The sequence below is a fragment of the Lelliottia sp. genome, from assembly GCF_045627565.1.
Classification (GTDB): Bacteria; Pseudomonadota; Gammaproteobacteria; order Enterobacterales; family Enterobacteriaceae; genus Enterobacter.
In genome coordinates, this window is record NZ_JAZQNX010000019.1 from 1 (window position 1) to 115343 (window position 115343).

The window sequence follows — 115343 nt, forward strand, 5'->3', positions numbered from 1 at the left end:
TGCAAACGCCAAAAATGCCTGTTGCCGTCCGACCGCATTGATTTAACTCGCCATATGAAAGAGGCCAGCTGATGAGCCATTTACTCGGCCCGCGCGACGATAACGGCATTCCGGTGCCGATGACGGTGGACGAATCCATCGCCAACATGAAGGCGTCGCTGCTGAAAAAAATCAAACGCTCTGCCTACGTTTATCGCGTCGACTGCGGCGGCTGCAACGGCTGCGAGATTGAAATCTTCGCCACGCTGTCACCGCTTTTTGATGCCGAACGGTTTGGCATCAAAGTCGTCCCGTCGCCACGTCACGCCGATATTTTGTTGTTTACCGGCGCGATGACCCGCGCAATGCGTTCACCTGCGCTGCGCGCCTGGCAGTCTGCACCCGACCCAAAAATTTGTATTTCTTACGGCGCCTGCGGTAACAGCGGCGGGATTTTCCACGATCTGTACTGCGTGTGGGGCGGCACTGACAAAATCGTGCCGGTCGATGTCTATATTCCTGGCTGTCCGCCGACGCCCGCGGCCACGCTGTACGGTTTCGCCATGGCGCTGGGTCTGCTGGAGCAGAAAATCCACGCTCGCGAGCCGGGTGAAATCGACAATCAACCTGCGACGATCTTGCATCCGGACATGGTGCAGCCGCTGCGCGTTAAAGTCGATCGCACTGCGCGCAGGCTGGCGGGATATCGCTATGGTCGCCAGATCGCCGACGATTATCTGCGTCTGCTGAGCCAGGGCGAACATCAGGTGACGCGCTGGCTGGAGGCCGAAAACGATCCGCGACTGAATGAGATCGTTGCCAATTTAAATCAGGTGGTTGATGAGGCGCGTATCCGATGAGTGAAAGGGTGGTGTTCAGTCAACTGAGCCGTAAGTTTATCGACGAAAACGATGCCACGCCCGATGCGGCGCAGCAGGTGGTTTATTACAGCCTGGCGATTGGTCACCACCTTGGGGTGATCGACTGCCTCGAAGCGGCGTTAAGTTGCCCGTGGCAAGAATATCTGGCGTGGATTGGCACGCTGGAAGCGGGGAGCACCGCGCGGCGTAAGATGGAAGGTGTGCCGAAGTACGGCGAAATCGTTATCGACAGTAATCATATCGCGATGCTGGCAAACGCGTTTGATGCGGCACTCGCTGTGCAATCTCCCGAGCAGCAGGCGTGGAGCAAAACCCTGCTCAGCATGCTGCACGATATTCATCAGGAGAGCGCCATCTACCTGATGGTGAGGAGAATACGTGACTGACGTTTTACTGTGTGTCGGCAATAGTCTGATGGGCGATGACGGCGCAGGTCCGCTGCTGGCGGAAATGTGCGCCGCACATCCGCAAGGAAACTGGATTGTGATTGATGGCGGCAGTGCGCCGGAAAACGACGTCGTCGCCATTCGTGAATTGCGCCCGGACCGGGTGCTGATTGTGGATGCCACCGATATGGGGCTGAATCCCGGCGAAATCCGTCTGGTCGATCCGGACGATATCGCCGAGATGTTTATGATGACCACCCACAATATGCCGCTCAATTATCTGGTCGATCAGATTAAAGACGATGTGGGTGAAGTGCTATTTTTAGGCATTCAGCCGGATATTGTCGGTTTTTATTATCCGATGACGCCACCGATCAAAGCGGCGGTAGAGGTGGTTTATTCGCGTCTTGCGCAATGGACAGGGGATGGGGGATTCGATCAGCTGTGAGTTGTTGCCCTCACCCTAACCCTCTCCCACAGGGAGAGGGAATTTTTCTCTCACTATATGGGGCAGCAACTCTTCCCCCTCACCTACTGGGAGGGGAATTATTCTCTCCCTCAACTTATGGAGTCGCTGCCTTTCGCCCTCTCCCTGTGGGAGAGGGCGGGGTGAGGGCATCAAGCTAATCCAGATCCGCGCCGTTACTCTCAATTACCTTTTTGTACCACCAGAACGATTTCTTACGAATGCGATCCAGTGAACCGTTGCCCGCATCGTCACGATCCACGTAAACAAACCCGTAGCGTTTGCTCATTTCGCCCGTCGATGCCGCCACCAAATCGATACAACCCCATGAGGTGTAACCAATAAGCGGCACGCCGTCTTCGATTGCATCGCCCATTGCGCGGATGTGTTCGCGTAGGTAGCTGATGCGGTAGTCGTCGTTGATCTCGCCGTTAGCGTCAAATTCGTCTTTGGCACCCAGGCCGTTTTCGACCAGGAACAGCGGCTTCTGATAGCGGTCGTACATCATGTTCATGGTGATGCGCAGGCCCAGCGGGTCGATGCCCCAGCCCCACGCGCTCACTTCGATGTGCGGATTACGCAGCGATTTGACGATATTTGCCGCGCTGGTGTTGTTGGCGTTCATATCCGCCGAGGCGCAGCGAGAGGCGTAATAGCTGAACGACACAAAATCGACGGTGTTTTTCAGTAGCTCGTCATCGGCAGGGTCTTTAGCTATCGTCACCCCTTTATCGCGAAATACGCGGGCGGAGTAGGCCGGATAGCTGCCGCGTGCCTGCACGTCGATAAAGAACAGGTTTTCGCGGTCTTTCTCCAGCGCCATCCACACGTCTTCCGGTTTGCAGGAGTAAGGATAGAAATTACCGCCCGCCAGCATGCAGCCAACCTGGTTTTCCGGGTTCACTTCATGGGCGATTTTGGTCGCCAGCGCGCTTGCGACCAGCTCGTGGTGCGCGGCCTGATATTTCACCTGATCTTCGTTTTCACCTTCTTCAAACACCAGCCCGGCACCGGAGAACGGGCTGTGGAGCATGATGTTGATTTCGTTGAAGGTGAGCCAGTACTTCACCAGACCGTTAAACTCTTCAAAGCAGGTGCGGGCATAACGGGCGAAGAAATCGACCATTTTGCGGTTACGCCATGAACCGTATTCCGTGACCAGATGCATCGGCACGTCAAAGTGGCACAAGGTCACCAGCGGTTCGATGTTGTACTTTCTGCACTCTTCAAACACTGCGCGATAAAAGGCGATGCCTTCCTGATTGGGCAGCGGCTCGTCGCCGTTCGGATAGAGACGGCTCCAGGCAATCGAGGTGCGGAAAACCGTAAAACCCATCTCCGCCATCAGGGCGATGTCTTCTTTGTAGCGATGGTAAAAATCAATCGCCTCGTGGCTCGGGTAAAATTCATCCTCGCGCAGCGCAAAACGTTTTTCCTTACCGACCTTCACCGCCAGGCGATTGGCACCGTGAGGGATCATATCGACCGTGGTCAGCCCTTTGCCGCCTTCGCGGTACGCGCCTTCACTCTGGTTGGCGGCCAGTGCGCCGCCCCATAGAAATCCTTGTGGAAAAACAGACATTTTTACCTCGCTATTCATTTTATGCTCGTGCTTCCTGTGCCTGAACCGGCGCGGTTTGCAGGGCGCGTGCTTTTTCTGCATCGTTTTCGACCGGGATATCCTCAAAGCCGAGGATCAGGGTCAGAACAAACGATAACACCACCGCCAGCGCCATCACGCCAAACACCCATACGATAGTCATCGGGTTGGCCGGATCAAAGAATTGTACGCTGGTAAACAGCCCTGGAGCCGCCATCGAATGGCTGGCAAGACCGGCAATTCCAGCGACTGCGCCGCAGATGAAGCCGCTGATTAAGCTCGCAATCAGCGGGCGTTTCAGACGGATTGCCACGCCGTACAGCGCGGGTTCAGAAATACCCGCCATGATGGCAGACGCTGCCGCCGCTAACGCCGTCTGGCGCAATTCGGGGTTTTTGGTCTTCCAGGCGACCGCCAGAGAAGAGCCGCCGAGCGACAGGTTTGCGCCAATCTCAGATGGCATTACCATCCCTTCTTTGCCCGTTTCGGCAATGGTCTGGATAATCGTCGGGGTAAACACGCGGTGCATCCCGGTCATCACTAGCAGCGGCCACAATGCGCCCATAATCGCGACCGACAGCCAGCCCAGATAGCCGTGAACAGTGTAAACCAGCGCGGAGATGGCGCTACCGATCCAGATCCCAAGGGGGCCAATTAAGACGATGGCGAGCGGAGCCGCAATCAGCACGATCAACATCGGTTTGAGGAAGTTTTTGGTCACCGCAGGGGTAATTTTGTCTACCCACACTTCGATGTACGACAGGCACCAGGTCATGACCAGCGCCGGGATCACGGTGTAGGTGTACTTCACCGCCGTCACTGGAATAAAGGCGAACTCAACGTGCTCGCCTTGCGCGGCTTTAGCCATCAGCTCAATAAAGCTTGGATGCACCAGTACGCCAGCGATGGCAATGGCCAACGACACGTTGGTTTTGAATTTAATCGCGGCGGACGCGGCCACCATCAGCGGCAGGAAGAAGAACGCGCCGTCGCCGATAACCGTCAGAATAGTCAGTGTCGGCGCGCCTTTTGGTAGCACACCGGTCATTTCCAGAATCATTGCCAGCAGCTTCACCATTGAGCCGCCAATGATCGCTGGGATCAGCGGAGACATCGTACCGATCAATGCGTCCAGTATTCCGGCCCCGATGCGCTTAAGCGTGAGTTTTTGCGGGCCCTGTGGTTGAGCGGGCTGCATTCCCGCCGGGAGCAGGCTCACCACTTCGCGATACGCTTGTGAAACGGTATTGCCGATAATCACCTGGCACTGGTTGTCATTACGCACCACGCCGAGCACGCCGCTGAGGCTTTTCAGCGTCGCGGTATCCACTTTACTTTCGTCGTGCAGCACGAAACGCAGGCGCGTCATACAGTGGGTGACGGCAGCGACGTTGTCTTTACCGCCGAGCGCGCTGACGACATCGTTCGCCAGTGCAGCATAATTTTTGGCCATCGGGTGAGATCCTGTTGTTGTTTTGAGAATGGATAGGAAACCGGTTTCACAAAATCATGAATAGTTTTCTCATATGAAACAAGATGGAAATATGTACATTTTTTATATTCGTGATAACGATCACTTTGGCATGTTGAAAGCGTGAGATTCGTGCTGCGACAATGTTTACGCAGTGCAGTACACTGCGGCTCATCAGGTGGAGAGGGAAAAATACAATGACCACGATGCTGGAAGTGGCGAAGCGGGCAGGGGTGTCGAAAGCGACGGTTTCGCGGGTGCTGTCGGGCAATGGCTATGTGAGCCAGGAGACCAAAGATCGCGTTTTTCAGGCGATCGAAGAGAGCGGCTACCGGCCCAATTTGCTGGCGCGGAATCTGGCAACAAAACGTACGCAAACCCTCGGGCTGGTGGTGACCAACACCTTGTATCATGGCGTCTATTTCAGTGAACTGCTGTTCCACGCCGCGCGAATGACCGAAGAGAAAGGGCGGCAGCTGATTCTTGCCGATGGCAAGCACAGCGCCGATGAAGAGCGCGAAGCGATTCAGTATCTGCTGGATATGCGCTGCGATGCGATCATCATCTATCCGCGCTTTTTGAGCGTGGAGGAGATGGATGACATCATCCAGAAACACGAGCAGCCGATTATGGTGCTAAACCGCCGCCTGCGTAAAAACAGCAGCCATTGCGTCTGGTCAGATCATAAAGCCTCGTGTCAGGCGGCGGTGTCGCAGCTGATCGTCATGGGTCACCGGGACATCGCGTTTATCACCGGATCGCTGGATTCCCCCACCGGTATTGAGCGCCTTTCCGGATACAAAGACGCGCTGGCTCAGCATCACATTCCCCTGAACGACGCTTTGATCGTGGAAGGGAAATGGAATCCAGAAAGCGGAGCGGCAGGCGTTTCAACCCTGCTGTCGCGCGGTGAGACCTTTACCGCGCTGGTGGCCAGCAATGACGACATGGCGATTGGCGCAGTGAAACAGTTGCACGACAGCGGAATTGCCACGCCGGGCCAGGTCTCTGTTATTGGTTTCGATGATGTGGCTATCGCACCGTATATCATTCCATCGCTTTCCAGCGTGCGGATTCCGGTGACGGAGATGATCAAAGAGACCATTAGCCGCCTGATTTTTATGCTCGACGGCGGCGACTTTACCTTGCAACAAACCTTCTCGGGTGAACTGATCCTGCGTGACTCGGTGATGGCAGGACCACATGTCTAGCATCGACAGATGTCATCGTCACTTGTGTCGATGACAGACCTCTGATCTTGATAAATCCCGTAAAATCAGGCCACTAAAACATGGCACGGTTTATGTATGTTTTGCCGCATGAATGTCATGCTGGAGAAGCAAATGAACCGTTTTATTATGGCTGATGCGAGTAAATGTATTGGCTGCCGCACCTGCGAAGTGGCGTGTGTGGTGTCCCATCAGGCGCAGCAGGATTGTGCGTCCCTTACCCCCGAATCTTTTCTGCCGCGTATTCATGTCATTAAGGGCGTGAATATCTCGACGGCTGCGATCTGTCGTCAGTGCGAAGATGCACCGTGCGCCAACGTCTGCCCTAACGGTGCCATCAATCGTGAAAATGGTTTTGTACAGGTGATGCAGGAGCGCTGTATTGGCTGCAAAACCTGCGTGGTGGCGTGTCCTTATGGCGCGATGGAGGTGGTTGTGCGCCCGGTAGTACGCAACAGTGGCGCGGGTCTGAACGTGCGTGCGGACAAAGCCGAAGCCAACAAATGCGATTTGTGCCATCACCGTGAAACGGGCCCGGCATGTATGGAAGCCTGTCCGACACACGCGCTGGTGTGTGTGGATCGCAATAAACTTGAACAGATGAGTGCCGAAAAACGTCGTCGTGCGGCGTTTGATACGTCGTCTGCCATGCTGTTCTGACGATGAGTGACGGCGGCGTACAGCTGCGGGTGCGCGGCAAAGTGCAGGGCGTGGGGTTTCGCCCGTTCGTCTGGCAACTGGCGAATCAGCTGCATTTATGCGGTGATGTTTGCAACGATGGCGAAGGCGTGCTGGTGCGTTTGTCGGGCGATGCGGTGGCGTTTACCGAGCAACTCTTGCAGCAGTGCCCGCCGCTGGCACGCATTGATGAAGTGGAGGCGCAGCCATTTCACTGGCCGCGCCCGCCTGCGGATTTCACTATCCGGCGCAGTGCGGCTGGGGCGATGGCTACCCAAATCGTCCCAGATGCAGCGACCTGCCCGGCGTGCCTTACCGAAATGCGCGACCCGCGTGAGCGCCGCTATCGCTATCCGTTTATCAACTGCACCCACTGCGGCCCACGCTTTACCATTATTCGCGCCATGCCCTACGATCGTCCGGCAACGTCGATGGCGAATTTCCCGCTTTGCGCCCCGTGTGAAGAAGAGTACCGGAATCCCGCCGACCGTCGCTTCCATGCCCAGCCTGTCGCCTGCCCGGACTGCGGACCGGAACTCGAATGGCGCTCGGGTGACGAACGTTTTTCACGTGAAAACGCGCTGCAGGCGGCGGTCACATTACTTAAAGCCGGGGGGATTGTGGCCATCAAAAACCTCGGCGGGTTTCATTTGGTTTGCGATGCTCGCAATGTTCTGGCGATCGCCCGGTTGCGGGAGTGCAAACATCGCCCGGCTAAACCGCTGGCGGTGATGGTGGCGGATGTCACGCGTTTACCCGCCCCCATTCAGAAATTATTACGATCACCTGCCGCGCCCATTGTCCTGACATCAAAAACATTTCTCCCCGATCTGCCGCATGAGATTGCGCCTGGTCTGGACACAATTGGCGTTATGCTCCCCTCGAATCCGCTACAGCATCTGCTGATGGATGACATGGCCTGTCCGCTGGTGATGACGTCCGGAAACCTCAGCGGTAAACCCCCTGCGATGACCAATCAGCAAGCGCTGGATGATCTGGAAAATATCGCTGACGGATTTTTGCTGCACAACCGCGGCATCTTGCAGCGGATGGATGATTCTGTTGTGGACGACGAGGGCGCGATGCTGCGTCGTGCGCGGGGCTACGTGCCGGATGCGATGGCGTTGCCTGATGGGTTTAAGGATATTCCGCCGATACTGGCGCTGGGCGCAGACATGAAAAATACGTTTTGTCTGGTACGCGACGGGCAAGCGGTGTTGAGCCAGCATTTTGGCGATCTGGGCGACGAAGGCGTGGCGAGCCAGTGGCGTGGTGCGCTCGCGGTGATTCAGCAGATGTATCATTTTCGCCCTGAGCATATCGTGTGTGACGCCCATCCGGGCTATCGCAGCGCGAAATGGGCCAACGAAATGGCGCTGCCAAAACAGACGGTATTACATCACCATGCCCATGCGGCGGCGTGTCTGGCCGAAAATGGCTGGCCACTGGAGGGCGGCGATGTTATCGCGCTGACGCTCGACGGTATCGGAATGGGTGAAAACGGTGCGCTGTGGGGCGGTGAGTGCCTGCGCGTAAACTATCTGACCTGCGACCACGTGGGCGGATTGCCTGCCGTGGCGCTGCCCGGCGGCGATCTGGCGGCGCGGCAGCCCTGGCGAAATCTGCTCGCACACTGCCTGGCATTTGTTCCTGACTGGCTATCGCGGCCTGAAACGCACCCAGTGCAACAGCAAAACTGGCCGCTGCTGGCTACCGCGATTGCCAGGGGCGTCAACGCGCCGCTGGCGTCTTCCTGCGGACGGTTATTTGATGCCGTGGCCTGCGCGCTCGCTATTGCGCCAGAGGTGCAAAGCTATGAAGGAGAGGCCGCCTGCAAGCTGGAAACGCTGGCGACGCGGTGCGCCGGCGTTAAACATCCCGTTACGATGCCGCTTAAAAATACTGTGCCTGACTTAGCCACATTCTGGCGGCAGTGGCTCAACTGGCAGGCGGAACCCGATGAACGCGCATGGGTATTTCATGATGCGCTGGCGAAAGGGCTGGCAGATTTGATTCGCTATCACGCCGAACGGCTATCTCTTTCCACGATCTGCTTTAGCGGTGGCGTGCTGCATAACCGATTGCTGCGGGCACGCCTGCAATTTTACCTCGCGGACTTCCAACTGCTTTTCCCCTCGAAATTGCCTGCGGGCGATGGGGCGATCTCTTTCGGGCAAGCGGTAGTCGCCGCCGCCCGCATCTGCTCACAAAGGAACTCACATGTTACGACTCATCCGTAGCGAACCCCGCGCGGCGCTTTTGCTCTCGATTCTGGCAATGGCGAATCTGCTTGCCTGGGGCTGCGCGTGGCGAACGTTTAGCGGCAGTACGGCGCTGATGGCAGCCAGCCTGCTGGCGTGGTGTTACGGGCTACGGCACGCGGTTGATGCCGATCATATTGCCGCCATTGATACCGTGACGCGTAAAATGATGCAGCAAGGCCAGCGACCTTCGGGGATCGGGGCGTGGTTCTCTTTGGGTCACTCCACGATTGTGGTGCTGGCGACGATAGCCATTGCCGCCACGGCGACGGCATTTCAAAAGAACATGACCTGGTTTCACGAAACGGGCAGCGTGATTGGTACCGCTGTCTCCGCGACGTTCCTGCTGGCGATGGCGCTGGTCAATATGGTGATTTTACGTGGCGTCTGGCGCAGTTTTCAGGCGCTGAAAAAAGGGCGCGTGACGCGTGTTGACGCAGAGCTCCCGGTGACAGGCGGCGTGATGAGCAGGTTATTTGGCGCGACGTTCCGGTTGGTGAGCAAAAGCTGGCAGATGTATCTGGTCGGTTTCCTGTTTGGTTTGGGGTTTGACACTGCCACCGAAATTGGCGTGCTGGGGATCTCGGCCGCCAGCGCATCACACGGAATGTCGGTCTGGTCGATTATGATTTTTCCGGCGCTGTTTGCCAGTGGGATGGCTCTGATTGATACGATTGATAATTTACTGATGGTCGGGGCGTACGGCTGGGCGTTCGACAAACCGCAGCGCAAGCTCTATTACAATATGACCATCACCGGCACCTCGGTCGTGGTGGCGCTATTTATCGGCGGGCTGGAAGCAATGGGTCTGCTGATGGATAAGTTCCGGCTTAGCGGCGGCATCTGGAATGGCGTGGCAATGGTCAACGATAACCTGGGTAACGCGGGATTTATCGTGGTCGGTTTATTTATTGCCTGCTGGTTAATCTCGATGCTGAATTACCGTTGGCGCGGTTACGATGCGCTGGTGGTGCGCTCGTAGCCGCTTGTTTGCAGCGTTTTTTTACAGGGGTTGGCGTTGTTTCAATTTGCTCGCCGCACACGTGCAAAAATAAGATAAGGGAAATGGATTTCCCCGATATACACAGCAAGGGCTTTTACCTTGTGGAAAAATATTTTCCATTTATAGAGTTTATTTCACTCCTGTTTTAGCTTGTACATCCAAACTTTCGAAAAAAATGCGCAGTGGCTCGTACATTTTTTTGGAATGAGCGGAACAAAATAAACGTTTTATCCAAATTCGGAATATTATTGTATCAGTCCGATAAATACGCGAAAATAGTCATGTGAAATGAATAAATAACTCGGAATTATTTATTTAAGTTCTCGTATTTAAAATATCGATAATAAACAAAGGACTGATGATATGATTTATTTAATAATTATTTATTTGGTGAATAGAATGCGTAAAAAAAAGCCCCGGGACACCGGGGCGACGGATAATAAAATCCTAACGCTAAGCAAGAGGGGCAAGAGACTGAGGGTTAAACGGGTAATGATTTCAGCAGAGCGAAAGCCTCCTTCATGCGATCTTCGCTGACCACAAAGGCACGGAGCTGACCGTCATTATCCATTCCACGCGCCACCATCCCTTGCGTTTCAAGCGTAATTTGCCAGTTCAGATCCTGACGCTGCGTTTCGCCTGCGAGATGCAGCGGCAATTCAGGCGTTTTCACTTTCACCAGCATGGCGGGTAATTTCAGCGGTGTGGTCGTGCCAAGCAGATTTTTAGCTAAATACATCGCGCTGATCTGAATGGGTTGCAGGAACGGCAGCACCTGGCCGTTTATTTCTGCACAATCTCCCAGCGCATAAATATCGGGCTGTGTGGTTTGTAGATAGCTGTCGACCTTTACACCGAGACGGGTTTCTGCGCCGGCCCGGCGGGCGAGTGCGGTTTCTGGACGCAAACCAGTTGCGGCAACCACGACGTCGATTTCCACGCTGCGGTTCCGGTCGAGCGTCGCGCGAATCCCGGTGTCGGTTTTTGTCAGGCTCTGTAACTGTGATTTCAGCAGCTGATGCACGCCCATATCCGTCAGGCGATGCTGTAAGCGACTACTGACTTCTGCAGGCATCAGGGCTGATAAAATACTGGCCGCATGATCAACTAGCGTTACGGATTTACCCGACCGGCAAAAATCCATTGCCAGTTCGGTGCCTATCAGGCCCCCGCCAACAATCATCACCCGCTGGGCGTCGCGAAGCGTGGTTTCGCAAGCCTTGTACTCCTGCTGACTGTTTAGCGTAAGCATGAGCTCATGTCCTTCAATTGGCGGCACAAAAGCCGACGCACCCGTTGCCAGCACCAGTTTGTCGTAATGCCACTGTTTATCTTTGGCCTTCACGCAGTGCGCGGCGGCGTCGATATCGGTTACCCAGGTGTAAGGGAAAAGACGCAGGTTGAACTGTTCGGCAAACTCCCCCGCCGTCTGGCGCGTGAGGTCGTCTGCACGCTGGCTCTGGCTGATGACGTGGCTGAGATCCGGCTTGTTGTACTCGTCCATACTGTCAGCGGCGATGAGCGTCAGCGGCACATTCGCATCTTGTTTGCGGATATTTTTCACCAGCTGACGGGCGGCAAAGCCCGAGCCGATGATCACGATTCCGTGGCTCATTTTGCCTCCGTTGCCAGGACGTCAAAAACGTCTTTACCGAGTGAACATTCCGGGCACAGGAAATTATCCGGTACGTCGCTCCACGGCGTGCCTGGCGCAACGTCCTGAAGCGGCTCGCCCAATGCAGGATCGTAAACCCACTGGCAAACGCTGCATTGCATGCAGGGGCCAAGATCTGCTGCCGCAGCGGCGGCGCAGGCGCAATTTTCCTGCTGTTGTGCCGGTTTTACTGAAGCTTCCGGCAATGGAGCGAGCGCCCACTGACGTGCAATTTCACGGCCATGCTGGCGGCAAATTTCCAGCGCATCGACGTCCGGGCGCCATTTTGCTTTCAGGCTCATCGACATTTCGAAACCGGCATCTTGCAAGCGCGTGGACAGGCGATCAACCGCGCCGCCGCTCCAGCCGTGGGAACCAAAAGCACTGGCCCGTTTGTGACGAAAACGCAGGCCCGTCATCTCTTCGACCAGACCGGCAATCTTCGGCATCATCACGTTGTTCATGGTCGATGTTCCCACCAGCACGCCTTTGGAGCGGAAAACGTTGGTCAGGATTTCGTTTTTATCGCTACGCGCCACGTTGAAGATTTTCACCGCCACGTTCGGGTCAACTTCATTTATGCCCTGAGCAATGGCGTCTGCCATCATGCGGGTGTTGTTGGACATGGTGTCGTAGAACAGGGTGATGCGGTCTTCCTGATAATCCGCCGCCCATTTCAGATACAGCTCCACAATTTGCGTTGGGTTTTCGCGCCACACCACGCCGTGGGAGGTGGCAATCATATCCACTGGCAAATTGAAGCCGAGAATTTCAGTGATTTTTGGCGTCACCAGACGGCTGAAAGGCGTCAGGATGTTGGCGTAGTAGCGCTGGCACTGTTCAAACAGTTCGGTCTGATCCACTTCGTCGTTGAACAGGCGCTCGTCGCAGTAGTGCTGACCAAAAGCGTCATTGCTGAACAACACTGCGTCACCCGTCATGTAAGTCATCATGCTGTCGGGCCAGTGCAGCATCGGGGTTTCAACGAAGATCAGCTGTTTGCCGTTGCCAATATCCAGCGCGTCACCGGTTTTGACCGTGTGGAAGTTCCACTCCGGATGGTGGTGATGGCCGTTGATAGAGTCGATGGCGTTGGTGGTGCAGTAAATCGGGGTATTTGGGATGTAGGACATCAGCTCGGTCAGCGCGCCGGCGTGGTCTTCTTCCGCGTGGTTAATGATGATGTAGTCGATGGCGTCCAGATCGATTTCGCTGCGCAGGTTCTGCACGAACTCGCGGCTGAATTTGTGATCGACGGTATCGATCAGGACGTTTTTACCTTCACGAATCAGATAGCTGTTGTAGCTGCTGCCGCGCAGGGTTTTGTATTCGGTACCATGAAAATCACGCACTTCCCAGTCACGTTGGCCAACCCAATGAATGTTATTTTTAACCAGAATAGACATAGCAACCTCAAATTATTACGGTATTTTTAACTAAGATGATTTGCTTATATCAAGTTGCGTGCCAACTATTTAATTTATTGATTTTAATCGCTTTTAAAAATAATAGCTCATGATTGGTAGTCAAAGTGACTATCTTTTTTACTGTCAATATGACAATATTCATTGTCAAAATGACAGCGAGGCGAAAATGAGTTTTTCTGTAGAGGTGCTGGCGAAGATCGCCATTGAACTGCAAACCGGTATTGGCCATCAGGATCGCTTTCAGCGGCTGATCTCCACGCTGCGCCACGTGCTGGATTGTGATGCGTCAGCGCTGCTGCGCTACGAAGGACGACAGTTTATTCCGCTGGCCATCGACGGGCTGGCGCACGACGTGCTGGGGCGTCGTTTTACGCTGGAAGGGCACCCGCGTCTGGAGACGATTGCCCGTGCGGGTGACGTGGTGCGATTCCCGGCGGACAGCGATTTACCCGATCCTTACGATGGATTAATCCCTGGGCAAGAGAGCCTGAAGGTCCACGCCTGTATCGGCTTGCCGCTGTTTGCCGGACAGAATCTGATTGGTGCGTTAACGCTCGATGGCCTTGAGCCGGATCAGTTCGATACGTTTAGCGATGAAGAGCTGCGCCTGATTGCTGCGCTGGCCTCTGGCGCGCTCAATAATGCGCTGCTGATCGAACAACTGGAAAGTCAGAACATTATGCCGGGCAGTCCGGTCGCGTTCGAGCACGTCGCGCATACGGAAATGATAGGCCTGTCGCCAGGGATGATGCAGCTGAAAAAGGAGATCGAGATTGTTGCGGCGTCCGATCTCAACGTGCTGATCGGTGGTGAAACAGGCACCGGAAAAGAGCTGGTGGCGAAATCGATTCACGAAGGTTCGCCGCGAGCGGTCAATCCGCTGGTGTATCTGAACTGCGCCGCGCTGCCCGAAAGCGTGGCGGAAAGTGAGCTATTCGGGCATGTCAAAGGGGCGTTTACCGGCGCCATCAGCAACCGCAGCGGCAAGTTTGAAATGGCCGATAACGGCACGCTGTTCCTTGATGAAATCGGTGAGCTGTCGCTGGCGCTTCAGGCCAAGCTGCTGCGCGTGTTGCAGTACGGTGATATTCAGCGCGTCGGTGACGATCGCAGTTTGCGCGTCGACGTGCGCGTGCTGGCGGCGACCAACCGCGATCTGCGCGAAGAGGTGCTGGCCGGGAATTTTCGTGCCGATCTGTTCCATCGTTTAAGCGTGTTTCCGCTGTCAGTCCCGCCGTTGCGCGAGCGTGGTGAGGACGTCGTGCTTCTGGCAGGCTTTTTCTGCGAGCAGTGCCGGTTAAAAATGGGATTATCACGCGTGGTGTTAAGCCCCGGCGCGCGTAGCCATTTGTTAAGTTACGGCTGGCCGGGAAACGTGCGTGAGCTGGAACATGCCATTCATCGTGCAGTGGTCCTGGCACGTGCCGCGCGTTTGGGCGACGACGTGGTGATCCACGCGCGACATTTTGCTTTGCATGATGAGGCAGCGCCTGCCGTGGCGCAGGAACTCCCGGCGATAGCCAATGAAAATCTGCGTGAGGCGACGGAAGCATTTCAACGCCAGATGATTACCCGCGCGCTGGATCAAAATGGACGTAGCTGGGCGGCTTGCGCGCGAGCGCTTGAGATGGACGTCGCCAACCTGCATCGGCTGGCGAAACGCCTGGGGCTAAAGGGCTAAATAATCCCGGCTTGATAGAAATCTTGCAGGTTGATGGCACCGCAAAGCTTGCCGCTGTCGTCAACGACAGGTGCCGCGGTGATTTTACGTTTCATTAAGATCTCTTTGGCTTCGATGGCGCGGCTTTCGGCGTTTAGCGTCAGCCCGCCAGCGGTCATTGCCTCACTCACGATGGCGTCCAGACTGCCGCCGCCGACCAGCCAGCGGCGAAGGTCGCCATCGGTGAAGACACCTTTAACCAGACCCGTTTCATCACAGACCGCGACCAGTCCCAGTCCGGTGCGGCTCAATTCCATCATTGCGTCCATGACGCTGGTGCTGAGTTTGACCTGCGGAACTGCCTCTTCGGTACGCATCAAATGGTGAACTTTATTGAGCAAACGCGCGCCCAGCGCCCCTGCTGGGTGAGAGCGTGCAAAATCTTCTTCATTGAAACCGCGTGCCTGCATGACGGCCATCGCCAGCGCATCGCCCATCATCAGGGTATTAACGGTGCTGGATGTTGGCGCGAGGTGCATCGGGCAGGCTTCGCGTTCAACGGAAATATCCAGCGTCGCTTTCGCAGCCAGCGCCAGCGGTGAGCGAGACTTTCCGGTCATCGCCAGCAGCGCAACGGATTTTTCCTGCAAGCGCGGAATGATCAAATCCAGCTCTTTTGCCGAGCCGGAATAGGAGATAAATAGCATCACGTCGCGACTTTCGATCATCCCCAGATCGCCATGCAGGGCTTCTGCCGGATGGACAAAAAAGGCCGGTGTACCGGTGCTGGCGAGCGTCGCGGCAATTTTCTTACCGATATGCCCGGATTTACCAATGCCTGCGACGATCACTTTGCCTTCGCATTGAATAATGGTGTTGGCTGCACGGACAAAATCATCGCCCAGCCTTTCTGGCAGGCGGCTGGCTTCCTGCAGTTCCAGCATTAATGTCTGACGGCCTGTGTTTAGCAGAAAATCACTCATTTTTATCTCCGGTTATAATCCCTTGCGCTTCGTGCCCTATCAGAACGACAGAAACGTGGCTGCGCCCATGATAGTGCATTCTCCTGGTGGGGATCCTGCCCAATACCGAAAGATTTTGCTTCGCGCCACAGAACCCCTTCCTTGAGGTGTCGCGGATGCTTTACCATACTTGCCACTTATCGAATTCTTTCAATGGATGTCTCATGGTCAAGCGTCGTTACGCAGCGCTCATTCCCGCGCTGATTATGCTTGCTGCCTGTAGCAGCAAACCGAAAACAGAGGAAGTTCAACAGACGGCTGGCGCGCCCTCCGGCGGTTTTCTGCTGGAGCCGCAGCACAATGTCATGCAGATGGGCGGTGATTTCGCCAACAACCCAGCGGCCGAACAGTTCATCGATAAGATGGTGAGCAAGCACGGTTTTAACCGACAGCAACTGCACGAAATTTTGTCCCAGGCCAAACGTCTGGATTACGTGCTGCGCCTGATGGACAGACAAGCGCCAACCGCGCAGGCGCCGACAGGGCCGAACGGTGCGTGGCTGCGCTATCGTAAACAGTTCATCACCCCCGACAACGTGCAAAACGGCGTGGCATTCTGGAATCAATATGAAGATGCGCTGAACCGCGCATGGCAGGTTTACGGCGTTCCGCCTGAAATCATCATCGGGATTGTTGGCGTGGAAACCCGCTGGGGCCGCGTGATGGGCAAAACGCGCATTCTTGATGCGCTGGCGACGCTCTCCTTTAACTATCCGCGCCGCGCAGAATATTTCTCATCAGAGCTGGAAACCTTCTTGCTGATGGCGCGCAACGAGCAGGACGATCCGCTGGATCTGAAAGGTTCATTCGCGGGCGCAATGGGTTACGGCCAGTTTATGCCGTCGTCCTATAAAGAATACGCCGTGGACTTTAACGGTGACGGGCATATCAATCTGTGGGATCCGGTGGATGCCATCGGTAGCGTGGCGAATTACTTCAAAGCACACGGCTGGGTGAAAGGCGAGCCGGTCGCCGTGCAGGCTAACGGTCAGGCGCCTGGGCTGGAAAATGGTTTCAAAACCAAATACAGCGTGGCGCAACTGGCGTCAGCCGGGTTAACGCCGATGCAGCCGCTGAATAATAATCAGCAGGTGAGTTTGTTGCGTCTGGATATTGGTACGGGTTATCAATATTGGTACGGGTTGCCGAATTTCTACGCGATCACCCGCTACAACCACAGCACGCACTACGCGATGGCGGTGTGGCAATTGGGTCAGGCGGTTGCGCTGGCGCGTGTGCCTGCGGCGTCTCCGTTTAGTCAGTAAGTTTTCCCACCGCTGAATGGTTTGCCGGAGCAGGGTTTCACCTCCGGCAAACCATCAGGTCGTTGTTTGATACTTAGCGCCTCATCTTTACCGCTACCGGTAAGAAGGGCAGCGGTAACATTTCGCCACACTCCATCATCATCTTCTGCATTTACATCTGCGCTGCAATTTATTAGTGTTATGTTATAACATTGTTTTCGGTGTCAATATGTCTATCTCTTTTTTCTCTCTTTCCGCTCTGGCGCGACTCCTGATGGCGTTCGGTTTGATAGCGATGATCGTTTTGGCGGTGCGCTGGGCGGTGATCCTCCCATGATTGAGCTACAAAATCTGGTGGCCGGATATGACGGCCAGCCGGTCACTCAGGCGCTGAATGGCGTCATTGAGCGCGGCAGTATGACGGCGATTATCGGTGCGAATGGCTGCGGGAAATCGACGCTGCTGAAAACGCTCGCGGGGTTTATTCCTCCGGTGAGCGGCGCTTTTCGCTGGCAGGAAAAACGTCCGGTTATCGGCTGGCTGGCCCAGCGCCACTCGCTGGAAGCGCAATTTCCCCTGACCGTTCAGGATGTGGTGAGTATGGGCTGCTGGCCCGGCATCTCTTTATTGTCGGGATTGCAGCGTAAAACGCGTTTGCGTATCGCCAGCGCGCTTGAGCGGGTGGGGCTGCAGGCGCTGGCTGCATCGACGATTGATGAACTCTCTGGTGGTCAGTTCCAGCGCATGCTTTTTGCCAGAGTGCTGGTGCAGAACGCGCCGCTGGTGATGCTTGATGAGCCTTTTGCTGGCGTAGATGAAACCACCTGTAACGTGCTAATGGAATTGATGCTGGATATGTATTTGCAAGGGCAAACCGTCCTGGCGGTGTTGCATGATAGCGAGCGCGTGGCGCGCCATTTCCCCCAGACGCTGCGACTTGATACCAGCACGCCTTGTTGGGCAACCGTGCGCGCGAGGGTGGCATGATCTGGCACCTTTTTTTTCAGCCATTTATTGAATACGGATTTATGCGTCGTGCGCTGGTGGTGTGCCTGGCACTCTCCGTGAGTACCACGATGCTGGGTGTTTTTTTACTGCTCCGTCGTATGAGTCTGATGGGCGACGCCTTGTCGCACGCCATTTTACCCGGTGTCGCAGTGGGGTATTTGCTCAGCGGGATGTCATTGCTGGCGATGAGCGTGGGTGGGTTTATTGCCGGAATTATCGTTGCGCTGATTGCCGGTTTGGTCAGTCGTCGCACGCCGCTAAAAGAAGATGCCAGCTTTGCGGGGCTATACCTTGGCTCGCTGGCGCTGGGCGTCACGCTGGTTTCGCTTCGCGGTTCTAATGTCGATCTCTTGCACCTGCTTTTTGGCTCCATTCTGGCGGTCGATAACGACGCGGCGCTGTTTGTGGCGGGCGTCTGCATATTCACCTTATTGATGCTGGCGATTTTCTATCGCGGGCTGGTCACCGAAGCATTCGATACCGCCTGGTTGCAGGTTAATTCTCGCGTGTTGCCCGGACTGTTACATGGACTGTTTCTTGCCTTGCTGGTGCTTAACCTCGTCGCCGGATTTCAGGTGCTGGGCACGCTGATGGCGGTGGGGTTAATGATGCTGCCCGCCGTTTCTGCACGCTGCTGGATGCGAACATTGCCGGGGCTGTTACTCATGGCGGGCATCAGCGGGATTTTTTGCGCCTGGCTTGGGCTGAGCCTGTCGTGGGCGGTCAGTTTGCCTGCCGGGCCGTCTATCGTATTGACCGCCAGCGCATTGTTTATTTTTTCCGTTTTATTTGGCTCGCGCAGCAATCTGCGTGCGCTTTTTCAACGCAAGGGGAAGTGAAGATGAAACGTACAGGGGTAATGATTGCGCTGTTGCTGGGGTTCATGACGCAGAGCGCGCTGGCTAAGACACTGAATGTGGTGACGAGTTTTTCCATTCTCGGCGACATTACGCAGGAAGTGGGCGGCAAGCATGTGAGCGTGACGACGCTGGTTGGCCCGGATGGCGATCCACATGCCTTTGAGCCCTCACCAAAAGACAGTGCGGCGCTGAGTAAAGCCGATGTGGTGGTGGTGAACGGTTTGGGGCTGGAAGGTTGGCTCGACCGGCTGGTCAAAGCGTCAGGGTTTAAAGGGACGCTGGTGGTGGCTTCTTCTGGAGTCAAAACCCACACCTTAGAAGAGGAGGGCAAAAGTGTCACCGACCCTCACGCCTGGAACAGCGCGGCTAACGGTGCGTTGTATGCACAAAATATTCTGGCAGGTCTGGTGCAGGCCGATCCGCAAGATAAAGCGGCGCTGGAGGCTTCTGGTCAGGCGTATATCGCTCAGCTAACGCAGCTGGATAGGTGGGCAAAAACGCAATTTAGCCAGATTCCCCAGCAAAAACGCAAAGTGCTGACCAGCCATGATGCGTTCGGCTATTTTAGCCGTGCTTACGGGGTGAACTTTATTGCTCCGCAGGGGCTTTCTTCCGAGAGCGAGGCGAACGCTACGCAGGTGGCGGCAATCATCGATCAGATTAAGGCAGACGGCGTGAAGACCTGGTTTATGGAAAACCAGCTCGATCCGCGTCTGGTGAAACAAATTGCCACTGCAACGGGCGCGCAGCCAGGTGGAGAGCTTTACCCTGAGGCGTTGTCGGCCAAAGGTGGCGTGGCGGATACCTACGTCAAAGCCTTTCGCCATAACGTCAAAACGATTGCGGATAGCATGAAGTAATTCTCTTTTTAAGCCGATGCCATCGTATCGGCTTTTTCTGAAGCCTCCTCGTAAAACCCGAACCTCATCTCCCTATCTCACGAGAAAGTGCTACATTGTGCTGCATGTTTTTCAGGAGCCGAAAGCGATGATGACTGACCATGAATTGATGCAGCTGAGCGAAGTGGTAGGGCTGGCGTTGAAGCAGCGTGGCGCCACGCTGACAACGGCGGAATCCTGTACTGGCGGATGGGTAGCAAAAGTGATTACGGATATCGCGGGCAGCTCCGCGTGGTTCGAACGCGGTTTTGTGACCTACAGCAACGAAGCCAAAGCCCAGATGATTGGGGTGCGTGAACCGACCCTTGAACAACACGGCGCGGTGAGCGAGCCGGTGGTGGTTGAAATGGCAATCGGGGCGCTTAAGGCCGCGCAGGCAGATTTTGCGATTTCTGTCAGCGGTATTGCCGGACCCGATGGCGGTAGCGACGTGAAACCCGTTGGTACCGTCTGGTTTGGTTTTGCCACCGCACAAGGCCAGGGAATCACCCGCCGCGAGTGCTTCAGCGGCGATCGCGAAAGCGTGCGCCGTCAGGCAACGGAATACGCGTTAAAAACGCTCTGGCAACAATTTCTACAAAACACTTGATACTGTATGACCATACAGTATAATTGCTTCAACAGAACAGTTTTCACCTCCCGGGAATACGTAAGCGGATTTCCGGCATGACAGGAGTAATAATGGCTATCGACGAAAACAAACAGAAAGCGTTGGCGGCAGCGCTGGGCCAGATCGAAAAGCAATTCGGTAAAGGCTCCATCATGCGCTTGGGTGAAGACCGTTCCATGGATGTGGAAACGATCTCCACGGGTTCGCTTTCTCTGGACATCGCACTGGGTGCGGGTGGCCTGCCAATGGGTCGTGTCGTAGAAATCTACGGACCGGAATCGTCGGGTAAAACCACGCTAACCTTACAGGTTATTGCTTCAGCACAACGCGAAGGCAAAACTTGTGCGTTTATCGATGCAGAACACGCGCTGGATCCCGTGTATGCCCGTAAACTCGGTGTAGATATCGACAATCTGCTGTGTTCTCAGCCGGATACCGGTGAGCAGGCGCTGGAAATTTGTGACGCGCTGGCACGCTCTGGTGCGGTTGACGTTATCGTTGTTGACTCCGTTGCCGCGCTGACGCCGAAAGCGGAAATCGAAGGCGAAATCGGTGACTCTCACATGGGCCTCGCGGCACGTATGATGAGTCAGGCAATGCGTAAACTGGCCGGTAACCTTAAGCAGTCTAATACGCTGCTGATCTTCATCAACCAGATCCGTATGAAAATTGGTGTGATGTTTGGTAACCCGGAAACCACTACCGGTGGTAACGCACTGAAATTCTATGCCTCCGTTCGTCTGGATATCCGCCGTATCGGCGCAGTGAAAGATGGCGATAACGTGATCGGCAGCGAAACCCGCGTGAAGGTTGTGAAGAATAAAATCGCTGCACCATTCAAGCAGGCTGAATTCCAGATCCTTTATGGTGAAGGTATCAACTTCTTTGGCGAGCTGGTTGACCTCGGCGTAAAAGAGAAGCTGATTGAAAAAGCAGGCGCCTGGTACAGCTACAACGGTGAAAAGATTGGTCAGGGTAAAGCGAATGCTATCTCCTGGTTGAAAGAGAACCCAGCAGCAGCGAAAGAAATTGAGAAGAAAGTGCGCGAGCTTCTCCTCAATAACGAAGATTCTAAACCGGACTTCGTTGTTGATGCCGCAGATGCTGAAGAAACCAACCCTGATTTCTAATCATCGGGTGTAAAAACAAGGGCTGCGATTGCGGCCCTTTTTGCATTTGTCATACAGCAGGTTTTATATGAGTGAATCGAAACCGCGTCGTCCTGCCTACGCCCGTTTATTAGACCGTGCCGTACGGATTCTGGCCGTACGCGATCACAGTGAACAAGAACTGCGACGCAAACTAGCAGCCCCCGTCATAGGTAAAAATGGACCGGAAGCGATTGATGCAACCGAGGAAGACTATGACCGTGTGATCGCCTGGTGCTATGAGCACAGCTACCTTGATGACACCCGTTTTGTGACGCGCTTTATCGCCAGTCGAAGCCGTAAAGGTTACGGTCCCGCACGCATCCGTCAGGAACTTAATCAGAAAGGGATCGCTCGCGACGCAACAGAACAGGCGATGCGTGAATGCGATATAGACTGGGGTGAACTGGCAAGGGATCAGGCCGTTCGTAAGTACGGTGAACCTTTGCCGAGTGAATTTTCAGAAAAAGTAAAAATCCAGCGTTTCTTACTCTATCGTGGCTACCTGATGGAAGATATTCAGGCGATATGGCGTAATTTTACTGATTGAACGCATGCTGCATTTTACTTCCCTCCAAAGAAAACTTATCTTATTCCCACTTTTTCCAGTAGCTGGCCCATCCAATCTTCAACAGGAACAGGCTGGCTGCGACATTTCGTTAGCTTGATTTCAGGATAATTATGAGCAAGAGCACCGCTGAGATCCGTCAGGCGTTTCTCGATTTTTTCCATAGTAAGGGACACCAGGTAGTTGCCAGCAGCTCCCTGGTACCGAACAATGACCCGACTCTGCTGTTTACCAACGCCGGGATGAACCAGTTCAAGGATGTATTCCTTGGTCTCGATAAGCGTAATTATTCCCGTGCGACAACCTCACAGCGTTGCGTACGTGCGGGCGGTAAACATAACGATCTGGAAAACGTCGGCTACACCGCACGTCACCACACTTTCTTCGAGATGCTGGGTAACTTCAGCTTCGGCGACTATTTCAAACACGACGCTATCCAATACGCGTGGGAATTGCTGACCGGTGAAAACTGGTTCAACCTGCCGAAAGAGCGTCTGTGGGTTACCGTTTATGAAACCGACGACGAAGCTTACGAAATCTGGGAGAAAGAAGTCGGTATCCCGCGTGAGCGTATTATTCGTATCGGTGATAACAAAGGCGCGCCGTATGCGTCAGACAATTTCTGGCAGATGGGTGATACCGGTCCTTGCGGTCCGTGCACCGAGATCTTCTACGATCACGGCGACCACATCTGGGGCGGACCTCCAGGAACAGCAGAAGAAGACGGCGATCGCTATATTGAGATCTGGAATATCGTCTTCATGCAGTTCAACCGTCAGATTGACGGCACGATGGAGCCACTGCCAAAACCATCCGTTGATACGGGCATGGGTTTGGAACGTATTGCCGCTGTTCTGCAACACGTTAACTCCAACTACGATATCGATCTGTTCAGCACGCTAATTAAGTCTGTTGCTGAAGTGACCGGCGCTACCGATCTGAGCAATAAATCTCTGCGCGTTATTGCAGATCACATTCGTTCTTGTGCGTTCCTGATTGCTGATGGCGTGATTCCGTCGAATGAAAACCGTGGTTATGTGCTGCGTCGTATCATTCGTCGTGCTGTTCGTCATGGCAACATGCTGGGCGCGAAAGACACTTTCTTCTATAAACTCGTGGGTCCACTGGTTGGCGTCATGGGCGATGCAGGCGAAGAGCTGAAACGTCAGCAATCGCAGGTTGAGCAGGTCCTGAAAACAGAAGAAGAACAGTTTGCTCGCACCCTGGAGCGCGGTCTGGCGCTGCTGGACGAAGAACTTTCTCAGTTGACTGGCGACACGCTGGATGGCGAAACCGCCTTCCGTCTGTACGACACCTATGGCTTCCCGGTTGACCTGACGGCTGATGTTTGTCGTGAGCGCAACATCAAGGTGGACGAAGCGGGCTTTGAAGCCGCGATGGAAGAACAGCGCCGTCGTGCGCGTGAATCCAGCGGTTTTGGCGCCGATTACAATGCGATGATCCGTGTGGACAGCGCATCTGAATTCCAGGGTTACGATCGCCTGGAATTGAACGCGAAAGTCACCGCCCTGTTTGTCGACGGCAAAGCCGTAGACAGCATTAGCGCAGGCCAGGATGCGGTTGTTGTTCTCGATAAAACCCCATTCTATGCGGAATCCGGTGGTCAGGTCGGCGATAAAGGCGAACTGAAAGGGAACGGCTTTAGCTTCTCTGTCAGCGACACCCAGAAATACGGTCAGGCAATTGGTCATATCGGCAAACTTGCTTCCGGTTCTCTGAAAGCCGGTGAGGGCGTTCAGGCAGAAGTCGACGAAGCACGTCGCGAACGTATTCGTCTGAATCACTCTGCAACGCACCTGATGCACGCTGCACTGCGTGACGTTCTGGGAACGCATGTTGCGCAGAAAGGGTCTCTGGTCAACGACAAAATCCTGCGTTTCGACTTCTCTCATTTTGAAGCGATGAAACCGTCTGAAATCCGTGCGGTTGAAGATATGGTTAACGCGCAGATCCGTCGTAACCTGCCTATCGAAACCAACATCATGGATCTCGAGGCGGCCAGAGCCAAAGGCGCAATGGCGCTGTTTGGCGAGAAATATGATGAGCGCGTTCGCGTGCTGAGCATGGGTAATTTCTCTACCGAACTCTGCGGCGGAACTCACGCCTCCCGTACCGGTGATATTGGCCTATTCCGTATCCTATCTGAATCGGGCACAGCGGCGGGTGTGCGTCGTATCGAAGCGGTAACAGGTGAAGGCGCGATCGCCAGCCTGCATGCTGAAAGCGATCAGTTGCACGATATTGCTCAACTGTTGAAAGGTGACAGCCACAACCTGGGTGAGAAAGTGCGTAGCGCGCTGGAACGTACTCGCCAGCTCGAAAAAGAACTGCAGCAGCTCAAAGAGCAAGCCGCCGTTCAGGAAAGCGCGAATCTCTCTAGCAAAGCGGTTGATATTAAAGGTGTTAAACTGCTGGTCAGTGAACTGGCAGGTGTTGAACCTAAGATGCTTCGTACCATGGTTGATGATCTGAAGAACCAACTCGGTTCGACAATTATCGTTCTGGCGACAGCGGTCGACGGTAAGGTTTCTCTGATTGCGGGCGTCTCTAAGGATGTGACCGACCGTGTGAAAGCAGGGGAATTGATTGGTATGGTCGCTCAGCAGGTCGGCGGCAAAGGTGGCGGTCGTCCGGACATGGCGCAAGCCGGTGGTACGGATGCAGCGGCACTTCCAGCGGCATTGGCCAGCGTTGAAAGCTGGGTAAGCGCTAAACTGTAATAATTACAAAGCGTAAACAGACGCCATGACCTCGCGGTTATGGCGTATTGGTTACTACGCTATCGACAATGATAAAGTCAGGTTGAGTTTGTGTATATCGGCTAAACTTACGTTTAACAGAATGTGATGCCGTGACTGCTTACACTTTACGTGTTTGTCATCGCTTACTTTTTGGCGTTATATGATGGATAATGCCGGGATACAAGAGACCCGACTCTTTTAATCTTTCAAGGAGCAAAGAATGCTGATTCTGACTCGTCGAGTTGGTGAGACCCTCATGATTGGGGATGAGGTCACCGTGACAGTTCTAGGGGTAAAGGGTAACCAGGTTCGTATTGGTGTGAATGCCCCTAAAGAAGTCTCTGTCCATCGTGAAGAGATCTACCAGCGTATCCAGGCTGAAAAATCCCAGCAGTCCAGTTACTGATATTATCGCGTCTCGCTTTCCGGCGAGACGCAACCCTCTCACTATTGTTCCTGCATAAAGTTACCGTTCTATTTCACTCGCTCAACTTTTCACGCTCTCCAGAATCTTATCTCATCCAAAATTTGTCTCTTCCCTTGCAGAAAACTGATTTAACGCGTGCAAAATCCGCTTATAAAACACCCTCTTTGTGGTTTTTGCATGCGAATTGCCTGTGATTTGTGCAAACGATAAATGTCTGTGGAAAATTGTTTGACTTATAAGTCCCAGAAAGTAATATATGCGCCACGCAGCGACGAAGAGCTCTTAACAAGTTCTCCGAAGCACTCGCAAGAGGCGTTGTGTGGTGAGGTGGCCGAGAGGCTGAAGGCGCTCCCCTGCTAAGGGAGTATGCGGTCAAAAGCTGCATCCGGGGTTCGAATCCCCGCCTCACCGCCATTTTGCATCCGTAGCTCAGCTGGATAGAGTACTCGGCTACGAACCGAGCGGTCGGAGGTTCGAATCCTCCCGGATGCACCATCTATTACTTCATATTGCTTTCGAAGTGATATGACGTATCAAGCAGTACCATAGTAAATCCCGATGCATCCGTAGCTCAGCTGGATAGAGTACTCGGCTACGAACCGAGCGGTCGGAGGTTCGAATCCTCCCGGATGCACCATTTACTATTTCTGAACGCAGTACCCTGATGCATCCGTAGCTCAGCTGGATAGAGTACTCGGCTACGAACCGAGCGGTCGGAGGTTCGAATCCTCCCGGATGCACCATCTTCTCCAAATTGACAGTCAGTCTGTTAGTTCATGGTCTGCGAGTTTATCGCGAGCACCAGGGAGAATAACGTTGTTTTAGCAACGGCCCGAAAGGCGAGGCACTATCGAGTCATCCTCCCGGATGCACCGAACGCAGTATCCTGATGCATCCGTAGCTCAGCTGGATAGAGTACTCGGCTACGAACCGAGCGGTCGGAGGTTCGAATCCTCCCGGATGCACCATCTTCTCCAAATTCACAGCAAGTCTCTTCGTTCATGGTCTGCGAGTCTATCGCGAGTGCCTGGAAGGATAGCGTTGCTTCAGCAACGGTCCGAAGGGCGAGGCAATGCCGAGTCATCCTCCCGGATGCACCCTCTAATGTTCACCCCCTAAATTATTTCATCAGCTATCACTCTCACTGTCAGCGACAAAAATCCTTGTTTACGTTAAAGTAACGCTTTGTTAATCGTTGGGCGAGAGCACGATGTACGCACAGTATGACGGTCTGATCTTCGATATGGATGGCACTATCCTGGACACCGAACCCACTCATCGTAAAGCGTGGGATGATGTTCTGAGTCGTTACGGAATGCGTTTCGATTTACAGGCAATGGTGTCGCTTAATGGCTCGCCAACCTGGCGTATCGCTCAGGCAGTAATTGAACTTAATCATGCCGATCTTGATCCATACCTGCTCGCTCGCGAAAAAACCGACGCCGTCAAAGCGATGCTTTTGGACACAGTTCGTCCGCTTCCGCTGATTGACGTTGTCAAAGAGTGGCATGGCCGTCGCCCAATGTCAGTGGGGACGGGCAGTGAAAGCGCGGTTGCCGAAGCCTTGCTCAATCATCTTGGACTGCGTCACTATTTCTCGGCAGTGGTTGCAGCCGATCATGTCAAAAATCACAAACCCGCGCCGGACACTTTTCTACTGTGTGCAGAGTTAATGGGTGTTTCCGCGTCTCGGTGTGTGGTTTTTGAGGATGCAGACTTTGGTATTCAGGCTGCGCGTGCCGCCGAAATGGATGCTGTGGATGTTCGCTTACTGTGAGTGACTTACTGTCACTTGCTTCGTTATTTGCCAGCAGTTTTTTAAGTGCCACACTCTTACCGGGTAACTCCGAAGTTGTGCTGGTCGCGATGCTGTTGTCAGGCGTAAGTCAGCCCTGGTTGTTGGTCTTAATAGCAACAATGGGTAATAGCCTTGGAGGGCTGACTAACGTTATTCTTGGTCGTTTCTTTCCGCTACGTGAAAAATCACGCTGGCAGGAAAAGGCAGCAGGCTGGCTTAAACGCTATGGTGCTGCCACGCTTTTATTAAGCTGGATGCCTGTTATAGGGGATTTGCTGTGTCTGCTGGCAGGGTGGATGCGCATCTCATGGGGACCAGTGCTCTTTTTTTTATGCCTTGGTAAGGCGTTGCGCTATGTCCTCGTGGCACTGGCAACACTCCAGGGCATGACGTGGTGGCACTAATTGTTGGAATGAATAAACGACCTTCAATCGTCAACCATTACAATTATGCTGGATAACTATTATTGACAGGCGGGAGGTCAATTTGATCCCGGACGTATCACAGGCGCTAGCCTGGCTGGAAAAGCACCCTCAGGCCCTGAAGGGTATACAGCGCGGGCTTGAGCGCGAAACACTGCGCGTAAACGCGGATGGCAGTTTAGCAACAACCGGTCACCCCGAGTCGTTAGGCTCTGCGTTGACACATAAATGGATCACGACCGATTTTGCCGAAGCGCTGCTGGAATTTATCACTCCGGTTGATGGTGATATCGATCATATGTTGACGCTAATGCGTGATGTCCACCGCTACACCGCCCGTCAACTGGGTGATGAGCGCATGTGGCCGCTCAGCATGCCTTGCTACATTGAGCAGGGGCAGGATATTGAGCTGGCGCAATACGGCACATCGAATATTGGTCGACTGAAAACGCTGTACCGTGAAGGCTTAAAAAACCGCTACGGCGCGTTGATGCAAACCATCTCCGGGGTGCATTACAACTTCTCGTTGCCGATGGCGTTCTGGCAGGCAAAATGCGGTGAAACGGATAAAGAAGCGATCTCAGCGGGTTATTTCCGCCTGATTCGTAACTACTACCGTTTCGGCTGGGTGATCCCGTATCTGTTCGGCGCTTCGCCAGCGATTTGCTCCTCTTTCCTGCAGGGCAAACCGACCACGCTGCCGTTCGAAAAGACCGACTGCGGCATGTACTATCTGCCGTACGCCACCTCATTACGTCTCAGCGATCTGGGTTATACCAATAAGTCGCAAAGCAATCTCGGTATTACGTTTAACGATTTGCATGAGTATGTGGCAGGATTGAAGCGGGCGATCAAAACCCCGTCGGAAGAGTACGAAACTATCGGGCTCGAAAAAGACGGTAAACGCCTGCAAATTAACAGCAACGTTTTGCAGATTGAAAACGAGCTGTATGCGCCGATTCGCCCGAAACGCGTCACGCGCAGCGGCGAAGCACCGTCAGATGCGCTGGAGCGCGGCGGCATCGAGTATATCGAAGTCCGTTCTCTGGACATCAACCCGTTCTCGCCCATTGGCGTTGACGAGCAGCAGATCCGTTTCCTCGATCTGTTTATGGTCTGGTGTGTCCTGGCGGATGCGCCGGAAATGAGTGCTGACGAGTTATTGTGTACGCGTACCAACTGGAATCGCGTGATCCTGGAAGGACGCAAACCTGGCCTGACATTAGGCATTGGTTGTGAAACGGCACAGTTCCCGCTGGCAAAAGTGGGCAAAGATCTGTTCCGCGATCTCAAACGTGTCGCGCAGACGATGGACAGCCTTTACGGTGGTGAGGAATATCAAAAAGTGTGCGACCAACTGGTCGAGAGCTTTGATAACCCTGAGCTGACGTTCTCGGCACGCATTCTGCGTTCTATGATTGATCAAGGCATTGGTGGCACAGGCCGTACGCTCGCTGCGCAGTACCGTGACATGTTGCAGCAAGAGTCGCTGGAAGTGTTGAGCGAAGAAGATTTCGTTGCAGAACGCGAGGCATCTATTGCACGCCAGCGTGAAGTTGAAGCGGCGGACACTGAATCGTTCGATGCGTTTTTGGCGAAACACGCCTGAAAGAAAAGAAAATGGCCACATAGCTGTGGCCAAAATAACATCTCTGAAATCAGGGATGATGATAACAAATGCGCGTCTTTCATAGAGTCAGACGCGCGGTTGAGCAAAGAGTTCATTTTATTTTTAAAATAATCACTATCGGAGGTGACGTATGCCGTTATTAGATAGCTTCACAGTCGACCATACCCGTATGGAAGCCCCTGCTGTACGTGTGGCAAAAACCATGCATACCCCGAGCGGCGACGCGATCACCGTGTTTGACCTGCGTTTTTGCGTGCCAAATAAAGAAGTGATGCCAGAAAAAGGCATTCACACGCTGGAGCATCTGTTCGCAGGCTTCATGCGCGATCACCTGAACGGTAACGGTGTAGAAATCATCGACATCTCTCCGATGGGCTGCCGTACCGGTTTCTATATGAGCCTGATTGGCACCCCTGAAGAAACGCGCGTGGCGGATGCCTGGAAAGCGGCGATGGCCGACGTGCTGAAAGTCAAAGAGCAGAACCAGATCCCAGAGCTGAACGTCTACCAGTGCGGTACGTATCATATGCACTCGCTGGAAGAAGCGCAGGAAATCGCTCGTCATATTCTCGATCGTGATGTTCGCGTGAACAGTAACGAAGAGCTGGCGCTGCCGAAAGAAACGCTGAAAGAGCTGCACATTTAGTGCGCCATTCCCCTCTCCTCAGGGAGAGGGAAGCCTAACCCATGACCACCACCACAACCTTCTCTTTTACCCAACGCCCTTTGGTTCCTTACGCTCATGATTATCATCATGGTGATAGCGAACCGTACCATCAGCACGATTGTGCCCAGCTACTGCATAGCCTGAGCGGGGTTGTTCGCGTTGATACGGTTGCAGGATGTTGGGTTGTTCCGCCTGGGCGTGGCGTCTGGTTGCCCGCGGGTACGCAGCATGCGCTTCGCATCACCGGCAACGTGGCGGCGCGCACGCTGTTTATCGATCCGCTTGCCCGTGCCGATCTGCCGGCGTCTTGCCAGATCGTGCAGATCTCGCCGTTACTGCGTGAGCTTATTGTCGCCTCGCTCGATCTCCCTGAATCTTATTCACCCGGCAGCCGCGATGAGCGGGTCTACGAACTGATTCTGGATGAAATCCGCACTATGCCTGTCCTGCCGTTTCATCTCCCGGAACCGCAAAGCGAGCCACTGCGACAGCTTTGTCAGCAGATCCGCCAGGAACCCGGATTAGCCTGGAGCAGCGCGCAGGCCGCAAGCCTGACCAGCATGAGTGAACGCACCCTTAACCGCCATTTTCAGCAACAAACCGGGTTAAGCTACGGGGAGTGGACGAGAAGAGCGCGTCTGGTTGAAGCCCTGCTGCGCCTGGCGCAAGGCCAGCCGGTATTACGCGTTGCGCTGGACCTGGGTTACGGCAGCCACAGCGCTTTCACGGCGATGTTTCGCCGGGTGATGGGCATTTCTCCCAGCGATTATTTCAAAGACGTCTAACCGACGGCGTTAAACAGCGCCTGAATTGACGCGCGCGCCACGTCGCTATCAATCCCCACGCCCCACCGACTGGTACCATCCTGGAAAAGACAGCGAATGTACGCCACTGAGCGGCTGTCGCTGCGATCCCCAAGTGAATGCTCGTGATAATCCTTAATCACAAACGGCCTATCCAGCCAGTGGCTGATGCCATTGGCGGCGGCCGACAGTAAACCGTTTCCGTGGCCCTCAAACTGCCGTGTCCCACCATCGGTGACCACCGAGGCGGCCAGGCGCAATTGTCCGTCCTGCAGACTCTCACTGCGATACGTTTGCAGGATAAAGTGCCCAGAAGGCACCAGCCCGTAACGGCTGCGGAAAAGCTGCCAGAGCGCGTTTTGCGTCATCTCTTTCCCCTGGCTGTCGGCCTCCTGCTGCACATGCTGGCTAAAATCTTGCTGCAGCGCACGCGGCAATTTCAGGCCGTGATTCTGCTCAATCAGCCACGCGCTGCCGCTTTTTCCTGACTGGCTGTTCACGCGGATCACCGCTTCGTAGGAGCAGCCAATATCCTGTGGATCGACAGGCAAATAGGGCATCTCCCAGCGATCGTCCGGTTGACGCGCATCGAAGCCTTTTTTAATCGCATCCTGATGTGAACCTGAAAATGCCGTATATGCCAAACGCCCCGCCCACGGATGACGTGGATGCACCGGGAGCTGATTACAGCTTTCCACCACCTCCACGACCTGATTCATATCGCTGAAATCCAGATCCGGGCTGACGCCCTGGGAGTACAAATTCATCGCCAGCGTCACCAGACAGACATTGCCCGTACGCTCGCCGTTGCCAAACAGACAGCCCTCCACGCGATCCGCACCGGCCATCATCGCCAGTTCGGCACAGGCCACGCCCGTACCGCGATCGTTATGTGGGTGCACGCTAATACACACCTCGCTGCGACGGCTGAAGTGGCGGCAGAAATATTCAATCTGATCGGCATACACATTCGGCGTGTTCACTTCAACGGTCGCGGGCAGGTTGATAATCATCGGGCGCTCGGCGCACGGCTGCCAGATGTCGGCCACGGCCTCACAAATTTCCAGCGCAAACTCTGGCTCGGTGAAGCAGAACGTTTCCGGGGAATACTCGTACTGCCAGCGCGTTTGTGGATTCTCTTCGCAGAGCTGTCGGATCAGGCGCGTGGAACGGGTTGCCAGCGCAATAATCTGGTCTTTATCCATGCCAAAAACCAGGCGACGGAACAGCGGGGCGGTGGCGTTATACAGGTGAACGGTGGCCTTTTTCGCGCCGCGCAACGCTTCAAAGGTGCGAAGAATCAAATCTTCCCGCGCCTGGGTCAAGACCTGAATCGTGACGTCATCGGGAATGCGATTTTCCTCAATCAGCTGGCGAACAAACTGAAAGTCAGTTTGCGATGCGGATGGGAACGCGACTTCAATTTCTTTAAAACCGCAGCCGAGGAGTAAATCCCAGAATTGCAGTTTACGTGCGCTGTCCATCGGTTCGGCGAGCGCCTGATTGCCATCGCGCAAATCGGTGGAAAGCCAGCGCGGAGCATGGGTGATACGTTGCTCAGGCCAGCGACGGTCGGGCAGGGAGATGGCGGGGAAAGGCTGATATTTTTGTGCGGGTTGTTTCAGCATGATGCGCTCCTGTTGTCTTTTCACTATCGTGAAGCGATTTCAGGAGCGCTGCTTTATCAGAACTGACAGATGCTATAGAGAAACGGACAACTTTCTCGTCGGTGGAACCGGTTAGTGCGCACCGCTTCCACCGCCACCCGCGCCGAATGGCGGTTTGGCAAACCATATCAGGCTCAGGAGCAGGATAAATATCCCTGCCGAAATCCAAAAAATCTCGTTCGCGGAGATAATCAGACCCTGATTAGTGATCTGCTGGGCGATCCAGCCGGACGCCTGCTGCTGCGTCATGCCCATTCCTTCGAGCTGGCTGTACATCTGCTGCGCGTTCGGATTGTAGACGTTAACCGATTCCGTTAGCTGGGCGTGGTGCAACGATTCCCGGCTGGTCCACAAGGTGGTGGTAATCGACGTTCCGATTGAGCCTGCCAGCGTTCGGGTAAAGTTCGACAAACTCGAGGCCGCCGCCATACGCTCAGGCGGCAAGCCGGACAGCGTGATGGTGGTCAGTGGCATAAAGAAGCACGCCACGGCAAAGCCCTGTATAAACTGCGGCCACGCGGACGCGCCAAAGTCCATCCCCGGTTCGAACGTGTAGGCACGCCAGTAGAAACAGACGGCATACATTATAAAGCTGAACGTCACCAGCCTGCGCATGTCGAGTTTATGCGCGAAACGACCAATAATCGGCGACAGCAGAACCGGAATCAACCCCACCGGCGCAGACGCCAGACCCGCCCAGGTTGCCGTATAGCCGTATACCTCCTGCAACAGCTGCGGAAGCAGCACAATCGCTCCGAAGTAAAGCATATAGGCGAGACTGATACACAGGCAGCCGATGGTAAAGTTTCGCGACTTAAACAACGACAAATCGACTATCGGGTTATCGTCCGTCAGCTCCCAGACAATCAGGAAGCTTATCGCGACCACCGCCACGACGGTCAATACGATAATCTCTTGCGAGGCAAACCAGTCCAGCTCTTTACCGCGGTCCAGCATGATCTGCAGGCTGCCGATCCCCAGCACCAGCAGTGCCAGCCCCACGCCGTCAATGCGTCGTTGCTCGGTCTTGGTCTCGCGACCACGCAGCGTTTGCAGCGTGAGCAGCACGACGACCGCGCCAATCGGCACGTTAATAAAGAAGATCCAGCCCCAGTGATAGTTATCACTGATAAATCCGCCGAGAATCGGCCCGCAAATCGGGGCGACGATTACCGTCATCGACCACAGCGCCAGCGCGATAGAGCGTTTGGCGGGCGGATAGTTGTTCAGCAGCAAACTTTGCGACAGCGGAATCAACGGCCCCGCCACAATCCCTTGAATGACGCGGAAGAAGATCAGCATCGTCAGGCTGTTGGACATCCCACACGCCCATGAGGCGAGGACGAACAGTACCGTCGACCACATGAACAATCTGACTTCGCCGACGCGTTTTGCCAGCCAGCCGGTGATCGGAATCGAGATCGCATTCGCGACCCCGAACGAGGTGATCACCCAGGTCCCCTGGCTCAGTGACGAGCCAAGGTTACCGGCGATGGTTGGGATCGCCACGTTTGCAATGGTGGAGTCCAGCACCTGCATGAAGGTCGCCAGCGACAGCGCAATGGTCATAATGACCAGTGGCGCGCCTTCCAATGGTTTTTGCGATTTTTGCGGTTGCATAACGCTCACCTTCGGATTAACCGGCGTTCGCTTTCACGATGTCATCGATCAGCTTATTGACGGGATCAAGGCTGATTTCACGGGCATTACTTTCGTAAGCCGGATTAGTACGCACCTGGTTCGCCAGCATTTGGCCGTCACGATTGGTGGTATCAACGGTCACCAGCGTGGACAACCCGATACGCAGCGGATGATCCGTCAGCTGTTTTTGATCCAGTTCGATGCGCACCGGTAAACGCTGGACTACTTTGATCCAGTTGCCGGTCGCATTTTGCGCAGGCAGCAGAGAGAACGCGCTCCCGGTTCCCATATCCAGACCGACCACTTTCCCGGTGTATTCCACGTCATCGCCGTAAATATCACTGACGATAGTCGCCGTCTGGCCGATACGCATATGCGCGAGCTGCGTCTCTTTAAAGTTTGCATCTACCCACAGATTATTGGCCGGAACCACCGCCATCAGCGGCGTAGTCGGGCTAATCTGCGCGCCAGGCTGTACGGAACGTCGTGAGACGTAGCCGGTCATCGGGCTGACGATTTTGGTTCGTTGCAGGGCAAGCCAGGCGTTGCGCACTTCTGTCGCAGCCTGTTTCACCGCTGGTTGGTCTTCCAGGTTGGTGCCCAGAATCATCGCCTGATTCGCGTTGTACTGTTGGATTGCCACGTCAAGCTGTGCCTGTGCGCTGGCCACGGCATCACGCGCGTGCTGCAGCTCTTCGCGACCAATCAGGTTCGCCGTGCCAAGCGGTACGCGACGGTTCAAATCGCTTTGCGCCTGCGCCAGTGCGGTTTTCTGTACGTCGATGCTAGCCTGCAATTGCTTACTGTTAATCATCGACTGACGTGTTTGACGCACGCTGGAGGCCAGCTCGGTCTGCGCCTTTTCAAACGCCTGTTGAGCATCGGTCGGATCGAGCGTAACCAGCACATCGCCTTTTTGCACAAAGTCGGTATTGTCAGCCCAGACTTTCGTCACGCTGCCCGACACCTGGGCCATAATCTGAACCTGGTTCCCTGCCACGTATGCATCATCCGTTTCCTGAATATGACGCAGAACTAAAAACCAATAGATACCATATGCCACAGCAATAATAATAAAGAGCAAGGTCAGCAGCAGAAGGGCACTCTTACGTTTGCCTTTCTTGTTAGCTGGTTGCTGCGGGGGAATATTCTCCGCATTTGCGCTCATTGTTGTTCTCCACGATCTTCTTATTTTCACATCGGCTGAGCCGACCTGTTGTCAGAAAGGCCAGCAGTTTGATGTGCTGGCCTGTCAGTTATTGTTAAACCTGGATGTTTGAGCGTGTCGTCGTGTTAGCTCAGCGCCTCAAGAATGACGCCATCTTCATCCATCTGATCCAGACGGGTGAGGAGCTTACGGGTGATTTGCTCTAGCTGATCGCGCTCGGTAGTGCTCAGCGCCGACCAGAGTTGGTGCAGGCAGTTGTGCTGAGGTGGCAGCACACCGCGCAGGAATTCGTGACCTTTGTCGGTCAATTGTAGATGCAAACAACGGCGGTCGTTGTCGCTTTCACGGCGCTCAATCCAGCCGCGTTTTTCCAGCTCATCGGCGATGCGAGTGGCATTGGTACGCGATGAACCCAGCGCACAGCTCAGTTCGGACGGCTGAATGCTGTGATCTTCCTGAGACTCCAGGGTAATCAACGCCATAAATAACGTCTCGTTAATCCCTTGAGCTTTCAGCATTTTATTGCGATTTTCCAGCAGTTTGCCTTGCATGTGCATGCACAGGCGAGTCAGCAGAATTTCCTGATACGGGAAGTCCTCGTGACGACTGGCGCGAAATTTAAGCATTTGTTCAATGGGGGTAAACGAACTATCCATTTGGGCATGACCTCATTAATTACAGTCGATATAGTAACGACAGTGACAAATAATGTAAATGAATTATTTGTGCGGTTATATCCGCCAAACTTATATCACTGTCAGCAAGTGCCGGGTGAATCCGTGACCCGGTGAGCACAGAAACGGAAGGGCAAACGCCCACGAAAGACGGGGTCGGGCGATAAGAAACAGCATGAGGTTTCAAACGGATAGGATGTAATATCAACCTGGAGGAGCTGGGAGCAGCCTGTAGGTCTGAACTGTTCATGCGGTAATCTAATATGTCACCCATATTAAAATTTCTGGGATAAATGATTACGTTAACCTTAACAGACTGCAGGGCTCCTTAACACCCTAAGAAGCCCAAACCGATGTAAAGCTTAGTTAATTGCTTCCTGGAGGTGATATCCGCGCCACCAGATGAGTAAGTTGATGACGGCAACGAGTGTTCCCGCCAGACACACACCTGTCCAGCCAGCGTGTTGCCACGCCGATGCAGAAATCAGAGACCCCGCTGCGCCACCGATGAAGTAGCTGGTCATGTAACCGGCCGTCAGGCGGTTACGCGCCTCGGGTTGCAGGCGATAGATAACCGTCTGGTTGGTGATATGCACGCCCTGAACCGTCAGGTCGAGTACCAGAATCCCAACAATCAGCGCCATCACTGAAAAATGGCCGTACCAGATAGCCGCCCACGAGAGCAGCAGCAGAATCAGCCCTGCAGTGGTAGTCAGGTGCGATTTGCCTTTATCCGCCAGCCCACCGGCAGGACGTGCGCCTAACGCGCCCGCCGCGCCCGCCAGACCAAACAGGCCAATCATGCCTTCGGAATAGTTAAACGGCGGCGAGGCCAGCAGGAACGCCATCGACGTCCACAAAATGCTGAAGTTGGCGAAGGTGAAACAACCAAGCAACGCGCGGGTCCGCAGCAGTTTATCTTGTGTGAATAAGCTGAACACGGACCCAAGCAGCTGCGGATAATTCAGATGATTTTCCTGCTTCACTTTTGGCAATCCGCGCCACAGCGCCAGGGCCATGATCACCATAAGCACCGATGCCACCCAGTAAACGGTGCGCCAGCCGCCGAGGCTTGCCAGCAATCCCGCTACCGTTCGCGCCAGTAAAATCCCGAGCAATAAACCGCTCATGATGGTCCCGACCACTTTGCCGCGTTTATCAGGCGCTGCCAGCGTGGCCGCCAGAGGCACCAGAATTTGTGCGACAACCGAGAACAACCCCGTGAGCGCGGTGCCGATAATCATCATCGTGAGCGACTGGCTGGATGCGGTGATCAGCATGCCGCCAGCGGCCAGCAGCGTCATGGAGACAATCAGCCTGCGGCGTTCAAACATATCGCCTAGCGGCACCAGGAACAGCAAACCGGCGGCGTAGCCCAGCTGTGCAGCGGTCACAATAAATCCCGCGGAGCTGGCTGAGAGGGAAAAGGCGCGCGCGATGGTGTCCAGCAGTGGCTGCGCGTAATAGTTACTGGCGACCGCCAGGCCTGTTGCCACAGACATTAAAAGGATCAGTGCCGGGCTAAGCCCTTGAGTTGTTTTTGTCATGAGATTCAGGAATCGTGAGTTAAGTGATTATTTTTCCAGAAACCAATCATAACGGATGATGATGAATGTTGGGGAATTGTTGCGTGGTGGATTGTGCGGTTTTGGTCTATGGCCTGATTACGGACTTTTATTGTGGGGTGAGGGTCGTTGTGCCTTTATTTATCAGGAGAAAATGTATTTGAGGAAATACAGAAACAAAAGGCGATGGCCCCCTTAACACGTTCACCGGTTCTGGTGTAACAAAGAGGCCGAGAACGAAAGGTGAACGGAACGAACCTCCGAGCCGCCTGTTCCCCCTCACCCCAGCCCTCTCCCCAGGAGGAGAGGGCGTTGTCCGTGCGGACATACCAAGGGCGAGTGGAAAAAGACTATTTCTGAGCGGCCAGCGCCTCTTTCACCCAGCCATCAAACTGCTGCTGGTGGGCTTTGATCCAGCCGTCAACGTGACCCTGAATATTTGCATCGGACGATTTGCCTTCATGCATCATCGCGTTCTGCGCGTTGATATCCGCCAGTGGCAGTTTCATCACCGAGAACAGTTTCGCCGCCGCCGGGTTTTTCTCCGCCCAGGCTTTGTTCGCCACGATATGCATCGTATTCACCGGGAAGCCATAGTTCATGCCGTTCGGCAGCTTGGTGTCGATATCTTTTTGCTCGCCTGGCAGAGAGGAGAACGGCACCTGCAGCCACACCACATCTTTACCCGGCTTCAACACATCGCTCACCCAGTACGGAGTCCAGGTGTAATAGATAACCGGTTTGCCTTCTTTAAAGCGCGCGATAGTATCCGCCATCATCGCCGAGTAATTCCCGTGGCTCACGTCAACGGTCTTCTCAAGATCGAACGCTTTGTTCTGATGGTTAATCACCGCTTCACAACCCCAGCCTGGGGAGCAGCCCATCATGTCGGCTTTACCGTCACCGTTGGTGTCGAACAGTTTGGCTATCTTAGGATCTTTCAACTGCTCAATATTGGTGATGTGGTATTTCTCGGCGGTTTTCTTGTCGATCAAATAGCCCTGCGCCGCACCGGTCACAAATGTCCCTTCGCGATAGAATTTTTTACTCCCGCCCGCAGCAGCGTACATATCATCATGCAGCGGCTTCCAGTTAACGGCGGTGAACGTGGCGTCGCCAGAGGCGATCGAGGTATAGCCCACGTTGTAATCTACTTCACTTGGCTTATTGACCGTATAGCCCAGTTTTTCCAGCGCGCGGCTGACGATCATAGTCTGGAACGTCTCTTCTGAAATGGTGCTCTGAACCGGTTGAACGGTAATGCCTTTGCCCGGGAGATCAGCCGCAAATGTGCTGGTTGAGACAAGGGTGGCAAACGCTGTGGCAAAAAGTACGTTATGTCGCATCGTTGTTCCTTATTACACTTCATTATTCAGGCCGCTTCTTTGTTGGCTGCACTCATTCACCCCAGTTACGTACGACCTGTACGCTCCCGGGGATTCATTCGTTTGCCGCCGCGATGCAGCCTGCATAATTTTGCGTAAAGTTCATGAGTTGAAGACCCGGTGGCAATATGCCATCGGGTGCTGACAGGATTACTTCGTGAATGGACGGCTTAGCAGACCGACAGGACCGGTTTGATACCAGCGACGGTTACCGCGACTGCGTGAATCGCGACCGACAGCCTGGGTCAGGCGGTCAAGAATGATGGCGAGGATCACGATCCCCACGCCGCCCACGGTCGCCAGACCCATGTCGAGACGGCCAATACCGCGCAGTACCATCTGGCCAAGCCCGCCAACGGCGATCATCGAGGCGATCACTACCATGGAGAGGGCGAGCATCAGCGTCTGATTAACTCCCGCCATAATGGTGGGCATGGCCAGCGGTAGCTGGACTTTGAACAGCATCTGTCGCGGGCTTGCGCCGAACGAACGCGAAGCTTCAATCAAATCGGCTGGCACCTGGTTAATACCCAAAATCGTCAGGCGAATAATCGGCGGCAGGGCGAAGATAATGGTCACCACGACCCCCGGCACGTTACCGATACCGAACAGCATGACAATCGGCACCAGATAGACAAACGCCGGTGTGGTCTGCATCGCATCAAGCAGTGGCCGGATGATTTTGGCGGCCCTCGGACTGCGCGCCAGCCAAATCCCCATCGGTAAACCGATGATGATGCAGAAGAACAGGGCGGTAAGCACCAGCGCCAGCGTAACCATGGCCTGCGACCACGCGCCGATAGCGCCAATCGCAATCAGTGAGATCAGCGTGGCGATCCCCATTCCTGCGCGACCGAACTGCCAGGCGATCAGGGCGAACAGCATGATTGCCACTGGCGCAGGCATGCCCAGCAACATTTGCTGGAAGCCGTTCAGGATGTAATCCACCGGCACGCGAATGCCCTGGAACACCGGACGGAAGTGCGTCACCACCCAGTCGATCCCTTCCGTCACCCAGCTGTCAAGCGGGATCAGCGTTTTATGGAACGGGTCCATAATATTGAAATGTTCCGGCGCAGGCGCTGGCGCACTGTTCAGCCAGTCTGCTGAGCTGCCGCCATCGGTAGGCGCGGGCGTCGAAGAACCCCACGCATCTGCCGATTGTGCTGCGTTATCTGCGGATTCTGTGGTTCCCCACGGGTTTGATTGATCAGCCATTGTTTGCCCCCTCGCGATCTAAAGCCTGCAGCAACATCCGTTTTGAGATGATGCCGACGTATTGTTGTTCTTCTCCGATAACCGGTACGGCGCACGGCGCCTGACCCACATGAGAGAGCAACTCGCTGAGCGGTGTTTCGGCGTCCACGGCAAGTGGAGCGTCAATTAACGCCGCATCGATTCCCAGATTTTCGCTTAACGCGCTTTTCAGTGAATCGATGGAGACAATGCCAACATATTTATTACCGCGTTCAATCACATAGCCGTATTCACGGTCTTCATCCTGCAGCAGCTTCAGCGCCGATCGCGGGCCAAAACCAGGCGTACGACGAATAATGCCGTTCAGCGCACGGCGGGCAATATCTTTGGCGCTAAAGACCTGGCTAATATCTACGCCACGGAAGAAGGTCCGCACATAATCATTTGCCGGATTATTCAGAATTTCGTCCGGGGTGCCGACCTGAACCACTTCGCCATTTTGCATAATGGCAATACGGTCGCCAATTCGCATGGCTTCATCCAGATCGTGGGAAATAAACACCACGGTGCGCTGATGTTTTGCCTGGAGTTTTACCAGTTCATCCTGCATCTCGGTACGAATTAAAGGATCGAGCGCCGAGAAGGCTTCATCCATTAATAAGATATCGGGGTTAATCGCTAATGCGCGGGCCAAACCCACACGCTGGCGCATACCGCCCGAGAGTTCATCCGGATAGCCATGAGCGTAATTTTCAAGCCCAACCTGACGCAATGCATCCAGCGCTTTTTCCTGGCGCTCAGCCGCAGGGATTCCCGCTAATTCCATACCGAAGGCGGTATTATCCAATACCGTCATATGTGGCATTAGCGCGAATGACTGGAAGACCATTGCAATCTTTTTCCTGCGCACTTCGCGCAGCTCAGCATCGGATATTTTTGCGATATCCACGCCGTCAATCAGCACCTGTCCACGAGTGGGTTCAATCAGGCGATTGAGAAGGCGTACCATGGTGGATTTACCCGAACCGGATAATCCCATGATGACGAAAATCTCGCCTTCTTCAATGGCCAGACTGGCGTCTTTAACGCCAAGCGAAAGCCCTGTTTTCTCCAGGATTAATTCTTTTGAAAGTCCTTTTTCAATATATTTGAAGGCTCGCTGCGGATTATCGCCAAATACTTTATACAGATTTTTAACTTCTAATTTAATTGCCATGCAATAGAGTCTGTCCTGTTATTTATCTATGTCGATATCATTACCAGTGGAAATAATTAGCCGTCATTACCCTAACATACTCAGAATCTGAGACAACCCTTGCCAGGCTTGAGGTCTGAATTTTGCAACAAGCGAAACGGCTGAATTTCCCATGAGATAAGGGCTGAGCGCTGGTCGAATTTTTCTGATATTTTTGTCAATCCACAGGAGAATTCCACCTGAATCGGAATGATTCAGGTGAATATGAAGCCAGGATGACAGTGTAGATGATGGGGAAATATAAGTCGGAGATTTTAGGATTTATATTAAATTAATGAGCGCTATATTTTGTCTCAAAAATCCCAATCTGCATCTTCGGTTTCCACCGCTTTTCCCATCACATAAGACGAACCTGAGCCGGAGAAGAAATCATGATTTTCGTCGGCATTTGGAGAGAGGGCAGCCAGAATCGCCGGGTTCACGTCGGCCATTTCCGGTGGGAACAGCGCTTCATAGCCGAGGTTCATTAGCGCTTTGTTGGCGTTGTAGCACAGGAACGCTTTCACATCCGTTTCCCAGCCTGTTCCGGCGTACAACTCTTCGGTATAACTCAGCTCGTTATCGTACAAATCCATCAGCAAATCGAGTGCAAATCCTTTCAGTTCTTCCCGTTTTGCTTCACTGATTTTCTCCAGCCCTTTCTGATATTTATAGCCAATGTAATAGCCATGTACCGCTTCATCCCGAATGATCAGGCGAATCAGATCGGCGGTGTTGGTGAGCTTGCCGCGACTCGACCAGTACATCGGCAGCCAAAAACCAGAATAAAAGAGGAAAGATTCCAGGAACACGCTGGCAATTTTCTTCTTTAAAGGGTCATCGGCGTGATAATACTCCAGCACCAGCTGGGCTTTACGTTGTAGCGAGGCTGACGCTTCGCTCCAGGAATAGGCGGCATCCACATCTTTGGTCTGGCACAACGTCGAGAAAATCGAGCTGTACGACCGGGCATGCACCGCTTCCATAAAGCTGATATTCGACATCACCGCTTCTTCATGTGGCGTGAGCGAATCGCCCATCAGCGCGGGCGCACCCACACTATTTTGAATGGTGTCCAACAGCGTCAGGCCCGTGAACACGCGGATCGTCAGCTGCTGCTCGGCGTGGCTCAGCGTTTGCCAGGCCGGGATATCGTTCGACAGCGGCACTTTTTCAGGTAGCCAGAAGTTGCTGGTTAGACGGTTCCAGACCTCCAGGTCTTTATCGTCCTGAATCTTGTTCCAGTTGATGGCACTTACGCGTGACAGTTTCATCCTTTCTCCTTACAGCGCGCAGGACACGCAGCCTTCGATTTCGGTGCCTTCCAGCGCAAGCTGGCGCAGGCGAATGTAGTACAGCGTCTTAATGCCCTTTTTCCAGGCATAAATCTGCGCCTTGTTGATGTCGCGCGTGGTGGCGGTGTCGGGGAAAAAGAGGGTTAATGACAGCCCCTGATCGACATGCTTCGTGGCCTCGGCGTAGGTATCAATAATTTTCTCCGGCCCGATTTCGTAGGCATCCTGATACAGCGCCAGGTTTTCGTTGGTCATAAACGGAGCGGGATAGTAAACGCGCCCGGTTTTGCCTTCTTTGCGAATTTCAATTTTCGAGACAATCGGGTGAATGCTCGACGTCGCGTGGTTGATATACGAGATCGATCCGGTCGGCGGCACCGCCTGCAGATTCTGGTTATAGATGCCGAACGTCATCACGTCGTCACGCAGCTGCTGCCACATCTCTTGCGTGGGTAACGTGACGCCTGCGCGGGCAAACAGCGCACGCACTTTCTCGGTTTTCGGCTGCCAGCTGTTTTCCAGATACTGATTAAAATACTCACCGCTGGCGTAACGGGATTTTTCAAACCCGTCGAAGCGCTGGTTGCGCTCGCGAGCCAGCATCATCGAAGTATTCAGCGCATGCCAGGTGATGGTATAGAAATAGAGGTTGGTGAAATCCAGCCCCTCCGGGCTGCCGTAGGCAATCCCCTCGCGGGCCAGATAGCCGTGCAGATTCATCTGCCCAAGCCCAATGGCGTGTGAAGCCGCATTTCCCGTTTCAATCGACGGCACGCTGCGGATATGACTCATGTCCGATACCGCCGTCAGCCCGCGGATTGCCGTTTCGACGGTACGGCCAAAATCGGGTGAATCCATGGTATGGGCAATATTCAGCGAGCCCAGATTGCAGGAGATATCTTTGCCGGTGTGCGCGTAATCCAGATTCTCGTCGTAGGTCGACGCGCTATTAACCTGCAAAATCTCTGAGCACAGGTTGCTCATATTGATGCGCCCGGCGACGGGGTTTGCGCGATTCACCGTGTCTTCATACATGATGTACGGATAGCCAGACTCAAACTGGATCTCGGCAAGCGTCTGGAAGAAATCACGGGCATTGATGAATTTTTTGCGCACGCGATCGTCGGCCACCAGTTCATCGTACAGTTCACTGATCGCCACATCACCAAAGGGTTTGCCGTAAATACGTTCGATATCGTAGGGCGAAAACAGCGCCATCTCGGCGTTTTCTTTCGCTAACTGGAAGGTGATATCCGGGATCACCACGCCCAGGGAAAGGGTTTTGATACGAATTTTTTCATCGGCGTTTTCACGCTTGGTATCCAGAAAACGCAGAATATCCCGGTGATGCGCATGCAGATAAACCGCGCCTGCGCCCTGGCGTGCTCCCAGCTGATTGGCATAGGAAAACGCATCTTCCAGCATTTTCATCACCGGGATAACGCCCGACGACTGGTTCTCGATGCGCTTAATCGGCGCACCGGATTCACGCAAATTGGAAAGCAGAAACGCAACGCCGCCACCGCGTTTTGATAATTGCAGGGCAGAGTTCACCGCACGGCCAATCGACTCCATATTGTCTTCGATTCGCAACAGGAAACAGGACACCAGCTCGCCGCGCTGCGCTTTGCCGCAGTTCAGGAACGTCGGTGTGGCAGGCTGAAAACGCGCGGAAAGCATTTCGTCCATCAGCTGCTCTGCCAGGTTTTCATCCCCTTGCGCCAGCGTCAGCGCCACCATACACACGCGGTCTTCAAAGCTTTCGAGGTAGCGCTTACCGTCGAAGGTTTTGAGCGTGTAACTGGTGTAGTACTTCCATGCGCCCAGGAACGTCTGGAAACGAAAACCGCTGGCGTGGGCGCGTTCAAACAGATTCAGTACAAAGGGACGATCGTAGCGAGTGAGCACACGCTCTTCGTAATACCCTTCGCTCACCAGATAGTCGAGACGCGCGTCCTGGCTGGCAAACGGTACGCTGTTGGGGCGGACGTGGGCGGCAAAAAAGGCGTCCACCGCCTCGGCATCTTTCCCGAACTGAATATGCCCCTTGCGATCGTAGAGGTTAAGCATGGCATTCAGCGCGTGGTAATCCGTTGATCCCTGCATTACGCGTTCTGCGGTTGTCGTTGCCAAAATTCGTTCACTCCTTTACGCACGTTTTCGACGTCCTGCTGCGTCCCCATCAGTTCAAAACGATAGAGATACGGCACGCCACATTTTTGAGAAATCAGGTCCCCGGCACGACAGAAGGCGTCGCCGAAGTTGCGATTGCCTGCCGCGATAACGCCGCGAATCAGCGCCCGGTTATCGGGATCGTTGAGAAAACGGATGACCTGACGCGGCACCGCGCCCGCCGTTCCGCCACCGCCATAGCTGGGGACCACCAGAATATAAGGTTCGTCTACCTGAATACGTTCGCGTTCGTTAAGCGGAATGCGCACGGCGGGCAGCCCGACACGCTCGATAAAGCGGAGCGTATTTTCCGAACTGCTGGAGAAGTAGACGAGCACACTCATGCGCTGGCGGCTTGGGTTTGCAGGCGGTTAATCATGTCCGGGCGAAAGCCTGACCAGCTGGTTTCGCCAGCGATCACCACTGGCAATTGGCGAAAACCTTGCTCGCGAAGCGTGTCGGCGGCCTCGGGGACTAAATCCACATTCACCATCTCAAACTCAACGCCGCGGCTTTCCATCGCCCGCTTGGTCGCGTGGCACTGAACACAGTCGTTACGAGTGTAAATAGTAATGCTCATGATTCGTATTTCCATCCAGAGTGAGGGAACGGCGCGATTGAACGCGTCAGGTTGTGTGTATCTCGTTAAAGGAGATACTAGATGTAGTTGATGTAAGTTTCAACCACACAAGATATGGGAAATTTGAATTGATTGCGCAGCAATGGTGAGCACAGCGGTGCAGGGCAGATGACAGGGGAGTTGTGGCGATTTTGTTGGCATAAAAATAAAAACCCCCGCTCGCGAGGGCGAACGAGGGTTCATTAATAATACCAGCGCGGAATTATTTACGTAGCGTCAGTAACGCGCCGATAAAAATCCCGACGGCGGCGACAGTACCAATCGCACACACCGGTTTTTCACGAACGAACGTACTTGCACATCCGATGGCATCGCACGCGGCTTGCGAAGTGCGAGAGCGGCCATTCATGCGCGCACGGGTTTCACGTAGCAAAGACTGAGCCTTACGTCTGGCGACATCCGCCTCGTCCTTTGCATCTGAGCCCCAGGATTTTAAAACATCTTCCAGCGTGTCAGCTAATTGGCTGACATCATTACGAATATCCTGAGCGTCGTCATTAATATCGTTTCGGTTCGGTCTGTTAAACATACGATCCTCCATAATTTGTGTTCACATTCAGTTTAGCCCATGATTTTAATATCTGAAGCGAGTCGTGACGAATCTCGCCGTTTATGGATTTATCTGAAAGCGCTACGAATGCGGATTAATGTAAGGTTGCCCGGCAGTAAAAGATAACGAGGATAAAATATGTATTTACGACCCGATGAGGTGGCGCGCGTTCTTGAAAAAGCGGGTTTCATCATGGATGTAGTCACACAAAAAACATACGGTTATCGCCGTGGCGATAATTATGTCTATGTTAATCGCGAGGCTCGAATGGGTCGCATGGCGCTGATTATTCACCCGACCCTAAAAGACAGAAGTTTGTCATTTGCTGAGCCAGCCTCGGATATCAAAACCTGCGATCATTATCAGGAATTCCCCCTGTATTTAGCGGGTGAAAGACATGAGCATTACGGTATTCCGCACGGTTTTAGCTCCCGCATGGCGCTGGAGCGATTTCTGCAAGGATTGTTTGGCGAAGCGCAATAATCACGCGACTGGCAGTAGCCAGTCGCAGTCGATCACGCTTTAGACGTTGTGTACTGACTCACCTTGAACAAGCGGCGACAGTAGTCAAGGAAGTAGCCGTAGGCCGCGCCCATCATCATTGACACCACAATATTCGAACTGACGGCAGCGGCAATCTGATGCCAGTCAGCACCGACTGTAAGCAAAATCGCGACATAAACCGGTGACTGAAATGTCACATACGCCAGCACGTCTGCCAGGTTTTTCATCCAGCCAGAAGGACTGGTTCTGCGCGCGATGCGCATGATCGCATCACGGTAAAAACCATACGGCCATGCAATAAGGATATTGACCGGAATGGCCACAAGCCTGGAAGAAAGCGACTGCTCAAAAGACATTCCGGAGAGGAATATCTCGATCAGCATGTTCACTACGGAACAGTAGACAACCATCGCGAAAGTGTCTGCAACTGCATGGCGCAGGCGAGACTGCGGTGAGAACATGTCCAAACTCCTTGAGAAGAACACAGTACAGAGATTATACCCGCGGCGTATGGTGCTTTAGGTTGTTTTGTTTGATGTGTATAGAGTATATCTCTGCCTGTTAACGCACAATGAGTGATTAATTTTTATTAAACGGCGTTTTTCCCATAAAATTCTCTAAAAAAGTCTGCTTTTTCATCGCGGTGGTGATTTCTGTTTTGTGGTTATTAATAGTGATAATTATCAATTAGTTAGTTTTGTGTCTGTTAAGGGCGAGCAAACCTTCAGCGTTCAATTAGCAGGCTGTTCTTTCTACCGTTCAAAAAATGCGCTATTTGTGATGAATGTTCTTTTTGTACAGGAAAAGCAGTCAAAAACTCTGTGAGCTCTATGGGGGTTCTATGCGGATAAGGTGACTGATTAGTCAGTTGCCAGGGTTGGGAGGCAGTACGGCTGTTCAAAATAGCGGAGTTATAATTTTAAAAAATTGTGTGATGAATAAAATGAAAAAGCATTAAATGATGAAAATAAAAAGTAACAATATTTAAATAACTATTTTTTGAATATCCTTAATAATTGTCTGGGAGGAATGAAACTGGATATTCAAAGTAAAGTGGATTACCATGTTGTCCTATTGCTCATTGAATCAACTCATAAAAGGTCTTCAGTAATATGTCCTCAATGTTACAAAATCTTAATAATATCCGTACCCTTCGCGCAATGGCGCGTGACTTCTCAATTGACGTGCTCGAAGAAATGCTGGAGAAATTCCGCATTGTTACGGAAGAAAAACGTAATGAGCAAAACGAAATGCAACAGCAGCAGGCTGAGCAGCAGCAGAAAATTAATGCGCTGCTTGAGCTGATGAAAGCCGACGGTATTTCTCCAGAAGACTTACTGGGTAAAGAAGTGTTAAAAGGCGCAAGCCAGCAGCAGAAACGTCAGGCACGTGAAGCGAAATATCGTTTTACGGACGTGAATGGCGAAGAAAAAACCTGGACAGGTCAGGGTCGTACGCCGAAAGCGATTGCAACTGCACTGGCGAACGGCAAATCACTGGAAGATTTCTTAATCTAATCGTGATGTATTGCAGGGCGGTTTTTCACCGCCCTGAAGTATTAGCAAACGCCGAAATCGCCGTCTTCTTTATACAGCGTCACATCCGCCGCCTTCAACGTGTACTTCTCTCCCTGCTCCTGACTCGCCTGAACAGCGATAATTTGATCGTCATGCACTTCAACGATTTTCAGTTTCGGGCCGCCCATACGCGGTTGCACAAGATCGCCAACAGAAAACATAACATCCTCCTCGTTTAGTGACCTTTACCTTAGCCCACGTGTCAGGCTCGGTACAGGGGTAACGCCGGTTTACCCCTTAATCGCCAGTCTCTATCAGTGTAAAGAGGGTAAAGGAGGGTAAAAGCGCAGCTGCGGGGTGGCGGAACACGCTAAACTCGCTACGCTTAGAGATAAATCTCTTTTTTAACAATTACCTGCTTAGTTTGTATGGAGAATGTATGGGTTTCTGGCGTGTTGTTTTAACGATTATTTTACCGCCGCTTGGCGTGCTGCTTGGCAAAGGTTTTGGTTGGGCATTCCTGCTTAATATCGTCCTGACCCTGTTGGGGTATATCCCAGGATTGATTCACGCTTTCTGGGTGCAAACCCGCAATTAGATTTTACGTTCGCCAGAGTAAATCGCTATAGATTCCGGTCAGCACTCCCTGCGGGGCAAACTGCTGTTTGATCCAGCGGGTGACCTGACCGGTCGCCGCATGCTGCGTTGCCAGCAACATACGCGAATCCTGACGCGGATTGTTAATCCGACGCGTAACCAGCAGCCCATCTTCCATCGCTTCTCGCGCCATATGTTCAGGCAAAAAACCAATCCCATCGCCCAGGATCTGACACTGACATTTGGTGTTAAAGTCCGGGACCAGAATCGCCTCCTGCCCGTGTAACAACCATCCTACTTTTTTATTGATGGTATGCGCCGTATCTTCGACCATGATGTTCGGATACAGCCGGAGCTGGCTTTCGGCGATGGGTTCGGGCGCAAATGCGAGCGGATGCTGAGGGGAAATCGCAAACACCCAACGAATCGCCCCAATTTCGGTGTAATCAATGCCTCCGCCATCCAGCAGCGTATCCGGCGCACCAATCGCAATATTTGCCTGATTATTAATAATGGAATCCCAGACGCCGTTATACACCTCGGTTGTCACCGTAATCTGACAGGTAGGAAACTGCTTTTTTAGCACCTGGAGCAGCCTGGCCGTATGGCGCGGGGTATATAAAAGCTGGTTGATACAAATACGCACCCGCGCTTCAATTCCCTGAGAAATCGTATCTATCCCGCGCTTAATGGCGTGGAAGTCATTCAGCAGATCGGTCGCTTTGCGATAAAAGTAAAAGCCGGATTCGGTCAGTTCAATGCTGCGCGTATTGCGCACAAACAGCACCACATCCAGCCCTGTCTCCATGCGCTTGATGGTGTAGCTAATCGCCGACGTGGTCACGCCCAACTCTTCAGCCGCTTTGCTGAAACTGCCAAACCGCGCAGCGGTGGTGAATGCCAGCAGGTTTTCTTCCGTAAAAATCGAATTCATCGCCTGCGCGCTCCGCTTAATGGGCAAATGGGATTATTGAATCTATTTGTAATCTGCGTTAACGGCAATCAGTTTTGAACAAAATTTAACACTGCAGTCACAACTGATTTGAACAGAATCACACTTCTGTGATTTTGTTTCAGCCCACGGCTGGCAAGGGGTCTTGAGCCATAAGCAGAATGCCGCTTTGCAGGTGAAAAGCGGGCTAACGATAAGAAAAACATTGCTCAGACGCACGTTTTGACTCCATTGTTAATTTTAATTCAACAATCCCTGACCTTATGATGAATGATATTTAAGCGGATTCTTTTATGCATGCGCTGTTGCTATTCTCAGACCATCAGAAATGAAAACATCGGAGTCTTAATATGTCTGCAAATGAACTCGTTACTGAATTTCTGCTGGCTGCAGAACAGGGCAATGCCAATGCGCTTCAGGCCTGTCTGGATAAAGGCGTGGATATCAACGCTACGAATCGTCAGAAAAGAACCGCCGTTATTATTGCCAGTCTGCATAAACATTATTCTTGCGTTGAACTGCTTATTTCCGCAGGCGCGGATATCGATAAGCAAGATCAAACCTGTTTTAACCCGTTCCTGATTAGCTGCCTGACTAACGACGTAACCCTGCTGCGCATCGTGCTGCCAGCCAACCCGGATCTCGACCGTTTGACGCGTTTCGGCGGTGTGGGCATCACTCCGGCTAGTGAAAAAGGGCACGTTGAAATCGTGCGCGAGCTGCTGACCCACACGGATATCAACGTTAACCACACTAATTTTGTTGGCTGGACGCCGCTGCTGGAGGCCATCGTATTAAACGACGGTGGGGCAAAACAGCAGGAGATCGTCAAGCTGCTGCTCGACCACGGCGCGAATCCGCATATGACGGATAAATACGGTAAATCACCTCTCGAACTGGCGCGCGAAAAAGGCTATCACCCGATTGCAGATCTGCTGTTAGCCGCCGGCGCGTAATTCATTCGGCAAGTCTTATCGGGCTTGCCTGCACTAAAAAATATCACTTTCACATCATGCCTTAAACATGATGACGGCCCCCTTTTGCCCGCATTCGGGAGGAAATAATGCCTACCAAAATCGTTATAAAAAAGAATACCTATTTTGATTCAGTCTCGCTGATGTCGGTCTCGACCAAAGCCAATAAATTGCCCGGCGTTGAACAGGCATTTATCGCGATGGCGACCGAAATGAATAAAGGCGTCTTAAAAAACCTCGGGCTACTAACGCCGGAATTGCAGGACGCTAAAAATGGCGACCTGATGATCGTGATTAAAGGCGAATCGGCGGATGACGAAACGCTGGCCGCCATCGAGGGGTTATTTACCCGCAAAGAGAGCTCGGGCTCACACGAATCGCGTTACGCCACGCTCGCCAGCGCCAAAACTCACCGTCCGGAAAGCAATCTGGCGGTCATTTCCGTCAACGGACTCTTTGCCGCCCGCGAAGCGCGTCAGGCGCTGGAAAACGGTCTCAACGTGATGCTCTTTTCCGATAACGTCAGTCTGGACGACGAGCTGGCGCTCAAGCAGCTGGCGCACGACAAAGGGTTGCTGATGATGGGACCGGACTGCGGCACCGCCATCATTAACGGTGCAGCGCTGTGCTTTGGCAACGCGGTTCGCCGTGGTCCGATTGGCATCGTGGGGGCATCTGGCACCGGTAGCCAGGAATTGAGCGCGCGCATTCATGAATTTGGCGGCGGGATTTCTCAGTTGATTGGCACGGGCGGGCGCGATCTCAGCGAGAAAATCGGCGGTCTGATGATGCTCGACGCCATCAACATGCTCGAAGCCGACGACGCCACCCAGGTCATTACGCTTATCTCCAAACCGCCAGCGCCCTCGGTTGCTGAAAAAGTGCTGGCCCGCGCCCGTGCCTGCCGCAAGCCGGTGGTAGTCTGTTTCCTCGGTCGCAATGCACCGCCTGCCGATGAAGACGGCCTGCAGTTTGCACGCGGCACAAAAGAGGCAGCACTCAAAGCGGTCCTGCTGACCGGCATCAAAAAAGAGTCGCTGGATCTGCACCCGCTCAACTGGCCGCTGATTGAAGAGGTGCGCGCCCGCCTGACGCCGCAGCAAAAATACATTCGCGGCCTGTTCTGCGGCGGCACGCTGTGCGACGAAGCAATGTTCGCCGCGCTGGAGAAATTCGACGACGTCTACAGCAACATTCAACCCGATCCGACGAAACGCTTAATCGATGTGAACGTCAGTAAAGCCCACACCTTCCTCGATTTCGGTGATGACGATTTCACCAACGGCAAGCCGCACCCGATGATCGACCCGACCAACCGCATCAGCCGCCTGTTACAGGAAGCGCGCGACCCGGAAGTGGGCGTCATCGTGATGGATTTTGTACTCGGTTTCGGCTCGCATGAAGACCCGGTCGGCGTGATGCTCGACGCGATCAAAGAGGCGCAGGCGATAGCCAAGGCCGACAACCGCCCGCTGGAAATCCTGGGCTACGTGCTGGGCACCGATCTCGATACGCCAGCGCTTTCGCAGCAGTGTCAGTTGCTCACCGACGCGGGCGTTATCTGGGCGAGCAGCAGCACCAATACGGGATTACTGGCGCGTGAATTTGTCTGCAAAGGGGAGAAAGCCTAATGAAAACCTTATTCAACCAGCCATTGAACGTCATTAACGTCGGGATCGCCCTATTCAGCGACGACCTGAAAAAGCAGCACGTTCCCGTCACGCAGCTCGACTGGACCCCGCCGGGGCAGGGCAATATGCAGGTGGTGGAAGCGCTGGATCAGCTGGCGAATGCCCCGCTGTCCGACAAAATCGCTGCCGCAAATAAAATCGCACTGGAGCGCATTATTCAGTCTCATCCGGTGCTGGTGGGCTTTGATCAGGCCATCAACGTGGTGCCTGGCATGACGCGCACCACCATTCTGCACGCTGGCCCACCGGTGGCGTGGGAAAATATGTGCGGCGCGATGAAAGGTGCGGTGACGGGCGCGCTGGTGTTTGAAGGGCTGGCGAGCAATCTGGACGAGGCCGACACGCTGGCCGCATCGGGAAAAATCACCTTCTCGCCGTGCCACGAGCACGACTGCGTCGGGTCGATGGCGGGCGTCACATCAGCCTCGATGTTTATGCATATCGTCGAAAACAAAACCTACGGCAACCGCGCGTTTACCAATCTCAGCGAGCAGATGGCGAAAATCCTGCGTATGGGAGCCAACGACCAGAGCGTGATCGACCGTCTGATCTGGATGCGTGACGTGCTCGGCCCGATGCTGCGCGACGCGATGAAGATTATCGGCGAAATCGATCTGCGGTTGATGCTGGCGCAGGCGCTGCACATGGGCGACGAGTGCCATAACCGCAATAACGCAGGCACCACGCTGCTGATTCAGGCGCTGACGCCGGGGCTGATTCAGGCGGGCTATCCGGTTGAGCAGCAGCGCCAGGTGTTTGAGTTTGTCGCCAGCAGCGACTACTTCTCCGGCCCAACGTGGATGGCGATGTGCAAAGCCGCGCTGGATGCCGCCCACGGCGTTGAATACAGCACTGTGGTCACCACCATGGCGCGCAATGGTTACGAATTCGGCCTGCGCATTTCCGGTCTGCCGGGGCAATGGTTCACCGGTCCGGCGCAGCAGGTGATCGGCCCGATGTTTGCGGGTTACAAGCCTGAAGATTCCGGCCTGGACATTGGCGACAGCGCTATCACTGAAACCTACGGCATCGGCGGTTTTGCAATGGCGACGGCTCCGGCCATTGTCGCGCTGGTGGGCGGTACGGTTGATGAGGCCGTCGATTTCTCGCGGCAGATGCGTGAAATCACGCTCGGCGAAAACCCGAACGTCACCATTCCGCTGCTGTCGTTTATGGGCATTCCTACGGCGATTGATATCACCAAAGTGGCGGGCAGCGGCATTTTACCGGTGATTAACACCGCCATCGCCCACAAAGACGCCGGTATTGGCATGATTGGGGCGGGCATCGTTCACCCGCCGTTTAGCTGTTTTGAAAAGGCGCTGTTGACCTTCCGCGATCGCTACTTCCTATAAGGTAAGCATCCATGAAAAGCATCAAACTGGAGTGGAAAAGAGGTGACTGGGCGGCATATTTCGGGTTGATGACCAACAACCTGACCAATTTGCTCACCATGATGGGGCTGCTCATTTTTGTCGTCGGCATCCCGAAAGAGATTGTTTATGGACGTATTGCGCCGGCCTTCGGGCTGGCGGTGCTGGTGGCGAGTGTGTGTTACACCTGGTTTGGCCTGCAAATGGCGCGTCAAACCGGGCGTAACGATGTCACGGCGCTGCCGTCTGGGCCTAGCGCACCGTCGATTTTTACCGTCACGTTTCTGGTGCTCATGCCGGTTTATCAGCAAACCGGGGATGCTGACTTTGCCATCCAGATTGGTCTGGTGTGGTGTTTTGTTGAAGCGATGATTCTGGCGGGCGGTTCGTTCCTGGGCGAAACCATCCGCAAGATGATCCCACGCACCGTGCTGTTGTCGTGTTTGTCCGGCCTGGGTCTGCTGCTGCTGGCGATGAACCCGATGCTGCAGGCGTTTGAAGCGCCGACCGTGTCGTTCATCGTGCTGCTGCTGATCTTCATCAACTGGTTTGGCAAAAAGCCGATTTTTGCCCGCATTCCGACCGGTTTGCTGCTGCTGATTGCCGGCACGGCGCTGGCGTGGATCTCCGGTCTGCAAAGCCCGGATGCGATTAAAGCGTCGATGTCGTCGTTTGGCTTTAACCCACCGGAAGTCCATGTTGACAGCTTTATGCAGGGCCTGCCGCACGCGCTGCCGTATCTGGCTTCGGCAGTGCCTTTGGGACTCGCGAACTACATCTTTGACCTCGAGAACATCGAAAGTGCCCACGCGGCGGGGGATCCCTACCCAACGCGCAAAGTCATGCTGGCGAACGGCCTGGCGTCGATGCTTGGCTGTCTGATGGGGAACCCGTTCCCGGTGACGGTTTATGTCGGTCACGCGGGCTGGAAAGCGATGGGCGCAAGCATCGGCTATACGCTGGCGTCTGGCGTCACCATGTTCATTGTGCCGCTGTTCGGGCTGGGGGCGTTTATGCTCGCCATCATTCCGATGACCGCCATCGTGCCGATTCTGGTGTTTATCGGCGTCGTCACTGCCAACCAGGTGGTGAGGGAAACACCCAAAGTGGAGGTGCCCGTCATCTTTATCTGTTTGTTCCCATGGATCGCCAACTGGGCGCTCACCATGATGAACAGCGTGATGGGGGCGGCGGGAACCAACGCGGCGAAAATCGGCACCGACGTGCTGCACAGCAAAGGAATTTACTACGAAGGGCTGATGCACCTCGGCAACGGCGCACCGCTCGCCAGTATGCTCTGGGGCTGTATCGCGATTTTTGCCATCATCAATAAACCGCTGCGCGGTGCGATTGCCGCTGCGGTCGGTGCGCTGTTGGCGCTGTTCGGTGTGATCCACGCGCCGGTTGTGGGTTTCGCAGAGGGCAGCTCGCTGACGTTCGTCACGGCCTATCTGATGATGAGCGGCATGTTCGTGGTGAAACATTTCCTCGAGAGCCGTGAAGCGGCGCGTGCGGGAGCCCCGATTTCAGAGTCCTGATAATGCCTGATGCCCTCACCCTAACCCTCTCCCACAGGGAGAGGGGATAGTCAGGAGTGGCCTTTACGTCCTCCCACAGGGAGAGGGGGCAGTCAGGAGCGGCCTTTACGTCCTCCCACAGGGAGAGGGGGCAGTCAGGAGTGGCCTTTACGTCCTCCCACAGGGAGAGGGGACAGTCAGGAGTGGCCTTTACGTCCTCCCACCGGGAGAGGGGGCAGTCAGGAGCGGCCTTTACGTCCTCCCACCGGGAGAGGGGATAGTCAGGAGTGGCCTTTACGTCCTCCTACCGGGAGAGGGGGCAGTCAGGAGTGGCCTTTACGTCCTTCCACCGGGAGAGGGGATAGTCAGGAGCGGCCTTTACGTCCTCCCACCGGGAGAGGGGGCAGTCAGGAGTGGCCTTTACGTCCTCCCACCTGATGAGGGGATTGCCCGGAGTAATTTTTTCGCTCTCGGCCACAGAGTGAGGGGGCTTTACTCCCTCTCCCCGTGGGAGAGGGCTGGGGTGAGGGCACCAGACCGCACTTTTTCAAAGGAAAAAAGATGAAAGAACTCATGGTCGTCGCCATCGGCGGCAACAGCATTATCAAAGACAACGCCAGCCAGTCGATTGAACATCAGGCGCAGGCGGTCAAAGCGGTCGCGGACTCGGTGCTGGAAATGCTGGCCTCCGATTACGACATCGTCCTGACGCACGGCAACGGCCCGCAGGTGGGATTAGATCTGCGTCGCGCCGAAATCGCGCACGAGCGCGAAGGGTTGCCGCTGACCCCGCTCGCCAACTGCGTGGCGGACACCCAGGGCGGAATTGGCTATCTGATTCAGCAGGCGCTCAACAACCGCCTGGCCACGCGCGGGGAGCAAAAAGCGGTCACGGTCGTCACGCAGGTTGAAGTCGACAAAAACGATCCCGGCTTTGCCCATCCCACCAAACCGATCGGCGCGTTCTTCAGCGAAGCCCAGCGCGATGAGCTACAGCTCGCCCATCCCGACTGGCATTTCGTTGAAGACTCCGGGCGCGGCTACCGTCGCGTGGTGGCTTCTCCACAACCCATACGGATCGTAGAAGCGGACGCCATCAAAACCTTGACGCAAAAAGGCTTCGTGGTGATCGGCGCAGGCGGTGGCGGGATCCCGGTGACACGCGCCGAAACGGGCGAGTATCAAAGCGTGGATGCCGTCATCGATAAAGATCTCTCCACCGCGCTGCTGGCGCGTGAGATCCACGCCGACGTGCTGGTGATCACTACCGGCGTCGAGAAAGTGTGCATCAACTTTGGCAAGCCAAACCAGCAGGCGCTGGACACGGTGAGCGTCGCGCAGATGACGCGCTACAAGGAGGAGGGGCATTTCCCGGCGGGCAGCATGTTGCCCAAAATCGTTGCCTCACTGGAGTTTCTTCGCCATGGCGGCAAACGGGTAATCATCACCTCGCCAGACTGCCTGCCCGCGGCGCTGCGCGGTGAAACGGGCACCCATATTGTGAACGTATAAGAATAAGGAAGATAAGATGAATGAGAATAAAAGCCGCCGGGAATTTATCAGCCAGAGCGGCAAAATGGTCACCGCCTGCGCGTTGTTTGGTGCGACCGGTTCTGTCGCGTATGCTGCTGATTCTGCGAAACAGACCTGCGAGACCGGCAAACCGATGAACATCACCGCGAAACACTATTATCTGGATAACGTACTGCTGGAGGCGGGTTTTCACTTCGACGGCGATGTGGCCGTCAGCACGCGCACCGAACTGAAAACGCTGGAAATCAAAGACGGTAAAATTGTCGCGCTGCGTGATAACAAAAACCATGTCGACGCCACGTTGCCGCACTACGATGCAGGCGGCAAGCTGATGCTCCCGACGATGCGCGACATGCATATCCATCTGGACAAAACGTTTTACGGCGGCCCGTGGCGCTCGCTCAATCGTCCGGCGGGAACCACCATTCAGGATATGATCCGCCTCGAACACAAGCTGTTGCCCGAGTTGCAGCCTTATACTCAGGAACGCGCGGAAAAACTCATCGATCTGATTCAGTCGAAGGGCTCCACCATTGCCCGCAGCCACTGCAATATCGAACCCACTTCCGGCCTGAAAAATCTGGAAAATTTACAGGCGGTGCTGGCGCGTCGCACCGCCGGTTTTGAGTGTGAAATCGTGGCGTTTCCGCAGCACGGTTTGCTGCTTTCAAAATCAGAGCCGCTGATGCGCGAGGCGATGCAGGCAGGTGCGCACTACGTTGGCGGGCTGGATCCGACCAACGTTGACGGCGCGATGGAGAAATCTCTCGACACCATGTTCCAGATTGCGCTGGATTACGACAAAGGCGTGGACATTCACCTGCATGAAACCAGCCCCGCGGGCGTAGCGGCGGTCAATTACATGGTCGACACCGTCGAAAAAACGCCGGAGCTGAAGGGCAAACTGACGATCAGCCACGGCTTTGCGCTGGCGATGCTCAACGAACAGCAGGTCGACGCGCTGGCAACCCGCATGGCGGCGCAGCAGATCACGATCGCTTCCACCGTGCCGATTGGCACGATGCACATGCCGCTCAAACAGCTGCGCGACAAAGGGGTATTTGTGATGACGGGCACCGACAGCGTGATCGACCACTGGTCGCCGTACGGCCTGGGCGACATGCTCGAAAAAGCCAATTTGTACGCGCAGCTGTATATCCGTCCGAACGAGCAAACCCTGTCTCGTGCGCTCGGGATCGCCACGGGTGACGTGCTGCCGCTCAACGACAAGGGCGAGCGCGTATGGCCGAAGGCGCAGGATGACGCCAGCTTCGTGCTGGTGGATGCCTCTTGTTCGGCCGAAGCCGTGGCACGCATTTCGCCGCGAACCGCCACCTTCCATAAGGGGAATCTGGTATGGGGTACTGTGGGGTGATGCGCACAAATTACGTCCTCTCCTTTTTGGGGAGAGGAATCTCCAGTAATTGTCGTTTCCACAGCGATGAAAATGACGCCATCTAAATATCAGACTTACAGCGATGACATGGTCCGGCTGTAAATCGCCGAGTCGTTGACTGAAGGCCGGGGCGACGCGCATAGATGCGCGGCGCGGGCGCATTTACAGGGACGTTGCAGCGCCCGTCCCCGACAGCCGTAAGGAATAAGATGAGGGGCACCGCGAAGCGGCGATTTTCTTGCCGGGCGCCCTGGCACGTTCAGCGGCTCCGTCATCATAGATAAGCACGAGTCTGGCGTGAACGGAATAACCTCCTGAGCCGCATGCTCCCCCTCACCCCAGCCCTCTCCCCAAAGAGGAGAGGGAGTACATTGTACAAATTGTCAATGTGTGGGGAACTCTCAACCTTTGGGGAGCGCGCAGAGCGAGAGGTATACTCTTAAGCACATTCTTACAGAGGGATCTCACATGGCACAGAATATCTACGACGATCCGGCGTTTTTCGAAGGCTACGCGCAGCTTCCGCGCTCGGTGCAGGGGCTGGACGGCGCACCGGAGTGGCCTGCACTGAAAACGATGCTGCCGGATTTGCGCGGGAAATCGGTAGTCGATCTCGGCTGCGGTTACGGCTGGTTCTGCCGCGTGGCGTGGGAAAGGGGAGCCACGCAGGTGACGGGCGTTGATATCTCGGAAAAAATGCTCGCACGCGCCGCGGAGCTGACCGACGACGCGGCGATTCACTATCAACGCAGCAGTCTGGAATCACTGGCGCTTGCAGAAAACAGTCTCGATCTGGTTTACAGCTCGCTGGCTCTGCACTATTTGCCGGAACTCGACACCCTGTTTGCCAAAATCCAGCGCGCGCTGAAACCCGGCGGCAGTCTGGTGTTTTCGATGGAACATCCGATCTACACCTGTGCGTCGCGTCAGGGTTGGCTCACCGATGATAACGGTGTGCGCTTTTGGGGCGTGAATCAATATCAGCAGGAGGGCGAGCGGGTCAGCAACTGGCTGGCGGACGGTGTTATCAAATATCACCGCACGCTTGGCACGACGCTCAATGCGCTGATTGCGGCAGGGCTGACGATTCGTCAAGTCAACGAATGGGGGCCAACGCAGGCGCAGACGGATGCCTGGCCCGCGCTGGCTGAAGAGGCGGAACGCCCGATGCTGGTGCTGATCGCGGCTGAAAAAACTCAGTAACCGACGTTGTACACCCGCCCGCTCTGGACGCCCTCGACGCTGCGGCGATAAGCCAGCGCGACGGTCGCGGCGGGTACGCTTTCAAAGCCCGGAAAAAATCCGTCATAGGCTTCGGCTGATTCGCTCAACACCGTAGGGCTTATCAGGTTGATACGAATGCCGCGGGGCAGTTCGCAGGCGGCGGCGCGGACAAAACCTTCCAGGGCAGCATTTACCGTGGTGGCGTTGACGCCCTGGGCAATCGGCTCGTGCGCCACAATGCCGCTTATCAAGGTGATCGAACCGCCTTCATTCAGATAATGCTGGCCGGTCAGCGCCAGTCGGACCTGGCCCAGCAATTTGTCCTGCAATCCCTGATTAAAATCACTGTCTTTCATGATCGCCAGCGGGCCAAAATGCAGGCTGCCACTCGCGGAGACAATCGCATCCACCGGGCCGATTTTCTCGAACAGCGCCTGGACGCTCTCCTGCGAGGTGATATCCACCTGCTCATCACCGTTTGTGCGACCCACGCGGATCACCTCGTGGCGACGGCTCAACTCTTCCGTTACCGCACGACCTACTGTACCGCTGGCACCAATAATGACAATTTTCATCGCTGACTCCTCATGTTGTGTGACTCCATTCTTTAATAGATTAAATATGAGATAAACTGGGCTAAAGTTAGATGATTGCTAATCAGGGGTTTGTAATATGGATAAGCTTCGCGGCATGGAGACGTTTATCGCGGTGGTCGAGAGCGGCAGTTTTACCGGTGCCGCGTCACGGCTGGAGATGTCAGCGGTGATGGTGGGGAAATACATCGCGCTGCTGGAAACACAGCTGGGCACGCGCCTGCTGGAGCGCAATACCCGTCGTCAAAGCCTGACCGATGCCGGACGCGTGTACTTTGATGAGGCAAAACGCGTACTGGAGCAAGTGTCGATTGCGGAAAGTGCCGTCGAGCGATTGCGCGCTGCGCCTGCCGGAACGCTGCGCGTCAGCGCACCGACGTCATTTGGTGGCTGCGTGATTGCGCCGCTCACCGCCACGTTTTTGCAACTCTGGCCGGACGTGCGGGTTGAGTTGGATCTGACGAACCGGCGGGTTGATCTGGTCGATGAAGGTATCGATCTGGCGATCCGCATAGGCGATATTCATCACGACGATCTGGTCGCGAAATATCTCTGTCCCTATCGGATGGTGATCTGCGCGGCACCGGAATATCTGGCGCGACACGGCACGCCGCAAACACCCTCCGATCTGGTCGATCATTTATGTCTGTCGCATACGGTGTGGACGGCGCGTAACGAGTGGCGGCTGCCGGGCGTCGAAGGAGAGGTGCGCTGGAAGCGCGACGCGATTTTACGCTGTAACGATGGCTACGGTTTACGCATGGCGGCGATTGCCGGAGCGGGTTTGCTGTTGCAGCCTGAAGTGCTGGTGGCAGAAGAGTTGGCGAAGGGAAAATTGATACACGTGCTGGAGGATTTTACTCCTGAGCCAAGGCCGGTGCATCTATTGTGGCGTCAGGATTTGCGTCCGCTGCCAAAACTCACGCACTTTATTGCGCATATTTTAGCGGGTGCACAAACGCTGACCTCTCCCTGACGGGGAGAGGTCAATTCAACAGACTAGAAGCGGTAACCTACGCCCACGTTCCAGCCATTGATAGAGTAGCTGTCGCCCTCCAGATCGGCATTGGTGCCTTCGTAACCCACGTTAATCGCCAAATCGGTGGTTGGGTTAAACTGCACGCCTGCGCCATAAGCGAAAGAGGTCGATTTTTCAGAGATGCTGTCTTTCTGAGTGTAGCCATCGCCCGCGTTAACCCATTTGGTGTCGCCATCCGCTTTGGTACGGGCAATACCGCCCAGAGCATACAGAGAAACGTATTCGTTAATACGGTACGCTGGACCAGCCATCAGTGAGTAATATTTCACCTCAAGGTGATTTTTCACGGAGTCAGAATCGATATAATAATTGTCATCTTGATCGCCGCTCATATAGGTGAAAGAACCCATTACGCTCAACGGGGAATCCCATTCATAACGGTACTGTGCGTTCACGCCGCGAATATTTTTAAAGGTCTCAACTTTGCTCTGCGCATAACCGAGAGAAAAAGTATGATTATCCGCCAGAGCAGCGCCGCTGACCAGGCTCGCTGCGACTACTACCGCCAGAGAAATGTGTTTCATTTTCCGTAATCCTTTGTGCCGTTTTTGTTGATAACGCCGAATAATATCGGCAAACATGTCATGGATATTCCATGACAAAGAAAGCGATCAAAATTGTTGGTTTTTTTAGCAGGTGATGAAATGGGGAATAATCCTAAAGGACAGATTAATCCTGGTATTTGCATCCCAGATATTGGTAGGAGTTACGGTATTCAGCGTTGGCTTTGGTGAGATTTAGCTTAAGGCGGTAAATATCGCGCAGTGCAAAGTGAGTGGATATCTCTCTTTACTTTGCACTGCGCAGACACATCAATCGCTATTTTTGAATGTGATCCACTCGCACGACCGGCGGCGTCATTTTCTTATCCAGACTACCGTTAATGCTGATCATATTATCGGGTTCAACCGTTCTCCCATCAAACACAGACTTCGGGATAATCGTGTCGATTTCACCTGTCTTGTCGCGGAATTTATATTTATCGCCGCCGGAGCCGTCAATTAAATTACCGCGCAGCGAAATGGTCGCACCGTCGTGCATCTCTTTGGCCTGCTCAACGGTCATGGTTCGCGCATTTTCCGTCCCACGATACCCATCATCGATCGCGTGCGGCGGCGGTGGTGCTTCGCCTTTTTGAAGCCCGCCACTGTCATCGGCCCATGCCGTTGGGATGAGCAAACAACAGAAAAGTGGCGCAAGGGATAATTTCATACTGACCTCCAAAAAAGTGAAACCTGGCTTAATATTAAGTCTGGTTGTTGATTCATTATCTGGCAAACGGGATGAGTCCTAAAAGATAATTGCGTTAAGAATCATCTCGCTAAAAGCGTAATAAGCGAAATGGCAGAGGGGATAAATGACATCGTCACATGATCACCATGACAAATTACCCGGCGTTAAAGAGAACCGCTTTGCGCTCAATTTTGAGTCCGGGTTTCAGTCGATAGGTTTTACGGTTTTACTGTGCATCATTCTGGCGGCAGTGCTGGGATTGTTTTCCAATGGTTATTTCAGTTCAGCGCAAAAAAGCAATATATCTCAAAGGCTAAGCGTGAATTACGAACGCTTTGGTCGATTGCAAACCGAATTCAAACTTCATTTCACCGTTCAGCCTCAGAACACGGATAAGTATGTCGTGAGCCTTGGCGGGAAATTTAATGAGGATTTCCAGCCCGGGAGTATCTCTCCTCAGCCCGACAGCATGTACAGCCGAGGGAAAACGCTCTATCTGGTTTATAACAATGTGAATAATGAACGTCATTTCAGCGTCTGGATGTATGTCACCCCCACTGTTCCGGGAAAGTCAGTGAGTTCTATTAGCGTCAATGACCAGCCAGGTATCACGTTCTGGCAGTTTATATATCCTTAGGAGAGCGATATGGAGATGGTATTCCGGGCGATCGCCATTTACCTTATTCTACTGGTGGTGTTTAAAATAGCCGGTCGTCGCGCTTTATTGCAGATGACCAGCTTTGATTTGATCCTGCTGCTGATTATCAGTGAAGCCACACAGCAGGCATTGTTGGGCAACGATTTCTCGGTCACCGGGGCAATGCTGACGATTGTCACGCTGGTGGTGGTGGATATTCTTTTTGGACTGATGAAGAAGTACATCTCCGGCGCAGAGTCTATTCTTGATGGGGCGCCCGTTATTTTGCTCGAAAATGGCCTGCCTCTGTCTGACAAACTCAAAAAAGTGGATGTCTCCTGTGCCGATATTTTAGTCGCTGCGCGGCAGAATCACGGAATTACAGAGTTCAGTAAAATCAAATACGCCATTCTGGAACGTAACGGTCATATTTCCATTATTCCTGTAGAAAGTGAGTAGGGTGTCCTGATGAGTACTACCGCCTATAACGAAGCGAAAACAACGGGCGAGCTGACAAAGCAGGTTGCGAATGTCCTCACCGAGCGAGAATTAATGTTAACCACTGTGGAATCCTGTACCGGCGGCAATCTTGCCACGTCGCTGTGCGCTGAGGAAAACACCGCCGCTTTTTATGACGTCGGGTTAATAACCTTTAGCGATGAGGCGAAGCAGAAAATATTGGGCGTCCAGGCGAGCACGCTTGAGAAATATACAGCCGTCAGTGAACAAACCGTCAAAGAGATGTCGGCGGGGGCGCTCGCGCGGGCAGGCGCGGATATCAGCATTGCGATCAGCGGATACGCCGGGCCTGATGGCGGCGATGATGGTACCCCTGCGGGCACCGTCTGGTTTGCGTGGAATTATCACGGTGAGATTTCGACGGACAGAGTGCTCTTTACCGGCGACTGCCAGGACGTCATCGAAAAAGCCGTGCGCTACGCGCTGGCGCAACTCATTGTGAAGCTGTCCGTCTGGAAAAAGCGCAAAAACTAGCGCGCGGTTCGCTCAATGATACCCCTCCGTCCCTGACACTTTTCCCCTGAAGACGTAATAGCTCCATGCGGTATAAACCAGAATCACCGGGATAATCAGCAGCGTGCCGACCAGCATAAACACTTGACTGGCCGGCGGCGCGGCGGCGTCCCAGATCGTGATGCGTGGCGGAATGATGTGCGGCCACAGGCTGATACCCAGGCCGCTAAAGCCGAGGAAAATCAGCCCCAGGGTCAGCAAGAATGGGCGGGTGTGACTGTGTACGTTATGCGTGAGTCGCCAGATCCACAGGCTAAAGACCAGCACCAGAAGCGGCACCGGCAGGAAGTAAAAGAAGTTTGGCATCGAGAACCAGCGGTCGGCGACGTACTGCCAGCCGAGCGGCGTCCAGATGCTGACCACTGCAATCACCCCCATCAACGCCAGCAGGCAGTGACGCGTCAGCTCACGCATGCGAATTTGCAGCGCGCCCTCACTTTTCATAATCAGCCACGTCGTCCCTAAAAGGGTGTACGCCACGATTAATCCCAGCCCGCAGAACAAATTGAATGGCGTCAGCCAGTCCAGCGAAGAACCGGCAAAGCGGCGACCTACAACGTCAAAGCCATTGATCATCGCGCCGACCACGATGCCCTGGCTAAACGTCGCCAGCAGCGAACCGCCGGCAAAAGAGTAGTCCCAGAATTTGCGGTGTGATGGCGTGGCTTTAAAGCGAAACTCGAACGCCACACCGCGAAAGATCAGGCCAATCAGCATGGCGGTGAGGGGAATGGTGAGCGCATCCACAATCACCGCATACGCCAGCGGGAAAGCGCCAAACAACCCGGCACCACCGAGCACCAGCCAGGTCTCGTTGCCATCCCAAACGGGGGCGACGCTGTTCACCATAATGTCGCGCTCTTCGGGATCGCGCACGAAATTAAATAGCACACCGATGCCCAGATCGAACCCATCCATAATGATGTACATCAGCGTGGCAAAGACGATTATCGCAAACCAGATAACTGAGATATCGACACCCATTATGGCTTCTCCTGTTCCGGAACGGATTCAGCGGCGGACAGCGGACGGGCAGGTGTACCGGATGTGTTCGAGGTGAGCGTATCCACTGGCTGTGGCCCTTTCTTGATAAGCCTGACCAGGTAGAGATACCCGACGCCAAACACCGAGCAATACACCACAAAAAAGGCGATGAGACTGATGCTCATCTGCAGCGTGCTGTGCAATGAAACTGCGTCACGCGTGCGCAGCAAACCGTAAACGACCCACGGCTGGCGGCCCACTTCGGTGGTGACCCAGCCCGCCAGAATCGCAACCAGACCCGCTGGCCCCATACACAATGCAAACCACAGGAAAGGGCGCGAATGGTAAAGACGGTGCCGATAGCGGAGCCACACGCTCACCACGCCCATAGCAATCATGAGCAGACCCAGGCCAACCATCACGCGAAACGACCAGAAGACGATCAGCGAATTAGGGCGCTCGTCTTTCGGGAACTCTTTCAGCGCGGGGACCTGTTTATCCAGGCTGTGTGTCAGGATCAGGCTGCCGAGCGCGGGGATTTCCAGCCCGTATTTGGTGCGTTCCTCTTCCATATCGGGGATGCCGAACAGCAGCAGCGGAGTGGCTTCGCCGGGCCGATTTTCCCAGTGGCCTTCGATAGCGGCAATTTTGGCGGGCTGATGTTCGAGCGTGTTCAGCCCGTGCATATCGCCGACGAAAGCCTGAATCGGCGCGACCAGCAGCGCCATCCACAGTGCCATAGAGAACATTTTGCGCACCGCAGGCGTATCGTTGCCGCGCAATAAATGCCACGCGCCCGATGCGCCAACAAACAGGGCGCTACTCAGAAACGCCGCAATCGACATGTGGAAAAGGCGATAAGGGAAAGAGGGGTTAAAGATCACCGCAAACCAGTCTTCAGGTATGACCTGACCGTTGGCAATGCTAAAGCCTTGCGGGGTGTGCATCCAGCTGTTTGAAGCGAGGATCCAGAACGTGGACATCAACGTGCCCAGCGCCACCATGCAGGTGGCGAAAAAATGCAGCCCAGGCCCGACTTTATTCCAGCCAAACAGCATCACGCCCAGGAAACCGGCTTCAAGGAAAAAGGCAGTTAACACTTCATAGGTGAGGAGGGGACCGGTGATACTTCCGGCGAACTCGGAGAATCCGCTCCAGTTAGTGCCGAACTGATACGCCATCACCAGGCCTGAAACCACCCCCATGCCGAAATTGACGGCGAAGATTTTCAACCAGAAGTGATACAGCGATCGCCAGACGTCATTTTTTGTTCGTAGCCACAGCCCTTCCAGCACAACAAGGTAACTGGCAAGACCGATGGTTATCGCGGGGAAAATGATATGGAAAGAGACGGTAAAAGCGAACTGAAGCCTGGCCAGATGAAATGCGTCGAGTTCGAACATGATCCACACCCCACAAACACAAAATCATGCCCCGCCGTTGGCGGGGCATGGAGGACTGTCGAGAAAAACCCGTTGTGTTACGGTTTTTTCTTCCCGGCGCCCAGTTCAGCGCCAGTTAGCGGATCGGCTTCGGGATCGGATTGCGTCCGTTTGGCCATCGCTTTGAGCAGTGTTTTTTGCTTCGACGACAGCGCGACTTCTGCACCCCCGTCTCCACCGTCAACAGCAGGCTGCGGGTTTTCAACGTAATCGAAGTGCTTATCGCTGTTCCAGCTGCCGCGAACTTCACCGCCTTCCGACATATTGTAGTACTTGTTGGTGTACTCCTCGACCGGCGGAAGTTTGCCCGGCGGGAAGTTATTACGAATGGACTGCAACGCCTTCTCAAATGACATCTGGTGCGCCGCTTCGCGGGTCATCAAAAAAGCTAACGCATCTTTCACGCCAGGATCGTCAGTGACGTTGATCAGGCGCTCGTAGATGATTTTGGCGCGGGCTTCCGCCGCAATATTGGAGCGCAAATCCGCCGTCGGTTCACCGATGGTATCGACGTAGGCGGCGGTCCATGGCACACCCGCCGAGTTAGTGAGGGCTGGTCCACCACCATAAAGCAGAGAGGTAATGTGGCTGTCGTTACCGTTTGCCGTCAGCGAGCGATACAGATCGGCCTCATTTTCGGTCCCTTCTGCCAGTTCGCCTTTGGCTCCTTTATTCAGCATGCCGACCAGCGTGCCGATAATTTCCAGGTGGCTTAACTCTTCCGTGGCGATATCCAGCAGCAAATCTTTGCGGCCCGGATCGTCATCGCCTAACCCTTGGGTAAAGTAACGGCACGCGGCTGCCAGCTCACCCTGGGGGCCGCCAAATTGCTCAAGCAGAAGATTAGCCAGGCCTGGATTCGGCTCGGCAACGCGAACGGTATACTGTAATTGTTTGACGTGTCTGAACATGCTTCTGCCTCCCGCAATTATTTTTTAGCTTCGACGCCTTTCGCGTCTGAACGCAGCAGAAATTGTTCTGTCGTCGTTGGGATATGCTGAATCAGCCAGTCAGCCATCGCCTGTTCTTCGGCAAGAATGGATTCAATCGCCGGGATCGAGGCGGTATCTCCCGCCCTTTTTGCCGCCGCCAGCAGCGAGGTATAACAGGCAATTTCGAACTGCTCAAAAACGTACCCGCTGATCGAGCCTTTGACGATCTCATCGGACGGGAACATACCGCCGATAGACTGCCCCAGCGCCGCCATTTTGCTCATGGAGTCTTTTATCACCGAACGGGAAATATCATTTCGATCCAGGATCTCTTCCAGCACGGCGATTTGACGTTTTGTCTCGCTAACGTGTTGTTCAATGCGGGCGCGCACGTCAGGATAATTATCGATACGGCTGACCATCGACTCCAGCATGGATTCAGCTTGCTTTTCCATCGCATGGGCATCGCGTAGCCAGTCATGGTAGTGTTCTACGTGATTCATTATTATCGTCCTCTGGTGATGTCGAATTATGCCTGGGCTTTTTGATTGATATTGCCAACGGCTAAATCGGTTAATTTCAGGTCGGTAGATTTTTCTTCTTCCAGCGTTTCGGTCAACAATTTGACGGCTTTTTTATAGCCTAATTGCTCCGCCAGAGTCGCGAGCGTGCCGTAACTGGCAATTTCGTAGTGTTCGACTTTTTGCGCCGCAGCAATTAATGCGGCGTCCCGAACTTCATTTTTTTCAGTGCTTTCGATAACTTCGTTGGCTTCTTCAATTAAGCCTTCCATCGCCACACACTTCATGCGTTTAATTTTGAGATTCGGTTCCTGCTCTACTATCTGATCGATACGTTCAATTTGTCCTTGCGTCTCTTCAAGGTGAGCTTTAAACGCAGCGCTTAATTTTTCGCTTGAGGCTTCACGGGCTAATTTAGCCAAACCACGCGTAAGCTGTTTCTCTGCGCTGTACGTATCTGATAGCAGGTGAATAAAGACATCTTGCAGCGTTTTCATATTCATAGGGTTTCCTCACTTACACAGCAAAATACTGCGAGTCCGCAGGCTCGCAGAGTGCTCTTAAAAGTCATGACAAATTTAAGAAATATAGAGCTTAGGACTTGTCAGATTTACGACCACCGCCGTGACTGTTCTGACCGCCTTTCTTACCGGCTTCGGAGGCACGTTGCGGATCGTTTTTAAAGTTCCCACCGCTTTGCTGACCTCCTTTTTTCCCTGCGTCTGATGCTTTTTCACGGTCTTCAGCGAAATTACCGGAACCACCACGATGCTCTGCCATAATATCAACCCTCTTGGTGCATTTACGTCAGGAAGATACGTCATAAAATCGTATCTGTTGTCGTTCAGTACTTAAACTTAGTCGCTATTTTAAAGGTGTCAAACGGCGTAATTTTTAATTGGTTGGCCGATTTCTAATGAATGCAGAATATATCGCTTCGCTTGTTGGTGAAATATTAAGGCTATAAGTTGATAGTTATTAAGAGAAGTTGGGCTGATAGCAGTGGGATAAGTCTGCGCCGCTTCGAATCAGGATGGGATGCCAGGCGTGACGGGGGGCTTTACAACTTTTTACAAAACCTTTTACGGCATAGAATACCCTGGGTTATTCCGCTTGTAAGATAAATCTTAAATTCGGTGGTGGTGTTTAAAATACAGATTTTGTCGTGGGGTGATCTATTTTAGGAATAATGGATGGGTGGGCGTTTTCATGCTCTGAAATAGGTTGGTGAGCGTTTATTAATAATGGTTATGACATTCTGATTGTTGATATTCATTAATTAAATGCAGGTTGTGTGTTACATAATATATCGGTTCAGGGATTCTGCCTCTATTTCTTTGTGCTCACCCCCTCACGCTCAAGAGCCGTCAGCGTGATACCTTTCATGCGAACAGGCACAAAAATGATTATCAAAGCGCAAAACATGTGTTACTAAGTTGTGACCATCATAAAAACAGATAATACAGGTATTAATAGCGTGACAACTCATAAGCTCGCCACCAGCGTCCAGGCTCTGCAGTCCTCCGCCATTCGTGAACTCTTAAAGCACAGTAAAATGCCCGGCGTCATCTCACTTGGCGGAGGCATCCCTAACCCTGAACTCTTTGATCATGAAGGGTTAAAGTTGGCGTCCGAGGCCGTGCTTTCTCACCATTTTGGCGAAGCATTTCAGTACGGTTTGAGTGAAGGTTTCCCGGAATTACGTGAGGCCATTCAGCAGATTTCTGCCGAGCGCGGTATTCAGTGCAAGGCCGATGATGTGGTAGTGACCTCCGGGTCACAGCAGTCTCTGGATATTCTGGCGCGCGCATTAATCAATCCTGGTGATACCGTTGTGGTCGAACGCCCAACGTATTTGGCCGCGTTGCAGGTCTTTAGCCTGGCGCAGGCGAATATTGAATCGGTCGGAACCGATGGCGACGGAATGAAAGTCGACGAACTTGAAGCGCTGGTAGCGAATAAAACTATCAAAGCGGTTTATATCGTTCCAACGTTCGGCAACCCTGGTGGTGTCACGCTTTCGGAAAGCCGCCGGAAACAGCTGGTAGAGCTTTCTAAGCGTTATGATTTCGTCATTATCGAAGACGACCCCTACAGCGAAATTAATTATACCGACGACGTTTTCCGTCCACTGATGGCGCACGCCAAAGCCATTGGTAACGAGCAAAATGTCGTTTACACCTCTACCTTCTCCAAGATCCTGTCGCCGGGCACTCGTGTGGGCTGGGTGATTGTTCCTGAATGGCTGAAAAGGGCTGTCGTCAACCTGAAGCAAACCACCGATCTGCACACCAGCACGCTGTCGCAGTTGATGACCAGCGAATATCTCAAAACCGGCCGTTTGCCTGCGCAGATTAAGATGATCCGCGAAGTGTACCGTCAGAAATATCAAACGTTCTCTCAGGAGCTGGAAGCTGAGCTGGGCGATATTATGACGTTCCACAAACCGAAGGGCGGGATGTTCCTGTGGGCCAAAATGAATAACGGGATTAACACCACCGCCTGGCTTGAAAAAACGCTCAGTAACGGTGTCGTGTATGTTCCGGGTGAGTTCTTCTATTGCAACGAACCGGATCATTCCACGCTGCGTATGTCGTTTGTGACGGCGACGGAAGAGCAACTGAAGGAAGCGGTGAGACGCCTGAAAATTTCGTTGTAATGCCAATCCCAACGCATGATGGCGTCCATGCCATTATGCGTAATAATGACCGGGTGTATCGACGCAACGACATTAAAACCTGTGGACGGTAAAACCTATGATGGAAACGCTCTCTCAAATTGTGATCCACACACCCGTCTGGGTATGGGTTTTATTTGTCTTTCTGGTAACCCGCGGTATCAAAGCTCGTCAACCTGCTACCGTGACGCTGGAAAAACTCGCCATCATCCCGGCGATTTTCCTTTTCTGGGATATTTACGATCTGGTGATGCATCGCCAGTTGACCCTCAGTACGTTCGCGTTGTGGATTGCCGGGATTCTGGCTGGCGCAGCGCTGGGCTTTGTGCTTGTTAAGCACGTTTCGGCCACGCGCGCAGCAGCGCCCCGCAGCATTCATCGTCAGGCCGACTATTCGGCGCTGCCGTTTATGATGCTGGCGTTTCTGGTGAAATACGTTCTGGGCGTAATGACGGCGATGTCCCCGGGAACGCTGCAACAGCCCGGCATGAGCGCATTCGCCATTATCTCCGGCGGCGTGTTTGCGGGCGTGTTTTTAGGCAAGTTCACCCGCTACCTGAGCGTCTACTTTTCCGGTGCGCCGCAGCAGGTGGGGTGATTTAAGCCAAATCAGCGGCGTGTTATAGCAAACCTTTCTGTGTAAACGTAAGGCGCGTCGCGTCGTTCAAATCCAGCGTGTTCAGTGATTCCGGGGTAACCCACGCGATGTCCTGAAACTCTTCGTTAAACGTCACGTCGCGGTTGGCGCTGAGGCAATCGAAAATCAGGTAGATCATGTAAATCTGTTCTGTGGTGCCGTCCGCGTAGGTTTTGACACGAATGTCATCGCGAAACGTCCACGGTTTGACGTCGGTAATCTCAAGCCGCTCGCCCAGCTCCTCGCGAATTTCACGACGCAACGCCTCTTCCATGGTTTCGCCCGGCTCCATACCGCCACCCGACAGTGCCCACTGGCCAGGAAACACCCCGCGGTCGGACGCCATTTTGCACAGCAGATAGGCTCCGTCATTCTGGATAATCGGACAGACGATAGTGCGCTGACGCATGGTAACTCCCTGATTTTTATGTTGGCGGTACGGTAGCAGAGTAAACAGCCGCACTGTACGCAAGTGCGGCTGTACTGTTTCTTAACTAATCGGATTTAATCCCGATTCTGAACGAACCCAGCGCGGGGCTTTCAGTCTGTCGGCAAAAAAGGTGGTCAGTTCACACAATAACTCTTCCATCACTCTGGCGGAGTGAGGCGCGAGCGCGCCGCTGATGAGCAGGTGAGTAATTTCCTCACAGTAACGGCAAAGCTCCACCGGTTCGGGATCGAATAACGGCTCATACAACGGGTGTGAATCGACGGTCAGATAATCCACCAGATGCGCAGGAATCGGGTCGAGCAGCGTCGGGCGCAGCAGAGACAGACAGGTGGAAAGACGCCCACAAAGCGCCGCTTTCGCCACGGGGTCGGTCTCTTCCACTATCGCCTCGCCATAATTTTCGCAGTTGCTGGCCAGTTCAGTGAAATCGGTATAGTGATCGAATGGGGTGGTGATAAGTGCGTTGCTGATGTTCATATCGTTAACCTCAGTGTGTGTTTATGACCGCCACTGGAAATGCCAATTTCCGAGGGTGGTGGAGCCGGACGAGGTTGGCATAACCGGACACACTTAAACCGGCGCGCTTTACAGCGCCCTCGTCCGGCCCACCATTGGAGTGTAACCGGATACGCAGCGCAAAAAAAGTTTAACGCCGTCAGTAGGTTATGCGGGATGCCAATCCCGACGCCAGATTTTGCTGGCGTGAGAGGAACATACGCTTCGGCGAGGCAAGCGAAAAGGGGGGATCAGAACAGAAGTTACATCCTGCGAGGCTGCTTCAGGAAAAATGTACGGTGTTGCATTTTCCCCTCCCCCTCTCGCTAAAAGGGAGAGGGGGCCGATCGCGTACAGCGATTTGACACCTGTGATTTCACTCAGGCCTTATAGCGCTGTCTTTTTCCGGCTGTAAATCGCTGAGGCGTTGACTGACGGTAGGGGCTACGCACAGGGATGTGCGCCGAGGGCGCGACTTACAGGGATGTTACCTGCGCCCGTCCCCGTTAGCCGGAAGGAAAAAGACGAAGGCACCGCGTAGCGGCGATTTTCTTGCTGGGAGCAGGGGGCGCCCGGGTGGTGGCGATTGAACCACCCGGGCACGTTCACGTGTTCCGGTAGCAACAGAGAAGCAAGAAACGTGAGGTTAACGGAACCGCCGCTTGAGCTGCATGTTCTCCCTAACCCTAACCCTCACTCCAGAGGGGCGAGGGGATCGAATGTGCAAGCCATTGCCGCAATCTTACCGCTCTCGCATCGCTTCTTTCGCGCGGTTAAACGGTTTAATCATATAATCCATCACCGATTTCTCGCCGGTTTTGATATCCACCGTCGCGATCATCCCCGGCACAATCGAGAAATGCCTGCCCGCTTTATTGACCAGATAATCCTGGTTGGTGCGAATAAATACGCGGTAATAGAACACTTCAGGCTTGGCCTCATCCTGGATGGTGTCCGGCGAAATGGTTTCGACCACGCCCTGCAAACCGCCGTAGATCGCGTAATCGTAGGCGGTGATCTTCACCAGCGCTTTTTGCGCAGGATGGATAAAGGCGATATCGCGTGGCGACAGGCGCGTTTCGATCAGCAGATGATCGTCCACCGGCACGATCTCCATCAGCTCGCCGTTGGGGGGGATCACGCCGCCAATGGTCGTGACTTTGATGTTTTTCACGATCCCACGCACCGGGGATCGCACGGTCAGGCGCGTCACCGAATCTTCGCGGCCTTTCAGCACCGCCGACACCATGTCCACTTCCGCATTGGCCTTCGACAGCGCTTCGCGTGCCTGCACGTAATATTGCGAGCGCACATCCGTGAGCTTCAGCTCCAGATCGCTTTTTTGGCGCTGAAGACGCAGCGCTTCAACCCGGCTGGCGGCACCGGTTTTGATCAGGCGTTGCGTAATATCCAGCTCTTTATTTGCCAGGCTCAGCGCGGCTTTCAACTCCCGCTGGGTGTCTTCTAACTGCGCCCGGCGTGAAGTGTACAGCCGCGTTTCAGTGGCGATCAGATCCGGCCATTTTTGTAGCGAAGCGGGAAACACCAGCGGCAGATCGCTTACTTCCGCCGTCAGGCGCACGCTGGAGGCCAACGACGCCCGGTAGCGTGCGGCACTTTCACCGACGTTCGATTCCGAACGGGTAGGATCGAGGCGCGCCAGCACTTGCCCCGCATGCACCTGATCGCCTTCGTGGACGGTTAGCTCCGCCAGAATGCCCCCGTCGAGCGACTGCAATACCTGCTCGCGCGAGCTGGGGATCACTTTGCCCGTGCCCGTCGACACTTCATCCAGAATGCCGTACCACGCCCAGGCGCCGACGACGATAAACAGCAGCAGAGAAAAAATGACAATACTGCGTGCGCCGGAGTAACCGCTTTCCGAATCGAGCGCGTTATCCAGATCGTCCATCGCGGCGACTTCACGCTGACTGATTTTCATTTTTCCACTCCCGTCCATTTGCCTGCTGTTGCTGCTGCATCCGGCTGTTGCTCAGCGCCTGCGCTTTAGGCGCATCCATCACCAGCATGCCGTCTTTCAGCACCACCACACGCTCCACCAGTTCCAGCACCGGTACGCGGTGCGTCGCGACAATCAGCGTCCGGTTGCCGAGCCAGTCATTCAGGCGCTGGATAAATTCGCGCTCGGTGTGTTCGTCGAGTGATGCGGTGGGTTCGTCCATCAGCACGATATTGGGATCGCGCAGGAACATACGCGCCAGTAAAATCGACTGGCGCTGCCCGCCCGACAGGCCAACGCCGTTTTCCATAATCGGATAATCCAGTCCTTTCGGCAGCTTTTGCACAAAGCTCGCCGCACCGCACATGTCCAGCACGGCGAAAATTTCTTCATCGGCGGCACGCGGCATGCCCAGCGTGATGTTTTCGCGCAGCGTGCCGTAAAACAGGCGCGCGTTTTGGGTCATAAAGCCGACGTTGCGCCGCACATCCGCCACGTCCAGGTGCGGCAGGCTGAGATTATCAAGGCGCAGTTCGCCGTCCGCGAGATCCATTCCGCCCGCCAAAGCCTGTAACAGCGTCGATTTACCCGCGCCGTTGCGCCCGAGGATCGCCACTTTTTCGCCGGGTTTGATCTCAAGGCGATTAATGCGCAGCGCCATACGCGGATCTTCCGGGTGATAGCGGAACTGGGCCTGATCGAACAAATAGTGCCCGCGCAACACGTCCTGGCGGATCGGCGTCTCTTCCCGCTGATTTTCCGTCGGTAATTGCATAATGCTGTCCAGCCCTTCCTTCGCTGCTTTTACCTGCTGCCAGCGCGCCAGCACGCCGCACAGCGTGGCCATCGGGGCGATCATTCGCGAGGCCAGCATCGAGGCGGCGACCACCGAACCGGTGGTGAGCGTGCCCTCAATCACCATCGGCGCGCCAACCACAATCACGCCCGCATACACCAGGCTTTGAATGGTCATGCCCCAGCTGATCAGGTTTTGCGTCAGTTCGCGGGTTTTAAGCCCGGATTCTGCAGTGATTTGGATATAGCTATTCCACTGCTGCAAAAAGCGGTTTTCCGCTTGCATCAGCTTGATGTCTTCCAGCCCCTGCACGCTTTCGACCAGCACCGCGTTGCGCAGCGTCGATTCGTGGGCCGACTGTTTTGCCAGCGCCGCCAGTTTCTTTTGCAGCAACAAACCGGGCAGCACCATCAGCACGGCGGCGACCGGCGCGATCCACGCCAGCTGCGGGGCGATGATTGCCAGTACGATCACGAACAGGAAAAAGAACGGCAAATCGACGATCGTCGAAATGGTCGACGAGGTGACCATCTCGCGGATCTGCTCCAGCTCGCGCAGCTGCGAAATAAAGCTGCCGGTGGAGCGTGGGATCGCGCTATTGCGCAGGCGCAGCGCGTGGCCAAACACGCGATCCGATACGCGCAGATCGGCGCGTTTCCCGAGCAAGTCCATAATGTGTCCGCGCGCCATGCGCAGCACAAAGCCAAACAGCGTAGCGATCAGCACCCCGATAGTGAGCACATAAAGCGTCGGGTAGGATTGCGCCGGGATCACCCGGTCATACACCTGCATCGAAAACAGGATCCCGGAGAGCGATAACACGTTGATAAATAGCGCCGCCAGCATCACCCAGGTGTATGGACGCAAATCGCGCATTACCAGCCGGTAAAGCCAGTCCGGGCGGTATTTCGAGATATAGGCATCGACGCGGCTGTCTTTCAGCGCCGCCAGCGGACGCAAAGCGACGACGTGACGAATGGCGGGCAGCAGCGCGGCCATCGACACGCGGTTATTTTGCGACGTGGCGTCGATAAAGCAGATATCCAGCGTGTCTTCGCCGTCAAAATGCTCAATCACGCCGATTTTGCCTTCGTTGAGTTCCACCACTACCGGCAATCGCCAGCTGTTGATAGATTGCTGCGTGACGGTCAATAGCTGAAACGACAGTCCCGCTTCTCGCGCCAGCTGTGTGAGCGCGGGAACCATCGGTTTGCCTCTCAGCCACGGCGCGCCCGCGACCAGCGCACCGGCGGAGCAGGCCACGCGGTAACGGCTGGCGACGTAGCCAAACGCCTGCGCCCAGTGCTCCAGCGACTCCTCGGAGAGACTTTCACCTTGCGGAATATCGGTTGGCTTCATGGCTGGATCTCCACCGTCTGAATCGTGCGATTCTCAAGATCGAACGCATGCCGCAGACGGCCCGTGTTATACAGGCAGCTCAACTGGAGCTGATGCAGTTGCCCGAGGGTTTGCTGCTGCGTAAACCGCGCCTGATAGACTTCCTGCTCGGCGTTGAGCACGTCCAGCAGCGGGCGCGTGCCCAGATCCAGATACTGTTGCTGATAGAGTTCGCGGGTGCGGGCGCTGAGCGCTTCCTGACGACCCTGAATTTGCAGCGTGCTCAGCAGGCTCATTACCTGGCTGCGTGATTCCAGCAGTTTTTGCCGCACGTCGAGGCGCGTGCGCTGGATAGTGGATTGTGCCGCGTCCACGGCGTGCCCGGCAGCGTTACGCCGCGCGGTCAATCCGCCGCCCTGATACAGCGGCATCTGGACTTTGACCCACGCGGAATACTGCGTGCGGTCCAGGGTTTCGTTGCCCGCATAACGTTCGTTGAGATAGTGGCGCACTTCCGGTTCCAGCGAGACGGTCGGCGTCATTTGCGCGTTCGCGTAATCGAGATTCGCCTGGGCCACGTTGGCTTGCGCCCACGCGGAGAGCACCGCTGGCACCAGACGATCGTCCGGTTCGGCGATATCACAGCTGCGCCTCAGGTTATCGGGAAAGTCGTTACTGATTTGATTCAGGTTATTCCAGCCGAGAAAACTCATCAGCGTGGCGCGGGAGCTGTCGAGGCTGGCCGTATATTGCATTAGCTGCGCGCGTGCGCCTTCGATACGCGCATCGGTTTGAACCACATCGGAGAGCGACGTCGCGCCTTCGTCGTTGCGCTGACGGGTCAGCGACCCGATAGACGACAGCGCATCCAGCTGTTCTTTGGCGGTGTCCACCATTTGCTGCCAGGTTTGCACCTGCACCATCGCCAGCGCGGTATCGTGGGCGATGGTATCAATGCTCACCAGCACGTTGGCCTGCTGCTGGGCGACACCGGCGGTTTCGGCGCGCACCTGACTCGCGACTTTGCCAAAGTCGTACAGCATCTGGGAAAGGGATAAAACCAGCGACGGGGTAAAGTTGTTGCCGTCCCCGTTATGGGTAAAGCCATTGTCCATACCCGCATTAATTTGCGGATAATATTTGGATTTGGCGATATCGACGACGTCCGATTGTTCATACAGCTTGCCGACGGCTTCACTGATGGTCGGATGCCAGTTAACCGCGCGACTGACGGCATCGCCAAGCTTGAGCGTACCCGGTGCCGCCTTGCCCGGCGCAGGGGCGATACGGCCATTCAGTGAGGGTAATTCCTGTTCTTCGCTCAGCAGGCCGGGGTTGATCACCGCCGCCGGATTTGCCGCGAGAACAGGCACAGATATCAGGCAGCACGAGAGCCACCAGTAAGGCATCTTTATTCCCATTCTTTGTCCCTAATAAAAAATGCTGCCTAATGCCTGCGCCCGGGCGCTGAACGCCCGGGTCGTTTCTGACTTTTGCTATCAGGTAATGATGTTGTGATGCTGGTTGACTAACTCGTCGTAGGTGGCCTGGACGTTGTCCAGCGTAACAAGCGTTGTATTAGTGTAGGCACTCCCTGCGCCATCGCGGTCGATGGAGATCACTGTGTTATTACCGCTTTGGGTCACGTGGACGTAATTCCCAAGCGTAGAGGACTGTCCGTTCCAGCCCACCAGCAGATCGCCGATGTCAATTTTGTCCCCCTGGCTTATCGAGAAATTGGTCCAGTGATCGCCGCTGCTGTTGCCCGCCGTGGCATTTCCCACGGTGTTGTTCAGCACCTGGTAAATCAGCGTGTCAGCGTAAGCCGTCCCGGTGATGAGATCGTTATGCTCCGAGCTGATGAACTGCGGTGCCATGTTGATGGTCAGCGAGGCGCTGTCCGTTTTGCCTGCCGCATCGGTCAGGGTGTAGTTGAAGACCTCTTTCGATGTGATGCTGGAAAGTGAAACCCCGGTGTTGAGCGTGTAGGTGTAATGCCCGTCAGCGCCGATGGACAGCGTGCCGTAGTGCCCCTGAATGGTCGACGTCGCAGTGCTGGCGGTGTACGGATCCAGCGTGGTGGTGACGCCGTTATAGCCGGTGATGCTCAGGCGCGTATCCACGGAGTGCAGCTGATCCGTCGCCCCCTGCGAGTCGCTGCCGTCAAAGATATTGCCATTAACCGTATGCCCGCTGGTGGAGTCGAACTGGCTCAGCGAGTAGGCGGTACCGGTCACGCTTGGGGTGATGAGGATGCCGCCGACGCTCAGCCCCGGCACGTTGCCGGTGAAGTTCAGCGTGTAGGTTCCGGCGTCCAGATCCAGTCCGCCGAGGTTGATATCGATTTTGCCGCCCAGCAGCGCACCGCCGGCAAATGAACCGCTGCGGATAACCGTCGATCCATTACTGATCGACCAGCTCACCGTCAACCCGCCCAGCGCCAGCAGCGATGCGACGTTGAAGTGCAGCGCCACGTTATGCAGCGCCGTGTTGGCATCCACCACAAATGTGCCGCTGCCGCTGCCCTGAGTCGGCGCTAACAGCGCGGTGGTCCAGCTTGCCGTGCCCACAGTCGTGTCAGAATACGCAGTGGTGTGGTGCAGGGAAGTCACGTCCATCACGGCGCTGACGTCGTTCACTGCATCCATCGCCCGCGCGGTTGGGGTGATATTCAGCGACGCCGTGTCTTTATCCCCGTTTGGCGCAGTGATGGTGTAGACGAATGTATCCGGCGTTTTGATGTGATCCGCGCCGATCCCGCTGCGCAGCGTATAGTTGTAGCTCCCCTGAGCGTTAATCGTCAGCGTACCGTATTCACCCTGAATAACGGTCACGCCCGTGGCGTTAACGGCGACACCGTTGACCTCGGTGACCAGCGTGCCCTGCGGCGCAATATCGTCCGCCAGCACGTCGCCCGTCGTCGATGCCCCCACGCTCGCCACGTTATAAACGTAATCCTCCAGTACGTTAAGGGTATACCCCGTGAGCACCGTGATCCCGGCTGCGGTATTGAGCAGGAACAGGTACTCGCCCGCAGGCAGGTTCAGCGTCAGCGTGCCCGATGTACCGCCCAGCAGCGGCGCGCGCAGCCAGCCCGGCTGAACGCGCATCTGCTCGAAGGTCTGGGTCGCATCGTTGAATTTATAGATATACAGGTCAAACACCGACGCCAGCGCCACGCCGCCGACTGAGGCCTGAATGGTCATGGTGCGGGTGGTACCTTCCTGCACGCTGTAGATGATCGGATTGCTCAGGTCGTCGAGAAGGTTCAGCCCCAGGGTGCTGCCAAGATTAACGCCCGCGACGGTAAATCCGCCCTGGGACGACGGGCCGTTGTTGATCGCGTGTACGCTGGTGTCGTAGGTCAGCGATGCCGTATCGTCGACCGCCGTAACGCTATTGGTGACGGTATTTGCGCCGAGTGAAATCACCAGTTTTGCCGAGGCGGTGGCGCCGTTATGCCCGATGGTATAGGTGAAGCTCTCGGTGCGACCCAGCACGGCGGCGCTGGTGTTGGTCAGCGTGTAGGTGTAACTGCCGTTCAGGTTGATGGTCAGCGTGCCGTACTGCCCCTGAATGATGGTGCCGTCCGCCGTCACGTTGACTGCGTTACCTTGCGCGTCGGTCACGGCCGTGATGCGGGTTCCCGCTGGCGCGTTATCGCTGCCCGTCGTCGGGTCAAGGTCATAAATGACGTTGCCGCTTTGGGTTGGGATCCCGGTGATGACCCCGGCGCTGGTTTCAGTCACATCTACGTCGAGACTGGTGTAAGACCCGGTGGCCAGCAGATTGGTGTTGTAGCTTAAGACGCGATACTGGCCGTTTTCCAACCCGGTCATGTTCAGCGTCACGCCGCTCGCGCCGAGCGTGAGCAGGTTAGCAAACTGCGGCAGGCCGGTATCAACGACCGTCGTCCAGGTGTTATTGACGCCGTCCCAGCGCTGAACCACCACCTCCAGCGTGTTGAGCAGCGAGAGCACCACGCCCGTGGCGTTCGCGTTGATCGAGATATTCGCGTTGCCGCCATTGGAAACCACAAAATCAACCTGCGCCGTGTCGTTGCCCAGTAACGTCAGTACGTTGCCGAGCGCGCCGACCAGCAGGAATCCGTAATCGCTGTATTGCGCGTTAGTGACCGTAGCCGTGGTGCTGATATCCAGCTCCTCAACGTTGGTACTTGCCGACAGCGCCACCACCGGTGACAGCACCGATCCTGGCGTTGAGGTATTCCCGGCGGCATCGGTGGCGGTGATTTGTAGGGTGTTACCTTCCGTCTGTTTGTTCAGGAAGGTGTAGCTGTACGTGCCGCTGCTGTTGGCGACGGTAGTGAACGTCGAATTGTCCGGCAGGCGAATTGTCACCGTGCTGCCCGCTTCGGCGCTGCCGGTCAGGACGCTACCGTCGGCGTTAAAGGTCCCGGTTGGCGCGTTCGGCGCAACGGTATCGACAACAATGGTGGATGACGATGATACCGGACCGACGCCGCCCACCACGTTGGTTGCCGTGGCGGTAAAGGCGTGCGAGCCCTGGCTGAGAACGGGCGTGGTAAACGACCAGTCGCCGTTGATGTCGGCGGTCGCGGTGCCCATTGCCACGCCGTTGTTGTACAGCGTGACGGTGGAGTTTGGCTGCGCGGTGCCGGTCAGCGTCGGCGTGGTGTCGTCGGTCGCTTTCCCGTTGGTTAAATTGCCGATCAGCGTACCGACGTTATCGTCAATCGTCACAATCACCGGCGCGTTTGGCAGGTTGGTAAACGGCGCGACCACCGTTGCGCTGCCGCCGATGTTGCCAGCCTTATCGGTGGCAAACGCCAGCAGTGATTCGCCGTTGGTCTGCGGCGGAGAAATAGTGACGTTAAAGCTGCCGGTGCCATCCGCCGTGGCGGTGCCCAGCACGGTTCCGCCGCTGGTGGTTATCGTCACGGTGCTGCCCGCTTCGGCAACACCGGTGACGTGCGTCCCGTTGGTGATGACCGCGAGCGTGGTCGGCAGGTTAGGGGCGATAGTATCCACCACGACCGAGGAGATGGACGACGGCGCGCTGGTGTTGCCCGCAGCATCCGTGGCGGTTGCCGTGAAGTTGTGCTGGCCGTTGGTCAGAATGGTGGAGGTTTGCGGCAGCGTCCAGTTGCCGTTGGCATCGGCGGTGGCGGTGCCAACCAGCGTAGTGCCGTCGTAAATGCGCACCACTGCGTTGGCTTCCGCGGTGCCGTTCAGCGTCGGTTGCGTATCGTTGGTTGGCGTGCCGCCCGCGATCGTTCCCAGGTTCGGGCCGACGTCATCGACAATCGTTGTGATGATCGGCGCATTTGGCGGGGTGGCATCCAGGTTCAGCACAAACGGCGTCGTCGGATTGCTGGTATTGCCCGACGGATCGGTCGCGGTGATCGTCAGCGGATGCTGGCCGTCGGCTAACGCTGGCGTTGGCGTAAAGCTCCAGGTGCCGTCTGCGGCGGTTACGCTACCGATTTGCACGCCGTTATCGTAGATTTTAATCGTCGAACCCGCTTCAGCCGTCCCGCTGAGCGTAGGCTGCGCGTCGTTGGTTATCTGTCCGCTGTTGATGGTGGCCGTGGTGCCCACGTCATCCACCACGCTCACCAGCAACGGAATGTCTGGCGGCGTGAAGTCAATGTTCAGACTGAACGGTGACGACGGATCGCCGGTGTTGCCCGCCGCATCGGTCGCCCGCGCCACGAACTGGTGCGGCCCTTCAGGGAACGTGGTGTTGAGCGTGACGGCCCAATTACCGCTGGCATCGGCGGTGGTTGTGCCAACGAGCGTGTTCCCTTCAAAAATGTTGATGGTGGCGTTAGGTTCGCTGGTCCCGATTAGACGCGGTACGGTGTCATCGGTGGTTTGCCCGTTGCTCAGCGGCCCGGTGACAGCGCCGACGTCGTCAAGCGCCTGCGTAATCACCGGGGCGAGCGGTGCGATGGTATCGACAATCACCGTGAAGCCAGGAGACGCCACGCTGACGTTACCCGCCGCGTCGGTCGCGGTGGCGGTCCAGGTATGGCTCCCGTTGCTTAACGCGCTGCCTGGCGTGAAGCTCCATTCGCCTGATGCGTTGGCCTGAACGGTACCCACGACGCCGCCGTTTTCATAAATAGTCACCGTTGCGTTGCCCGCCGCCGTCCCGTTCAGCGTTGGCGTGGTGTCATCGGTGGTTTTGCCGTTGGTCACTGGAGTCAGGACGCTTCCCACATTATCGGTCGCGTTAATAATGGCCGGTGCAGAAGGCGCGAAGGTGTCGACCGTCAGTTCGAACGTGCTGGTGGTCGTGCTGGTATTGCCCGCGACATCGGTCGTGCTAAGGGTAATGGTGTGTGTGCCTTCGCTCAGCGGCGCGGTCGGGGTGAATGTCCAGTTCCCCTGGGCGTTGACGACGGCGGTGCCGAACGGTTGTCCGTCATTCAGCAGGGTAATGGTGGCCCCGACTTCGCCCGTGCCGTTAAAGGTTGGCCGATTATCGTTAGTGGTGCCGCCGCTGGTGATTTCCCCAATCACCGGGCCGACATCATCCAGCACCGTGAGCACAATCGGTGCCGCGGGTGGGGTGGTGTCGACGGTAAATGAGAACACCGGTGAATTCGCGGAGACGTTGCCCGCCGCGTCGCTGGCGTTAACCCTGATGTTGTAAGCGCCGTCGGGCAGATTAGCGGGCGGCGTGAAGGTCCACGCGCCGTTGGTAACAGTTGCGGTGCCGATTTCAATGCCGTTATTGAGAATATGGATCGTACTGCCCGTCACGCCCGTTCCGCTCAGCGTTGGGGTCGCGTCGTTGGTCACTTGTCCCGCCGATAAATTGCCGAACGCGCCGCCAGTGACGTTGTCGTTCACCGTGCTCAGCACCGGGACCGCTGGCGGGGTGATGTCGATGACGACCGTGTACGCATTGGAGGCCATGCTGACGTTACCCTGCGGATCGGTCGCTTTGACGGTGAAGGTGTGTGAGCCTTCACTCAGGGCGGCAGCAGGGGTGAATGTCCACGCGCCGCTGCTGTTGGCGATGGCAGTGCCGATCTGCGTTGCACCCTCGAAAATCGCGATGACGCTGTTGGCTTCCGCCGTGCCGGAGAGTGTCGGCGTGGTGTCGTTGGTGACGCCGTTCGTCGGAATGTTTTCTGTTGTGCCGACGTTATCTTCCGCGCCCACAATCACTGGGGCGGTGGAGATCGTATCGACCACAATAGTGAATGCCGGTGAGTCGCCGCTCTGATTGCCCGCCGGATCGGTGGCACGGATCGTTAAGGCGTTACTTCCCTCAGCCAGGGCACTCGGCGGGGTAAAGCTCCAGGTGCCTGTCGACCCAACCAACACGCTGCCGAGCAGCACGCCGTTGCTGTAAACGGAGATGGTATCGCCCGCCGTTGCGGTTCCGCTTAACGTTGGCTGATTGTCATTGGTGATTTGGCCGGGGGTGAGCGGGCCGGTGCCTGGGCCCACATCATCAGTGACTGTGCCAATGGTCGGCGCGTTTGGTGCGGTTAAATCGATAGTCACCGTTGCCTCGGCAGAAAGGCCACTCGTAGCCGCCCCAACGCTAGCCGTGGCGGTGAAGTTATAGACCCCTTCCGCCAGGGCGCTGCCTGCAGGAACGGTGTAACTCCATGTGGTTTGGCCTGCGCCCAGCACAATGGTGGTGATCTCAACACCGTTCTGATACAGGGTGATGGTGCTGTTTTCTGGACCGGTGCCGCTGATCGTCGGCGTCGTGTCGTCAGAGCTGGTGCCTTTGACCTCGACGTTGCCTGCACCGTTATCATCAACGATTGAGGTGATGACCGGCACATCCGGCAGATCGGGGGCATCCACGACGTTAAAGTTGGTCGGATCGCTCACGTTACCCGCCGCGTCTTTCGCCACGATCGTGAGGGTGGTTTCGTTGGTTTGCGCAGGTGAAAGGGCGATGGAGAAATTACCGCCCACGGCAATGCCGCGACCCAGCTCAATAGTGGTGCCGCCAGGACCAGGGCCGATGATAATCACCAGCGATCCCGCTTCAGCCGTACCGGTGATCGGCGTCCCTTCAATAGCCAGAGAGGTGACCGCCGGAGCCGCTGGTGGATCGGTGTCGATAGTCACGTTGGTGGTAGACGTGCCTGAAGTGTTACCCGCCGCATCGCTGGAGGTGACGGTGATGACGTGCGGGGCGTCGGTCAGCGGCGTACCCGATGTCCAGCTCCAGCTGCCGTCAGGCTGTACCGTGGCGGTAACGGGTGACGCGTTGCCGTCGATAGAGACGGTAATTTTCGTGCCCGGTTCGCCAGTACCGCTCAGGGTTGGGGTGTTATCGTTGCTGTACAGCACGCCGTTTGTGAGGGTGCTGTCAGAGACGTCCTCAATTTGCGGCGTGGTCGGCGCGATGGTATCGACGGTGACGGTATAAACCGGGCTCAGGGGGGAAACGTTACCGGCCGCGTCGACTTGCGCCGCCGTCAGCGTGTGCGGCCCTTCGCTCAGCGCGGTGGTAGGCGTAAAACTCCAGACGCCGCCTGCAACCGTAGCCGTCCCGATTTGCACGCCGTTATTATAAATAAGGATCGTATCGCCGCTGACGCCCGTTCCCGAAATGGTCGGGGTGGTATCCTGCGTCGCGCCGTTATTGCTCACGCCGCCCGCATCAGTGATCGCCGGAGGCAGGGGGGCATCGGTATCGATAGTCACTTTGATGGCGACAGACGTTCCCGAGACGTTGCCCGCTTCGTCCGTCGCAGTGGTGGTGAACGTGTGCGACGTTTGTGTCAGGGGCGTATCCGGCCGCCAGCTCCACTTGCCGTCAGCACCGATTGTGACCTGGCCTACTTCACTTTTTGGCGCACCGCCGACGCTATCGTAAATGGTGATCACATCGTTCGGCGTGCCCGTCCCGCTTATCACCGGACGCGGATCGTTGGTGCTGCCGTTATCGCCGACAGGGCCGGTTATCTCCGTGACGTTATCCGTTACCACTGGCGTAGCTGGCGTGGTCGGCGCAACGGTATCAATGACAATGGTGACCGGCTGCGACGGCGCACTTTCATTGCCCGCGCCGTCTTTATTGGTGACGGTTAGCTCGATGTCATACGAGCCATTGGTCAGCGGCGGAACAGGCGACCAGCTCCATTTATTGTCACTATTGACGATGACCACATCGGGTTGTTTGACGCCATCAATGTAAATCGTGACCGTATCACCCGCATTCCCGGTGCCGCTCAGCGTTGGCGAGGTATCGCGCGTCGCTTCGCCCGGGTTGAGCGGGGTACCGGTGGGGGCATTGTCCGGGTTGACGGTGATGTCTGGCGAATCAGGCGTGGCGGGTGCGGCGGTATCCACCACCAGCATAAACGAGCCAGAAGGGGTAGAGGTTCCTGCGGCATTTGTCGCCACCGCCGTTAATACGTGCGTGCCGTCCGTCAGCGTATTCGGAGGGGTAAAGCTCCAGCCGCCGCTGCCATCGAGCACGGCAGATCCTAGCAGCGTCGTACCGTCGTAAATGGCAATCGTGGTGCCCGCGGGCGCCGTGCCTTGCATCACAGGATGGGTTTCGTCCGTCGGTGAGCCGCTGGTGAGGATTCCCTTAACGTCACCGGTATTATCCGTGACCGTGGTAATGGACGGCGGCGGAGGCGCAGTCGTATCCACCGTGAAGGTAAATCCGCCAGATGCCGCGCTGACGTTACCCGCTTTATCGATGGCAACTGCGGTGAGGGTGTGTTGCCCGTTCTGGAAAACAATCGTAGGAGTGTAAGTCCAGGCTCCGCCGTCGTTGACCAGCGCCGTGCCAATCTGCAAGCCGTCAAGACGAATGCTGATGGTTGTGCCAGGTTCACCCGTGCCGTTAAGCGTTGGGCGATTATCGTTGGTGACTTCATTGATATCCAGTGCGCCGGTTCGGCCCGGCACGTCATCAACCAGTTGGGTAATCACCGGAGCCACAGGCGCGAGGCTGTCGACGGTAATACTCCAGCTGTTTGACGTTTCACTGCGGTTAAGCGCATCGTCCACGGCGACGGCGGTTAAAACATGTCCGCCCTCCGGTAAATGGACAGTTGGCGTAAACGACCAACTGCCGTTGGAGAGCACGTTAGCGGTGCCAATTTGGTTGTCACCGCTGTAGATATAAACCAGCGTTCCTGGCTCGCCGGTGCCGGTGATTGTCGGCGTACTGTCGTTGGTCAGCCCGCTTTGCGGGACAGGACCGGTCACGTTTGCCACGTTGTCTTCCACGGAAACTATCGTCGGCGTCTGTGCAGGGGTAATGTCCGGGGCGGTGGCGTTCGCCGTTGGCCCCGTGTTTCCGGCTTTATCGGCGGCCTCGGCGGTGAGGATTTCGCCGTTCAGTTTTGGCGGAGCGATGGTCACGCTAAAGTTGCCCTGATCGTCCGCTTTGCCTTCGCCAATTTTTACGCCATCTTCGCGGATGGTCACGGTGCTGCCAGGTTCTGCGGTTCCGGTGACTTTGGTTCCGTCACCGGAAACGACAGGATTAGCGGGGGCTAACGGTTCGGTGGTGTCAGGCGCATCGGCTTGGCCCGGCAGGCTGGTATTGCTTGATGTGTCCGTTGCCATAACGAGCAGCACTTCGCCATTGATTTGCGGTGGGTAAATGGGGACGGTAAAATATCCGTCGCCATCCGCTGTCGCTTCACCAATGACATCGCCGTTAGGGGCTTTTACCGTGACGGTGCAGTGAGGTTCTGTGGTGCCTGTGACACTGTTCCCGCCGGCTGCGACAGCCAGATTTGCTGGCATGCCGGGCGCGATATTATCGGGGGCGGTCGTTGTGGCTGGAAGACTGGTATTCCCCGCCTCATCGGTGGCGACAACGCGAATGGTCTCGCCATCAATCTGTGCCGGGGACAGGGGGATGACAAAATTGCCGTTGCCATCCGCTTTGCCCGTCGCAATCGGCTGATTGTTGCTGGTAATGGTGATGGTGCTATTCGGCTCTGCGGTCCCGCTGACCTCAGTGCCCGCAGGATTGAGGGTCATCACTGGGGCGTTCGGTGCGAGGGTATCCACCATCAAGGTAAACGCATCGGAGGGAACGCTGACATGGCCTACGGCATCGGTCGCGGTGAGGGTCAGGGAGTGATTACCTTCAGACAGGGCCGTGCCGGGCGTAAACGTCCAGCTACCGTTAGCGCCTACCTGGGTGGTGCCGATTTGCACGCCTTTGTCGTAAATCGTAATCAGTGTACCGGGTTCGCCGCTACCGCTCAGCGTCGGGCGGGCATCATCGGTGAGTTGGTTTTGAGTGAGAGGGCCGGTAATGCTCCCGGTATCATCGTTCACCAGAATCAGGGTAGGAGCATCAGGTGTTACGAGATCGGGCGCGGTGACGTGGCCATCTTGACTGATATTTCCTGCGGCGTCGGTCGCAGTTGCGGTGATTTGCTCGCCGTTAATCAGCGGCGTGCCCAATTCGATGGTGAATTTCCCGTCGCTGTCAGCCTGGCCTGTGCCAACCAAATTACCGTTTGCGTCTTTGAGCGTGATAGTGCTGTTGGGTTCGGCCGTACCGGTCACGGTAGTACCGTCCGCGGAGAAGGCGAGATTGGTCGGCGCGTTGGGTGGCGTCGTGTCTGAATTGAGAGGGTTCTCGGAATTTCCCAGGTTGCCGGGATTATTATTCCCGCCACCACTTCCACCTCCTCCTCCTCCGCTACCCGCCGCCACGGCAATGCCCCCCGCGACCGCTGCGCCACCGAGTACCCACGGCCAAATCGCGGCACCGCCGGACGCGTCGCCCCCTGACGCCGCCATAAGGGCGTCAATCGAGGAGATAGCTTCGTAATGTTACACTGCGGTGGGGTCTTCAATCCACCACAATGCGCCGTTGCCTTCTTCCAGCACCAGCATGCTCGCGCCCTGCGCATCACCGACGTAGAAGTTTTTCAGCGTAATGGTTTCGCCGGAGTTCAGGCTGACGACCAGGTCGTTTCCGTTACGGGCGTAGTGGGAAATATCCGCTCTACCCACGTGGAGCTTAACAATTGAGGATTGACTCAAAGAGACTTGATTACCTTCCGTGGTGGTTTCCACGCCAGTGAGTTTCGAAATGACAGAGATTTGGCTCATATATAATGACTCCCGACAGATTTTTTAATGGCGTGCAAGACGAAGCCAGGTTTTTTGCGGGTAATGAGCGCCCCCGGCGGAGTCGCTATTTATTTAAATAGTGCTCACCGTGATTTATCTTCAGAGCGGCCGATGCCCGCCAGCATATCGAGTGGCTACATCAGATTATTCAAAGAATGTGCTGTGGAAAAATGCCTATTTGCTTTTTATCTGTTATTTAAAACCTTGTAAATTATAACGGTATTGTTTTTGATTGCCTAAAAATGATATAGCTACAAATAACAAATTAAGCAAATTAAGTGCCATTGATATCGCAGTTAAGCCGGTGTGAAGCGACTGTTTACGCATGTGAATGATGCAGTTTGAACGGCCTTTGATGTGCTCCAGACAAGGGTTGTGCGATGGGTTGTTAATGCGCTTTGAAATTTGAAAGGCGTGATGGGTGATAAATATATTTTTCGGAGAGTTATGTAAATATATAGTCAATTTAGAATGGCTAAAGTTTGAGTTTAGTTGCAGTGCATAATTGGATTTAAGATATATTATGTTTGCGCCCGTCGTTTAAAATAACACTGGAAATATAATGATGCTGTGCTAGTCAAAATGATAATTAAGCTATCGTTAATTGTTTATTTGAATTAACGGCTCACGCTTACGTAATGAATACGCAGTTAGCATGATGTTTATATCAATAAAAATTTCATTTTCGTCGAATAGAACGGGAGGCTCAGGCGTTTACAGCTTGTTGACCTGACAAACCTCACCAGGAGTAGAAAATGAAAGCCAAATCGCCACGTTTGAACGCCCGTTCCCTTGCTATCTCAATGCTGTTATTTTGCTTCCAGGCACCGCAGGCATTGGCGATGGGGGATGATAATACCGAGAGCAAAACGCCCGATTGCCCGAAAGGCCAGGTTTATGACAGCGGGACGAAACAGTGTGTGCCCGAGAAATCGACCCGCCTTAGCGATCAGGATAAAACCAGCTATGCCTATCATCTCGCCAAAAAAGGTGAGTACCAGGCGGCGTTAAATTTGCTGGATACGCTGAAAAATGCCAATACTGCTGAGGCGTGGAATTATCGTGGTTACGCGACGCGTAAGCTGGGGCGCACGGACGAAGGAATCGGTTATTACCAGCGTTCGCTTGCCCTTGAACCGAATTACGCCAAAGCTCGCGAATATCTGGGAGAGGCCTGGATGGTGAAAGGCCGCCCGGATCTGGCAAAAGAACAACTGCAGGTTATCGCCGGAATTTGCGGCCAACATTGCGAAGAGTATCGCGATCTCCAGAGCGCGATTAACGGGCATCCGGAATCCTGACCCTTACAGGAGCATGAAAAATAACCACCAGTGACGTTCGCCAACATCTTGCAGCCCATCTTACGCGCCTTTGGCGCTACGGCCTGGTGCTGTCTCGTAATCGGGATCTTGCTGAGGAGCTGGTTCAGTCCACCTGCGTGCGCGCGCTCGAAAAGAGCGCGCAATACTCGCCCGGCACGCGTATCGACCGATGGTTGTTCTCGATTCTTCATTCGATTTGGATCTCCGATCTCCGCGCCCGTCAGGTCAGAATGGGGCAGGGATTTGTGCCCAGCGACGAGCTGATCGCCCCGGATACGCATGGGCAGAATGAGGATCGGATGCACTACCAAAAAATTATGCAGAGCGTGAATGCCCTCCCGGAAGCGCAGCGAAATGCGGTGTTTTTGGTGTATGTCGAGGGATTTACCTATCAGGAGGCCGCAGACACGCTGTCGGTGCCGATTGGCACGATAATGAGCCGGCTGGCAACGGCACGGACAACGCTTGCCAAATCGGCAGCCATGCGACCGGTGGCAAAGGAGAAACGATCTTGAAATCGCTACGTTTTGCGCCCCCTTATGACGATGATGCGATAGTCGCCTGGCTTGACGGCGAAATGGATCGCGCTGACGCTCAAGCCTTTGAACAACAGCTAAACAGCGATGAAAAACTCGCCGCACGTACCGCTGAGCTGATGAAAAGCAATCAGGATTATCCAGGCGCGTTTGCGCCGTTACTGGACGATGCACCGTCCGCGCGAATGCAGGCAAAACTGGACGCTTATCTGGACGCGCAGTCGACGAACCGTGCCGGAGTGAGCCGTCGGGCGTTGATCGCCGCATCGCTCAGTTTCCTGGTTATCGGTTCGAGGTTGGGTTATCTGGCGCGCCCATCCGAAGAGATGCGCGACGAAAATGGCCATATTCGCGATCTCGAGGCCCAATACATGTCGCTGTATAGCGCTGAAACGCTGCTCGATCTGGACAGCTCGACGTCAGCACTGCAAAAAGGGCTGGCGCGCACGGCGCAGGATATCGGGCTACACGTCAATGAACAGCAACTCGCTTTGCAGAGCGCGGAGCTTAAAATGGTCCGCATCCTGCGCTACGAGAGCACCTCTATCGCGCAGATAGCCTGGATACATGCGGATTACGGCCCGATGGCGCTCTGCATTTCTCCGCTGGAGCAGGAAAGTCGCACCGATATCACCCGTGAAACGCGACACGGCATGAACGTCGCGTGGTGGAATAGCCGGGGCTATCAATTTGTCCTTATCGGACGAAATCCTGCGTCGCAATTACAGGACAGCGCACGGCGATTACACTCTGCACTCTCATGATTTGGCATGGATATCAATTTTGATATTGATGCGATCGTCGACCACCATGGCGAATTTGTCCATGTGCCAGGCGGAACGGGAGATGGCGGTAGTGGCGTGAAGGGAGATCGCATCGGTCACTTTGCGATCGTCCAGTACCGCCTCAAGGATCACCGGACGCTGAACATCCTTTACCTGTAACGAGCCAAATACCCTGAAACGACCGTTCCCAAGCGACACCACTCTGGTGCTGCTGAACACAATATTGGGGTAGCGCGCGGCATCGAAAAACATGTCACTTTTAAGCTGCCACGTCAGCAAACTGTTGGAGGCGACCAGCGTCGAGACGGGGATTTTCACGTTGATACGATCGGCAAACTCATTCTCGGGATCTAAGGTCACATTTCCCGTCGCGCTGTCGAGATTGGCCCAGGAAAGAATGCCGCCGAACGCGCGCCAGGAGAGGGTGATAGGCGTGCTGTGTGTATCAATGGCATAGCTGACAGGCATTGCGCGTAAGCTCGGGCACAGGATCAGCGTAAGCAAAAGTAGTGTAAGGCGAATCATCGTGGGATCTCCAGTGAGCGACAGGGTGTAAACGCATGGAGTCGAAAAGTTATTCGAGAAATTTTTAAGCAGGCAATAAAAAAGGCCGCGAGGCGGCCTTTAGAAGGGGAGAAACGGGCTTATTCAGTGACTTTCTTTTCCAGCTCTGCTGCGCCTTCTTTAGTCTTATTCCAGCCTTTCTCAGTACCTTCTTTGGTGGCATCCCACCCTTTCTCGGTACCTTCTTTGGTTTTATGCCAGGCTTTCTGCGAATCTTCACTCACTTTGCTGCCAAAACTTTCGCTTTTTCCTTCAGCGGCATGTTCAGATTTCAGCTTCAGCTGTTCGCCTTTGTGCTGCTCTTCATGCAGTTTTTGCTTTGCGTTGTTCGCGTTTTCATTTGCGGCGGCAACGGTATCGTCGGTTGCATGTGTGGTTGCGGCAAAAACAGGCGTCGCCAGCAGAAGTGCAGATAATGCAATAATTGTCTTTTTCATCATATCCTCAACTAACGTTATTCATGTTATGAGCGTGTAAAGGATGGCACGAGCGAAGCGGCACGGCTCTAGGAAAAAACTGTAAGTGGATCAGTGGGGTTTAGACGAGGGGAATGTTATTGCGATTTTTATACCGACAAACCTATCACCGCGTTGACTACTGATGAGGCCATAAACACCCCGCCGACTATCAAAAAAGTACGTTCTTTACGCGTAGCCGCAAGTACGAGCATGGCAATCGCCACGACGAAGAAGGGGAGGGCGATGATGCTGAAAGTGTTTATGAGGGAGCCTGCGATTAATAGACGTCAAACGAGTCAGAACATCCTAATGTGAAACGCTCCCGTGGATAAGCCGTTAAATTTAATGGGGTGGACTGAGTGTCTGCGTGCTGTTTTAAATGACGAAAACCTGGCAACAACATCGCTCATTCCACCGTTATTGGTCGTCACGTTCCTGGGCTGCGCGCTGACGATCGTAGTACTCATCTTCTGCGGCAATGATTTCATCCATCAGCGAACCCATATCCACATCCTGAAGCTCTTCAACAAAGAGACCGGTCAGCGGAGATTCTGGGGTTAACTTCCCATCTTCATACAACGCCCAAATCTCTTTCGCATAACGCGTTTGCAATAGCTGCGGGGCGAACTGGCCGTAATAGGCGGTGATGTTGCCTACATCACGTTCAAACATGGCCTCAGCGTGGTTGTTCGCGGCGGCGTCGACGGCCTGCGGAAGGTCGATAATCACCGGACCTTGAGCATCAAGTAACACGTTAAATTCTGATAAGTCGCCGTGTACGATGCCAACGCATAACATGCGAACGATGTTGCGGATCATCGTGTGGAAATCAGCAACGGCGCTTTCTTCCGTTAACGTCACATCGCTAAGGCGTGGAGCTACCATGCCTTCTGCATCAGTCACCAGCTCCATCAATAACACGCCATCGATACACATATAGGGCTGCGGTACGCGCACCCCGGCGTTCGCGAGACGGAACAGTGCATCGACCTCGGCCATTTGCCAGGTCTCTTCTTGTTGCTTACGCCCGAACTTTGAGCCTTTTTGCATGGCGCGCGAATTACGCGTGTTACGGACTTTACGCCCTTCCTGATAGTGCACCGCCTGCTTAAAGCTACGCTGCGAGGCTTCTTTGTACACTTTGGCACACTGGATTTTGTCGCCGCACATGACAGTGTAAACGTCGGCTTCTTTGCCACTTTTCAGGCGCTGAAGTACATCGTCTACCAGACCGTCATCGATCAGAGGTTGGATTCTGTTTGGAATTTTCATGCCGCTTTATACCTTATTTCAGGTGCTTTTCGTACCAATAATACAGGCGGTGATACTGAAAATGAAGGCTGCGCCAGACCGATGTGAATGTAAGGGTTGGTAAGATGGCTGACCCAGCTCAGGTTTGTTATTGAGGAGCACATTGTAGATAGCAGAAGGGCTTGTTTTTGTCGCGTTCAGCAGCAGGTCATAAACTGCACCGGCATGGAGGGCAGCACTCAGTGATAAAAATTCGGTGTCTGCGAGAGGCGCTCTCTTTTACCTATCACTGTTCTTACGCGAATGGAGATATGTTTTAGGCGTACGTTTTGCCATCTACTTAAACGTTTGCCCGTTATCACAGGATGAAGACGCATTCTCTCGGAACACAACGGACAAACTGAAAGCACAAAAAAGCCCGCAGGGCTTGTGCCGTGCGGGCTCTTAGGACTTCATCGGATGACTCTGGTAATCACCGATGGAGAATTTTGGTGGGCTGGTACACCTGATGCGGTTGATGTTCTTTGCCTGTGCCTTGATGTCGCAGACAATGGCGGCATCGGAGAAGACGAAGAGAAGCAGCTCAAGAAAATCGCCCAGGCTTTGCAATTGCCACTGGATCAATACCTGTGATCGGCAAACTTCGCCTGCTGTCCATCGCCGTGCTGTTGTTCCTGGTGGTGGCAGTCGATTTTACCGAGCGGGCAATGTCGGTGCTCGCTGATGGTGTGCTGGTGGCCGGTGTGATTACGGTCGCCCTGCCGCTAATACGCCGCAAAAAATAGTGCCCTTATAGTGCGTCCTGCGGGGCGCATTCATTAAGGCTACTGAAAGATATGTTACAGGGGCAAAAGATACATTTCATCAGTACCCCTGTATCGTCATTTTACTCATTCTGCAGGTTGTCAGAAATATCCATGCTGGCAACTGATTGGACTTTCCAGGCGCCATCTTCCTTAACCATGCAGTCAATTACAGTGTGATCCCGCTTTTTGCCGAATGAAATATACACCTGCATGCAAGCGGCATCGTAATCAAGCGCCCGGACATTGACTGTTCCCCAGTCATCTTCATAGCCCTGGGCTTTAATGAACATATCGACGTCTGGCACGTCATATTCATTGGGATCCAGTTTATCCATGGCTTTGAGCCTGCTGATCGTTTCGTGGGTAACGTAGCGGCTTAACGCTGCATAATCAGTAAGTGGTTCTTTCCCGCTCATTATTTGCGAGATGTACCACTTATTAAACTGCAGCGCTGCGGATGCCTCAGGGGATAACTTTTGTGCAGCGGATACAATAGCGGGCAGAAACAGAGCTGCCAGCATTAATTTTTTCATGTCAATCATGCCTGTAAATTGCATACGCGGGTTTTACTTCCCGGTATTCCGGTCCCGGATACATTGTCCGTTGAACAAAATCAGAGTACCAGACACCATGCCCGTCATATATGCATGCGTGCCCGAAGGTATGGTGTGCTGTGGCCTGGATGACAGCCACGTCGCCTTCAATCGGTTCGCCGTAAACCTGGTGGAATCCGACCAGTACGAGATTGCTTGCTTTTCATATCCTTTGCGAAATGCGTGTTTTGCAGATTTGCGCCGCCAGCACGAATGGCATTTGACACGAACTCTGCACATCTTTTCTGGCTATGCTGTCCAGCGTGCTGACGCGCGAAGACAACGGCTTTATGGGCACTCCACACAATTTATTTCCCTATTAGTTGAATGAGTGACAAGGGAAACATTACGCCGGTAAGTCACGCGGTTATGTAATGAATAGTGACGTGGTATTAACCACTATCCATATGATTTATATATATTAAGCAATCAATAATTCAATATTATGTCCGCCGCTGTGTGGGCTTTTTTTGTGGACGAAACCAAATGCCTTATAAACATACGCTAGCCTGCTGATTGTTGAGCACCTTGCAGGTGTATCGGCTGACCTGCTGTTTACCTGCCCGCCGTATGCCGATCTCGAAGTGTATTCCGATAACCCTGCAGACATATCGACGATGGATTACCCGGCCTTTATGACTGCGTACCGGCAGATTATTGCCCGGTCGCTGTCGCTGCTGCGGGATAACCGTTTCGCTGTGATAGTGGTCGGGGATGTGCGAGACAAAAAAGGTCTATACCGCAACTTTGTTGGGGATACCGTCCAGGCGTTTATTGATGCCGGTGCGCGCCTGTATAACGAGGCAATTCTGGTTTCGCCGCTGGGTAGTCTGCCGGTGCGCGCTGGTGGCCCGTTCACGAAGTCCAGAAAGCTGGGGAAAACGCACCAAAACGTCCTGGTGTATGTGAAGGGCGATCCGGTTGAGGCGACGAAGTTTTGCGGCGCTGTCGATGTTGCTGATGCTCTGGCGCAGTTCGGGGAAGGTGAAGAATGAATTTACCGGTCGAACAAATCCAGGCGTATGCCGCCCGGCGCTTAACAGAGCAGCAGGTTGCAGATGTGCTTAACCTGCGGCTGCCTGACATTAAAAGCGATCCCGATATTTACGCGCAGTATCGTGAGGCTATCCGTATTGGACGTGCGAAAGGTGAAGCGGAGCTGCGCGACGGGCTGTATAAGCGTGCGAAGAACGGAGAGGTAAAAGCTTTTCTGTTTCTGATGCGCAGGGAACAGGATCACAGGGATTAAACGTTATGCCAGCAAGAACACCAACACCGTGCCGTGTGCGTGGCTGCCACGCACTGGTTAGCGACCGTTCAGGCTACTGCGAGATCCACAAAAGCGAAGGCTGGTCACGTTATCGAAAGCAAAAAAATTCTGGCAAGAATCCATTCCATTACAAACTCCATCATATATTAAGCCGCAATAAAAGCATGGTTAATAGACTTAACTCAAATTGGTTTTATAGATCAATTTCAACGGATTGATCTATAAAACGATCATGCGGGTGAAGTATGCAGGTCGATGTGTTTAAAACTTCACATCACAGGGAGTACGAAATGTCATTGAGAATAATCATTTCCGGCATCTATGCGGATCCGGAGGGAAAGCCATTACCGGCCAAAACCTTAACGTTTGAATCGCTTTATAACTCGTCACAAACGCAGCTCAAAACCACAGTGCAGGTCGTGACAGATAAAGACGCAAACTACTCGGTAGCGCTGGTGCCGAATTATTACAACGTTTGCGAACTTGACGGAAAAGGCCGGTCAAAATGGCCAGGCAATATTCAGTTATTTGCGGATAGCCCGTCGGGAACGCTTAACGAGTATTTCACCGCGTTTAGAACTGATCAGGTGCAGCCAGGCATTTTAATGGAAATGGAGGAGATTTTAGAAGAAACGAAGGCCGCAGCGGCTGATGCCGGGTTTAATCCGTGTGGCCCGTGGAACTCAACCACAAGCTATAAAAAGAATGATTTAGTGCAGTACAGCGGCAGCCAATATCTGGCCACCGCGCCGGTAATGGCTATTGAGCCACCGTTCGCACCATGGTCTCTTTTCGTTTCAGCCGGGGACAATGGATTACCGGGACCGTCAAATATACTGACCGTTGGCACTGTGCAAACATTGCCGCCGGGCAGTTCTGCAACCGTTGAGATTGTGGGCGATAGCCCAGCACAGGTTTTAAATTTCGGTATTCGGCTCCCGATCATTCAATGATTGATTGTGATATGACGGTGAACGGCAAAACGTATCCGCTCACGCTAACTGCCGATGATTACACTGAACATGTGCTGCTGTTCTTTGCTAATGCGAAAGCCGGTTAATACGGTGATGTAGCAGAGTACAAACCTTTGTGATGTGATTTTATTTGCAAGGAATGATTGTAAAAAGCACGACTATTGAAGTGTTTAGGCAGGTATGAGAGCGGGGGATTTTGTTGCACTTATTTACATAAAGAAAAACCCCAGACGGTTAAATCTGGGGTTCTTTTAAAGTGCACGTGCATTTCACGTGCATATTTTTGTCTTTTCACTGTCTGCGTACTGTCTGGTCAGTGTCCATAAGTGGCTGTTTTTATTGCCGCTGTCCGGTTGCAGTCCTGTTAAAAGGGCTGGGGTCTCTGTGCTTTGAATTTTATCTTGTTGATATTTAATATTTTAATTTAAATTTATTTCGTGGAGGGTTCCAAAAAGGAACCTTAAAATATAACCATAGCACGTTGAATGGTTCCAGTACGCCAAGTGAATTCAAAATAACATGCCAGTGTAATCATGTCTGCTATGAGCTAGGTGCGGACACTGGGTTTACCGTTTCGGCAAAACTTAACTGGCAGATATCGATACGACACCAGACCCGCTAAACAACATGCGGATACTGTACTGCACCCATTTAGTTGGACTCTCAAACTGGAGAGTCCCATGCCCGGACGTAAATATTCCTTTGAAGAACGCCTGAAAGTCGTTATGCACTACTTTGCTAGTGAAGAAGGCTATCGTTTAACATCTTCCCGTTTCAACATTCCCCGAACCCAGGTGAGAATCTGGGTTGCAGCCTATGATGCTTATGGTGAAAAGGGATTAAAGCCCAGAGACAAAGGCGTGACTATCGATCCTGAAATCAGAATTGAAGCTGTGAAAGCCGTGCTTTCAGGTCAGATGTCCCAGACTCAGGCTGCCACAAGGTTCAATGTTGCAGGTGCAGCATCAGTAGCCAAATGGATGAAAGTATTCCATGAGCATGGTGAGGAAGGGCTACGCTCACTTAAGGTAGGCAAAAAAAGGGAATCATATATGGCCGAGCATCCTGAACTTGTTGAGGTCGTAGAGGAAAGGTCAAAAGCGCGTCGAATACATGAACTTGAAAGGAAGATCAAATTCCTTGAATTGCGGATACTTTATCTGCAAAAGCTGAAAGCCTTAGTTCGGTGAGGGATAAGGTTCGCGTTATTGACGAGCTAAGGCAGCATTACCCACTTGATCAGCTACTGAATGCAGCCGGGATACCACGAAGCACGTTTTATTATCATCTTAAAGCCCTTCGCTCTCCGGGAAAATATGATGAAGTAAAGTGTAGAATCAAAGAGATATATGATGAGAACCTTGGCCGCTATGGTTATCGTCGGATAGCGATGGCGCTCAGAAGGGAGGCGGGGGTGATTAACCACAAAGTGGTTCAGCGCCTGATGAACTTACTTGACCTCAAAGCTGCTATCAGAGTTAAACGCTACAGTTCTTGGCGTGGCGAACGGGGCAGCTCAGTTGACAACATTCTGCAGCGAAATTTTAAAGCCAGCCAGCCTAATGAAAAATGGGTTACAGATGTCACCCAATTTGCTGTCAATGGCCGCAAACTCTACCTTTCTCCGATCATCGATCTTTTTAATAACGAAGTCATTTCCTACAGTATTTCAGAACGTCCAGCTATGGCAATGATTGATGACATGCTGAATAAGGCACTTACCAGACTGGACATGAACAGAAAGCCAATTCTCCACTCGGAGCAGGGCTGGCAATACCGGCACCGGTGGTACCAGTATCAGTTACGAGAGTTCGGAATCGTGCAAAGCATGTCCCGCAAAGGAAACTGCCTCGATAACGCCTGCGCCGAATGTTTTTTCGGAACGTTAAAATCAGAATGCTTTTACACTAATAAATTCAACGATATTGACGAGCTTAAAGTCGTTCTTGAGGACTATATTCGATACTACAACACCCAACGAATCAGTCTAAAATTTAACGGGCTTAGTCCTGTTGAATACCGCCTCAAAACCTATCCGTTGCGAATTTAGCAAGGTGATTTTCATTAAGGATGCCACCAGGACAATATGTGTAAAAATACGAACGAGCTTTTTGCTAAGGATGTCTGCATCTCTGATGAGGATGTTAAAATTACCAGGGCCAGAAACTCATTTGAAATGAACGAGCATATTTCTGCTTAAAGCTGTGAGTTCAACGGGTCGACGTAACGCTATCCTTAATCGAGGGGGGGGCATGAACCGAAATTGTATTGTTGTAGCTAAATTGAGATGTCGATCCTGGGGCGGATGTCTTTCAGCACTGATTATGATGTGATACCCAAATGTTGCCGGTACTTCATCGGACTCATCGAGAAGCGGGAATACATTCCCATTCGGACGCCGGATAGATTCTCACAAGCCAACTTATCGTCAAATCGGCGTCGTAAAAGGTAGTGACCATAGACTCTGCTTGACAAGATGGCCCGCATTTAAAGAGAGGAAAATGGCGGTTCGCTCCTCGCGACAAGTTCAAGGATCCTGTAAAAACCGCATTACTGTTACAATCTATTACTATAGGACGAGCCCGAGAACCTCTGAACTATATTTTAACCTTTCTTCAGACTCACGAGTGATGCATCTACTTAAAACAGTTAAGCACACGACGGTGTATAACAGAATTCAGGATATGGTATATGCCAGGTAACTTGTTCAAATCTTATTCTTCTTTACTGAAAACATCGCTGGGCAAGAGTATGGCTGTTTTTCTTCTGCTCACCGCCATGGCTGTTGCTGCCATCAATGGCTGGACGATGTGGAGTTCATGGCAATACCAGCTTACTAAAAGCGAGAATGATGCCCGAAATCTTTCCTTTTCCTTGGCCCGGCAGGCGGAAGATGCTTTTTTACAAGTCGACATAATCCTTTCTGAGATAGTCAGGCAGCTTACCCAAAATGGTATGAAGTATGCCAATATCCCGCTTTTCGCATATCATTTGAAAGAGTTACACGGTAAGTTGCCCCAACTTCATGGCCTGTTTATCTACGATAATCAGGGGAACTGGGTAGCGACATCAGGCGGATATATCCCTGCAAAAGCCAATAACGCAGATCGAGAATATTTCATCTGGCACAAGCATCATACAGATAATGCTATACATCTCGGCCATGTTGTCCGGAGTCGTTCCACCGGCGATCTGGTTATTCCTGTATCAATGCGACTTAACGATGCAAATGGGCTTTTTGCGGGTGTGGCGCTCGCTACGATAAAAATTGATTATTTCAGGCATTACTACAATTACTTCACGCTTGGAAAGCGGGATATTCTTGGAATCATGCTGGCTGACAGTTCCGTTATCTATATCCGGCCTTTTCCTGATTCCGTCATCAACAAAAATCTTTCCGGGAGCCCGCTTTTTGCATCTCTTCTTAATTCAAATGAAAGCGGCAGCGCCACCTGGTCTTCCGCAATTGATGGGGTGGAAAGAATTTTTGGATATGCCCGCCTGGAACAGTATCCACTTGTAGTGGCGGCTGGCTATGACAGGGATCAGATCCGCACAGACTGGCTGGCATCAAATATAACAGATGCTGCATTGAATTCGGCTCTGCTAGTCATGATGTTTATTATGGGATTCTTTGTACTGCGTCAGGTAAACGCCAACGTGAGGAACCAGAATGAGCTGACTCAGATGCGGGATGAGCTGACCACTATAAATCATACATTGCAGTTGCTGGCACTGCTGGATGGACTGACCGGGCTGGCGAATCGCAGACAGTTTGATACTTACCTCTATCAGAGTCTTGAGCGATCGCGGAAAGAGAGGCAGCCGCTTTCCCTGATCATGATCGATGTCGACTTTTTTAAACGCTATAACGACACATATGGCCACGTAGCCGGTGATATCTGCCTGAAAAAAGTGGGCAGCGTACTGAACGCACTTGCTCAACGAAAGGGTGATCTAGCGACCCGCTACGGCGGCGAAGAGTTTGCCGTTATTTTGCCGCGGACTGGCGAAGCTGAGGCGAAGCGTTTTGCTGAGAGGGTAGTGATGAGCGTGAGAAAAACAGCTATAGGGCACAACACCACAGACATCTCAGAAAAAATCGTTACTGTCAGCGCAGGTTGCGCTTCATTGTTATCTGTGGGACTGGCCAATGAGGCGGAAATACTTAAAGAAAGAGCTGACCAGGCGCTGTACGAGGCGAAAAGGGCTGGGCGTAACTGTGCGCGGAACTGCTAAACAATCGGGAAAATGCTCATTCATACTCAGTGCAACTTCATTATTTGTGGGTGTTTTTTTCCAGCCTTTTTCCAGCCAGTGTTTATTATGTAAGCTAAGTTTTATTTAACTTTACCGTTTCATAAACTTTTTTAAGCTCTGTGTGCCAGAATTATTGGCATAAAGCGCACAAGGTTATGGTGCCACTGTTGTGTTGTAGTCGGCAGGAGATGATGTCCCCTGCCACTTTTTTGAGCATTATCGCCCCTCACCATCACTCCCATATTAGGCTTCCTGTCAACGCAGCCTGCTTCATTCAAACTTCTATTGTATGGTGATGCAGACCACTACTACCCTTTAAGTCTCGTGAACCATGATGCTAACGAACCACCAGTACCGGGCATTTCGCATGACGCACAACAGCACCTGCATTTGAACCCAGTAGATAGGTCGAAACATCAGGACGATGAGAAGCAATAATGATGAGGTCAGCATTTATGGCATCGGCAAGTTTGAGAATTTGATCTTTGGGGGATCCGGCTATCGCGTGTGTCTCGAATTTATTTTCGGGCAATCTAAATTGTTTAACAATTTCATTTAGCTTAGATAAAACCTCATACTGTAATTCATTGATATCCGGTACCTCCGCCGAATATGCTATACCTAATGTGGAATAATAAGGTAGTGAAGGGATAACCGTTAGAAAATGCACCTTGGCTATGTTAATGGCTGAGTTTTGTTGTACATGCGGAATGACTAGCTTTGTAAGCTCAACTTCCGATATATCGATCGGTACGAGTATTGACTTATACATTTCACGCCCCCTACATAACAATACAAAAAATAAGTGTACTCATAATCTGTTACTGGATGTGTGTTCTGCTTCAAAAGCAGAACATTTTTTAGGAATTTAAGAGAACTTTGAGACGATATGAATCGTAACGTGTGGCTCTCCCTCTTGCACAAATGCGAGAACTTTCACGGGTTCCTTGATATGGGGTAGTGTAACTATCTTGCAAGAGATCTGTTTCCCGGACTTTGTCCGAGGTATGTTTAACTGTTCACAACACATCATCTATACTGGACGCTGTCTCGCTTTTACTTATAATTATTAGATGTAAGTGAATATATTCAACTATCATAATAAAGTTATTTTAGTGGTTTAATGGTTTTTGTGGAAAATTTTGAGTCCGGTAAGGAGATATCATGAGTACTGTTAACAAATTTGGACAGATAACTGGTCGTGAGGTTCCAGTATGGTCAGTACGTGAGACCCCTGAGAGTATAGATCTGAATGGAGTTTGGTGTCAGGTACGACCTTTGAGGCCAGATGACGCGCAGACACTCTTTCATGAGTGGCAAAGTATTGATGATGACAGGGACTGGACATATCTAAAAGACAGTAAACCTACAACTTATATTCAGTGTATCAATTACTTTAAAAAACTATCAGAATCCCACCAATGCTTATATCTTGCTGTCATAGATAAAAGGGATAATTTAGTTAAGGGTATTTTTTCTGTTAATTACACAGATACAGAAAATGGTGTTTTCGAACTTGCGGAGGTGAACTGGACACCGTTGATGAAAAGAACACAAATGAGTACAGAAAGTATTTATCTTATTCTTAACTTGTTTTTTAATCGTCTTGAATTCAGAAGGTGTGAATGGAGAACAAATATTTATAATGAAGATGCCATAAAATCTGCGCAGCGATTAGGTTTCATTCATGAAGGTATCCTTCGTGATAAAAAAATCACCAAAGGATATAGTGAAAGTATTTCCATTTTTTCTATAATTTCAGCAGACTGGCCAGTTATCAATAAAGCAATGATGATATGGTTAAGAAAAGAAAACTTTGACGATCGCGGACGGCAAATTCGAAAGTTAAAAGAGTTTTTTTAACGTTGAAAAAAACCAGAGTGTTTACAAATACTCTGGTTTTTATATTCTTATTAGGTTCTATTAATTAACCGTTTAGGGTGTGACTCTCTATTTTGTGAGATAAGTTTGACAGCTTCGGGGAAGCCTAATGCTTTTGAATAATACCATCCCTGGATACAACTTCCTGGCCAGAATTCTTTCAGGTATTCAACTTGAATCTGAGTTTCCACCCCCTCAAAAATGATTTTTTCAGATATATGTTTGAACATGGTCTGAAGTCCGGGAAGGATATTTTTTCTAAAAGAAGTTGTCCCTATTGTATCAGTAAAACACTTGTCTATTTTAATTTCATCAATTTCTAGGGCAGAGATTAGATTCAAATTGGAATGGCCTGTACCAAAATCATCTATGGCAAATCTAACACCAATTAATTTATATTTTTCGATAAATAATTTCATATCCTCTAAATTACCACCATGCCTTTCTGAAATTTCAAGGAGAATTAGCCCATTGGGAATCTGATAATCCTGAATCAAATTTATCAGCGTGGAACTGAACCGCTCAGAATGAAGGTCGCTCACGTTGATATTGATACTCAGAAAAATATTATACTGAATCGCGACGTGAATAAAATCATGGATAGCGTGCTTTAATACATATAATGTTACTTCTTCCTGTAAACCATCTGTTTCAGAAAGAGGAATGAAAACATCAGGGCCGATAGAACCTAAACGATCATCGTTCCAGCGAAGAAGCGTTTCAAATCCACAAATACTTTCATTCTTAATTTTAAATATTGGTTGATAAACAAGCGATAAGCCATCTTGTTGTAATGCTTTTGCAAACATTACAGATAACGAATCCCTTGATTCTTTTTTACTTATTATAATTATATAAGCCATAGACCCAGACATTATTGAAAGTAGCAACAACACTAAACCTACACCCCAATGTGCTCCCGTCACTCCCTGAAAATAAGCACCTCCAGTGACACTTATGTCATATCGGTTACTCAGTTGCGTGGAAATGGTAAATTTAAATGGTAAGCCTGTATGCTTATCGAGGAGACCGGCATAAGGGCCAATTTTAAAATAATGATTATTGTGATCCCTGTCTCCGATTACAGCACTGAAATCTTTTGTATGCATATCAGTTTCAAATCTTTTAAAAGAAAATGGGGAAATAATAATGCTCACGCCATTTTTTATATAAATGTCAGCTGAAATTTTATCAAGAAGTGATACACCAAAAAGCCACGTACTATCGTTTATTTGTATTTTTTTTTCAAAACGGTTAAGAGGAATGTGGGCCTGAAATATACCCCATGTCGCTGTACATGTTAGACCAATTTGCGTGACATAACCAACATCCTTAATCAAAGGATAAGGCCATATAAAAATCCTAAGTTGCTGTAGGTTTTCATAGGAGCAGGGAGCACTACTAATTCCTTCATTGAGATTAGCCACATGTCCTACCGTCTCTAATTGTTCATAAAGAGACTCTGCACGCCTGAGTACTTCTGTGGTGTAATTGTTGATTTTGTCTCTAAAAACAAGATAACTTAATCCCTCTAAAACAACAAAGAATAGCATGCCAGTACATATTATGCATACAGCAAGAAGCCATATATTTTTAACTTTTAGCTTTGATGCTTTCCATTTTTTTATTAATAATCTGAACACACTTCCTCCAAACCTGACTACTGTTTTCGGCAGATTTTTTCCCAGTGACCCCTTCACTGTTACTACAGTAGTTAATGTATGATATCGGCATTTTTTTTCAGTTCTTTAAATTTAAATTTTCTCGTATGGTAAAAATTTCTTAGGCAAGCATCAAAGTAATTATTTATGGATGTGTTTTAGGGTGGATTAACAGTAATGATAATAACTATCAATCAATTTCTAAGATTAAAGCTTTTGGGCTATCCCAAATTATACATTGATAAAAATGTCTTACTCATGGGCAAAAGATAACTGTTGATCGTATAATTTGATTTAGCTCGTTGTTTTTATTGAGTATGTGTTACTTTTCCATCATCTAATTGTTGCTTAATTATGCCAGGCTTGAGAGTGATAAGTAACTGGCTTGTTTCTGCCAAAGAAACAAGCTTCGATAGTGGTAGACTCTGGAGAACTTTGACTAATTCTTCATTGATATCAGCGTCTATATTTGGTTCATTAAATGTAGAAATGCGCTGGATCAACAGTAGATAAGAAAGATTTAAATAATGAATTTCCTGGAGACAATCAGAAAAAGACTGCATTGATATGACCTATAGTAAACACGTAATGGGGACTCATAAATACGTTGTAATAGAATTTGACAGATAAAATTTCCCCGTCTATATAGCATGGTGCATGACATTTAGCTAATTCACATAATTCTTTTTACACAAACATACACAACATTACTGTCTTAGCAATAATTTAAGCTCTTTGATATTTTTTTTAGGTCATTGATTCTAATAAGTTCTTCCGAAGCAATAATCACCGTAGAGACAGTTTTATCCTCTTTTTCAAGATATTGAATGGATACGTTCAGCGGATGAACATTATCTGCGTCATCGCAATATATCAGGACATCACTCCATTCCTGCATATAGTGAATAAATGCTGATTTATCTTTGAGAATGACTATCACTTTCATTTTTTTTGATTCCTGTGAAATCCTAATTTCTTCTTAAAAATAGACAGTATCGTTGAAAACTCAAGTTTGGTTAATGTTTCTCATCCAAATATTGTAAGACAGATGAATATTTAGATGTGAATAATAAGATGGCTAATATTAAACCTCCTTACGAATTAACCATTGAACTCTAATGGCTGTGTTATATATCTCAGTTTGATTCACTGAATCGCCACTGGTTTAATCGACACCTTAAGGTTACGTTACCGGCAATTAACGCATAAAAAGTAAAATCAAACGGAACTGGCATTTTCATTTGTCAGATTTTGGCCTGATTGACCCGCTCTGACAGTGCCTTGTGACTTTCTTTTCGTTCGCTGTAGCGATCGACAAGGTAACCATTTTGCCCCTTGAGCAGCAGCGTCGTTTTAAACAGTTCCTCAGCGACATCGACGATACGGTCATACCAGGAAGAGGGCTTCATCCGTCCGTTCTCATCGAATTCCTGCCATGCTTTCGCCACTGAGGACTGGTTGGGGATAGTGAACATCCGCATCCACCGACCCAGAATACGCATCTGGTTCACGGCATTAAAGGACTGCGAACCACCGCAAACCTGCATCACTGCAAGTGTCTTGCCCTGCGAAGGACGTACCGCGCCTTCACTTAAGGGTATCCAGTCGATCTGAGCCTTCATAACCGCGCTCATAGCCCCGTGCCGTTTCGGGGAACTCCAAACCATCCCGTCACACCATCTGACCAGACCGCGCAGCTCGTTGACTTTAGGGTGCGTGTCCGGGGCATCATCCGGCAGAGGCAGTCCAGAAGGGTTAAAGAATTTCACCTCCGCGCCCATCGCAGTGAGCAGGCGACCTGCTTCCTCCGCGACAAAACGGCTGTAGGAGCGCTCTCTTACTGAGCCATACAGGATCAGGATTCGTGGCGGCTCCTGCAGGTGCAGGCGCTCAGCGATGTGTTGATCAAAACATTCAGTATTCAGGGCAGGAAATTGTTCCATTTTTCTTCTCCGGAGAACAGGTTATTTCAAAGCCTATAAATATGATTTACCATATGTGTATTCTAAATGGAACGGAGTGAAAAATGCTACATCCTGTTCAGCTTTTCAAAATCCTGTCTGATGAAACACGGCTCGCCATCGTCATGATTCTGCGGGAGTCAGGAGAAATGTGCGTGTGCGATATCTGTGCAGTCACCTCCGAATCGCAGCCCAAAATCTCACGACATATGGCTATCCTTCGCGAAGCTGAGCTGGTTATTGACCGTCGGGAAGGCAAATGGATCCACTACCGTCTGTCACCCCACATACCGGCGTGGGCAGCTGAGATAATCGCAACGTCCTGGCAGTGCCTGCGAGAGGATGTGCGTGAATGGCTGCAAAAAGCGGCCTGCACCTCCTGCTGAGACAGGTAAACACATTTACTTAATCATATATTATGGAGTCTGTGATGCTTTTAGCAGGGAGTATATTTTTACTGACGCTGGTACTGGTGATCTGGCAACCCAGAGGCCTGAGTATTGGCTGGAGCGCGAGTATCGGGGCTGTACTGGCTCTGGGAACTGGTGTCATCCATATCGCTGATATTCCCGTTGTCTGGAATATCGTCTGGAACGCTACAGCGGCATTTATTGCGGTCATAATCATCAGCCTGCTGCTTGATGAGTCCGGCTTCTTTGAATGGGCCGCACTGCACGTTTCCCGCTGGGGTAACGGACGTGGCCGCCTGCTGTTTACCTGGATAGTGTTGCTCGGTGCCGCTGTTGCTGCGTTGTTTGCCAATGACGGCGCTGCGCTGATTTTGACACCGATTGTGATTGCGATGCTGCTCGCTCTGGGGTTCAGCCAGGGAGCGACACTGGCCTTTGTCATGGCGGCTGGATTTATTGCGGATACGGCCAGCCTGCCGCTCATTGTTTCTAACCTGGTTAATATCGTCTCGGCGGATTTCTTCGGCCTGGGCTTTACGCAGTACGCCTCCGTTATGGTGCCCGTTGACGTGGCAGCTATTGCGGCTACGCTGGCCATGCTGCATCTCTTCTTCCGCAGGGATATTCCGGCCACGTATGACGTTTCGCTGCTGAAGACGCCTGCCAGTGCGATAAAGGATCCGGCGACCTTCAGGGCGGGCTGGATTGTCCTGTTATTGCTGCTTGTCGGTTTCTTTGTTCTGGAGCCCCTGGGGATCCCGGTCAGCGCGATAGCAGCAGCTGGCGCAGCTGTGCTTTTCGTGGTAGCGAAAAGAGGTCATGCCATCAACACCGGGAAAGTCCTGCGCGGTGCGCCATGGCAGATCGTTATTTTCTCGCTGGGTATGTACCTGGTGGTCTATGGCCTGCGCAATGCTGGCCTTACAGAGTACCTGTCAGGCGTGCTGAGCCTGCTGGCAGAAAAGGGGTTATGGGCAGCGACGTTCGGTACCGGCTTTATGACGGCATTTCTCTCATCAGTGATGAACAATATGCCGACCGTGCTGATTGGTGCGTTGTCGATTGACGGGAGTACGGCGACTGGCGTCGTCAAAGAGGCAATGGTTTATGCCAATGTGATTGGCTGCGATTTAGGCCCGAAAATCACCCCGATTGGCAGTCTGGCTACCCTGTTGTGGCTACATGTGCTTTCCCAGAAAAATATGACGATCACATGGGGATATTACTTCCGTACCGGCATTGTTATGACTGTACCTGTGCTGTTTGTCACTCTGGCCGCGCTGGCGTGGCGGCTCTCTGTCACTTTGTAATGAGATACTGATATGAGCAACATTACCATCTATCACAACCCGGCCTGTGGTACTTCACGTAATACACTGGAGATAATCCGCAACAGCGGCAATGAACCGACGATAATTTATTATCTCGATACGCCCCCGACCCGTGATGAGCTGATTAAACTTATTTCAGATATGGGAATTACGGTTCGTGGATTGCTGCGTAAGAACGTTGAGCCTTATGAGCAACTGGGACTTGCAGAAGACAAGTTTACCGATGAGCAACTGCTAGAATTTATGCTGCAACATCCCATCCTGATTAACAGGCCAATTGTTGTAACGCCTGCAGGAACCCGCCTGTGTAGGCCTTCAGAGGTGGTTCTGGAAATTATTCCGGAACCTCAACAGGGTGCCTTCACGAAAGAAGATGGCGAAAAGGTTATTGATGAAACAGGGAAGAGGGTGAACTAGTAAGCAACGAAATGAATAATTCGATTGTGGAACACGTTATTTAGCTTTAACAGGAAACAAAAAAGAGCCCATGTATTTCATGGACTCTTTCTTAGATGCCTCGCTATTCTGTCCAACTTTTTGGGGTCAGTACACAACCGAGGCTTATCATGACAACGCCTGGGTTTTTACCTAGCCAGTTTTCAAATGTTCCTGATGCCTTCACGACTGACCTCAGGGAAACAATTCCAGCCAGCTTCTGGATACTGCTCAAGACAAGAAATTGCAGCCAGACAGGATCCGGGGCGGGATCGACAAACTGAGGAAGAAAAGCAACTCATTACAGTTGAGCAGTTGAGCCGCAAGAGACAGAGGATAGTATTCCAACAGGTTTTCTAGAGCACTCATGCATGTTCGCCTTACACGTCACCGCCTTGAGAAAATAGGTGAGGCAAGCTGCAAGGCGTGAGCACTTTTCTCCCCGTCGGGATAGACTCAATTCTCTTATTATACCGCTTTATTTCAGAGCAAAAGTACAACTTCGGTACTATCGGGTCGATAAAATAAATACCATCATCAATGTCATTTTCCGCGTAAAGGAAATTTTTTGATGTTTTTTTGTGGACACACGAAAAAATATGGGTGTAAAATCACGCCTATCAGTGACAGTGATAGGAAATGGTCGTGAAAAAATCAAAAGTGGCAGATCTCATTGTTCAGCATGTTCAAAAACAACTCTTCATGGCCCTTTCTGACGCGATTTACGCGGCATCAAAGCGTTCTTACGATTATGCGCAAAAGAAGAAGCTAGACCACAGAGCGACCGCGCTTGGTTATGATCGTCATTTAAACCTGAATGAAACTATTTATGAGGTGTTTGAGGCCAACTGTTGTAATCCCGGCAAGCTGCGTGGTAACCGTATTGTAGAAGGCCATAGCGGTATTTTCACGATTGTTCGTGAAAGCTACAATGATAACCAGTGGAAGAGACTATTTCGCAGCAAACGTAAGCAAGAGCTCATTGCCGAAAACGTTTCTGTGGAAAAAGTGGTGCAACCGGATTTATTCTCCGATGGTTCTGATGTACCGAAAGCTACACTGTTCGTAGTATGCCGTTTTTCCGGTTCATTGCAGAATCAACCCGAAGCCCCGATGTCTATAGAGCTTGTCGTTCCAAGTTCTGACGGGAAGAGCTGGGTTTTCCATGAGCCACTTGAACTTTTTTTAACCCGATATGATGTAGTTCCATTCCAAGAAGATAATGCATTCTCTGCACTCAAAAAGGGCATTATCAAAAAAGATGGAACCGAGGAAGATGATGTATGAGCCGAGGCATCGCTGAATTTCAACCGGATAGGTTAGTGCAAGTACTAGCCGCCCGGCGGCTATCCCAAACTCAATTAGCTACGATGGTTGGCGTATCGCCAGCTACCATCAGTAAATGGCGTTCTGGCCAGCAGGCTCCAGAATCCGAGGCCTTAGAACGCTTGGCTACAGTCGTAAATGTTACTCCTGAATGGTTTACGCGCCCTCTGTTGCCGGGTATGTCAAAGCCCCTGTTCAGAAGTAATGCATCAGCTCATGTAGCAGCACGAGCAATGTTAGAAACTCGAATCCATTGGGCTAATGAGTTGGTTACTAAGCTGACTGAGTTTGTAGATCTGCCGGAGCTAAAATTACCGCACCGTAGTTTTACAAACATCGATGAAATTAGTGATGCAGATATCGAAGATGCCGCTAGTGAGTGCCGTGCCCTTTGGAATCTTGGTACAAAGGAAATACCGGACCTTACTTTAGCCGCAGAGAGTAACGGTATTATCGTTGTCAGAGAGGAAACAGGTGTCGCGCAGATTGAAGGGCTTTCCGCTTGGAGTGAGACTCTAAGTGTTCCTTTTGTTCTCCTCTCTTCGGATAAAGGTAATGCTTTTCGCAGCAGATTTGACCTTGCTCACGAAATTGGGCATCTAATCCTTCACCGCTACGTTGGTAACGAGCTCGAAGCTGAACGTTATAAGCTGAAGGAAAGCCAGGCTCATAAATTTGCGGGGGCGCTGCTGCTTCCTGCCGAGACGTTTGCCGAAGAAATTAGAACCCCGGTCACATTAGATAGCTTGCTTTTAATTAAACAACGCTACGGTATTTCTGTCGCGGCAAGCATCATGCGTTTGCATGTGCTGAATATTATTACTGAAGAAGAGAAACAAAATCTTTATAAACGCCGTTCAGCACGTTGGGGAGTGAAATCAGAGCCGGGAGATGATTATCGTGAGCCTGAAAAACCACGTTTGTTGAAACGTACTATTGAATTGTTGGCGTCTTCTGGAATTATTTCAGTTGAACGGCTTGCTGCCTTTGCGGGATTGTCAGCTATCGATGTCGAAATGATGGTTGGTTTACCAGAGGGCTATCTGACCGGCAAGAAAGCTGCTGTTGTGCATCTGGCAAAATTAAAATCTATGCTGGCCGAGCGGCGTGAAGAGCAGGCTAACGAGCATAAAGGAGCTTTGGTACAATTTACGAGACCACCTAAGCGCTCTAATTCTTAAGTTTCACGTAGCCATGCATGTTAAATGCATGGCTTCTTTATAGTAGAAACAATCATGGACGGGTTAGTTACAAAGCTTGCCAAAGACCTGCGGAATGTCTTTGAAGAAAATTTCGATTATTTTGATGAGTCGTGTGTGCCATTCTTCGGCATGTTTCCTGAGAATTGTTGCCAAGGTGCATCTGTATTTCTAGGGATGCTTCTTAGCCACTTTTTTACCCGCGATATCATAAAAGTAGTACATGGCTCTACTCGTAATAGGCTATATCATCATTTTTGGGTAGAGGTTGATTCAAAGATCTATGATCTTACCTTGGACCAATTCTATAAAAATATGGGGGATAAGTATACTGGGATCGAATTTCCAGTATATGGCGAAGATAAACATCCACTAAGACAATACTTTTTCTATAAAGAAAAAATGAGTGCGGTTCTGGCTTTTTCAATCTTCGTACAAAAACATGCGAATCTGGAAGAGATACTACCTGCATACCAATTCATTTGTAGAGAACTCGAAGTTATGGGATGGAAAATCCCATCCCCAGAATAAATTTAATACTTATGGCGGTATTTATCGTTAAACGCTTTCAGATTGCGCCGTTCATAGCGCATCCCCTTCGCAGAAAACCGGAACGGTGCGAGCAATTGGCGTTACCGGTGCATATTGCTCCGTTCACAAATTGTCTTTTGGGTTATCCGTAGGAGCCCGCATACCTCGTCTGGAGTGAGTAGATCATCATCTGTTTCACCGGGTTTTGTCATGATGTCCATCCCTTTATGTTCAGAGGGTAATTGTATATTTCACCATCAATGGTAAAGGTATGGCCACATGTATAAAGACTTAACAACGGATCTGGATACCCTCAACGCCTTCAATTCGGTGGTTCAGACAACACTCTGCGAATAAATATCACAGCCTTCCACCGTTTTTGACTTTTGCAATTTTATTTTTAGTATTTTTTAAATTTCTGGATAATTCATTTTGCTCGTAACTGATTTTGTATTTTAATATATGATCATGATTTTTATCATCAGAAATTTTTGTAAGATCAATGAGAAAATTATTTCTTATCATCCACTTTACAATTCGCTCATCGATATCTTTGTAAAGAGGATCACCGCCATAATTATAGAAATTAACATCTTGAATGTCACTAATACAATCAAGAGTGCTTAAAATATCTTTGTAATCGCTAATGTAACTGTTAATTACGGAACGGTCTTTATTGAGCTCTATTTTGAATCCATATTCAGAGAGTTCATATAAAAATAATACTGAGTTGGTATTGCAAAAATCGACATGCAACGTTCTTCTTTCGAATTTATCAATATGGCGGAGAATGATCTTGTGTAGTTCATCATCATATTCTTCTTCGATGAACCCTTTTCCTGCATGATTAATATGGTTGACATTGCATCCGGCATCTATTGCTATGGATAAAACATCAGGGGAGAGGGGAAGGAAGAGAATATTTCTTCCTCTGTTATCGACATGATTTATATCACAACCTGCATTAAGTAATACTTGTAGTCCTTCAGCATCCCTGTAATGCTCAAAAATACAGGTATAGCCTTTAGCATCTGTATGCGAAGTGTCTAAACCTAGTTCAATCAGCTTCTTTAGTATTTCGGGATTTTTTTGATGGAAGAGAGCATTTTGTCCCTGCTCGTTAATATGGTGTGCATTAATTTCATGGCTGAGCAGGAAATCCAGTGCTTCAAGGGTTCTACAGCCAAAAATGGCATTGTTGCCGTTACTGTTAACAGCATTAATATCATACCCAGCTTTTAAAGCATGCTTTATATCATCAGGTGATCTTGAATTGAAGAATGATTCAGAAATGGCAAGGTCTAATGCCCTTTCTAATAATCCCCTTTGTAATAATGACGTAACTAAGTCCATAAACACCCCCATAAAAAAATGTTTAAATTCATTAGATATCAGAAATTCTGAGAAATGCAACAGAGAGGACAGGCGTTTCTGATGTAAGGAAGTAAAATTTTAACAAACCACCCATGGAAACATCAGAAACACCTGCTGTAAATTTACGTCTGTAACCTGCCGTCCGGACTATAGGACCAAACCTTCGCGGGAGATGCTACCATTACATCGGCAATGTTGAACTGGATTTTACATCACACACGTCGTGCAAATAAAAGGAGAAGGCTATCGACTGAAGCAAAAACGGAAAGCCGGGGTTATCGCTGAAGCTAATACTGAGTAAACAAGGTGGATCAACAATAGACTGTCGGTGGTGCGGTATGTGGATCACTTTTTACCCGTTGTTAACCCATGGCGCTCCCACGCCATTTCCAGTGCTCTGATGGCAAGTTTGCTCGCAGGTGAGAATCGAATTTCATTGCCCACCCCTCTGGGTTTTCTGGCGAACAGGTCGAGAACAACGACAAGATACGCCCAGAGTAAAGTAAGAGGCAGGGTGTAGTCGGGCCATTTCCCTGCTAGGACGTAGACCTTGGCAAGATGCATCAAAAGATAACAAATTTCTCAGTTCAACTTCCTTCTGTCTAGGTTAACTCGCAAGCAGGAACTGCTTTTCATCGATTAGTGAATACGGTAGTTTTTTCAAACTAACTGAACTCTATTCGCATGACTTAAATCTTTAAGAAGGCAGGAGATTTGAATTTTGAAAAACTGGTCACCAGAGCATACTAAAGAAATCAAAGCTTGGCTTGACATAGATAACTATCGCAAGCTCGAAGACATCAGTTTAAATGCCTTGTATCACGAACTTTGGGCAAGAGCACTTCTGTACAAGCCATGGCCTACTGAAGAAGAAAAGAAAGGGCTGTGGGTGTACATGACTGAAATTTTCAGTGGTAACCCCCATCTATTCAAAGGGAAGCAACTCGATTATCCAACCGTTAACGATACCCTCTACAGTCCTCCACACATTTTTATCACCGATATCACCAGACTTGCTGAACTTAGTGTAATGGCCCTTAGTGTCAATCTTTTCACCTGGGAGGAAGGAAACGATGAATATTGTGTTAATGCGCCTCATCACGAAGCTTATGTGTCACAACTCTTGTCCCCCTTATGCGAGAAAACGGTGTTGCTTGAAATCGATCTTGGTAGTGGTACTGACGATGAAATAGCCGAATCGATAAAAGCGGCTCTGCCACAATGGAGAACGGTAAAAGAAGTGGAAGTTAATGAAACTGGTATCGTTCGTTTCGGCTATGGAACCATTAAAAAAATCATAAATTACAGGTTGGTTGCGATGCTGGACATCTTACTTTGGGCAAAAAGGAAAGGACTAAGAATCTCAGATGATCGCCTCTCCCGGCTTCTTTATACTGATGAAGATGAAGAAACAACCATCCGTTTAGGGTATCACATTAAAGACTCAGATCGTCCACTTGCGATGAAAGCTGCAACGATAGACTTCATTAGGCAGTTCAATTTTTTCATGAACCGAAATCCCCACCTGAAAAACATGAGAGTTTCAGATGTGATGAAACTCTCTGATTCTAACTGATCCCAAATTCCCGAAGTCTACTACTGCAGGGCAGACCATGACCCTGCAGTTAGGAAGCTCGCTCCTTTCTTTTCCCAACTGTTCGTATAGTGACTCCATTACAACGACAAAGGGAAAACAAAATGAACAATAAAAATATACGCCTGCTCAGACTTCCTGAAGTTATGAATAAAACCGGTTATGGTAAAGCCTGGATTTATCGTCTAATCAACGAAGGTTTATTTCCACAACCAATAAAAATTGGTTCGCGTGCAATTGCATTTGTTGAAAGTGAAGTTGATGAATGGATCGCATCTGCAATTGAACGCTCACGTAATAATGCAGCCTGATTACGGGGTTAATGATGAATATATTAATTCCAGCATGTGAAAACAAATGGCGCTATTCAGCAATGAGCAGAGGGCCGCCTGATACATCATAAGTAGTATTAGGTCAGACTTGAGTGTTAAGAAGTAATAAAAAAGTCATTGGTGAATGTTATTATGACAGTTTACCGTGGCACTATATATTAATAAGTATAGGAGGTTTAAAATGAATAATTCAATCAGAGTGCCAGAAGATAAATATTTTGTATGTGCATTTGTAACTTCACCGAATAGCTTATATGAGGCTATTGAGGCCTATTGTGATTATGTAGATCCGGTCGAAGAGATAGCTTTTGAGCACGTCCTTCTTTATGTGTTGTGTTCTATACTGGTCGAGGGTGGGACAGATGTTACCATTAATGATGAGTTACGAAAGTGTATTGAGCACATTGTCAATGAAAAAAATAGTGTCAGAAATAGTAACGCAGATAAAAAGATGTAAGGTCTGTAGTAAAATATCATGGGTACAGACAGCGCATGTCTGTGCCCTCTATTTTAATTCAACTGGTAATAATATATAAAAATAATGTTCTTTTGGTAGTGGTCATCAGGTTTTGCTATAAAAAACATTACAGGGATAATAATGTTCTGG

General features: G+C 52.6%; 102 protein-coding genes, 5 tRNA genes and 6 pseudogenes. 65 read left to right on the top strand and 48 right to left on the bottom strand.

Annotation, left to right across the window (positions count from 1 at the left end):
* The 4 genes and pseudogenes from ACKI5T_RS10600 to hycI form a co-directional block, all read left to right on the top strand.
* A pseudogene (locus ACKI5T_RS10600) lies at positions 1-72 on the top strand (formate hydrogenlyase complex iron-sulfur subunit); the annotation flags it as partial.
* Complete coding sequence (locus ACKI5T_RS10605) at positions 72-839, top strand: NADH-quinone oxidoreductase subunit B family protein (RefSeq protein ID WP_015960185.1); 768 nt, start codon at positions 72-74, stop codon at positions 837-839. The pseudogene ACKI5T_RS10600 and the gene ACKI5T_RS10605, both read left to right, overlap by 1 nt.
* A complete protein-coding gene (locus tag ACKI5T_RS10610) occupies positions 836-1246 on the top strand; it encodes a formate hydrogenlyase maturation HycH family protein (protein ID WP_407437305.1) in 411 nt (136 codons plus the stop codon). Before ACKI5T_RS10605 ends, ACKI5T_RS10610 begins: the two co-directional genes overlap by 4 nt.
* Positions 1239-1694 (top strand): hydrogenase maturation peptidase HycI, encoded by a 456-nt coding sequence (gene hycI / locus ACKI5T_RS10615; protein WP_133631234.1) that lies wholly within the window; start codon positions 1239-1241, stop codon positions 1692-1694. Before ACKI5T_RS10610 ends, hycI begins: the two co-directional genes overlap by 8 nt.
* A gap of 175 nt (positions 1695-1869) precedes the next feature.
* Here the strand turns inward: hycI and ACKI5T_RS10620 are convergent, their stop codons facing one another.
* Both ACKI5T_RS10620 and ascF read right to left on the bottom strand, forming a co-directional pair.
* A complete protein-coding gene (locus ACKI5T_RS10620; protein WP_407437307.1) occupies positions 1870-3294 on the bottom strand; it encodes a 6-phospho-beta-glucosidase in 1425 nt (474 codons plus the stop codon).
* 19 nt (positions 3295-3313) lie between these two features.
* Positions 3314-4765, bottom strand: a complete 1452-nt coding sequence (gene ascF, locus ACKI5T_RS10625) for a PTS cellobiose/arbutin/salicin transporter subunit IIBC (protein ID WP_407437308.1) — start codon at positions 4763-4765, stop codon at positions 3314-3316.
* A gap of 215 nt (positions 4766-4980) precedes the next feature.
* Here ascF and ACKI5T_RS10630 point away from each other — a divergent pair, with 215 nt between their 5' ends.
* From ACKI5T_RS10630 to ACKI5T_RS10645, 4 genes are all read left to right on the top strand, one after another.
* Positions 4981-5994 carry a LacI family DNA-binding transcriptional regulator gene (locus ACKI5T_RS10630; protein WP_407437310.1) on the top strand — a complete coding sequence of 338 codons (1014 nt, stop codon included), beginning with the start codon at positions 4981-4983 and terminating at the stop codon, positions 5992-5994.
* A gap of 132 nt (positions 5995-6126) precedes the next feature.
* The gene (gene hydN, locus ACKI5T_RS10635) at positions 6127-6672 is read left to right on the top strand and encodes an electron transport protein HydN (RefSeq protein WP_407437311.1); all 546 of its coding nucleotides are present in this window, start codon (positions 6127-6129) and stop codon (positions 6670-6672) included.
* A gap of 2 nt (positions 6673-6674) precedes the next feature.
* Positions 6675-8930 (top strand): carbamoyltransferase HypF, encoded by a 2256-nt coding sequence (gene hypF / locus ACKI5T_RS10640; RefSeq protein WP_407437313.1) that lies wholly within the window; start codon positions 6675-6677, stop codon positions 8928-8930.
* Positions 8911-9933: a HoxN/HupN/NixA family nickel/cobalt transporter gene (locus ACKI5T_RS10645; RefSeq protein WP_407437315.1), complete on the top strand. Its 1023-nt coding sequence runs from the start codon at positions 8911-8913 to the stop codon at positions 9931-9933. The genes hypF and ACKI5T_RS10645 overlap by 20 nt, the downstream gene beginning before the upstream one ends.
* Positions 9934-10435: 502 nt before the next feature.
* Here ACKI5T_RS10645 and norW read toward each other — a convergent pair.
* Together norW and norV are read right to left on the bottom strand one after the other, a co-directional pair.
* Positions 10436-11569 (bottom strand): NADH:flavorubredoxin reductase NorW, encoded by a 1134-nt coding sequence (norW, locus tag ACKI5T_RS10650; RefSeq protein ID WP_407437316.1) that lies wholly within the window; start codon positions 11567-11569, stop codon positions 10436-10438.
* Positions 11566-13014 (bottom strand): anaerobic nitric oxide reductase flavorubredoxin, encoded by a 1449-nt coding sequence (norV, locus tag ACKI5T_RS10655; RefSeq protein WP_407437317.1) that lies wholly within the window; start codon positions 13012-13014, stop codon positions 11566-11568. Before norV ends, norW begins: the two co-directional genes overlap by 4 nt.
* A gap of 187 nt (positions 13015-13201) precedes the next feature.
* Here norV and norR point away from each other — a divergent pair, with 187 nt between their 5' ends.
* Positions 13202-14716 (top strand): nitric oxide reductase transcriptional regulator NorR, encoded by a 1515-nt coding sequence (gene norR, locus ACKI5T_RS10660; RefSeq protein WP_407437318.1) that lies wholly within the window; start codon positions 13202-13204, stop codon positions 14714-14716.
* Here the strand turns inward: norR and gutQ are convergent.
* Positions 14713-15678: an arabinose-5-phosphate isomerase GutQ gene (gene gutQ / locus ACKI5T_RS10665; RefSeq protein ID WP_407437320.1), complete on the bottom strand. Its 966-nt coding sequence runs from the start codon at positions 15676-15678 to the stop codon at positions 14713-14715. The two genes, norR and gutQ, sit on opposite strands and share 4 nt — an antisense overlap.
* A gap of 203 nt (positions 15679-15881) precedes the next feature.
* Between gutQ and mltB the strand changes: the two genes are divergently transcribed.
* The 19 genes from mltB to ACKI5T_RS10760 all read left to right on the top strand — a co-directional run bounded on the left by mltB (position 15882) and on the right by ACKI5T_RS10760 (position 30545).
* Positions 15882-16982 (top strand): lytic murein transglycosylase B, encoded by a 1101-nt coding sequence (mltB, locus tag ACKI5T_RS10670; RefSeq protein ID WP_407437322.1) that lies wholly within the window; start codon positions 15882-15884, stop codon positions 16980-16982.
* Between the two features lie 312 nt (positions 16983-17294).
* Positions 17295-17948, top strand: a complete 654-nt coding sequence (locus tag ACKI5T_RS10675) for a metal ABC transporter ATP-binding protein (protein ID WP_407437324.1) — start codon at positions 17295-17297, stop codon at positions 17946-17948.
* A complete protein-coding gene (locus tag ACKI5T_RS10680) occupies positions 17945-18808 on the top strand; it encodes a metal ABC transporter permease (RefSeq protein WP_407437326.1) in 864 nt (287 codons plus the stop codon). The genes ACKI5T_RS10675 and ACKI5T_RS10680 overlap by 4 nt, the downstream gene beginning before the upstream one ends.
* Positions 18809-18810: 2 nt before the next feature.
* A complete protein-coding gene (locus ACKI5T_RS10685) occupies positions 18811-19689 on the top strand; it encodes a metal ABC transporter substrate-binding protein (protein WP_407437328.1) in 879 nt (292 codons plus the stop codon).
* Between the two features lie 130 nt (positions 19690-19819).
* On the top strand, positions 19820-20317 hold the full coding sequence (gene pncC / locus ACKI5T_RS10690; RefSeq protein ID WP_041689711.1) for a nicotinamide-nucleotide amidase: 498 nt from the start codon (positions 19820-19822) through the stop codon (positions 20315-20317).
* A 92-nt stretch (positions 20318-20409) separates the two neighbouring features.
* A complete protein-coding gene (gene recA / locus ACKI5T_RS10695) occupies positions 20410-21468 on the top strand; it encodes a recombinase RecA (protein ID WP_015960167.1) in 1059 nt (352 codons plus the stop codon).
* Positions 21469-21535: 67 nt separating this feature from the next.
* A complete protein-coding gene (gene recX / locus ACKI5T_RS10700; RefSeq protein ID WP_407437330.1) occupies positions 21536-22036 on the top strand; it encodes a recombination regulator RecX in 501 nt (166 codons plus the stop codon).
* Positions 22037-22167: 131 nt separating this feature from the next.
* Complete coding sequence (gene alaS, locus ACKI5T_RS10705; RefSeq protein ID WP_407437332.1) at positions 22168-24795, top strand: alanine--tRNA ligase; 2628 nt, start codon at positions 22168-22170, stop codon at positions 24793-24795.
* Between the two features lie 241 nt (positions 24796-25036).
* Complete coding sequence (gene csrA / locus ACKI5T_RS10710) at positions 25037-25222, top strand: carbon storage regulator CsrA (RefSeq protein ID WP_000906486.1); 186 nt, start codon at positions 25037-25039, stop codon at positions 25220-25222.
* Positions 25223-25564: 342 nt separating this feature from the next.
* A tRNA-Ser gene (locus tag ACKI5T_RS10715) sits at positions 25565-25657 on the top strand.
* Positions 25658-25661: 4 nt separating this feature from the next.
* A tRNA-Arg gene (locus ACKI5T_RS10720) sits at positions 25662-25738 on the top strand.
* Positions 25739-25803: 65 nt separating this feature from the next.
* A tRNA-Arg gene (locus ACKI5T_RS10725) sits at positions 25804-25880 on the top strand.
* Between the two features lie 29 nt (positions 25881-25909).
* Positions 25910-25986 (top strand) — tRNA-Arg (locus ACKI5T_RS10730).
* Positions 25987-26134: 148 nt separating this feature from the next.
* Positions 26135-26211, top strand: a tRNA-Arg gene (locus ACKI5T_RS10735).
* A 242-nt stretch (positions 26212-26453) separates the two neighbouring features.
* Positions 26454-27020: a fructose-1-phosphate/6-phosphogluconate phosphatase gene (gene yqaB / locus ACKI5T_RS10740; RefSeq protein WP_407437334.1), complete on the top strand. Its 567-nt coding sequence runs from the start codon at positions 26454-26456 to the stop codon at positions 27018-27020.
* On the top strand, positions 27017-27445 hold the full coding sequence (locus ACKI5T_RS10745; RefSeq protein WP_133631216.1) for a YqaA family protein: 429 nt from the start codon (positions 27017-27019) through the stop codon (positions 27443-27445). Before yqaB ends, ACKI5T_RS10745 begins: the two co-directional genes overlap by 4 nt.
* An 82-nt stretch (positions 27446-27527) precedes the next feature.
* Positions 27528-29072 (top strand): glutamate--cysteine ligase, encoded by a 1545-nt coding sequence (gene gshA / locus ACKI5T_RS10750; RefSeq protein WP_407437336.1) that lies wholly within the window; start codon positions 27528-27530, stop codon positions 29070-29072.
* A gap of 151 nt (positions 29073-29223) precedes the next feature.
* Positions 29224-29739 carry an S-ribosylhomocysteine lyase gene (gene luxS / locus ACKI5T_RS10755; RefSeq protein WP_015960161.1) on the top strand — a complete coding sequence of 172 codons (516 nt, stop codon included), beginning with the start codon at positions 29224-29226 and terminating at the stop codon, positions 29737-29739.
* A 41-nt stretch (positions 29740-29780) separates the two neighbouring features.
* Positions 29781-30545, top strand: a complete 765-nt coding sequence (locus ACKI5T_RS10760; protein ID WP_407437338.1) for an AraC family transcriptional regulator — start codon at positions 29781-29783, stop codon at positions 30543-30545.
* Here ACKI5T_RS10760 and leuA read toward each other — a convergent pair.
* From leuA to ACKI5T_RS10825, 13 genes are all read right to left on the bottom strand, one after another.
* Positions 30542-32191, bottom strand: coding sequence for a 2-isopropylmalate synthase (gene leuA / locus ACKI5T_RS10765; RefSeq protein WP_407437340.1), 1650 nt, complete (start codon positions 32189-32191; stop codon positions 30542-30544). The two genes, ACKI5T_RS10760 and leuA, sit on opposite strands and share 4 nt — an antisense overlap.
* A gap of 111 nt (positions 32192-32302) precedes the next feature.
* Positions 32303-33850, bottom strand: coding sequence for a multidrug efflux MFS transporter permease subunit EmrB (emrB, locus tag ACKI5T_RS10770; RefSeq protein WP_407437342.1), 1548 nt, complete (start codon positions 33848-33850; stop codon positions 32303-32305).
* A gap of 16 nt (positions 33851-33866) precedes the next feature.
* Complete coding sequence (gene emrA / locus ACKI5T_RS10775; RefSeq protein WP_015960157.1) at positions 33867-35039, bottom strand: multidrug efflux MFS transporter periplasmic adaptor subunit EmrA; 1173 nt, start codon at positions 35037-35039, stop codon at positions 33867-33869.
* A 125-nt stretch (positions 35040-35164) separates the two neighbouring features.
* Complete coding sequence (gene emrR / locus ACKI5T_RS10780; RefSeq protein ID WP_015960156.1) at positions 35165-35695, bottom strand: multidrug efflux transporter EmrAB transcriptional repressor EmrR; 531 nt, start codon at positions 35693-35695, stop codon at positions 35165-35167.
* Positions 35696-36075: 380 nt separating this feature from the next.
* On the bottom strand, positions 36076-37260 hold the full coding sequence (locus ACKI5T_RS10785; RefSeq protein ID WP_015960155.1) for an MFS transporter: 1185 nt from the start codon (positions 37258-37260) through the stop codon (positions 36076-36078).
* A 368-nt stretch (positions 37261-37628) separates the two neighbouring features.
* The gene (proX, locus tag ACKI5T_RS10790) at positions 37629-38624 is read right to left on the bottom strand and encodes a glycine betaine/L-proline ABC transporter substrate-binding protein ProX (RefSeq protein ID WP_015960153.1); all 996 of its coding nucleotides are present in this window, start codon (positions 38622-38624) and stop codon (positions 37629-37631) included.
* 189 nt (positions 38625-38813) lie between these two features.
* Positions 38814-39881 (bottom strand): glycine betaine/L-proline ABC transporter permease ProW, encoded by a 1068-nt coding sequence (proW, locus tag ACKI5T_RS10795; RefSeq protein WP_407437346.1) that lies wholly within the window; start codon positions 39879-39881, stop codon positions 38814-38816.
* Positions 39874-41076: a glycine betaine/L-proline ABC transporter ATP-binding protein ProV gene (gene proV, locus ACKI5T_RS10800; protein ID WP_015960151.1), complete on the bottom strand. Its 1203-nt coding sequence runs from the start codon at positions 41074-41076 to the stop codon at positions 39874-39876. Before proV ends, proW begins: the two co-directional genes overlap by 8 nt.
* Before the next feature lie 332 nt (positions 41077-41408).
* Positions 41409-42368, bottom strand: a complete 960-nt coding sequence (gene nrdF / locus ACKI5T_RS10805) for a class 1b ribonucleoside-diphosphate reductase subunit beta (protein WP_407437348.1) — start codon at positions 42366-42368, stop codon at positions 41409-41411.
* 9 nt (positions 42369-42377) lie between these two features.
* Complete coding sequence (nrdE, locus tag ACKI5T_RS10810; protein WP_407437349.1) at positions 42378-44522, bottom strand: class 1b ribonucleoside-diphosphate reductase subunit alpha; 2145 nt, start codon at positions 44520-44522, stop codon at positions 42378-42380.
* Complete coding sequence (nrdI, locus tag ACKI5T_RS10815) at positions 44495-44905, bottom strand: class Ib ribonucleoside-diphosphate reductase assembly flavoprotein NrdI (protein ID WP_407437350.1); 411 nt, start codon at positions 44903-44905, stop codon at positions 44495-44497. Before nrdI ends, nrdE begins: the two co-directional genes overlap by 28 nt.
* Entirely contained in the window at positions 44902-45156 is a 255-nt protein-coding gene (gene nrdH / locus ACKI5T_RS10820) for a glutaredoxin-like protein NrdH (RefSeq protein WP_015960147.1), read from the bottom strand. Before nrdH ends, nrdI begins: the two co-directional genes overlap by 4 nt.
* 247 nt (positions 45157-45403) lie before the next feature.
* The gene (locus ACKI5T_RS10825) at positions 45404-45730 is read right to left on the bottom strand and encodes a DUF883 domain-containing protein (protein WP_015960146.1); all 327 of its coding nucleotides are present in this window, start codon (positions 45728-45730) and stop codon (positions 45404-45406) included.
* A 159-nt stretch (positions 45731-45889) separates the two neighbouring features.
* Here ACKI5T_RS10825 and ACKI5T_RS10830 point away from each other — a divergent pair, with 159 nt between their 5' ends.
* Positions 45890-46234, top strand: a complete 345-nt coding sequence (locus tag ACKI5T_RS10830) for a DUF2002 family protein (protein WP_407437352.1) — start codon at positions 45890-45892, stop codon at positions 46232-46234.
* 32 nt (positions 46235-46266) lie between these two features.
* On the opposite strand, the gene alaE is transcribed toward ACKI5T_RS10830, so the two are convergent.
* Positions 46267-46716, bottom strand: coding sequence for an L-alanine exporter AlaE (gene alaE / locus ACKI5T_RS10835; protein WP_015960144.1), 450 nt, complete (start codon positions 46714-46716; stop codon positions 46267-46269).
* Positions 46717-47367: 651 nt separating this feature from the next.
* On the opposite strand from alaE, the gene stpA reads away from it, so the two are divergent.
* A complete protein-coding gene (stpA, locus tag ACKI5T_RS10840; RefSeq protein ID WP_407437354.1) occupies positions 47368-47772 on the top strand; it encodes a DNA-binding protein StpA in 405 nt (134 codons plus the stop codon).
* 41 nt (positions 47773-47813) lie between these two features.
* On the opposite strand, the gene ACKI5T_RS10845 is transcribed toward stpA, so the two are convergent.
* Entirely contained in the window at positions 47814-47993 is a 180-nt protein-coding gene (locus ACKI5T_RS10845) for a hypothetical protein (protein WP_015960142.1), read from the bottom strand.
* 218 nt (positions 47994-48211) lie between these two features.
* Between ACKI5T_RS10845 and ACKI5T_RS10850 the strand changes: the two genes are divergently transcribed.
* Positions 48212-48370 carry a YqaE/Pmp3 family membrane protein gene (locus tag ACKI5T_RS10850; RefSeq protein ID WP_015960141.1) on the top strand — a complete coding sequence of 53 codons (159 nt, stop codon included), beginning with the start codon at positions 48212-48214 and terminating at the stop codon, positions 48368-48370.
* Positions 48371-48373: 3 nt separating this feature from the next.
* Here ACKI5T_RS10850 and ACKI5T_RS10855 read toward each other — a convergent pair whose 3' ends face one another.
* Positions 48374-49303 carry a LysR substrate-binding domain-containing protein gene (locus tag ACKI5T_RS10855; protein ID WP_015960140.1) on the bottom strand — a complete coding sequence of 310 codons (930 nt, stop codon included), beginning with the start codon at positions 49301-49303 and terminating at the stop codon, positions 48374-48376.
* A 368-nt stretch (positions 49304-49671) separates the two neighbouring features.
* Here ACKI5T_RS10855 and ACKI5T_RS10860 point away from each other — a divergent pair, with 368 nt between their 5' ends.
* The 7 genes from ACKI5T_RS10860 to ACKI5T_RS10890 all read left to right on the top strand — a co-directional run bounded on the left by ACKI5T_RS10860 (position 49672) and on the right by ACKI5T_RS10890 (position 59008).
* Positions 49672-50277, top strand: coding sequence for an ankyrin repeat domain-containing protein (locus ACKI5T_RS10860; RefSeq protein WP_407437356.1), 606 nt, complete (start codon positions 49672-49674; stop codon positions 50275-50277).
* Positions 50278-50384: 107 nt separating this feature from the next.
* Positions 50385-51926, top strand: a complete 1542-nt coding sequence (fdrA, locus tag ACKI5T_RS10865; protein ID WP_407437358.1) for an acyl-CoA synthetase FdrA — start codon at positions 50385-50387, stop codon at positions 51924-51926.
* Complete coding sequence (locus tag ACKI5T_RS10870; RefSeq protein WP_407437360.1) at positions 51926-53341, top strand: DUF1116 domain-containing protein; 1416 nt, start codon at positions 51926-51928, stop codon at positions 53339-53341. The genes fdrA and ACKI5T_RS10870 overlap by 1 nt, the downstream gene beginning before the upstream one ends.
* Before the next feature lie 11 nt (positions 53342-53352).
* The gene (locus tag ACKI5T_RS10875; protein WP_407437362.1) at positions 53353-54897 is read left to right on the top strand and encodes a xanthine permease; all 1545 of its coding nucleotides are present in this window, start codon (positions 53353-53355) and stop codon (positions 54895-54897) included.
* A gap of 540 nt (positions 54898-55437) precedes the next feature.
* Complete coding sequence (locus tag ACKI5T_RS10880) at positions 55438-56388, top strand: carbamate kinase family protein (protein WP_407437364.1); 951 nt, start codon at positions 55438-55440, stop codon at positions 56386-56388.
* Between the two features lie 16 nt (positions 56389-56404).
* The gene (locus ACKI5T_RS10885) at positions 56405-57784 is read left to right on the top strand and encodes an amidohydrolase family protein (protein WP_407437366.1); all 1380 of its coding nucleotides are present in this window, start codon (positions 56405-56407) and stop codon (positions 57782-57784) included.
* Positions 57785-58273: 489 nt separating this feature from the next.
* Entirely contained in the window at positions 58274-59008 is a 735-nt protein-coding gene (locus ACKI5T_RS10890) for a class I SAM-dependent methyltransferase (protein WP_407437368.1), read from the top strand.
* Here the strand turns inward: ACKI5T_RS10890 and ACKI5T_RS10895 are convergent.
* On the bottom strand, positions 59002-59604 hold the full coding sequence (locus ACKI5T_RS10895) for a short chain dehydrogenase (RefSeq protein ID WP_407437370.1): 603 nt from the start codon (positions 59602-59604) through the stop codon (positions 59002-59004). The genes ACKI5T_RS10890 and ACKI5T_RS10895 overlap by 7 nt on opposite strands.
* Before the next feature lie 97 nt (positions 59605-59701).
* Here ACKI5T_RS10895 and ACKI5T_RS10900 point away from each other — a divergent pair, with 97 nt between their 5' ends.
* Entirely contained in the window at positions 59702-60598 is an 897-nt protein-coding gene (locus tag ACKI5T_RS10900; RefSeq protein WP_407437372.1) for a LysR substrate-binding domain-containing protein, read from the top strand.
* A gap of 23 nt (positions 60599-60621) precedes the next feature.
* Here ACKI5T_RS10900 and ACKI5T_RS10905 read toward each other — a convergent pair whose 3' ends face one another.
* Entirely contained in the window at positions 60622-61185 is a 564-nt protein-coding gene (locus ACKI5T_RS10905) for an Ail/Lom family outer membrane beta-barrel protein (protein ID WP_407437374.1), read from the bottom strand.
* Between the two features lie 295 nt (positions 61186-61480).
* Complete coding sequence (locus tag ACKI5T_RS10910; protein ID WP_015960129.1) at positions 61481-61873, bottom strand: YdeI family stress tolerance OB fold protein; 393 nt, start codon at positions 61871-61873, stop codon at positions 61481-61483.
* A gap of 145 nt (positions 61874-62018) precedes the next feature.
* Here ACKI5T_RS10910 and ACKI5T_RS10915 point away from each other — a divergent pair, with 145 nt between their 5' ends.
* Genes ACKI5T_RS10915 through ACKI5T_RS10925 form a run of 3 tightly spaced genes read left to right on the top strand, consistent with a single transcriptional unit; the run spans position 62019 to position 63524 of the window.
* Positions 62019-62531, top strand: a complete 513-nt coding sequence (locus tag ACKI5T_RS10915) for a hypothetical protein (RefSeq protein ID WP_407437376.1) — start codon at positions 62019-62021, stop codon at positions 62529-62531.
* A gap of 9 nt (positions 62532-62540) precedes the next feature.
* Positions 62541-62990 (top strand): DUF421 domain-containing protein, encoded by a 450-nt coding sequence (locus ACKI5T_RS10920; RefSeq protein WP_407437378.1) that lies wholly within the window; start codon positions 62541-62543, stop codon positions 62988-62990.
* A 9-nt stretch (positions 62991-62999) separates the two neighbouring features.
* Complete coding sequence (locus ACKI5T_RS10925) at positions 63000-63524, top strand: 2-oxo-tetronate isomerase (RefSeq protein ID WP_407437380.1); 525 nt, start codon at positions 63000-63002, stop codon at positions 63522-63524.
* Positions 63525-63536: 12 nt separating this feature from the next.
* On the opposite strand, the gene cydB is transcribed toward ACKI5T_RS10925, so the two are convergent.
* From cydB to ACKI5T_RS10955, 6 genes are all read right to left on the bottom strand, one after another.
* Complete coding sequence (gene cydB, locus ACKI5T_RS10930) at positions 63537-64547, bottom strand: cytochrome d ubiquinol oxidase subunit II (protein WP_407437382.1); 1011 nt, start codon at positions 64545-64547, stop codon at positions 63537-63539.
* Positions 64547-65950, bottom strand: a complete 1404-nt coding sequence (locus ACKI5T_RS10935) for a cytochrome ubiquinol oxidase subunit I (RefSeq protein WP_407437384.1) — start codon at positions 65948-65950, stop codon at positions 64547-64549. Before ACKI5T_RS10935 ends, cydB begins: the two co-directional genes overlap by 1 nt.
* 77 nt (positions 65951-66027) lie before the next feature.
* Positions 66028-66900, bottom strand: coding sequence for a manganese catalase family protein (locus ACKI5T_RS10940; RefSeq protein ID WP_407437386.1), 873 nt, complete (start codon positions 66898-66900; stop codon positions 66028-66030).
* Positions 66901-66917: 17 nt separating this feature from the next.
* Positions 66918-67424: a ferritin-like domain-containing protein gene (locus tag ACKI5T_RS10945; protein WP_407437388.1), complete on the bottom strand. Its 507-nt coding sequence runs from the start codon at positions 67422-67424 to the stop codon at positions 66918-66920.
* Between the two features lie 26 nt (positions 67425-67450).
* Positions 67451-67945, bottom strand: a complete 495-nt coding sequence (locus ACKI5T_RS10950) for a ferritin-like domain-containing protein (protein WP_331389508.1) — start codon at positions 67943-67945, stop codon at positions 67451-67453.
* 91 nt (positions 67946-68036) lie between these two features.
* Positions 68037-68222: a general stress protein gene (locus tag ACKI5T_RS10955; RefSeq protein WP_015960120.1), complete on the bottom strand. Its 186-nt coding sequence runs from the start codon at positions 68220-68222 to the stop codon at positions 68037-68039.
* A 697-nt stretch (positions 68223-68919) separates the two neighbouring features.
* Between ACKI5T_RS10955 and ACKI5T_RS10960 the strand changes: the two genes are divergently transcribed.
* Positions 68920-70101, top strand: coding sequence for a PLP-dependent aminotransferase family protein (locus ACKI5T_RS10960; protein WP_407437391.1), 1182 nt, complete (start codon positions 68920-68922; stop codon positions 70099-70101).
* Positions 70102-70198: 97 nt separating this feature from the next.
* On the top strand, positions 70199-70717 hold the full coding sequence (locus ACKI5T_RS10965; RefSeq protein WP_407437393.1) for a DUF6622 family protein: 519 nt from the start codon (positions 70199-70201) through the stop codon (positions 70715-70717).
* Between the two features lie 22 nt (positions 70718-70739).
* Here ACKI5T_RS10965 and nudI read toward each other — a convergent pair whose 3' ends face one another.
* The 6 genes and pseudogenes from nudI to ACKI5T_RS10995 all read right to left on the bottom strand — a co-directional run bounded on the left by nudI (position 70740) and on the right by ACKI5T_RS10995 (position 87861).
* Positions 70740-71165, bottom strand: coding sequence for a nucleoside triphosphatase NudI (gene nudI, locus ACKI5T_RS10970; RefSeq protein ID WP_407437394.1), 426 nt, complete (start codon positions 71163-71165; stop codon positions 70740-70742).
* 81 nt (positions 71166-71246) lie between these two features.
* Complete coding sequence (locus ACKI5T_RS10975) at positions 71247-71684, bottom strand: hypothetical protein (protein ID WP_407437396.1); 438 nt, start codon at positions 71682-71684, stop codon at positions 71247-71249.
* 760 nt (positions 71685-72444) lie between these two features.
* Complete coding sequence (locus ACKI5T_RS10980; RefSeq protein ID WP_407437479.1) at positions 72445-73614, bottom strand: HlyD family efflux transporter periplasmic adaptor subunit; 1170 nt, start codon at positions 73612-73614, stop codon at positions 72445-72447.
* 10 nt (positions 73615-73624) lie between these two features.
* Positions 73625-75817, bottom strand: a complete 2193-nt coding sequence (locus tag ACKI5T_RS10985; RefSeq protein WP_407437398.1) for a type I secretion system permease/ATPase — start codon at positions 75815-75817, stop codon at positions 73625-73627.
* Positions 75814-77217, bottom strand: a complete 1404-nt coding sequence (locus ACKI5T_RS10990) for a TolC family outer membrane protein (protein ID WP_407437400.1) — start codon at positions 77215-77217, stop codon at positions 75814-75816. Before ACKI5T_RS10990 ends, ACKI5T_RS10985 begins: the two co-directional genes overlap by 4 nt.
* Positions 77218-77295: 78 nt before the next feature.
* Positions 77296-87861, bottom strand: a pseudogene (locus tag ACKI5T_RS10995) (BapA/Bap/LapF family large adhesin).
* Positions 87862-88685: 824 nt separating this feature from the next.
* On the opposite strand from ACKI5T_RS10995, the gene ACKI5T_RS11000 reads away from it, so the two are divergent.
* From ACKI5T_RS11000 to ACKI5T_RS11010, 3 genes are read left to right on the top strand one after another with little or no spacing between them, the layout of a single operon-like run.
* Complete coding sequence (locus tag ACKI5T_RS11000; RefSeq protein ID WP_407437480.1) at positions 88686-89183, top strand: tetratricopeptide repeat protein; 498 nt, start codon at positions 88686-88688, stop codon at positions 89181-89183.
* A gap of 20 nt (positions 89184-89203) precedes the next feature.
* The gene (locus ACKI5T_RS11005; protein ID WP_407437482.1) at positions 89204-89719 is read left to right on the top strand and encodes a sigma-70 family RNA polymerase sigma factor; all 516 of its coding nucleotides are present in this window, start codon (positions 89204-89206) and stop codon (positions 89717-89719) included.
* Complete coding sequence (locus tag ACKI5T_RS11010) at positions 89716-90504, top strand: anti-sigma factor family protein (protein WP_407437402.1); 789 nt, start codon at positions 89716-89718, stop codon at positions 90502-90504. Before ACKI5T_RS11005 ends, ACKI5T_RS11010 begins: the two co-directional genes overlap by 4 nt.
* Here ACKI5T_RS11010 and ACKI5T_RS11015 read toward each other — a convergent pair.
* The 3 genes from ACKI5T_RS11015 to ACKI5T_RS11025 all read right to left on the bottom strand — a co-directional run bounded on the left by ACKI5T_RS11015 (position 90499) and on the right by ACKI5T_RS11025 (position 92819).
* Complete coding sequence (locus ACKI5T_RS11015) at positions 90499-91050, bottom strand: YceI family protein (protein ID WP_407437404.1); 552 nt, start codon at positions 91048-91050, stop codon at positions 90499-90501. The genes ACKI5T_RS11010 and ACKI5T_RS11015 overlap by 6 nt on opposite strands.
* A gap of 119 nt (positions 91051-91169) precedes the next feature.
* The gene (locus ACKI5T_RS11020) at positions 91170-91526 is read right to left on the bottom strand and encodes a hypothetical protein (RefSeq protein ID WP_015960108.1); all 357 of its coding nucleotides are present in this window, start codon (positions 91524-91526) and stop codon (positions 91170-91172) included.
* Positions 91527-91964: 438 nt separating this feature from the next.
* Complete coding sequence (locus ACKI5T_RS11025; protein WP_407437406.1) at positions 91965-92819, bottom strand: PA4780 family RIO1-like protein kinase; 855 nt, start codon at positions 92817-92819, stop codon at positions 91965-91967.
* A gap of 474 nt (positions 92820-93293) precedes the next feature.
* On the opposite strand from ACKI5T_RS11025, the pseudogene ACKI5T_RS11030 reads away from it, so the two are divergent.
* Both ACKI5T_RS11030 and ACKI5T_RS11035 read left to right on the top strand, forming a co-directional pair.
* A pseudogene (locus tag ACKI5T_RS11030) lies at positions 93294-93431 on the top strand (tellurite/colicin resistance protein); the annotation flags it as partial.
* Positions 93428-93583, top strand: a complete 156-nt coding sequence (locus ACKI5T_RS11035) for a DUF3927 family protein (protein ID WP_407437408.1) — start codon at positions 93428-93430, stop codon at positions 93581-93583. The pseudogene ACKI5T_RS11030 and the gene ACKI5T_RS11035, both read left to right, overlap by 4 nt.
* Positions 93584-93684: 101 nt before the next feature.
* On the opposite strand, the gene ACKI5T_RS11040 is transcribed toward ACKI5T_RS11035, so the two are convergent.
* Entirely contained in the window at positions 93685-94137 is a 453-nt protein-coding gene (locus tag ACKI5T_RS11040) for a DUF3828 domain-containing protein (RefSeq protein ID WP_407437410.1), read from the bottom strand.
* 695 nt (positions 94138-94832) lie between these two features.
* Between ACKI5T_RS11040 and ACKI5T_RS11045 the strand changes: the two genes are divergently transcribed.
* The 5 genes from ACKI5T_RS11045 (at position 94833) to ACKI5T_RS11065 (ending at position 100680) form a co-directional block, all read left to right on the top strand.
* A complete protein-coding gene (locus ACKI5T_RS11045) occupies positions 94833-95192 on the top strand; it encodes a hypothetical protein (protein WP_407437412.1) in 360 nt (119 codons plus the stop codon).
* Complete coding sequence (locus ACKI5T_RS11050) at positions 95189-95446, top strand: hypothetical protein (protein ID WP_407437414.1); 258 nt, start codon at positions 95189-95191, stop codon at positions 95444-95446. The genes ACKI5T_RS11045 and ACKI5T_RS11050 overlap by 4 nt, the downstream gene beginning before the upstream one ends.
* A gap of 266 nt (positions 95447-95712) precedes the next feature.
* Positions 95713-96420 (top strand): prophage tail fiber N-terminal domain-containing protein, encoded by a 708-nt coding sequence (locus ACKI5T_RS11055; protein ID WP_407437416.1) that lies wholly within the window; start codon positions 95713-95715, stop codon positions 96418-96420.
* Between the two features lie 701 nt (positions 96421-97121).
* Positions 97122-98491, top strand: a protein-coding gene (locus ACKI5T_RS11060) for an IS3 family transposase (protein ID WP_407437418.1) whose coding sequence is annotated in 2 segments (ribosomal slippage) — positions 97122-97605 and positions 97605-98491 — 1371 coding nt in all. Because the reading frame shifts where the segments join, the coding sequence is not laid out codon by codon here.
* Positions 98492-99132: 641 nt separating this feature from the next.
* Positions 99133-100680, top strand: a complete 1548-nt coding sequence (locus ACKI5T_RS11065; RefSeq protein ID WP_202895218.1) for a sensor domain-containing diguanylate cyclase — start codon at positions 99133-99135, stop codon at positions 100678-100680.
* Positions 100681-101038: 358 nt separating this feature from the next.
* On the opposite strand, the gene uspF is transcribed toward ACKI5T_RS11065, so the two are convergent.
* Positions 101039-101473, bottom strand: coding sequence for a universal stress protein UspF (gene uspF / locus ACKI5T_RS11070; RefSeq protein WP_186753490.1), 435 nt, complete (start codon positions 101471-101473; stop codon positions 101039-101041).
* Between the two features lie 392 nt (positions 101474-101865).
* On the opposite strand from uspF, the gene ACKI5T_RS11075 reads away from it, so the two are divergent.
* The gene (locus tag ACKI5T_RS11075; protein ID WP_186753488.1) at positions 101866-102564 is read left to right on the top strand and encodes a GNAT family N-acetyltransferase; all 699 of its coding nucleotides are present in this window, start codon (positions 101866-101868) and stop codon (positions 102562-102564) included.
* A gap of 50 nt (positions 102565-102614) precedes the next feature.
* Here ACKI5T_RS11075 and ACKI5T_RS11080 read toward each other — a convergent pair whose 3' ends face one another.
* From ACKI5T_RS11080 to arsH, 4 genes are all read right to left on the bottom strand, one after another.
* A complete protein-coding gene (locus ACKI5T_RS11080) occupies positions 102615-104225 on the bottom strand; it encodes an EAL domain-containing protein (protein ID WP_407437420.1) in 1611 nt (536 codons plus the stop codon).
* Between the two features lie 326 nt (positions 104226-104551).
* On the bottom strand, positions 104552-104806 hold the full coding sequence (locus ACKI5T_RS11085) for a flagellar transcriptional regulator FlhD (protein ID WP_129363992.1): 255 nt from the start codon (positions 104804-104806) through the stop codon (positions 104552-104554).
* A 152-nt stretch (positions 104807-104958) separates the two neighbouring features.
* A complete protein-coding gene (locus ACKI5T_RS11090) occupies positions 104959-105189 on the bottom strand; it encodes a hypothetical protein (protein ID WP_407437422.1) in 231 nt (76 codons plus the stop codon).
* 298 nt (positions 105190-105487) lie between these two features.
* Positions 105488-106186, bottom strand: coding sequence for an arsenical resistance protein ArsH (arsH, locus tag ACKI5T_RS11095; RefSeq protein ID WP_186753484.1), 699 nt, complete (start codon positions 106184-106186; stop codon positions 105488-105490).
* Positions 106187-106269: 83 nt separating this feature from the next.
* On the opposite strand from arsH, the gene ACKI5T_RS11100 reads away from it, so the two are divergent.
* Genes ACKI5T_RS11100 through arsC form a run of 3 tightly spaced genes read left to right on the top strand, consistent with a single transcriptional unit; the run spans position 106270 to position 108362 of the window.
* Positions 106270-106590: a transcriptional regulator gene (locus ACKI5T_RS11100; protein ID WP_129363995.1), complete on the top strand. Its 321-nt coding sequence runs from the start codon at positions 106270-106272 to the stop codon at positions 106588-106590.
* A gap of 44 nt (positions 106591-106634) precedes the next feature.
* Complete coding sequence (locus ACKI5T_RS11105) at positions 106635-107924, top strand: arsenic transporter (protein ID WP_129363996.1); 1290 nt, start codon at positions 106635-106637, stop codon at positions 107922-107924.
* Between the two features lie 12 nt (positions 107925-107936).
* Complete coding sequence (arsC, locus tag ACKI5T_RS11110; RefSeq protein WP_129363997.1) at positions 107937-108362, top strand: glutaredoxin-dependent arsenate reductase; 426 nt, start codon at positions 107937-107939, stop codon at positions 108360-108362.
* 103 nt (positions 108363-108465) lie between these two features.
* Here arsC and ACKI5T_RS11115 read toward each other — a convergent pair.
* A pseudogene (locus ACKI5T_RS11115) lies at positions 108466-108675 on the bottom strand (hypothetical protein); the annotation flags it as partial.
* Between the two features lie 344 nt (positions 108676-109019).
* Between ACKI5T_RS11115 and ACKI5T_RS11120 the strand changes: the two are divergent.
* The 3 genes from ACKI5T_RS11120 to ACKI5T_RS11130 are packed head-to-tail and all read left to right on the top strand — an operon-like array spanning position 109020 to position 111436.
* Positions 109020-109667, top strand: coding sequence for a hypothetical protein (locus tag ACKI5T_RS11120; protein ID WP_159514743.1), 648 nt, complete (start codon positions 109020-109022; stop codon positions 109665-109667).
* A complete protein-coding gene (locus tag ACKI5T_RS11125) occupies positions 109664-110887 on the top strand; it encodes an ImmA/IrrE family metallo-endopeptidase (protein ID WP_159514742.1) in 1224 nt (407 codons plus the stop codon). The genes ACKI5T_RS11120 and ACKI5T_RS11125 overlap by 4 nt, the downstream gene beginning before the upstream one ends.
* A gap of 54 nt (positions 110888-110941) precedes the next feature.
* Positions 110942-111436 carry a hypothetical protein gene (locus ACKI5T_RS11130; RefSeq protein ID WP_407437425.1) on the top strand — a complete coding sequence of 165 codons (495 nt, stop codon included), beginning with the start codon at positions 110942-110944 and terminating at the stop codon, positions 111434-111436.
* Positions 111437-111796: 360 nt separating this feature from the next.
* Here ACKI5T_RS11130 and ACKI5T_RS11135 read toward each other — a convergent pair whose 3' ends face one another.
* Complete coding sequence (locus ACKI5T_RS11135; protein ID WP_407437427.1) at positions 111797-112789, bottom strand: ankyrin repeat domain-containing protein; 993 nt, start codon at positions 112787-112789, stop codon at positions 111797-111799.
* A 174-nt stretch (positions 112790-112963) separates the two neighbouring features.
* Between ACKI5T_RS11135 and ACKI5T_RS11140 the strand changes: the two are divergent.
* Positions 112964-113111 (top strand): annotated as a pseudogene (locus ACKI5T_RS11140) (ATP-binding protein); the annotation flags it as partial.
* 65 nt (positions 113112-113176) lie between these two features.
* On the opposite strand, the pseudogene ACKI5T_RS11145 reads toward ACKI5T_RS11140, so the two are convergent.
* Positions 113177-113305: pseudogene (locus tag ACKI5T_RS11145) on the bottom strand (IS3 family transposase); the annotation flags it as partial.
* Between the two features lie 226 nt (positions 113306-113531).
* Here ACKI5T_RS11145 and ACKI5T_RS11150 point away from each other — a divergent pair.
* The 3 genes from ACKI5T_RS11150 to ACKI5T_RS11160 all read left to right on the top strand — a co-directional run bounded on the left by ACKI5T_RS11150 (position 113532) and on the right by ACKI5T_RS11160 (position 115193).
* Positions 113532-114386, top strand: coding sequence for a DUF6387 family protein (locus ACKI5T_RS11150; protein WP_159514738.1), 855 nt, complete (start codon positions 113532-113534; stop codon positions 114384-114386).
* 122 nt (positions 114387-114508) lie between these two features.
* Positions 114509-114715 (top strand): AlpA family transcriptional regulator, encoded by a 207-nt coding sequence (locus tag ACKI5T_RS11155; RefSeq protein ID WP_159514737.1) that lies wholly within the window; start codon positions 114509-114511, stop codon positions 114713-114715.
* Positions 114716-114917: 202 nt separating this feature from the next.
* Positions 114918-115193, top strand: coding sequence for a hypothetical protein (locus tag ACKI5T_RS11160; RefSeq protein ID WP_407437429.1), 276 nt, complete (start codon positions 114918-114920; stop codon positions 115191-115193).
* Positions 115194-115343: the final 150 nt, after the last annotated feature.

Coding starts and splice junctions, on each gene's coding strand:
- ACKI5T_RS10605 (WP_015960185.1), top strand. CDS start 72: ATGAGCCATTTACTCGGCCCGCGCGACGATAACGGCATTCCGGTGCCG.
- ACKI5T_RS10610 (WP_407437305.1), top strand. CDS start 836: ATGAGTGAAAGGGTGGTGTTCAGTCAACTGAGCCGTAAGTTTATCGAC.
- ACKI5T_RS10620 (WP_407437307.1), bottom strand. CDS start 3,294: ATGTCTGTTTTTCCACAAGGATTTCTATGGGGCGGCGCACTGGCCGCC.
- ascF (WP_407437308.1), bottom strand. CDS start 4,765: ATGGCCAAAAATTATGCTGCACTGGCGAACGATGTCGTCAGCGCGCTC.
- ACKI5T_RS10630 (WP_407437310.1), top strand. CDS start 4,981: ATGACCACGATGCTGGAAGTGGCGAAGCGGGCAGGGGTGTCGAAAGCG.
- hydN (WP_407437311.1), top strand. CDS start 6,127: ATGAACCGTTTTATTATGGCTGATGCGAGTAAATGTATTGGCTGCCGC.
- hypF (WP_407437313.1), top strand. CDS start 6,675: ATGAGTGACGGCGGCGTACAGCTGCGGGTGCGCGGCAAAGTGCAGGGC.
- ACKI5T_RS10645 (WP_407437315.1), top strand. CDS start 8,911: ATGTTACGACTCATCCGTAGCGAACCCCGCGCGGCGCTTTTGCTCTCG.
- norW (WP_407437316.1), bottom strand. CDS start 11,569: ATGAGCCACGGAATCGTGATCATCGGCTCGGGCTTTGCCGCCCGTCAG.
- norV (WP_407437317.1), bottom strand. CDS start 13,014: ATGTCTATTCTGGTTAAAAATAACATTCATTGGGTTGGCCAACGTGAC.
- norR (WP_407437318.1), top strand. CDS start 13,202: ATGAGTTTTTCTGTAGAGGTGCTGGCGAAGATCGCCATTGAACTGCAA.
- gutQ (WP_407437320.1), bottom strand. CDS start 15,678: ATGAGTGATTTTCTGCTAAACACAGGCCGTCAGACATTAATGCTGGAA.
- mltB (WP_407437322.1), top strand. CDS start 15,882: ATGGTCAAGCGTCGTTACGCAGCGCTCATTCCCGCGCTGATTATGCTT.
- ACKI5T_RS10675 (WP_407437324.1), top strand. CDS start 17,295: ATGATTGAGCTACAAAATCTGGTGGCCGGATATGACGGCCAGCCGGTC.
- ACKI5T_RS10680 (WP_407437326.1), top strand. CDS start 17,945: ATGATCTGGCACCTTTTTTTTCAGCCATTTATTGAATACGGATTTATG.
- ACKI5T_RS10685 (WP_407437328.1), top strand. CDS start 18,811: ATGAAACGTACAGGGGTAATGATTGCGCTGTTGCTGGGGTTCATGACG.
- pncC (WP_041689711.1), top strand. CDS start 19,820: ATGACTGACCATGAATTGATGCAGCTGAGCGAAGTGGTAGGGCTGGCG.
- recA (WP_015960167.1), top strand. CDS start 20,410: ATGGCTATCGACGAAAACAAACAGAAAGCGTTGGCGGCAGCGCTGGGC.
- recX (WP_407437330.1), top strand. CDS start 21,536: ATGAGTGAATCGAAACCGCGTCGTCCTGCCTACGCCCGTTTATTAGAC.
- alaS (WP_407437332.1), top strand. CDS start 22,168: ATGAGCAAGAGCACCGCTGAGATCCGTCAGGCGTTTCTCGATTTTTTC.
- csrA (WP_000906486.1), top strand. CDS start 25,037: ATGCTGATTCTGACTCGTCGAGTTGGTGAGACCCTCATGATTGGGGAT.
- yqaB (WP_407437334.1), top strand. CDS start 26,454: ATGTACGCACAGTATGACGGTCTGATCTTCGATATGGATGGCACTATC.
- luxS (WP_015960161.1), top strand. CDS start 29,224: ATGCCGTTATTAGATAGCTTCACAGTCGACCATACCCGTATGGAAGCC.
- ACKI5T_RS10760 (WP_407437338.1), top strand. CDS start 29,781: ATGACCACCACCACAACCTTCTCTTTTACCCAACGCCCTTTGGTTCCT.
- leuA (WP_407437340.1), bottom strand. CDS start 32,191: ATGCTGAAACAACCCGCACAAAAATATCAGCCTTTCCCCGCCATCTCC.
- emrB (WP_407437342.1), bottom strand. CDS start 33,850: ATGCAACCGCAAAAATCGCAAAAACCATTGGAAGGCGCGCCACTGGTC.
- emrA (WP_015960157.1), bottom strand. CDS start 35,039: ATGAGCGCAAATGCGGAGAATATTCCCCCGCAGCAACCAGCTAACAAG.
- emrR (WP_015960156.1), bottom strand. CDS start 35,695: ATGGATAGTTCGTTTACCCCCATTGAACAAATGCTTAAATTTCGCGCC.
- ACKI5T_RS10785 (WP_015960155.1), bottom strand. CDS start 37,260: ATGACAAAAACAACTCAAGGGCTTAGCCCGGCACTGATCCTTTTAATG.
- proX (WP_015960153.1), bottom strand. CDS start 38,624: ATGCGACATAACGTACTTTTTGCCACAGCGTTTGCCACCCTTGTCTCA.
- proW (WP_407437346.1), bottom strand. CDS start 39,881: ATGGCTGATCAATCAAACCCGTGGGGAACCACAGAATCCGCAGATAAC.
- proV (WP_015960151.1), bottom strand. CDS start 41,076: ATGGCAATTAAATTAGAAGTTAAAAATCTGTATAAAGTATTTGGCGAT.
- nrdF (WP_407437348.1), bottom strand. CDS start 42,368: ATGAAACTGTCACGCGTAAGTGCCATCAACTGGAACAAGATTCAGGAC.
- nrdI (WP_407437350.1), bottom strand. CDS start 44,905: ATGAGTGTGCTCGTCTACTTCTCCAGCAGTTCGGAAAATACGCTCCGC.
- nrdH (WP_015960147.1), bottom strand. CDS start 45,156: ATGGAAATACGAATCATGAGCATTACTATTTACACTCGTAACGACTGT.
- ACKI5T_RS10825 (WP_015960146.1), bottom strand. CDS start 45,730: ATGTTTAACAGACCGAACCGAAACGATATTAATGACGACGCTCAGGAT.
- ACKI5T_RS10830 (WP_407437352.1), top strand. CDS start 45,890: ATGTATTTACGACCCGATGAGGTGGCGCGCGTTCTTGAAAAAGCGGGT.
- alaE (WP_015960144.1), bottom strand. CDS start 46,716: ATGTTCTCACCGCAGTCTCGCCTGCGCCATGCAGTTGCAGACACTTTC.
- stpA (WP_407437354.1), top strand. CDS start 47,368: ATGTCCTCAATGTTACAAAATCTTAATAATATCCGTACCCTTCGCGCA.
- ACKI5T_RS10845 (WP_015960142.1), bottom strand. CDS start 47,993: ATGTTTTCTGTTGGCGATCTTGTGCAACCGCGTATGGGCGGCCCGAAA.
- ACKI5T_RS10850 (WP_015960141.1), top strand. CDS start 48,212: ATGGGTTTCTGGCGTGTTGTTTTAACGATTATTTTACCGCCGCTTGGC.
- ACKI5T_RS10855 (WP_015960140.1), bottom strand. CDS start 49,303: ATGAATTCGATTTTTACGGAAGAAAACCTGCTGGCATTCACCACCGCT.
- ACKI5T_RS10860 (WP_407437356.1), top strand. CDS start 49,672: ATGTCTGCAAATGAACTCGTTACTGAATTTCTGCTGGCTGCAGAACAG.
- fdrA (WP_407437358.1), top strand. CDS start 50,385: ATGCCTACCAAAATCGTTATAAAAAAGAATACCTATTTTGATTCAGTC.
- ACKI5T_RS10870 (WP_407437360.1), top strand. CDS start 51,926: ATGAAAACCTTATTCAACCAGCCATTGAACGTCATTAACGTCGGGATC.
- ACKI5T_RS10875 (WP_407437362.1), top strand. CDS start 53,353: ATGAAAAGCATCAAACTGGAGTGGAAAAGAGGTGACTGGGCGGCATAT.
- ACKI5T_RS10880 (WP_407437364.1), top strand. CDS start 55,438: ATGAAAGAACTCATGGTCGTCGCCATCGGCGGCAACAGCATTATCAAA.
- ACKI5T_RS10885 (WP_407437366.1), top strand. CDS start 56,405: ATGAATGAGAATAAAAGCCGCCGGGAATTTATCAGCCAGAGCGGCAAA.
- ACKI5T_RS10890 (WP_407437368.1), top strand. CDS start 58,274: ATGGCACAGAATATCTACGACGATCCGGCGTTTTTCGAAGGCTACGCG.
- ACKI5T_RS10895 (WP_407437370.1), bottom strand. CDS start 59,604: ATGAAAATTGTCATTATTGGTGCCAGCGGTACAGTAGGTCGTGCGGTA.
- ACKI5T_RS10900 (WP_407437372.1), top strand. CDS start 59,702: ATGGATAAGCTTCGCGGCATGGAGACGTTTATCGCGGTGGTCGAGAGC.
- ACKI5T_RS10905 (WP_407437374.1), bottom strand. CDS start 61,185: ATGAAACACATTTCTCTGGCGGTAGTAGTCGCAGCGAGCCTGGTCAGC.
- ACKI5T_RS10910 (WP_015960129.1), bottom strand. CDS start 61,873: ATGAAATTATCCCTTGCGCCACTTTTCTGTTGTTTGCTCATCCCAACG.
- ACKI5T_RS10915 (WP_407437376.1), top strand. CDS start 62,019: ATGACATCGTCACATGATCACCATGACAAATTACCCGGCGTTAAAGAG.
- ACKI5T_RS10920 (WP_407437378.1), top strand. CDS start 62,541: ATGGAGATGGTATTCCGGGCGATCGCCATTTACCTTATTCTACTGGTG.
- ACKI5T_RS10925 (WP_407437380.1), top strand. CDS start 63,000: ATGAGTACTACCGCCTATAACGAAGCGAAAACAACGGGCGAGCTGACA.
- cydB (WP_407437382.1), bottom strand. CDS start 64,547: ATGGGTGTCGATATCTCAGTTATCTGGTTTGCGATAATCGTCTTTGCC.
- ACKI5T_RS10935 (WP_407437384.1), bottom strand. CDS start 65,950: ATGTTCGAACTCGACGCATTTCATCTGGCCAGGCTTCAGTTCGCTTTT.
- ACKI5T_RS10940 (WP_407437386.1), bottom strand. CDS start 66,900: ATGTTCAGACACGTCAAACAATTACAGTATACCGTTCGCGTTGCCGAG.
- ACKI5T_RS10945 (WP_407437388.1), bottom strand. CDS start 67,424: ATGAATCACGTAGAACACTACCATGACTGGCTACGCGATGCCCATGCG.
- ACKI5T_RS10950 (WP_331389508.1), bottom strand. CDS start 67,945: ATGAATATGAAAACGCTGCAAGATGTCTTTATTCACCTGCTATCAGAT.
- ACKI5T_RS10955 (WP_015960120.1), bottom strand. CDS start 68,222: ATGGCAGAGCATCGTGGTGGTTCCGGTAATTTCGCTGAAGACCGTGAA.
- ACKI5T_RS10965 (WP_407437393.1), top strand. CDS start 70,199: ATGATGGAAACGCTCTCTCAAATTGTGATCCACACACCCGTCTGGGTA.
- nudI (WP_407437394.1), bottom strand. CDS start 71,165: ATGCGTCAGCGCACTATCGTCTGTCCGATTATCCAGAATGACGGAGCC.
- ACKI5T_RS10975 (WP_407437396.1), bottom strand. CDS start 71,684: ATGAACATCAGCAACGCACTTATCACCACCCCATTCGATCACTATACC.
- ACKI5T_RS10980 (WP_407437479.1), bottom strand. CDS start 73,614: ATGGACGATCTGGATAACGCGCTCGATTCGGAAAGCGGTTACTCCGGC.
- ACKI5T_RS10985 (WP_407437398.1), bottom strand. CDS start 75,817: ATGAAGCCAACCGATATTCCGCAAGGTGAAAGTCTCTCCGAGGAGTCG.
- ACKI5T_RS10990 (WP_407437400.1), bottom strand. CDS start 77,217: ATGGGAATAAAGATGCCTTACTGGTGGCTCTCGTGCTGCCTGATATCT.
- ACKI5T_RS11000 (WP_407437480.1), top strand. CDS start 88,686: ATGCTGTTATTTTGCTTCCAGGCACCGCAGGCATTGGCGATGGGGGAT.
- ACKI5T_RS11015 (WP_407437404.1), bottom strand. CDS start 91,050: ATGATTCGCCTTACACTACTTTTGCTTACGCTGATCCTGTGCCCGAGC.
- ACKI5T_RS11020 (WP_015960108.1), bottom strand. CDS start 91,526: ATGAAAAAGACAATTATTGCATTATCTGCACTTCTGCTGGCGACGCCT.
- ACKI5T_RS11025 (WP_407437406.1), bottom strand. CDS start 92,819: ATGAAAATTCCAAACAGAATCCAACCTCTGATCGATGACGGTCTGGTA.
- ACKI5T_RS11040 (WP_407437410.1), bottom strand. CDS start 94,137: ATGAAAAAATTAATGCTGGCAGCTCTGTTTCTGCCCGCTATTGTATCC.
- ACKI5T_RS11045 (WP_407437412.1), top strand. CDS start 94,833: ATGACTGCGTACCGGCAGATTATTGCCCGGTCGCTGTCGCTGCTGCGG.
- ACKI5T_RS11050 (WP_407437414.1), top strand. CDS start 95,189: ATGAATTTACCGGTCGAACAAATCCAGGCGTATGCCGCCCGGCGCTTA.
- ACKI5T_RS11055 (WP_407437416.1), top strand. CDS start 95,713: ATGCAGGTCGATGTGTTTAAAACTTCACATCACAGGGAGTACGAAATG.
- ACKI5T_RS11065 (WP_202895218.1), top strand. CDS start 99,133: ATGCCAGGTAACTTGTTCAAATCTTATTCTTCTTTACTGAAAACATCG.
- uspF (WP_186753490.1), bottom strand. CDS start 101,473: ATGTATAAGTCAATACTCGTACCGATCGATATATCGGAAGTTGAGCTT.
- ACKI5T_RS11075 (WP_186753488.1), top strand. CDS start 101,866: ATGAGTACTGTTAACAAATTTGGACAGATAACTGGTCGTGAGGTTCCA.
- ACKI5T_RS11085 (WP_129363992.1), bottom strand. CDS start 104,806: ATGCAGTCTTTTTCTGATTGTCTCCAGGAAATTCATTATTTAAATCTT.
- ACKI5T_RS11090 (WP_407437422.1), bottom strand. CDS start 105,189: ATGAAAGTGATAGTCATTCTCAAAGATAAATCAGCATTTATTCACTAT.
- arsH (WP_186753484.1), bottom strand. CDS start 106,186: ATGGAACAATTTCCTGCCCTGAATACTGAATGTTTTGATCAACACATC.
- ACKI5T_RS11100 (WP_129363995.1), top strand. CDS start 106,270: ATGCTACATCCTGTTCAGCTTTTCAAAATCCTGTCTGATGAAACACGG.
- ACKI5T_RS11105 (WP_129363996.1), top strand. CDS start 106,635: ATGCTTTTAGCAGGGAGTATATTTTTACTGACGCTGGTACTGGTGATC.
- arsC (WP_129363997.1), top strand. CDS start 107,937: ATGAGCAACATTACCATCTATCACAACCCGGCCTGTGGTACTTCACGT.
- ACKI5T_RS11120 (WP_159514743.1), top strand. CDS start 109,020: ATGGTCGTGAAAAAATCAAAAGTGGCAGATCTCATTGTTCAGCATGTT.
- ACKI5T_RS11125 (WP_159514742.1), top strand. CDS start 109,664: ATGAGCCGAGGCATCGCTGAATTTCAACCGGATAGGTTAGTGCAAGTA.
- ACKI5T_RS11130 (WP_407437425.1), top strand. CDS start 110,942: ATGGACGGGTTAGTTACAAAGCTTGCCAAAGACCTGCGGAATGTCTTT.
- ACKI5T_RS11135 (WP_407437427.1), bottom strand. CDS start 112,789: ATGGACTTAGTTACGTCATTATTACAAAGGGGATTATTAGAAAGGGCA.
- ACKI5T_RS11155 (WP_159514737.1), top strand. CDS start 114,509: ATGAACAATAAAAATATACGCCTGCTCAGACTTCCTGAAGTTATGAAT.
- ACKI5T_RS11160 (WP_407437429.1), top strand. CDS start 114,918: ATGAATAATTCAATCAGAGTGCCAGAAGATAAATATTTTGTATGTGCA.